Here is an 81439-nt window from a genome sequence, read left to right on the forward strand (position 1 = left end):
TAATAGATCACTTTACGACGTGCTACGTCCACGATGGGCTGAAAGGCCATGGTAAACGCGAACGGTACCGGTGTGTCGCAGCGGTTGCAGACGCCGTTTACCCTGGCGCAATGAGGTTGTGCTGTCATGTTCTTCCAAGCCCTGGAACGATCAAAATTATTAGGGTTATTTGCTGGCGGATTTGACGACCATCACCACCCCGGCGATGGCAATGAGCATGCCGATGATCCCCATCAGCGGCAGCCGCTCATCAAATAACCACCACGCCTGCAGCGCGGTCACGGGAGGCACCAGATAAAAGAGGCTTGCCACGCGGGAAGCCTCCCCCTTTTTTATCAAGGCCATCAATAACAGGATAGCGGCAATTGACAGAATCAGCACGAGCCAGCCCAGCGTCAGCAGGAAGGTCGTGCTCCACGCTACGGAGCGGGTCTCGAACAACAGCGCGCCCAAGCCCAGCAGGGTGCCTGCAGCCAGGTACTGAATCACTGCACCCGACAGCAGCGGCATGCTGGTGCAGTAGCGTTTCTGGTACAGCGTGCCCAGTGAAATACCCAGCAATGCGGCGAGTACACTGACCAGTGCCCCCATGCCAAAACCGCTGAACAGCGAACTGCCAAACTCCAGCTTGCTGCCCAGCACCAGGCAGATGCCTACCAGCCCCAGTGCCAGGCCCAGCCATTGTCGCGCGCCCAGGCGTTCGCCCAGCAGTGGGCCTGCACAGGCGGCGGTCAACAATGGCTGCAAGCCGACCAGCAAGGCCGCCAGACCCGCTGGCATTCCCAGGTAAATGCCATAGAATACGCCGCCAAGATAGGTGGCATGCACGAGCAGGCCCGATATCCCGATATGCATCCATAGCCTTGGTGAACTCGGCCATGGAATGCGCATCAGCAAGGTCAGCGGTACGAGCAGCAGCAGCGTCAACACGAAGCGGATAAACAAAAACGTGAAGGGTTCGGCGTAGGGCAGGCCAAACTTGGCACCAATGAACCCCGTGCTCCATAACAGCACGAAGAGCCCAGGCATGGCGGCCAGCGCGAGCGAATGGCCGTGCATGTTTTGCAAGGCCTTGAAATGGCTAGACATAAAGCTCCTATTGCCAGCGTGTTGTTTATCTGTTGTTGTTACGTTCTGTTCTTCTTGTAACGTGTTTTTACATAAAAGATTGAACCTGTGCCTGAACCACGCGTCACACTGTGCACATTCATAACGCGCCAATGAGGTTTCTTACCATGCAACGTATGACTGCTTTGTTCTCTGCTGCTCTCCTTGCCACTGGCCTGATGGCGGGCACTGCCCACGCCCAGCAAGCCCAGGACCCGGCACAAGATCCGATGGCGACCCAGCAGGCGCCTGCACAGGATTTTTCTGATCAGCAGCTACAGCAGTTCGCCGATGCTTCTCAAGAAATCGCCGTGATCTCTCAGGAGTACACACAGCGTCTGCAGGAAGCAGAAGACGAAGCTGCCCAACAGGAAGTTCGCGCTGAAGCCAATGACCGCATGATCGAAGTGGTCGAAGACAGCGGTCTGGACGTCGACACGTTCAATGCTATCGGTCAATCCATCCAGCAGGATCCGGAAATGATGCAGCGTGTACAGGAAATGGCTAGCCAGTCATAAGCCTGTTGCCACCGCCTCTGGCGGTGGTGAACCATCGAGACCTGCAGGATAGTGCCAGATTTTCCTTAACGTGCGAAGTACCTGCCTGTTCTGTGGTCCAAAAGCCCAGCGCCAACGCGCTGGGCTTTTTTTTTGCGTGGTTCACCCAGGCTGAAAGGTTGTCCTCTACCGACGCACACGCCACACTAAATGGCTGATCATTAACCCTTTGAGCCTCTGCAGGAGAGCGTATGGACGTGGAGCTTCTGGAAATCCGCCAGCACATGGGACAGTTCCCGCCATTCGATGGGCTGTCCGATGAGCTACTGGACGCCATTGCCGCCCGGGTGGAGGTGAGTTACTTCAAGACGGGTAGCGACATTCTCGAGCTGGATGCCACCCTCGATGAGCTGTGCTATATCCGCAGTGGGGCAGTAGAAGTGTATCGGCGGCAGGGCGAACTCTACAATCGCCTGGCAGAAGGAGACATCTTCGGTCATTTCAGCCTGCTGCGTAACCACAAGGTGCGCTTTCCTGCCAAGGCCATCGAAGATACGTTGATCTATTTCATACCCAACGACGTTTTCCAGCGGCTCTGTGAGGAAGACGATGAGTTTGCCGACTTCGTGGAGCTGGAGCGGCCTCGGTTGGAGACCGCTGCCGAGCAGCAGAAAAAGTCCAACGACATGATGGTCACGCGCATACGCAAGCTGGTGACACGTTATCCGGTGATGGTGGAGTCCACCACCAGCGTTCAGCAGGCGGCACAGCAGATCAGCGCTGCCCAGGCATCGGCCGTACTGGTGATCGATGAGGGGAGCAATCATCCTCGCTACAGCTTTCAGGACAGCGAAGGCAAGACCTGGCAGATGTGCGGCATTCTCACCGACAGCGATTTCCGCACGCGGGTAGTGGCCGAAGGGCTGGCGCCCTCCACGCCCGTGGGCGATGTGGTATCAGAGCGGCTAATTACCGTCCAGTCGGATGCCACGGTCTACGAGGCCATGCTGGTGATGCTGCGCAGTAACGTGCATCACTTGCCGGTGCTGTATCGCCAGCGCCCGGTAGGTGTGGTGCATCTTTCCGATATCATTCGCTACGAGACCCATAGCGGGCTTTATCTGGTCAGCAATATTTTCAACCAGTCCAGCGCCCAAGGGTTGGCCAAGCTGTTGCCCGATGTTCGCGCTGCCTTTGCACGGATGGTGCAGGAGGGGGCCAATTCACAGATGGTGGGCAGCGCGCTATCGACCATCGGGCGCAGTTTTACCCGCCGTTTGCTGGAGTTGGCCGAAGAGTCGCTGGGGCCACCCCCGGTGCCTTACTGCTTCATGGTCAATGGGTCCATGGCGCGTAACGAGCAGAGCATCGTGACGGACCAGGACAATGCGCTGATCTTGTCCGATGATTTCGACCCGGACGAGCACGACGCGTATTTCCAGGCGCTGGCAGCCTTTGTCAGCGATGGATTGGCCGCCTGTGGCTACACCTATTGCAAAGGCGATGTCATGGCCACCAACCGCCAGTGGCGCCAGCCGCTGAGCGTGTGGAAACGCTACTTCCAGGACTGGATGGCCAACCCAACTCCGGAGAGGTTGCTGCACAGCTCGATCTTTTTCGACCTGGACAGTATCTATGGCGAAGAACACTACGTGGAAGCGCTTCAGGACCTGATTGCCCAGACGGCACCCCAGTCGCCGCTGTTTCTGGCCGCCATGGCGCGTAATGCCTTGAACCGTACGCCCCCGCTGGGCTTTTTCCGCACGTTCGTGATGGAAAAGGATGGCAAGCACAACAACTCCATCAACCTCAAGCGGCGCGGTACGGCGCCCATGGTAGACCTGATTCGTGTGCATGCGCTGGCCTGTGGCTCCAAAGCGCAGAACTCCTTTCAGCGGCTGAACGACATCAGCCAGACCCAGCTGTTGGCCACCGGGGTCAGCGACAAGCTGAGCTATGCCCTGGAGTTCCTGTGTATGTCGCGTATTCGCCATCAGGTCATCGACCTGCAGGAAGAGCGCGAGCCGGATAACAACATCGAACCCGAAAACGTCGAAGACAGCGAGCGGCACACGCTCAAGGATGCGTTTCAGGTGTTGAGCCATGCGCAGAAATTCCTGAAATTCCGCTACCCGATTCCCACGCAACGGCAGGGGCGTTGATATGCACGGTATTCGCCCACGTCAGAAAGTGACCCAGGCCGACTGGGCTGGCTACATGGCTGCTCGCGCCCAGCGCGCTGATAATGAGGCGCTGCAGCGTTTCTTCAGCACGCCCTTGCCAGCCCCCGACACCCCTCTGGGCGAGGTGCCCATGGTGGCGCTGGACCTGGAAACCACCGGGCTGGACGAGCGTCGCCACGGTATCGTCAGCGTGGGGGCCGTGCCCTTTACGCTGGGGCGGATACCGCTTGCCCAGCGACGTTACTGGGTGGTGAAGCCTGCGCGGCCGCTGGACGAAGCCTCCATCGCCTACCACCATATCACCCACTCGGAGGTGGCTGACGCCCCTGATCTGGACGAGGTGCTGGATGAGCTGCTGGAGGTGCTGGCGGGCCGAGTGGTGGTGGTCCATTTTCGCAACATCGAGCGCCCTTTTCTGGATGCCGCCGTGAAGGAGCGGCGCGGCGAGGGCGTGCTGTTTCCCATGATCGACACGATGTCGCTGGAAGCCAGACTGCATCGGCAGACCCTGTGGGCGCGCTTTCGCCGCTGGCTGGGCAGGCCGCCGGTCTCGATTCGGCTCAATGCCAGCCGTGCACGCTATGGCTTGCCGCCCTACCAGGGGCACCACGCCCTGGTGGATGCGCTGGCCACCGCCGAGCTGCTGCAGGCGCAAATCGCCAACCGCTACTCACCGGATACGCCGCTCAAGGCGCTGTGGTGCTGACGGACTAGTGTGGGGGTAGTGGCAAACGCAAAACGGGCAGCCCATGGGCTGCCCGTTTTGCGTAAGGCCAGCAAGAAACGCTGGCCAAGGAGGGGTCAAACGGCTTTGGGTTCGCTCATCAGCCCTTTGATGATGGCGTAGCAGGCCACCAGCAGGATGATGGTGAACGGGAAGCCCGTCGATACGGCCATGGTTTGCAGGGCCGTCAGGCCGCCACCCAACAGCAGGGCGATGGCAATGGCACCTTCGATGATCGCCCAGAACACGCGCTGCGGCTTGGGAGCATCCACCTTGCCACCGGCCGTGATGGAGTCGATGACCAGCGAGCCCGAGTCAGACGAGGTCACGAAGAAGATGATGACCAGCAGAATCGCAATGAACGAGGTGATCTGCGACAGCGGCAACTGCTCCAGCATCACGAACAGCTGCAGGTCCACACCGGCGTCACGCACGGCTTCGATACCCTGGCTCACGTACTGGTCGATGGCAGTGCCACCGAACGTGGTCATCCACAGCACCGAGACGATCGAAGGCACCAGCAGCACCGAGATCAGGAATTCACGAACGGTACGGCCACGGGAAACCCGCGCGATGAACATGCCGACGTAGGGTGACCAGGAGATCCACCAGGCCCAGTAGAAGGCAGTCCAGCCCTGGCTGAAGTTGGCATCTTCACGGCCAAAGGGGTTGGAGAGGGCCGGTAGATGCACCACATAGTTGATCAGGTTTTCGAAAAAGCCCGTGGCAATCAGTAGGGTGGGGCCTACCGCAATGACGAAGAACAGCAGTGCCGCCGCCATGGCGATGTTGATTTTCGACAGCAGCTGTACGCCTTTGTCGACCCCGGCAACGATAGAGCCGATGGCAATGATGGTGATGCCGATGATCAACAGGATCATGGTGACATCGCTTTCCGGTGCGCCGAACAGGTAGCTCAAGCCAGCAGCGGCCTGGGTAGCCCCCAGTCCCAGCGAGGTCGCCAGACCGAACAGCGTGGCAAACACCGCCAGAATATCGATCAGGTGCCCTGGCCAGCCCCATACGCGCTCACCCAGCAGCGGGTAGAACACGGAGCGCATCGACAGCGGCAGACCCTTGTTGAAGGAGAACAGCGCCAGCGACAGCGCGACCACGGCGTAAATGGCCCACGGGTGCAGACCCCAGTGGAAAATGGTCGCGGCCATGCCCAGCGCAGCGGCAGCAGCCGTGTCACCTTCGGCCCCGGCCAGCGGTGCCCAGTCTCCGCCGTCCAGCGAGGTGCCAAAATGGGTCAGCGGCTCGTTGACGCCGAAGAACATCAGCCCGATGCCCATACCCGCCGCAAACAGCATGGAAAACCAGCCGGTGTAGGTGAAGTCAGGCTTGGCATCTGCCCCGCCGATACGAATCTTGCCGAGAGGGGATACGATCAGCCCCAGGCAAAGCAGCACGAAGATATTGGCGGCCAGGATGAAGAACCAGGCCAGGTTGCCGGTTAGAAAACCGAAAATAGAGTCGTAAAGCGGTGCGATGGTGTCCTGTAGCGCCAGCGTGAGGATCACGAACAGCAGTACCACCAGCGCCGAGATGGTAAATACCTTGCCGTGCAGGTCAAGGCTGAACCCCATGGTGCTGGTGGTAATGTTGTCCTGACCGATCACGTAGTCGGTATCGATCAGGTTGGCCGGGCCATCTGGGGCAGGAATGCCCTCCGAGACCGGCTCTTCAGGGGGACGTTTAGCGTCTGGGTTTTCCACAAAAGCCTCTCCATGTTGGACAAAAACTGCCGAAGGTGACGGGACGGACCCATGGCAGGCGAATGATGCAATTACTAGGGTAGCAAATGTTGATTAATGTTTATCAACGCAACCGCGACGTATCATGAGTGGAAAGCGTCAGTCGGGTAGCGAAAGCTTTTATAATGTGAAAGCGTGATTTTTTATTTTTTTGATTAAAAATTATTATACATGGTCTGTGCCGGTGTGTCACAACGCGACCGGTAGCTGAGCTGAAAAATGCCACATGTGTCATTTTGAACCTGCCAGATGCCAAGTCGACAGCAACAGTTGGTGTTCATTTTTTGTTTTTAAATTACTGTTTTTATTTTATTTTTATTTTTTATCGCGCTTTTGGCGTGCTGTGTGCAGTTTCTTGGTAAGACTCAGGTCAAGCAACATCTAATCAGTAGTGGAGGCAACTCTTATGGATAAGCAGATTCCCCAGACAACCAAGCGTCGTCCTCGTGTATTGGCGCTTTGCATGCTCGCCGCAGCGGTCAGCACGCTGGCATTGGCAGGCTGTGGAAATGGTGAAGATGAGATGCCCCCGGCGCAACAGCCTGAGACCATGGAGCAGGATGCGACCTCCGGCCAAGTGCCCGGTACTACCGAAGGCGACAGCATGATGGGTGAAGAACCCGCTGGCACCATGGCGGATGATCCCATGGCCGCCGATCCAGGCTTGGAAGATGATGCGGCAGCCACCCAAGAGCCTATGCCCGGTGAGGGCGCTGATATGACCGACCCGCAGGAAGAGCCCGGTTTCGGTGAAGGCACCGACCCAATGCCCGGCGCTAATGACGAAGTGCCTGCGGATGATGAAGACGACATGACCACGACTCAGTAAGGTTTACCGCTCCCTACGATGCCAGGTCGCCCAGCTGTCTGTTCCCTGCGGCTGCTCCACACGGCCTGTCATCCTTTCACCCCCGCGCCCGCGGGGGTTTTTTTGCATCCTGGTCAGTAGCCGCTAAAGTTAAACAGGCAGGCGTTAAACAAGCAGGTGTTTGGCCTGCCAAATGAATTCAACGATTTCGCTTTCAATAGGGGCGTTTTCAAAAAGAAATTTTCAAAAGGGAAGGAGCACGACATGAAGTCACCAAAGCACCAGCGTGTATATGCAATGTTGTTCAGTGCGCTCTTGATGACCGGTGTATTGGCGGGGTGTGGCGACAGCTCGCCGCCTAACGGAGAGCCCGAACCGGAAGAGCCAATGAGCACCGGCCCCATGGCCAATGATGGCACCACCCCTGAAGAGACTCCTGGGGAGGGCGTGGATAATTAGGTTCTACGAAGACTGGAGTGAATCAATTGGCCTCCCACAGGGTGATTCAGGCAAGGTGCTTGCTCAGGTTGTGGGAGGGAGCTTCAGCTCGCGATGATTCCAGCACCCAGCTTGATATGGGTGCCCGCTCAGACAGTCGCCCAATAAAATTGGCCTCCCACAGGTGGGCTGGGCCATGGCTTTCACATGGCTATCCACCATAAACAAGGTTCATCGCACTTTGCCGGGAATTGCTTCGCTTCAACGAAACCGCCCCCTGACATGGGGGCGGCTTCGTTATGGGTCACTCGTCGCTGTCTTCCAGGCGACGGTAGAGCGTTCGCCGCGCGATGCCCAGAACTTCCGCCGTGCGGCGCTTGTTGCCGCCAGTGGCTTCCAGCACCTTGCGGATGTAGCGTTTCTCCACCTCTTCCAGACTAGGCCAGCGGGCCGGCGCAGGGGCCGGTGCCGAGGTGCCGGGTAATACCTCACCGCTCAAGGTCGGCGTGGGGTCGGCGCTGTTTTGCTGATGGGCCTGGTCGCGTAGACGCTCGGGCAGGTCCTGGTGCTTCAACAGGCCCTCCTCACTCAAGGTGACTGCACGCATGATGGCGTTTTCCAGCTCGCGCACGTTGCCGGGGTAGGTGTAGTTGAGCAGGCTGTTGAGTGCTTCGGGCTCGATATGCTCCACCTGCTTGTGCTGAGACTCGGCGTGCTTGTCGATCAGCGCAAAGATCAGGTGTTCCACATCGGTGCCGCGCTCGCGCAGGGGGGGAATACGCAGCGAGAAGGTTTCCAGGCGATAAAACAAGTCGCTGCGGAAGTTCTCCTGCTCGATCTCCTTTTCCAGGTTGCGGTGGGTGGCCGCAATGATGCGCACGTCCACCGGTTCCTCGCGCTCCCCGCCCACCGGGCGAACGGTCTTCTCCTGCAGGGCCCGCAGCAGTTTGGCCTGCAGATTGATCGGCATTTCACCAATTTCATCCAGGAACAGGCTGCCCCCCTGGGCGCTCTGGAACAGGCCCTTGCGGGCTTCGTTGGCGCCGGTGAAGGCGCCTTTGACATGGCCGAAAAACTCGCTTTCCATCAGGTCGGCGGGAATGCTGGCGCAGTTGACGGGCACAAAAGGGGCGTCGTGGCGGCTGCTCTCCTGATGAATGGCCCGCGCCAACAGCTCCTTGCCGGTGCCGCTTTCACCCAGAATGAGAATGGGAGCGTCGCTTTTGGCCAGCCGCGAGGCATCGTGGAACAGCGACTGCATGGCCGGGCTTTTGCCCACGATGCCATGGAAGTGGCTCAGCTCGGTATCGTGGGACAGTGAGAGGCGCTGGCGCTCCAGCACGCGAAACACCGCTTCGCGAATTGCATCCAGATCCAGCGGCTTGGTCAGAAAATCGTCGGCCCCCAGCTTCAGGGCTTCCACGGCCTGGTCGATGGTGCCAAACGCGGTAATCACGATGATACCCAGCTCGCTGCCGCTTTGGCGAAGCTGCTGCAAGAGTTGAATGCCGGTCATGCCCGGCAGTCGTACATCGGTGATCATCATCGCCACCGGGGTATGGCTAAGTAGCGCAATGGCTTCTTCGGCGCTGGCAACGCCGACGGTTTCATAACCCGCGTCGTGAAGCTCCTCTTCCAATAACTCACGTATAGCGGCGTCATCTTCCACCACCAAAAGCGGTAACAGGTGTTCCTGATGGGTCACAAACGTTGTCCTCAAGCGGATGCGGTTTCACAAAGGGGCAGCGTGATCTCGAAGCCAGCACCGCCCAGGGTGCTGTCAAAAACGCCAATCGTCCCGCCGTGGTCGTTGATAATGCGGTGCACCATGGACAGCCCTAGGCCACTGCCTTGCCCCACCGGCTTGGTGGTGAAAAAGGGGTCGAATACCTGATGGTGATGGGAGGGCGGTATGCCTGGCCCGTTATCCTCTACCCATAGCGTCAGCTCTTCCTCATGGGCCTTCGCGCGGACACGAATATGGCTCACGTTGGGCGCTTGCGCTGCATTGCGAAACAGGTTGGTCAGCACCTGGATGATCTGCTGGCCATTGACCAGTAAATGGGGGGTCGGTGTCGGAAGATCAATATCCAGGCGAATATTTCTTGGCTCCAGCTCTTCCTCGACCAGCTCGCTGGCACTCAGGATAAGCTGGTCCAGCGCCTGATTTCCTTTCTCTACGTTATGTTGTCGGCCCAATTCCATCAATTGGCGCACGATTTCGACGATGCGTTCGACTTCGCCGCGTATTCTGCCCAGCCGGGCGCGCTCATCGTCGCCGATGGTGTCCCGGCGTGCCAGGCGCTGGGCCTGGCCGTTGATGACGGTGAGCGGGGCACCGATTTCATGGGCGACACCCGCTGCCAGTACGCCCAGCTCGGCCAGCTTCTTGGATTTGCGCAGGCGTTTTTCCAGCTCTATCTCGCGGCGCTGACGATCCTCGATATCGCGGTCTTTCTCGGCCATGGCGTCCAGCATGCCGTTCAGGCCTGAGGCCAGGCGACGGTATTCGGTAGGGCCATCCGCGGTGGCCCGTTGGCTGCGGTCGCCGTCCTCTACCAGCAGCATGACGTGCAGCAGCCGGTTCAGGGGGCGCTCGATGTAACGCCGGAAGCCCCACCAGATGCTGAACACGATGCCCGCCGCACCGATGACGAAGACCAGCACGGCCACGATGCTGATGAAGCCGGTATAGTTTTCGATGCCGGTATTCAGGCGGTTGACCTGCAACACGCCCTGCACGCTGCCATCCTGGGTACGCAGCGGGATCAGTGCCGAGTAGTAGGTCCAGCCCTCCTGCTGGCGATAGTTGCTGTAGAGGTCGTCCCGCTCGATCACCTGGCGGATCTCTTCAGGGGTGAACAGGTCCTTGCCGAGCCCCAGACCGTAGACCTCGCGCCCATGGGTGTCGAACACGTAGGCACCGTAGATACGGTGAAACGAAAAGGCCGACTGCAAAGCCTCTTCCAGCGGGGTAGCGCTATCGCGGGCCACGGCATAGCTCAGTGAGGTACCCAGCGCCCGGGTGATGATTTCCACCTCGGTTTGCAGCTTGGAGCGTACGTTATCCTCCAGCGACTTGATGGCCACCAGGCTGAATACCACCAGCACGATGAAAAGCGGCACAATCACCGTGAGAATGATCAAGTTACGTAAGCGCATCGTCTATCCGTGGTGGTCAGTGAGTAGAAGTATCAACGCGGGCTGGGGGTCAGCCGATAGAGGCTGCCCTGGGCACCGTCGGAGAGCAGGTAGATGGCATCGTCGGGCCCCTGGCGCACATCGCGAATGCGACCCACTTCGCCATCCAGAATCCGTTCTTGCTGGCGGACCTGGCCCTCTTCGAGGGGCAGCAGCCACAGCTGCTCGCTGGCCAGCCCGCCCGCCAGCAGGCTGCCCTGCCAAGGGCCAAAGGCATCGCTGGTGACTTCCGCCAGGCCCGAGGGGGCAAAACGCCCTTCGAACAGGTGTACCGGGTCTTCCATGCCTGGTTTGGACTCCACGCCAATCGGTTCATTGGTGGCGTAGTCATTGCCCAGACTCACCTCAGGCCAGCCATAGTTGTTGCCCGGCTGGAGCAGGTTCAGCTCGTCACCGGTCCGCGGCCCGTGCTCGGTGGCCCAGGCTTCACCGTTGCTGAGCACGGTCATGCCCTGAATGTTGCGGTTGCCTTGGGTATAGATTTCGTCCAGTGTCGCGTCGTCATCGACGAACGGGTTGTCCTCGGGGGCCGAGCCGGTGGCGGTCAGGCGCAGGGTGGTGCCTGCGTGGTCGTCGCTGGCCTGGGCGCGGGGCGGCTCATTGCCACGGTCGCCAATGCTCATCAGCAGCGTGCCATCCGGCAGCCAGGCGATCCGTGAACCGTAGTGCCTGCCGGGGGCGGAGGCGCGGTCCTGCTCGAATAGATGCTCCACCTCGCCCAGTGCGTCTTCCTGCCACTTCACTCGGGAAAGCGCGGCACGGCTCTGGCTGCCTTCCGGTTTGCTCCAGGTGAAATAGATCCAGTCATGTTCGCCGTCCCCAAACGCTGGGTGCAGCACCACATCCAGCAGGCCGCCTTGCCCATGGTGGTTCACCTCGGGCATGCCCTCCAGCACGCGTGACTCTCCGCTATTGGGGTCGACCAGGTTGAGCTGGCCGTTACGCTCGCTGACCAGGTAGCGCCCATCGGGCAGAAACGCCACCGCCCAGGGGTGTTCGAAACCGCTGGCTACCCTCTCGATGGATACCGGAAAGTGTTCGGTTTCAAGCCCTTGGTGCACGATTTCGGCCTGCGCGACGCTAGTCAACAGCAGCCCACTCGCGGCGATCGCGAGCCAGCCAGCAGGGCGTCCCTTGGCTGGCGTGGAGGCAGTAAGGGGGAAGACGTTCAACACAGCGGGCTGACGTTCGGACATGGTCGATTCTCCGGTCACGTTGGCTAGGTGGGTCGGTTCAGTCTAGCAGTGACTGCGACATGGGGGTGGGGTTCCCCATCCTACATCAGTAGTGCCAGCAGCAGCGGCAGGTAGATCAACGCCAGCAGCGTAGAGCAAAAGACCAGGCTGGCCACATAAGCGGGCTCGCGCTGGGCGCGTTGGGCAAACAGATAATTGAACACGGCCACCGGCATGCACATCTGTACCACGAGGATGCTTTGTGCCAAGGGCGGCAACCCCAGCCAAGCGGCGATGAACCAGGCCGTCACGGCGGCCAGCGGGATACGGATGAGGCTGAAACCCACGCCGGAGCGCAGGCTCTTGACCTGGATGCTGGCCAGTGAAACTCCCAGGGTAATCAGCATCAGCGGCACCGTGAAGCCCGACATCAGGTCGACGGTATTGGCCAGCCAGGGGGGCAGCGGCGTGTCGGTGAGCAGCAGTGCCATGGCGATGACGATGGCATACACGGTGGGCGTTTTGGCCAGCGTCTTGAGCGGATTGCCCTTGGCATCCAGTACTGCCCCCAGGGTGAACTGAAACAGCGAGACGGTCACCATGACCGTGATGCCGTAGGCAAACCCGGCGCTACCGAAGGCATACAGCACCACCGGCAGCCCCATGTTGCCCGTATTGGGGTACATCATGGGGGCGATGACCACCCGCCAGTGGTAGCCCAGCAGCCTGGCCACCAGAAAGCTGGCGGCCCCCATGGTCAGGATGACCAGCGCAGTGGCCAGCATGACATGGCCAAAGGTGCCTGCATCGATATTGGCCCCGGACAGCGATGCCAGTACCAGCGCCGGGGTGCCGATGTTGAAGACCAGACGCGTAATGAAATCGACGGGGTAGGGGTGCCCAAGGCGTACCCAGGCATAGCCAAGTCCAGCGCCTGCCAGTACAGGGGCCATGACAGCGAACAGTTCGGCGAGCATCAACGTTCCTTGACGGGGTTCAGCGCTCTATTGTCGGTAATAATGCACCCCTCAGGCAAGCAGGGTAGCGGAGTGTCAGGCATTGACCCGTGGGCGAGTGGTTTGCCACTCGGCAGGGACTTGTTCGCGCAGAAACTCCAGCAGGGCGTTGACTCGCCGGGAGTGCTGGCCGTAGGCGTATAGCATGGTGATGGGCAGGGCCGCAGGCTCCCAGCCCGGTAGGCAGCGCACCAGATCCCCCGGGTGATGCGTTTCGCGCCGTGCCACTACCCAGTGAGGCAGCAGGCCAATGCCCTGGCCATAAGCAATGGCATCGATGTGCAGTACCGTGAGATCGACGCGTAATCGCGAGCGGGGCGCATCGAACAGGTAGTCGGGATGCTCTGAATGATGCAGCAGCAGCCCGTTGGAAGCCGTATCCAGCAGGTCGATCCAAGCGTGCTTGCCAAGTTCGCTGGGGTGCTGTGGGCGGCCTGCCTGTTTCAGATAGCTTGGGTTGGCATACAGCCCCCGCGAAAGATACCCCAGCCGCTCCTGATTGAGCCCGCATTCGTGATTGGCTCCCAACCAGATATGCACGCTGTTGCTGTGCATCTTGCTGGGCGGCGTTTCGCGGGTGTGCAGGGTCAGCTCCACTTTGGGGTAACGCGTCAGAAAGGCATCCACGACCCCCGCCATCCAGCCTCGGGCCAGGGCGCCATGCACTTCCAGGGTGACCTTGCCGCTGATCTCTTCACGCAGCTCGGCCAGCGCCTCCTGGCTATGGGCTGCCATGGCCAGCAGCTCGTTGCAGTAGCTCTGGAACAGCAGCCCCGCTTCGGTCGGGATCAAGCGATTGGCCTGGCGCCGCAGCAGCGGCTGATTCAGGCGGGCTTCCAGTTGGCTGATGCGACGGCTCAGGGTGGACTTGGCCAGCCCCAGCTTCTGGGCGCTGCGGGTCAGGCTACCCGTCGACATCACATCGGCAAATGCGGCAAGTTCATCGAAATCGTACATGGCACGGCCACCGAGCTGAGTCATGGAGCGGATAGTGTGCCATTTATCTTGATGAATGAAAATAATTTATATTTGTGTTTGTATTTGGGGCCTGGAAAAGGTCTTCTCAGCTGCGGATAAAAAAAGCCCTGGCACCAGGCCAAGGCATCAAATCAGCATTGAAACAGTAAGGGTCGTAGGCGACCTACGATCAGAACTCGTAAGTAGCAGACAACCAGAAGCTGCGACCGTTCAGCGCAACACCGTCAGTGGAGCGGCCGGTTTGGGTGTAGCGGTAGGCCGCGTAGGTGTCACCGTTGTGCTCGAAGGTGTCGTAGGCGGTGAAGTCCTTGTCCAGCAGGTTCTGGACCGCGCCGGTCAGCCGCACGCTGTCGGAGAAGCGGTAGGTGCTGCGCAGGTTGAACAGCTCATACCCGTCCAGCTTGTTGCCCAGCTGCTGATACAGTGAGAGCGTTTCACCCGACGTGGGCAGGCCTGCCGAGAAGCGCTCGCGAGAAGAGTAGTACTCGCCTTCCAGCGTGGTGCTCCAGCGGTCGTTGACCTGCCAGGTGAGGTCGGCGGTCAGCTTGTGCTTCGGCGTGTTGGTCAGAATCATCCCTTCGTTGTCACCGGAGGTGATCTCGGAGTCGGTGAAGGTATAGCCGCCGCTGACACGCCAGTCCGGGGCGATCTGATAGTTGGCGCTCAGCTCGACGCCGCGGGTCTCGGCGCGGTCGATATTGGTCAACTGCCCGAAGCTCTCCTGCTGGGTAAAGTTGCCCACGCTCAAGCAGTTGGCCAGCCCTGCATAGGGCGTATTGCCATTGCTGTCGATGAACTGGCAGTTGGGAATATCGTCAGCATCGGCAATACGATCGCGGAACTGGGTGAAGAACAGCGTTGCCCCGGCAGAGAAACGCTCCTGATCGTCGTAGATGGCGCCAATTTCATAGTTGGTGCTTTTTTCCGGCTCCAGGTCCGGGGTGCCAATATTGACCGTTGCCCCCTGGCCGCCAAATCCGTTGATGCCATCATGCAGCTGGTTCAGCGTGGGCGTCTTGTAGCCTTGGCTGATACCACCTTTCAGCGTCCAGTGGGGCGTGGTGTTCCATACCAGGTAGCCGCGCGGGCTGAAGTGCCCGCCAAAGGCGTCGTGGTTTTCGTAGCGGCCACCCAGGGTCAGCGCCAGATCATCGCGCAGCAGCCACTCGTCTTCCACGAACGCGGCCCAGCTGTTCTGCTCGAAACGCTCGTTGCCTGCCGTACCGTCTTCCAGGCGGGCGTCGATGTACTGGCCGCCGACGGTCACCATGTGGTCACCCAGCGGGGCCACGAACTTGCTGTCGACCACGATATCGCGGTTTTCCAGCAGGCGGGGTTCGCCGCCTTGTGCCACGTAGCCGTAGTCGGGGGCATTGCCCGCTGGCAGGGTGCGGCCCAGGGTTTCGGTTTCGCTATGGCTGATGCTGCTTTCCCAGGTGCCCGCTTCGAAACGTCCGGTATGGCCAATGGCGACCTGATCGCGGTTGAAGCGCATTTCGTCTTCATAACCAAACACCCGCGCGGGGGTGTCCAGGTTGCCCAGGCGGCTGTCGCTGTTGTCGTAGGTCTGGCGGGAGCGCTCGGCATCCAGCCAGAATTCGTTCGTTTCATCCGGCGTGACGTTGATGCGCCCGCCGATGGAGTAAATGCGCGCTTCCGAGGGGCGCGGGTCGCGACCTGAGCTGTTCTCGATCATGCGCTCGGAGCTGTCGCGGTCAAACAGGCGGCCGCGCAGCTGCAGACCCACGGTGTCTTCCACCAAGGGGCCAGAGGCATAGAGGTTGATGGCGGAGCTGTTGCCCTCGTCGCGATTCTGTTGGAAGGCGTTTTCCACCGACACCGAGCCTGCCCAATCCTGGCCAACGCGGCGCGTGATGATGTTGATCACGCCACCCATGGCATCGGAGCCGTAAAGCGTGGACATCGGCCCACGAATTACCTCGATACGTTCGATGGCAGAAAGCGGGGGGATGAAGCTGGTGGCGGTCTCACCAAAACCGTTCGGGGTCACATCGCCAGAGGCGTTTTGGCGGCGGCCGTCGATGAGGATCAGGGTATAGCTGCTGGGCATGCCACGAATGGAAATGTTCAGCCCGCCGGTCTTGCCCGTGCCTGCGCGTACATCTACCCCCGGTACGTCAGCGATGGCTTCGGCAATGTTGGAAAACTGCTTCTGCTCCAGCTCTTCACGGGTGACCACGGAAATGCTGGCGGGCGCGTTATTGAGCGTTTGCTCGTAACCGGCCGCGGTCACGACCATGTTGTTGAGCTGGGCAGTTTCCTGAGCATTGACGGCGGTGGCGGTCATGCTGACAGCAATGGCGCTGGCCAGTGCAGAGCGTGTAAAGCGTGGCATGGTGATCCCCTGAGATGAAACTTATTTACTAATGAAACTGATTATCAAAAGAGGTTGTGATTCTAAGAAGAAAAGTTCCCATGTGCGAGTCTGTTTCATCGAACGGTGCGTTGCATGAACCGAAACGGTCTTGGTTCGCTTTCAAGCGTTGCAAGATATGCAACGACGCATTCGCGTAAATAAGGGTGCAAGTGCTGTTGAGAATCGTTACTATTTTTCCAACACTCAATCGGGAGAGGCTTTACATGGGCCGTACGTTGCAGCGTGGTGGGGTCGGGCGTAGTGGAATCGGGCCTAGTGGGATCGGGCGTGGTGTGATCGGGTTGGCGGGTAGAACAGTCGTGGCGCTGGTGGTCGGTAGCCTGATTGCCGGTGCTGCCCAGGCGCGCACCCTGGAGACCGCTTATGGCGAGGTCGAGGTCAACGACCACCCTGAGCGTGTGGTCACCCTTTACGAGGGGGCGCTGGATGCCTCGCTGGCCGCAGGCCTTCTGCCAGTGGGCGCCGTGACCACCCGGGGCGGTGACAACGTGGCAGAGTATGTGGAAGCCTACCTGGGCGAAGAGCGCCCGGCCATCGTCGGCGTCGTGCGCGAGATCAACATCGAAGCCGTGCTGGCGCAGCAGCCTGATCTGATTCTGGCGGCACCGCAGCTTCCCGAGGCCCAGTACCAGCTGCTGTCGCGTATTGCGCCTACCATCGTGCCTCACACCCAGCCGCTGGCGGCCGATAACTGGGAAGCCGAAGCCCGCCTGTATGGCCAGGCGCTCAACCGCGAAGCGCAGATCGACGAGGCCATTGCCGCCGTGGAGCAGCGCGCCGCAGAGCTGACCAGTGCCATTGCTGAAGCGGGAGTAGGCGGCACGGCCGTGCTGGCCCGTTGGATGCCCAGCGGCCCCATGGTGATGTCGAAGGACCTGATTGCCACGGGCCTGCTGGATAGCGTGGGCCTGGAGGTGCAGGACGCCGGGCTGATCAAGCCAGACAGCGCCCACAGCGACGTACTCAGCCTGGAAAACCTGTCTCAGGTAGACGGTGACTGGCTATTTCTGGCGACCCTCAACGCCGATGGCCAGGCCGCGCTGGATGCCGCCCGCCAGAGCCCGGCATTTACACGCTTGAACGTCGTCGAAAACGACCGGGTCGTGCCGGTCAACGGCCAGCTCTGGAGCAGCGCCAACGGCCCGCTGGCGGCCCAGGCCATCCTGGATGACATCGAGAACGCGTTGTTGCCGTGATGTTTGCTGCTTTTATAGGGAGCAGCGCCGCCCGGCGCTGCTCCGCAACGACCTGGATGCTGATACTGCTCACCGCCTTGCTGGCGGTGTGTGTCGTTAGCCTTGTGATTGGCGCGGGCCAGGTGGGCCCTGTGCGCGTATTGGGGTTGCTGCAAGGCGTGGACGACAGCGAAGCGCTGTTCGTGGTGCAGGAGCTGCGCGCCCCCCGCACCCTGATCGGCCTGACCGTGGGCGTAGCCCTGGGGGTCGCGGGCGCACTGCTGCAGGCCGTTTCGCGCAACCCGCTGGCCGAGCCGGGCCTGCTGGGGGTCAGCGCCGGGGCGGCATTCGCCGTGGCGTTGGCGCTGGTGCTGGGGGCCAGCGCCGCTACCCTGCGTATCTCCGTGGCCCAGCTGGGCGCACTGATCGGCTGCCTGTGCGTGCTCAGCGTGGCGCGCTTTCGCGGTGTCGGCAACGACCCGGTTCGGCTGGTGCTGGCCGGGGCGGCGTTTTCCGGGCTGCTGGGCTCGCTCAGTTCCCTGCTACTGCTCTACGATCAGCGCGCTGCCGATGAAATCCGCTTCTGGGTCGTGGGCAGCCTGGCGGGCCGCCGTTTGGAGGATTGGTGGGCGGTACTCCCCAGCCTGGCAGTGGCGGCGGCCACGGTCACGCTCATCGCCCGCCCCCTGGCGGCGCTGGCGCTGGGCGAGCGGGCCGCCAGCGGCCTGGGGCATCGCCCCGGTCTGATTCGCTGGCTGGCGATTGGCTGTGTGGCGCTGCTGGTGGGGGCGGCCACGGCCATTGCCGGGCCGATTGCCTTCGTCGGGCTGGTGGTGCCGTTCGTGGCCCGCGCCATTGCCGGGCCGGACATTCGCCGCACGCTCTGGTTCTGCCTGCCGATAGGCCCGTTGATCGTACTCACCGCCGATATCATCTCCCGGGTCATCGTGGCGCCTTCCGAACTGCCGCTGGGCGTGCTCACGGCGCTGTGTGGCGCACCGGTGCTGATTGCCGTGGTGCGCGCTCGCCGTTTACCCATGCTGTGACCCTCTATTCATGCTGTGCAAGCCCGCTGCTTGCCTGGACGCTGACGCTATGAAAATGACGGCAAAATCGACGTTGGGTGCAAGGCCGATGTGGCCTATGACGACCCCCGCCCCCTTGGCCACGCCCGCTGCTACCCCGGCGGGCTATTGGCGTTTGCAGAGCACGTCAGGGCGCTACCATGTGTTGCTGGAGAAGCGTGCCGTGGCGGTGAATGCGGGGTTGCTGCTGGCGCTGATGGCCGCCAGTCTACTTTATTTGAGCCTGGGCAACGTGGCGCTGGCTCCTCGTGCGGTGCTGGCGGCGCTGGCCGGGCAGGGGGAGATGATGGCCACCTTCATGATCCGCGAGCTGCGCCTGCCGCGCCTGCTGGCGGCGTGCTATACCGGGGCTGCCTTCGCCCTGGCCGGGGTGCTGATGCAGACCCTGGCCCGCAACCGGCTGGCCACCCCGGGCATCATCGGGATCGACAACGGCGCCACTGCCTTTGCCGTGGCCTCGGTGGTGGGGTTGGGGGTGGGCATCGCTCCGCCTGCCATGGCGCTGGCCGGGGCCACCACGGCGGCCGTGCTGACGTTCGGCCTGGCGGCGGGTAGCGGTACTCAGGGCTATCGGTTCATCGTGGCCGGCATTGGGGTAGGGGCCGTGTTTGGCGCCATTACTCAACTGCTGCTGGCGCGGGTCGCCATCGACACCGCCAACGCCGCTTACCCGTGGACGGTCGGCTCGCTCAATGCACGGCCCAGCGGCAGCGTTCAACTGCTGGGCGTGGGGCTGCTGCTGGGCCTGGTGGCGGCCATGGCGCTGGCCCGCTCCCTGACCGTGCTGCGCTTCAAGGACGCCACGGCCAGTGGCCTGGGGGTCAGCGTCACCGCCCGCCGCTTTCAGGTGCTGATGCTCTCGGTGGTGTTGACCGCCTTCGCCGTTGCCGTGGCGGGGCCGGTGGGCATGGTGGCGCTGATTGGGCCTGAAATTGCTCGCTCACTCTCCAGCGCTCGCCATGTGCCGATTCTGGCCGCCACCCTGGCCGGGGCGCTGGTGATGGTGCTGGCCGACCTGGCCGGGCGAACCCTGTTTGCGCCCATCGAGATTCCGGTGGGCATCGTCACGGCCGTGGTCGGTGGCCCCTGGTTATTATGGATTTTAATGCGCCCGCAGCGGAGTCGCCCATGAGCACTGCCCACGGTTTACCCACCCTGGCCACCGACGCGCTCAGCATGAGTTATGGCCAACGCCAGGTGATCAAGGAGCTGGGCGTCGAGCTGCCCAGCGGCAAGGTAACGGCCATCGTTGGCCCCAATGGCTGTGGTAAATCCACGCTGCTCTCGGGGCTTGCCCGGCTGCATAAACCCGACGGCGGCGCCGTACTGCTCGGTGGCCACGACATTCAGCGCCTGCCCACGCGCCAGCTCGCCACCCAACTGGCGCTGCTGCCCCAGGAAGCCGTGGCCCCCGAAGGGCTCACTGTCACCGAGCTGATTCGCTTTGGCCGCCAGCCCCACCAGGGGTGGCTACGCCAATGGTCGGCGGAAGACCAGCAGGTCGTGCAGCACGCGCTGACCGCCGCAGGCCTGGAAGCGCTGGCCGACCGGCCGCTGGAAGCCCTCTCGGGCGGGCAGCGCCAGCGCGCCTGGATTGCCATGACCATTGCCCAGCAAACGCCGCTGCTGCTGCTGGACGAGCCCACCTCTGCGTTAGACCTGGGCCACCAGATCGAAGTCTTCGAGCTGGTGCGCACGCTGGCCTGCCATGGCCGCACCGTGGTGATGGTGCTGCACGACCTGGCCAGCGCCTGCCGCTACGCCGACCACCTGATTGCCATGCGCGATGGCCAGATCGTCGCTCAAGGTGCGCCAGCCGATGTGGTGACGCCAGCCTTGGTGCGCGCGCTCTATCAGGTAGAATGCACGCTGTTGCTGGATCCGGATACCGGCAGCCCGCTGCTCGCCAACGTGCGCCGCGCCGAACGTTCTGAATGAGCGGAGCCCCGTGCAGGGGTTCCAGGCCAAAAAATACATGACAACACGCTAAAAGGAACCCTCGTGGCCGCTTCAACGCCCAGTTCATCCGCCAGTTCTGCCAACCAAAGTTTTCAGGCGTTGGTCAGGCTGCTGCGCTACGCCAAGGGGTATCGTCGGCGGATTACCGCTGCCACGATCTGCTCCATCATCAACAAGCTGTTCGATATTGCCCCGGAAATTCTCATCGGTGTCGCCATCGATGTGGTGGTCAACCAGGAGAACAGCTTCGTGGCCCGCCTGGGGTTCGAAACCCCGCACGAGCAGATCGCCATCCTCGCGGTGCTGACCTTCTTTATCTGGGCGGGGGAGTCGCTATTCGAGTACCTGTACCAGGTGCTGTGGCGCAACCTGGCCCAGCGGCTCCAGGCCGACCTGCGCCAGGATGCCTATGAACACGCCCAGCGGCTCGACATGGCGTTTTTTGAATCGAAGAGCTCAGGCCAACTGGTGGCCACCATGAACGATGACGTCAACCAGCTGGAGCGCTTTCTGGACGGCGGCGCCAACGCGCTGATTCAGGTGGGAGTGACCGTGGTGGCGGTGGGCGCCGTGTTCTTCGTGCTTTCCCCGCTGATTGCGCTGCTGGCCTTCACGCCTATCCCGCTGATCATCTGGGGAGCGTTCTTCTTCCAGCGCAAGGCGGGGCCGCTCTACAGCGATGTGCGTGAAAAAGTGGGCGACCTTTCCAGTCGGCTCTCCAACAACCTGAGCGGCATTGCCACCATCAAGAGCTTCACCAGTGAAGCCCGTGAGGCCGAACGCCTGCGCAGCGCCAGTGAAGCCTATGTAGATGCCAACCGTCAGGCGATCAGGGTCAGTTCGGCGTTTATTCCGGTCATCCGCATGGCCATTCTGGCGGGCTTTTTGGCCACCTTCACCGTGGGCGGCATGATGGCGCTCAACGGCACCCTCAACGTAGGCGCCTACGGCGTGCTGGTGTTCCTGACCCAGCGCCTGCTTTGGCCGCTGACCGGGCTGGCCCAGGTCATCGACCTGTTCGAACGCGCCATGGCCAGCACCAAGCGTATCCTGGACTTGCTGGAAGTCCCCATCACGGTGAAAGACGACAGCACCCAGGCCTTGGCCGCACCGGTAAAAGGCGAGGTACGTTTCGAAGCGGTGAGCTTCCAGTACGAAGCCAGCCAGGTAGGCGTGAACGGGGTAGACCTGCACGTTCCGGCGGGCACCACGCTGGCCCTGGTGGGGGCCACGGGGTCGGGTAAATCGACGTTGATCAAGCTGCTGCTGCGCTTCTACGACCCTGCCAGTGGCCGCGTGCTGGTCGATGGCCAGCCCATCACCGAGGTCAGCATGCATTCGCTGCGGCAGGCCATCGGCCTGGTCAGCCAGGACGTGTACCTGTTCGAGGGCAGTATTCGCGACAACATCGCCTACGGCATGCCCGATGCCGACGAAGCCGCCATCATCGAGGCCGCCAAAACCGCAGAAGCCTGGAGCTTTATCGAGACACTGCCCCAAGGGCTGGACACCCCGGTGGGGGAGCGGGGCGTACGCCTTTCCGGTGGCCAACGCCAGCGCCTTTCCCTGGCCCGGGCGCTGCTCAAGAACCCGCCTATTCTGGTGCTGGACGAAGCCACCAGCGCCGTGGACAACGAAACCGAAGCGGCGATCCAGCGCTCGCTGAAGCGCATTGCCCTCGGGCGTACGGTCATCATGATTGCCCACCGGCTTTCCACCATCGTGCATGCCGATGAAATCGTCGTGATCGAGAAGGGCCAGGTAGCGGAGCGCGGCAGCCATGCCAGCCTGCTACAGGCCGATGGCCACTACGCCGCCCAGTGGCGGGTACAAACCGGGGCCGCCCAGGCGGGCGATGTGGAAGTGCTGGGCCGCTAAGCCGTCACGTGCCACGTACGCAAGCGCCGCCCCATGGGCGGCGCTTGCGTTTAGCGGTTCACCAACAGCGCGTTCAGGGTCACCGGCACATGCTCATCGATCTGCTGATAGCCCAGCAGGGAAAGCACCGTGCGCAGCGTGCTGTTGGCCATCAGGGCATTGCCATCCAGCGCCATTGGTTCGGCATGGGTGACACGCACTTCGTTCAGCCCGACGCGGGTAAAGCGCAGCGGCACCGCTTCCTCCTGGGTCAGCCGGTCGGTTTGGACTCGAAAAGTCAGGGTTTCCACCAGCTCCTCGCCCATGTCCAGGCGGTCCAGGCGCTCGGGTGGCATCTGCGCCACCAGCGTCACCAGCGGCGTATTGGTCAGCAGGCCCACCCACGGCGGCAGGTCACCCAAACGTTGCAGCACGTCGGTCTGGCTCAGCCGGAGCGGCAGGCGCAGCGTGCCATCGGGGGAGATATCGCCCTGCAAATTGCTCACGTGATGATGATGAGTTTGCGGCGCGCTACCGTCCAACTGGGTAATGGACGCCCGCACCTGCGATTGGGCAGGGTCCAACTGCCAGTCGGCCTGAGCGGGCAGCGCTAGCAGCAGCGGAAAAAGAGCAATCAAGGCTTTCACAGCGTGTCTCCATAGAAGCAGTCATCAGCAGACCCCGGCCGCGCCGATTAGTGCCCGAAGGCCCGCGGGCAACCGCATCGCGTCCGGTATCGCAGCCTGCCCGAAAAAGTGCCGCCCCACCACAAGATAGCGCCCCAAGGGGTAGCCGTGCCCCCACACATTCGCTATGATATGCACGCTTTTCGGGCCTATAGCTCAGTTGGTTAGAGCAGGGGACTCATAATCCCTTGGTCGTAGGTTCAAGTCCTACTGGGCCCACCATTAAAATCAGTAACTTAGCAATTGTCTCTGGTGAGTCCCCTAGTCCAAGGGTACAGTTTCGGTACACTGCCGATCCTTCAGCCCCCTGGAGATTTTCGTGGCCACCATCGTCAAGACCCCCTCTGGTAGCTGGAAAGCCGTCATCCGCAAGACAGGCTGGCCAACTACTGCCAAGACTTTCCGCACGAAGCGCGATGCCCAGGACTGGGCACGCCGCACCGAAGACGAAATGGTGCGCGGTGTCTATATCCAGCGCAGCGCCTCGGAGCGCATGACGCTCGAGGCCGCCCTCAAGCGCTACCTGGCTGATGTCACCCCCACCAAGAAGCCCAGCACTCAGAAAAGTGAACGCCAGAAGGCCAACACGCTGGTCGAGCATCTTGGCAAATACTCCCTCGCAGCCCTCACGCCGGAGTTGATCGCCAACTACCGCGACACGCGGCTCAATACCCTGGGGCGACGGGGGCAGCCTATCAGCCCCAATACCGTGCGCCTGGAGCTGGCCCTGCTTGGCCATCTCTACACAGTGGCTATCCAGGAGTGGGGGCTGGGCCTGGCTTACAACCCGGTTCAAAATATCCGCAAGCCCAGCCCAGGAGAGGGGCGCAACCGTCGCCTAAGTGTCGACGAGGAAAAGCGCCTGTTCGCCGTGCTTCGACAGCGCAGCAACCCTATGCTGGCGTGGATCGCCAGAATCGCCCTGGAGACGGGCATGCGCTCGTCGGAGATCCTGACCCTCACTCGCTCCCAGGTCGACGTGAAACGCCGCGTGGTGCGCCTCACAGGCACCAAGAACAACGAAGCCCGCTTGGTACCGCTGACCCAAGCGGCTACCGAGGTGTTCAAGCAGGCGTTGAACAACCCGGTGCGGCCGCTCGACTGTGGCTTGGTGTTCTTCGGTGAGCCTGGCAGGGACGGCAAGCGCGGCCCCTATGCCTACACCAAGCTCTGGAACCAGGCGAAGAAGAAGGCAGGGCTCGATGACTTCCGCTTTCATGATCTGCGCCACGAGGCCGTCAGCCGGCTGGTGGAGGCGGGGCTGTCTGACCAAGAGGTCGCCGCGATCAGTGGCCACAAGTCAATGCAGATGCTGCGGCGATATACGCTTAAAGCTACTATAAGGTCAATAGAGTAAAGAATCCGTTGGGGAGGAGGCTGAGCGGGTTCCTAATAATGAAAACTAATCAAGGATTTGATAATGAAATATCCACTAACCCTGATAGCTGCTGCCATCGCTGCTGCTGTTACTGGCACAAGCTATGCGGCCCCGCTGCTTAGCGATCAGGCTCTGCTTGTTGATAGCCCGGAGCACATTAGCGCCAATGCCTGGGTAGAGATCTCTCAATCTGCTTTCGAAGGTAACGTTCGTGGTGTTCAGGAGTTACTGGGGGAAGAAGCGGAGCTCTGCGCCATCATGAAAGCGGATGCTTATGGCCATGGCATTGCTAACTTGATGCCTTCTGTCATTGCGTTAGGTATTCCCTGCATTGGTGTGGCGAGCAATGAGGAAGCTCGCGTGGTTAGGGCAAGCGGCTTCGAGGGACGATTAATGCGGGTACGCAATGCCACACCTGCAGAGATTCGTGGTGCATTTGATTACGAGATGGAAGAGCTATTCGGTGACATAACTGCTGCACGGCAGGCTTCAGAGGACGCGGCTGAAGCGGGTGTTACGCTGCGCTACCATTTAGGCCTAAATGCTGGGGGCATGGGGCGTAATGGCATGGCACTTGAGAGCGAATCAGGGCGCCAGGAAGCCTTAGAGCTTCAAGAGTTAGCGTCGTTGGAGCTGGTAGGCATCATGACCCACTTTGCCTTTGAAGAGGAGGAGTTTGTTCGCCAAGGGCTGGAGCTTTTCCATGAGCAGAGTGCTTGGCTAATCGAGGCCGCTAATCTGGATCGTGATGGATTAATTCTTCATGCGGCTAACTCGTTTGCCACCATGGAAGTGCCCGAGGCGCGGCTGGATATGGTAAGGCCGGGTGGCCTGTTGTACGGTGATTTGCCGCATTATGAGCAATTTAAGCCAGTGATGTCTTTCCGAACGCGTGTTGCATCGGTGAATGATTATGCTCAGGGCAGCGGCGTGGGGTATGACCATGTAAGGGTGTTAGAGCGTGATAGCCTGCTGGCCAATTTACCCGTTGGCTACTCTGATGGTTACCGGCGTGTGTTTACCGATGCTGCCTTTGTGCTGATTAACGGTGAGCGGGTGCCGGTATTAGGTAAAGTGTCAATGAACACGACCATGGTGGACGTTACCGATTTAGAAGGCGTGTCTCCTGGTGATGAGGTGGTGCTCTACGGACTTCAAGGTGAGGAGCGTATTACCATTGAAGAGCTTGAGGAGCTCAACGACGCACTATTAGCCGATCTTTATACGGTATGGGGGAACTCCAACCCCAAGGTATTACGCCCAAGCGATAGTGGGATGAATAGCGATAGCGAGTGATTTTGCTAACAAAGACTGTTGCCTATTAACCTCTGTATTGCGAACCCACTCCGCTCGAATGAGCGGGGTGGGTTCGTGGTGGGGAAAGACTTGGAGGAGATCTTCTGCTAATTTCTCCATACCTATTCACCGGCAGCCAGCGCAATGGCCAGCTGCCGGTCATCAAAGCCAAGCAGATCCTTTGCCACTTCCTGGAGTACCTTCAGTTCCTCCTTGTCGATGTTGGATCGCTCGTTCTTGCTGAAGCCTTAGAGGAAGAACCAGCGCCCTACCATTTTCGTAGCGACGATGTTTCTAACCCCACCACGCTTGCCCTGACCAGGCAGCGCGACTTGCTTCTTCACAACATCGCCACCCATATCCGCATTCACCACGAGCCTCTAGCTCATTTCGCCGACAGCAGCACATTCTACGTAGCTCTCCCGAGCATATCTCATCGCTGCGCCTTACTCCGAGCTTCGAAAAGAACATTGCTGACCGCGCCAGGGTAAGTACTGATGCCGTTCTCGCGCAAAAACTGCGCGCACTGTGCATAGGTGTACCCCTGTTCGCGGAGCTGTAGGAGCTGTGGGACGTAGGGCCTCAAACGTTCGTATAGGGTGGGGCCTTTCACTGGCGGCTTTACGCTCTGCATGAATTTTTCGACGCTCACACTGATGGCGTCGGGATCGCCATCCGTTGTCTCAAGACTAGCTTGGTAGGCGAACTGGTGACGACGTAGTGCATACGGCTGTGCTTCGAAGAGTGCGGCAACCTGGTGCGCCAAGTGGCGCACGGACGTGGCCATCGCATCGAGTGCCTCACTTTCCGGCGATTCCGCCCCTTGTGAGACTCGGATATTCGACATCACGTCGACCACCCCTTCGAGCAGCTCGCCTTGAACATCCGTGCCTACCCGTTCCAAGTCCGCGCAAACTCCGGCACAAACGTCGTCGATTAATGCGTAGCCTGTCGCTTGAGTATCGGCTAGGTTGCCGGACTGGCAGGCAGCCGGGAAGCCAAACATCTCATGCAGTGCATCGTGGTTCCCGTCAGCCGCCAGCATGTCGCGCCCGAAAACCTTACATGCTGCGATGAAGCGGCCAATCAATTGGCGCTGCAATGGGTTGAGCTCACCGCGAACTGAGTGCATGAGCGCCAAAGCGGAATCCAGCTCTTCGAAGATAGTGGCGCACATCGCCGTTGATACTTTGGTTGGGTGATCAACCGATGGAAGGAACTTGCTCGACACGTCTAGGCCTCCCACTGACATTCGAATCTCATCGGCTCGGCCGGCGTCTCGTCGCGGAGCTGGTCAAAATACTCCGCTTCAGCGTCGGTCAGCCCTCCCGCTTCGCGGGCAATTGACTGCAACAATGAACCAAGCTTGATGCGCTCGTCCGGCTGGACAATAGCATCGTCATGTATTCGCTCTTTCATTGCAGCGCCTCCCACGGATTGAGGATGGTTACTCCTGTAGGCTCGAAATCGGCCACATTGCGAGTGACTACCGTCATACCATGTACAAGGGCCGTTGCCGCGATGAGCGCGTCACGCTCGCCCCGCTTGTCGGGGACGTGCAGCCGGGCGCAGCGTTGTGCCACGGCTGTATCAACTGGCAATGTTCGCCCTGAGAACTCCGGCAGTACGTGTTGCTCTAGCCACGAGCGCAGCACGGCCCCTTGCGTGGCGTCCTTGCGCTCAATCGACAACACGCCCAGCTCCAGCTCCATGATGGTGATGGCGGACACAAAAAGCTCGGCGGCATCAACGCTTTCAGTCCATGCCGAAACGTTTGGATCAGCTTTGCCTGCTCGAACCTTTCGCAGTTCGGACACTACGTTGGTGTCGAGAACGAACATCATGATAAATCAGCCGGCTGGGTGCCGATGGTCACACGCGGCGGTTCAAACTCGATGTCCGCAACGTCTGGCATGCCCAGAGAGTCAGCAATGTTGCGACGTTGCCTTGTAAGCCGCTGGTATTCCTCAATGCTCAACAGCACATGAGCAGGCTTGCCGCGATCCGTGATGAATACGGGACCGCTCTTGGTTGCCTTCTTTGCGCGGGTAACGTCTTGGTTAAGCTCTCGACTGGATAGGGTCGTGATGGTCATAGCAACACCTCCTACATGAATCACCTGTGTAGGTATGTTACTACATCGATGGTAGACTGTCCATAAGCGGCTGGCAAGCTATCGTGAGAGGGACAACCGGACGGTACAGTAGGGGTACATTCATTAGATCTGTCCTATTTCTCCAAACTGCGCTAAACTACTGACGCACAAGTGCTTTGTGCTTGTTTGGATTACGTTCGCCTACGCTTGATTTTTCTAGGCATAGAGCTTTGGCGGCAAACTCATAATCCCTTGGTCGTAGGTTCAAGTCCTACTGGGCCCACCATTTCTAAAGGTTTTGCTTTTCCTCGATAGTGATTTATTGATTTCTGGCTCCTTTTGCCATGTTTTGGCTCCCTTCTATTTATATCTTCTCTCATTTTTATTACTGTCTAACGGAAATGAATATTTAGTGCGTTAGTGGGCGTGACGAATAGTCGCCGATGTCTCGAAATCGACCCATACGGTGAAGACAGTGGAAATGATCGACAACATCAACCGTCTCTTGGGCGACGACCTCAAAGCGACCGTCACCCCAGGTGCCAGGCTGAAGATCGCCGCCTCCTGCTTCTCCATCTATGCCTTCGAAGCGCTGAAAAAAGAGCTGACTGGGGTGGAGAGCCTGCAGTTCATCTTCACCGCCCCTACCTTCGTACCCAACGAAGTCACGGACCGCTTGAAAAAAGAGCGCCGGGAGTTCTTCATCCCGAAGTCCCAGCGCGAAAGTGGGCTATATGGCACCGAATTTGAGATTCAGCTTCGCAACAAGCTAACTCAGCGGGCGGTCGCACGCGAATGCGCGCAATGGATACGCCAAAAGGCCAGGTTCCGGTCTAACAAGACCAAGGCCCCCATGCAGCCCTTTGTGCATGTTGCCAACCGTGACCAGGCGACTGCCTATATGCCGGTCAACGGCTTCACTGCCGTCGACCTGGGTTACCAGCAAGGCAATGCGGTCTCGAACTTCGTCAATCGCATGGACGAGCCAGCCCATGCGCAGATGTACCTGCAACTGTTCGACCAGATCTGGAACGATCCTGAGAAGGTAGAGGACGTTACCGCTGCAATTTGCGACCACATCGAATCGGTCTACCAGGAGAACTCCCCCGAGCGCATCTACTTCATCATGCTCTACAACATCTTCCGGGACTTTTTGGAAGATGTTGACGAAGACGTGCTGCCGAATGACCTCACTGGCTATCGCGATACGCTGGTGTGGAACAAGCTGTTCAACTACCAGAAGGACGCCGCTACCGGAATCATCAACAAGCTGGAAACTTATAACGGCTGCATCCTGGCCGATAGCGTAGGCCTCGGCAAAACTTTCACTGCCCTGGCCGTGGTCAAGTATTACGAATTGCGCAACAAGTCAGTCCTGGTGCTCTGCCCGAAGAAGCTGGCGGACAATTGGCGCAACTACAATAGCAACCTGACCACCAATATTTTCGCCAAAGACCGCTTTAACTACGACGTGCTCTGCCACACGGATCTGTCCCGCACCTCGGGCGAGTCCTTTGGCATGCCCTTGAACCGGGTCAATTGGGGCAACTATGACCTGGTGGTAATCGACGAGTCCCACAACTTCCGCAACAACGATGCCTACAAGGACCGTGAAACCCGTTACCAGAAGCTGATGAACAAGGTTATCCGCGCCGGGGTGAAAACCAAGGTGCTGATGCTGTCTGCCACACCGGTCAATAACCGCTTTATCGATCTACGCAACCAGTTGGCCCTGGCGTATGAGGGTGAGTCTGATGCCCTGGGCAAGCATCTGAAAACCAACACCAGCGTAGAAGAGATTTTCCGCCGGGCACAGAAGGCCTTCAACGCCTGGTCGGACTTGCCCCCGGAACAGCGCACAGCGGCGTCCATCCTCAAAGCCCTGGACTTCGACTTCTTCGAGCTGCTGGACTCTGTCACCATTGCCCGCTCGCGTAAGCATATCCAGACCTTTTACGACACCACCGACATTGGTCACTTCCCCGAGCGCCGCAAGCCGCTGTCGTTCCATTGCCCGATTACTGAACGTCAGGATGTGGCCGACCTCAACGAGATATTCAGCCAGTTATCGGTGCTTAAGCTCTCGGTCTACGCCCCCATCAGTTACATCCTGCCCAGCCGGTTGCGCAAGTACGAAGAGCTGTACGATACCCAGGTAGAAGGTGGCAAAGGCAAGCTGCGCCAGGCCGACCGTGAGCGCAGCCTGCAGGCCCTGATGACCACCAACCTGCTCAAACGTCTGGAAAGCTCCGTGGCCGCTTTCCGCCTGACACTGGCGTCGCTCAGCGGCAACATTACTCGCACGCTGGAAGCAATCGACGCCTTCGAGTCGAGCGGGAACGCCGCTCAAGTGGGTGACTATCTGGACGATATCGACGCCTTTGACGGCGACGATGAGAGTTTCTCGGGTCTGGATGAATTTACCGTAGGCAAAAAAGTCCAGATCAGCCTGGCGGATATGGACCTGCCTTCCTGGCGTCACGACCTGGCAGCCGACCTGGCCTTGATCGACAACCTGTTGGAGTCCATGCGCCAGGTGGCTCCAGCGGATGACAGCAAGCTGCAACACCTGCTCAAACTGATCAACAACAAGATCGACCAGCCGCTGAACCCCGGCAACCGCAAGGTCCTTATCTTCACTGCTTTTGCCGATACGGCCAATTACTTGTATGACAACCTTGCCCCGATGGCATTGAAGCGTGGGTTGCATGTCGGCAAGGTGACTGGCTCTGATGCACCCAAGTCGACGCTGCGCAAAGGCTATGACTTTCAGAGTCTGCTGACCCTGTTCTCGCCCCGCTCCAAGGAAAAGGCGATAGCGTTACCGGATGAGCCCAGCGAGCTGGATATCCTGATTGGCACCGACTGTATCTCCGAGGGCCAGAACCTGCAGGACTGCGACTACCTGATCAACTACGACATTCACTGGAACCCCGTGCGCATCATCCAGCGTTTCGGACGTATCGACCGTATCGGATCGCCCAACCAGCAGATCCAGCTGGTCAACTACTGGCCGGACATCAGCCTGGATGAATACATCAACCTCAAGGAGCGGGTAGAAAACCGCATGGTAATCGCCGATGTCACTGCCACCGGTGATGACAACGTGCTCACCGCCAAGTCCAGTGACATTGCCTACCGCAAGGAGCAGCTCAAACGTCTGCAGGATGAAGTCATTGAGCTGGAAGACGTCAAGGCCGGCATCTCGATTACCGACCTGGGTCTGAACGACTTCCGTATGGACCTGCTGAACTATGTGAAAGCCAACGGCGAGCTGGATAACGTGCCCTTCGGCATGCACGCCATCGTTCCGGCGCAACCGGGCGTTGGCCTACTGCCTGGCGTTATTTTCGCCCTGAAAAACATCCACGACAGCGTCAACGTCAACCAGCAGAACCGTCTGCACCCCTATTACCTGGTGTATATCGGCACTGATGGTGAAGTCATTGCCGACCATACCGAGGTCAAGCGCTTGCTCGACCTGATCCGCAGTAGTTGCAAGGGCGAGGATGAACCCATCCGCGCCCTGTGCCAGCTGTTCAATGAGCGGACCCAGGACGGGCGCAATATGCAGCCCTACTCCGACCTGCTCAGCCAGGCCATTCGCAGCATGATTGAGGTGAAGGAAGAAAAGGACATCGACAGCCTGTTTGGCGGCGGCCGGACCACTGCACTGACCACCACGATACAGGGACTGGGTGATTTTGAGCTGATTGCGTTTTTGGTAATTATGAAGGATGAAGGATGAAGGATGAAGGAGAGGGCTGAAGGATGAGGGATGAAAAACCGGTGAGCGACTTGCGGGAGCGGACCAAGGCATTTGCGTTGCGGGTAGTGCGATTGTATGGAGCCTTGCCCAAGACAACTGAAGCGCAGGTGATGGGGAAGCAGGTGTTGCGTTCGGGTACGTCTGTCGGTGCACATTACCGAGAAGCCTGTCGTGCGCGCTCGGATGCCGAGTTTATCAGCAAGATAGAAGGCGGTTTGCAGGAACTCGAAGAAACCACCTATTGGCTGGAACTGCTGGTGGAAAGCAGTATCGTTTCCAAAGAGAGACTCAGCGATCTTATGGCCGAAGCCAACGAGCTCACGGCCATACTTGTCACCTGCGCCAAAAAAACCAAACAGCGGAGGACTGGATGACATCATCCTTCATCCCTCAGCCCTCAGCCTTATTATTCGCCTGGCCGAAACAGGCGGCCTTTGGCCGGGTGGTGCCCAAGAGCAAGATATACGAGCATGCTGCCGTCAGTGCCGCCCTCAAGGAACGCTTTGTCCTGCAGGTAGAGCAGATCAACTGGGCCTACAAACTGGCCCCGGAAACGGTCAATCTGCCAGCCACGCCTGCAGTGGCAGAAATCCAGGTGTTTCGCCTCAACCTCAAGGGGGCTAGTCTGGACCAGGACGTACTCAAGGCCATCGACCGTGCCATTCCATTTTCGCTGATCTTTGAGCTGGTACAGGGTGGACGTATAAAACTGGTTGCAGCTTATAAGCGACCCGCGCAGAACCCAAAAAGTGCCGCGGACAGTAGCCGCTGGGTCATGGGAAGCTACTTCGAAACGGACTGGCAGCCAGAGACCTCGCCACGCCAGCAGCTTCCGGTGGCACTGGATATGGCCGGGCTTTATGAGCAATTACTCAGCCCCCTGATTTTTGGGAAGGATGAAGGCGGAGGGCTGAGGGATGAAAAAACACCACACCTTAGCGATGTCACAGCAGCGCCCTATATGGTGGGCGCGCAAGGACTGCAAACCGGGCGGTTGACACTGGAACAGCGTATTGAGCTTGCCGAGGCCATCGCCAGCCAGCAGAAACAAGTCGAACGGATCAAAACGCGGCTGGGCCGCGAGAAACAATTCAACAAGCGCGTAGCCATCAATGCCGAGCTGCGCGATGCCAAACAGGAGCTGCAGCGGCTGATACAACAGCAGGCTGCCACACAGAGTCATTGAGAGAAAGATGATGGAAAAACTGAAAATGCACAGCCCGGATCTGAGTCAGGAGAATATCGCCAAGATCCGGGAGTTGTTCCCGGGCTGTGTGACCGAAGCTAGGGATGAGACGACGGGGAAAATACGCCTGGCGGTGGATTTCGATCAATTACGGCAGGAACTGAGTGACTCGATTGTCGAGGGACCACAGGAGCGGTATCGGTTGGATTGGCCAGGGAAGCGGGAGGCATTGGTTTCAGCCAATAAGCCTTGTTTGAAGACCCTGCGTCCTGTATGGGATGAGAGCATTGACTTTGATAACGCAGATAACCTACTGATTGAAGGCGATAACCTTGAAGCACTGAAGGCGCTCCAAGAGTCTTTCCTCGGCCAGGTAAAACTGATTTACATTGACCCACCCTATAATACCGGCAGAGATTTCATCTATGACGATGATTACTCAAAAACAACTGAAGAATACTTTGATGCTTCTGGGCAGCGGAGTTCAGAGGGCAGTCGCTTATTAGCTAATACAGAAGCGAATGGCCGCTTCCACTCAGACTGGCTTTCCATGCTTTACCCGAGGTTGCGACTGGCCAAAAACCTGTTGGCCGACGACGGTGTCGTTTTTATCTCAATTGATGATAATGAGGTCGATAACCTGCGCAAGCTGGGCAATGAAGTTTTTGGGGAATCAAATTTCGTTGCTACGATTATCTGGCAGAAAGTATATGCACCTAAAAATTCTGCCAAATGGTTTTCTGAGGACCATGACTTTATTCTGGTTTTTGCAAAGAATAAAGAGAACTGGACCCCCAATGCGCTTCCAAGAACTGAAGAAATGGAGGCCAGATATAAAAACCCTGACAATGATCCAAGGGGGCCTTGGAAAGCTGAGAACATGACTGCTCGTAACCCTTACGACGCTGGAATCTACCCCATTGTCTCGCCATCTGGTCGAAAAATAGACGGACCACCCACAGGAACATACTGGCGCATTAGCAAGGAAAAGTTTTCGGAGCTAGATGCTGATAACCGTATATGGTGGGGAAAGGAAGGCAACAACTCACCGGCGGTAAAAAAATTCCTATCAGAAGTTTCATCCGGCCGCACGCCTCAGACTCTATGGTTCTATGCAGATGTCGGCCACACTCAGGATGCCAAGAAAACCCTGCTCAAATATGTGCCTTTTGAAAATACTGAAAACGTACTCAATTCGGTTAAGCCTGTGGCGTTGCTGCAAAGAATCGTGCAGCTGGCAACCAAGCCTGATGAGCACGCAATAATCATGGATTTTTTCAGTGGCAGCGCCCCAACTGCACATGCAGTGCTTGAACAAAACCGTATTGATAGCGGAAACAGACGATTTATTAGCGTGCAGATAGCGGAGCCGCTGCGTACCCCTGAGCCTGGGATGAAAACCATCTTTGACATGGGTCGTGTGCGCTTAGTGAATGTAATTAGTGAACTACAAAAGGATGGAGGCAAATCCCCCGGATTTCGTGTTCTTCGGTTAGACACCTCAAATATGAAGGACATCTACTACCGCCCCGATCAACTGTCTCAAGGTGACCTGTTGGAAGCGGTGGACAACGTCAAACCGGACCGAACGCCGGAAGATCTGCTGTTCCAGGTGCTGGTGGACTGGGGTGTGGATCTGACGCTGCCGATTCGCCGCGAAACCCTGCAAGACAAAACCGTGTTCTTCGTCGATGACAACGCTCTGGTCGCCTGCTTCGATACTGGTATTACCGAAGAGCTGGTCAAGGAATTGGCCAAGCATGAACCTCTGCGCGTGGTGTTCCGCGACAATGGCTTTGTCTCTGATGCAGTAAAAATCAACGTCGAGCAGATCTTCCGCCAATTGTCGCCCAGCACTGAAGTGCGCTCCCTGTGACGGTAGTGATTGCTTAGCGATTGGTCCATTAGCAACTCACAGGGAAAACTTGTGAGTTGCTGCAATTGATGCCATGAGCTTGTTATAGAAGATCAGATGCTTTCTGCGCGACGGCGTGCAGAAAGCCTTGCAGAAAGAATGCAGAAAGAGAATGCCATGAAGCTGAAGTTTAAAACCCAGGCCTACCAGACCCACGCCGTGGAGTCCGTGGTCGACTGCTTTGCCGGTCAGCCCCTGCTCGACGGTTTGACCTACCGGATCGATCCGGGTCAGCGCGCGCAATCCAGCGCCTTTGACGAGGATGGCTTCAGGAATGCCGACATTGCCCTAAGCGAAGCACAGGTGTTGGAAAACATCCAGACGGTCCAACGACGCCAAAACCTGCCAGTTGCAACGTCGCTGACCGAGTTCACGACCTACGACAACAAGGGCAATCGGGTGCCCGTCAAGGCGGCTTATAAAAAGGACGCTCTGGCGGCTACGCGCATCCACCTCGACGTAGAGATGGAGACCGGCACCGGTAAGACCTACTGCTACATCAAGACGATCTTTGAGATGAACAAGCGCTATGGCTGGAGCAAGTTCATCATCATGGTGCCGTCCATTGCCATCCGCGAAGGGGTTTACAAATCCCTGCAGATCACGGCTGAGCACTTCACCGAGAGCTATGGCAAGAAGGCGCGATTCTTCATCTACAACTCCAAGCGACTGCATGAATTGGAAAGCTTCTCGTCGGATGCCGGTATCAATGTGATGGTGATGAACATCCAGGCGTTCAACGCCCGAGGCGCAGACAACCGGCGTATCTACGACGAGCTGGATGACTTTCAATCTCGCAAGCCCATCGATGTGATCGCCGCCAACCGCCCCATCCTGATTCTGGATGAACCGCAGAAGATGGAAGGCAAAGCCACCATGGAAGCTTTGCCCCAGTTCAAGCCGCTGATGATCCTGCGCTATTCGGCCACTCACAGGACCCAGCACAACCGTATTCACCGCCTGGATGCGCTGGATGCCTACAACCAGAAGCTGGTCAAGAAGATCGCCGTGCGTGGCATCCAGACGCGGGGGCTGGCTGGCACCAATGCTTATCTGTATCTGGAAGGCATCGATATATCCAGGCAGGCGCCAGTTGCCCGTATCGAGCTGGAGGTGAAACTCAAGTCCGGTGAGATCAAGCGTCAGCTACGCCGCTTGCAGTTTCGCAATGATCTGTTTGCCGAGTCCGGCGAGCTGGATCAATATCGTGACGGCTTCACCATCAGTCAGATCGACGCCACCACCGACACTGTGGAGTTCACCAATGGCCTGGTATTGAAGGCCGGTGAAGCCAGCGGCGATGTGTCCGAGCGAGATATCCGACGTATTCAGATTCGTGAAACCATCAAGGCCCATCTGGATCGGGAAAAACAGTTGTTTGCCCAGGGCATCAAGGTGCTGTCGCTGTTTTTTATCGACGAGGTAGCCAAGTACCGCGACTATGATAAGCCTGATGAGCGAGGCGAGTATGCACGAATTTTCGAAGAAGAATATGAGCAGCTGAAGGACGAATATCTGTCTGAGCTGGCAATCGATAATGAAGCCTACCGGCAGTACCTTGACGATATCAACCCAGCAGCCACACACAACGGTTATTTCTCCATCGATAAGAAGACCAATCGTCTGAAAGACCCTAAAGTTGGAGCGCGATCGGTTGATTCTGACGATGTGGATGCTTATGACCTGATTCTGAAGGACAAAGAGAGCCTTTTGGCGCTCCATACAGGAGCAGATGATGCAGAAACCAGAGCTAAACGAAAGGTCAGATTTATCTTCTCCCACTCGGCCCTGCGCGAGGGCTGGGACAATCCCAACGTCTTTGTCATGTGCATGCTCAAACACAGCGACAACGCCATCTCACGACGCCAGGAAGTCGGGCGCGGGTTACGCTTGGCGGTGGACCAGCACGGCGACCGTATGGATAACCCCGCCGTGGTTCACACCATTAACGTACTGACCGTGATTGCCAGTGAGAGCTACAAGGATTTTGTCGCCGGTTTACAGCAAGAGATCAGCGACACTCTGAGTGCACGGCCGCGCCAGGCAACCGAAACCTACTTCACCGGCAAGCAGCTGACCACCGAGCAAGGCCCGGTGGACGTGACCGCCGCCATGGCCAAGCAGATATACCGCTACCTGGTGAAAAATGACTACACCGATGAAACCGACCAAATAGCGCCAACTTACCACGAGGCAAAAGAGCAAGGCACTTTGGCTGATTTGCCGGATGAGCTGAAACCCTATGCCGATCAAGTATTTGAGCTGATCGATAGCGTATTCAGCGATGCCCAGCTGCCTAAAATCGAGGATGGCCGCAAGCCGAAAACCAACCCCCTAAACGCCAACTTCGACAAAAAGGAGTTCCAGGCGTTGTGGCAAAGGATCAATCGCAAAGCGGTGTACCGTGTCGACTTCGACTCGGATGAGCTGGTCCGCAAGTGCATCGCAGCCCTGGACAAGAACCTGCGTGTCACCCCGCTTCAATACACCGTGCAAAAGGGCATCCAGCATGATGGTCTGACAGATGAGCAACTGAAGCAGGGCGATGGCTTCAAGGTCGAGGAAACCGCGACGGAATACGGCGACTCAATCCACTCGCGGGTCCGCTATGACCTGCTCGGCAAGGTAGCCGAAAACGCCCAGCTGACCCGCCAGACAGCAGCCAGGATACTGCAAGGTATACAACCCGCTGTATTCCAGCAGTTCCGGCAAAACCCTGAACACTTCATCGCCGAGGCATCCCGGTTGATCACCGAACAGAAGGCCGCGATGGTCATCGAGCGTTTGGCCTACGATGAAGTGGACGAGCGTTACGATGTGGATATCTTCACCGCCAACCAAACCGGACAAGACTTCTCCCGGGCCACGCAAAAGCTCAAAAATCACGTCTACGACTACGCCATCACCGATTCTGAGATCGAACGGCGCTTCGTCGCAGAACTTGATACCAGCAGCGAGGTGGTGGTTTATGCCAAGCTGCCAAGGGGCTTCCTGATCCCAACGCCGGTGGGTGACTACAACCCGGACTGGGCCATCTCTTTCCGCGCCGGCAGTGTGAAGCACATCTACTTCGTTGCTGAAACCAAAGGCACTATGTCATCCATGAAGCTGCGCGAGATCGAGCAGAAGAAGATCGATTGCGCCCGCAAGTTCTTCGACGAGATCAGCCAGCAGGTGACCGAGGACAAGGTGAAATACGATGTGGTGACCGACTACGCCAAGTTGATGGACGTGGTCGGGCAAAAAGCACACGCGTAAGCTGCAGGAGGCTGGATATCAACTGTCAAGTAATACTTGACAGTTGATATCGACGATGGCGCCTGACCTCGCTGAAGAACGGCGAGCGCCCCAGGCAGTTGACCCTGGACATCGACGCCGACTCCTGACCGACACCGCGTCCCGATGACATCGGGCCTCAGCCAGGCATCCACGACGCCGATGGGAGTAATGCCCAGTGCGACGGCACTGTCGGTTGCGCCCTGGTAAAGCGTAACGATCTGTGGCTCGGGTGGTTTGGCAGAGACGGTAAGGGCGGTCAGGCAAGCCGTCAGCAGCAGCGACCACGCTGCACATAAACGGCGCCCGCCGCCCAGAGAGGAAAAGTTGGCCGTGACCATGCTTGCCCTGGAGTCCTGAAACGAGGCAAAACGCATTATCAAAGGAAGGCGAATCCTACTTCCACCATCCCAAACACCGCCACCCCCGCCGCCACTGGCCAGCCCAGGGAGCGCAGGCGCCGCCATACCAGCAGCGTAACGCTCAGGCCAATCGCGGTGGCCAACCAAGAAACAGGGCTGGGGTTGACGGGCACCAGCGAGACGCCCAACACGGCGGCAATCATCATGGGGCCCAGAATCACCAGCCATTGGGGCATGGCATTCATGCCCGCTGCGCTACCAAGACGGCGCTGCATCCATAAAAAGGGCACCACTCGCATCAGCAGCGTACCGAGTGCGCAGATAATGACGGCGATCCACATGGCGCTGCTCATGGGCGGCTCCTCCGTGGTTGGAACGTGACCGCATAAAAGCACAGCGCGCCGCAGGCGGCGGCCAGCGGAATTGCGACATTGCTCCACCCGGCCAAGTTCAAGGCCAGCGCAGTAAGGATGGTACACAGCATGGCGGCGGCCCAGCGCTTGTCGGTAAAGCGCGGTGCCACCATGGTAAGAAATAGGGCTGGAAGGGCGAAGGGCATGATCTCCCCCAGCAGCGGCCAGCGGGCGGTAACCGCCTCGCCGCCGGACGCGCCGACGATGGTACCGATGATCCACACCGACCACGCCAGCAGCGAGGCACCCACGAACCAACTGAACCGCTTGACTTCTGGTAGCTGGGGTAGCCGTGTGAGCGCCAAAGCAAAGACTTGGTCGGTCAGGCCGTGCATCAACCAAGGCCAGTGGCGGCTACGGGGTAGCAGCGCGGCCAAGTTGGGGCCGTACACCACGTGGCGCACGTTGATGAGTAGCGTCATGGCCACCACCAGCCAGAGCGGCGCACCTGCGGCAATCATGCCCACAAACAGAAACTGCGAGGCACCCGCATAAATCAGCGCTGAAATGGCGGCCGCTTCCCAGGTGGTGAAGCCGGCCTGCGTCGCGACCAAACCAAACGAGAGCGCGACCGGAATATAGCCGCCTAGTAGCGGAATGGCTTCACGCACACCCTGTAAGGCAGAGCGCAGTGATGAGTGTTGGGCGTTAACGGTGTGATCGGCTGGCTGGCTCATGAGCGGGTGCCCTCTAGCCCGTAGGTGATGGTGAGCAGCAGAGTGGCTTCTGCCGCCTGAGTGCGGTAAAGGTGTGGCTGATCGGCGGGGAAAGTGACGCTATCGCCGGGAGCGAGCGAGAGCGTTGTGCCTTCTGGTCCGGCTTCCAAATAGCCGCTGATCAGCGTCAGCCTCTCTTGGGTGCCCGGTGTGTGGGCCTCGGCGTGGCGCAGGGTGTGGGGCGCACAGCGCATCCAGTAGGCATCTACCTGTGGTGCGTCTTTACCTTGGTCGATCAACTGTACCTGCACGCCATCCTCGCCGAGCGGCACGCTAATCGGTGCAACTAGGGTGCCAAACGGAACGTTGAGTTGGACGGCCAGCCGCCAGATCGTGTCGAGCGTCGGGTTGCCATTGCCTTGCTCTAAGCGGCATAGGTTGGATTTCGCGATGCCCGCCGCGTTGGCAAGTTGCGAGAGCGATAAATCCTGCGCTTTACGAAGGGCTTGGAGGTGTTGGCCTAGCGTAACAAGAGAGTGCGCGTCCATGGACGTCCTTGCTGTTCCTTTTATAGAACGTTCTATATAAGGAACAGCGATCTGTCAATCGACGAGCCACAAAGGAGCGTTAATCAGGCTTACGCGCTCGACAGGCGGCGGCGGTAAACAGCACATCGGTGGAGGAGTTGAGCGCCGTTTCGGTAGAGTCTTGCACCACGCTAATCACAAAGCCAATGGCGACGGCCTGCATGGCGACTTCGGTAGGAATGCCGAACAGGCTTGCCGCCATGGGAATCAGCATCAACGATCCACCGGCCACGCCAGACACACCGCAGGCTGCCAGGGCCGACACCACACACAGCAGCAGGGCAGTGGGGAAGTCCACGGCAATACCCAGCGTATGGGTGATGGCCAGGGTAATGACGGTAATGGTGATGGCGGCGCCGCACATGTTGATGGTGGCGCCCAGCGGAATGGAGATGGAGTAGGTATCGGCATCCAGCTTGAGGCGGCGGCACAGTTCCAGGTTCACCGGGATATTGGCCGCCGAGCTGCGCGTAAAGAAGGCGGTGATGGCACTGCCGCGCAGGCAGGTGAACACCAGCGGGTAAGGATTCTGGCGAGTGACCAGATAGACCAGCAAGGGGTTGCTCACCAGGGCGACGAACAGCATGCAGCCCACGATGACCCCCAGCAATTGGGCATAGTTGAGCAGCGCTTGCATACCGGATTCAGCCAACGTACCCGCCACCAGGCCAAAAATGCCAATGGGGGCCAGACGAATCACCAGCGTCACGATGCGGGTAATGGCGTTGGAGAGGTCTTGCAGCGCCTGGCGCGTGGTATCGGCCGCCTGGCGCAGCGCCAGACCCAGCGCAATGGCCCAGGCCAGAATGGCGATGAAGTTGCCTTCCATCAGCGCGCTGACCGGGTTGGTAATCGCGTTCAGCAGCAAATCACGCAGTACGCTGAAAATGTCGCTGGGTGGGTTGCCGTCTACCTGGCCGGCATCCAGCGTCAGTTCGGTTGGTAGCAGGAAGCTGGCGGCCACTGCAATCAGCGCCGCGATCAGCGTGCCACACAGGTACAAAAGCAGCACCGGGCGAATATGCGTGGGCTGGCCCTGACGATGGGCCGAGATAGCCGCAGCGACCAGCACGAACACCAGAATGGGGGCGACGGCCTGCAGGGCGGCAATGAACAGTTGGCCCAGCAGGGCAATATCGCTGGCGACCGTAGGGGCGAGCAGCGCCAGCAGCACCCCCGCAATGATCCCCATCACGATCTGGGGTACGAGCCCCCATTGTAACAGTGGTCGGAAGAGGGCAGTGGCGGTAGCTATCATGACGCAACTCTCAGGTAGTGGGTGCAGTAGTCGGTGGAGCCGCGAGCTGGCAAGCCGCCAACCCGTGCCTGAAAGGGGCGGTATTCTATCAGCTACGAAGAGGCCGTGGGGGACCAGCAAAAAAGCGCCTAAGGCTATCTCGAAAATGGCGGGCCGGAGATATACTGCTATTAGGCTTTGCGCGAAAACTGCCTACGCTCGCCCATACGGCGTTAAAAATCGGCTCGTGCGCGAGTCCGATCAAAGTACTCATTTACACCTTGTAAACTCCGTCTTTTCGCCGATTTTTGCCTTGTCTGGCCATCGCTCGCCGACTTTTCGTACAAAGCCTAGCGTCTGGGCTCGGCGTCAGCAGGCCTGGTGCGCTACCGTGGTTTCCTCTAAAAAACACTAGGGATCTACCCATGCGTATCAAAGTGTGGCTCTGCTCTTTACTGCTGCTGTGTGGCTCGTCGTTCGTGATGGCAGGCGACTACTATGTGGATATCACCAATCGTACCGGATACACCATCTATTACATGTACGTGAGCCCGGCGTCGTCTTCCAGTTGGGAAGAGGACGTGCTTGGGAGCGATGTGCTGATGAATGGTGATACCCAGCGGGTGACGTTGACGGGCTATCGCAGCCCTTACTTCGATATTCGCCTGGTCGATGAGGATGACGATAGCTATACCTTCTGGAACATCGACGTTTCGCGCCAGGATATCGTGGTCACGTTGGAGCATCTGGACTAAAAAAAACGGCTTGCGCTCAGGGAGCGCAAGCCGAAGTAAGCCTTGTAGGAAACTGGGTAGTCAGTGCATCAAGCCACGGCGACAGAAACGGATGACGTCGCTTTCATCGCTTGATTAGCGGCACTGGAAGATTCAGCGTGCTGTGCGGCGCTCAAGGTCGCCATGTCGGCATAGGCCTTGCCGTCGCCTAATCTTAGCCAATGCTAATAATTACGACCAAAGTGTTTAGACTTTGGTTGTAATTGTCGTCAATTTACTGGACTAATGGCTTATGGCAGTGAATAAAGGGCACCTCAAAAAAGCCAGACGCGCTGGCACATTTGTCCTTGGGTTGGCCCGTACGGCGCCCATTCGTTCACCCTGACTGCGAGCGGTACTTCATAATGCGCAGAACTGCCACGATGACGCTCTGGGACTCCCTTTGGCATTCCCACGACCAAGCAAAAAACCTCCTCATGTGTGCGCTGCCCACTTCTGGCACGGGCAGCGCTGGGCGAGGTGGTTCCTCTGACGCACAGCCAGGCAATCAGCCTCCGCGTCCGCCTGCCTTCAACACGGCGCAAAAAATTGGCCTGGTACTCGGGCCAGCTCTCTTTGCCTTTGTTTTGCTGTTTTTCCATCCGGCCGACCTGAGCTTCGAAGGGCGCATGGTGCTGGCTACCACGCTGTGGGTTGCCGTCTGGTGGATCACCGAAGCGATTCCGATCCCGGTCACCTCGTTACTGCCCATCATCCTGCTGCCGATTACCGGCGCCCTGGATGGCAATACGGTGACGGCGGCCTACGGTAACCCGATCATCTTCCTGTTCCTTGGCGGCTTCATGATCGCTCTGGCCATGGAAAAATGGGATCTGCACAAGCGCATTGCGCTGTCGATCATTTCCATTTTAGGCACCAGCATCAATAGCATCGTCTTTGGCTTCATGGCGGCCACCGGCTTCTTGTCCATGTGGGTATCCAATACCGCAGCGGTCATGATGATGCTGCCGATTGGTACCGCCATTGTCTTCCAGGTAACGGAAGAGCTGAAAAAGAGCTCGGAAGACCACAGTGCCGAAATCGACAAGTTCAGCAAGTCGTTGATTTTTGGTGTGGGTTACGGTGGCACCATCGGCGGTCTGGGCACCTTGATCGGCACGCCGCCCAACATCATTCTGGCCGCTATCGTCAGCGAGCTGTTTGGCGTCGAAATTTCCTTTGCGGGCTGGCTGATGTTTGCCTTCCCCGTGGTGGTGATCCTGCTGTTCATCGGCTGGGTCATGCTGACGCGCTTCATCTATCCCATCAAGCTGGCCAAGCTGCCGGGTGGCCGTGCGCTGATTCGCAAGGAAAAAGAGGCGCTGGGCAAGATATCTTTCGAAGAGAAAGCCGTGCTGGGTGTTTTCCTGTTCGCGGCATTCTTCTGGATCACCCGCTCGTTCCTGTGGCAGGGGCAGATCATCAACATCCCTGGCATCAACGACACGATGATCGCGATTGCCGCGGCCATTGCGCTGTTCCTGATTCCTTCGCCCTCCAAAGGCGGCTGCCTGCTGGACTGGAGCGTGGCCAAAGACGTGCCTTGGGGCATTCTGCTGCTGTTCGGGGGCGGTTTGGCCATCGCGGCGGGCTTCGGCTCTTCGGGCCTGGCGTCCTGGATTGGCGGTCAGATGAGCGTTCTGGAAGGCGTCAATTTCATGCTGGTGATTCTGCTGGCCACGGGCATGGTGCTGTTCCTCACGGAAATCACCTCGAACACGGCCACGGCCACGATGATTCTGCCGGTACTCGCGTCGCTGGCGCTGGCGTTGAACATCCATCCCTTCGTGTTGATGGTGCCTGCGGCCATGGCGGCCAACTGTGCCTTCATGCTGCCGGTGGGCACGCCGCCCAACGCGATCATCTTTGCCACGGGCAAGATCACCATCATGGAGATGGTGCGCAACGGCTTCTGGCTGAACATCATTTCCATGTTCCTGATTGCCGCGGCGGTCTACTTCATGTTGCCAGTACTCTGGGGCGTGGATTTGACCACATACCCGGACGCGTTCCGCAACTAACCCAGTGTGTCGCCGCTGGCTCCTCTGGTGGGCCAGCAGGAAGCCACCAGGCTCCGGCCCCGCCCTCGTGCGGGGCTTTTTGTGCGTCGTTGGCCATCGGGTTGGTATGATGCGGTCATACTTTCTGGATCGAGCCTGTCATGCGACTACTTCATACCGCCGACTGGCATTTGGGTCGGCTGTTTCACAATCTCTCGCTGCTGGACGACCAGCGTCATGTCCTGCAACAGCTGCTGTCGATCATCGACCGTGAGCGCGTGGATGCGGTGCTGATTGCTGGTGATATCTACGACCGCTCGGTGCCCCCGGCAGCGGCGGTGACCCTGCTGGATGAGATACTGGCCGAGCTGTGCGAGAAACGTGGCCTGCCGGTCATCATGATCTCTGGCAACCACGATGGCGCCGCGCGGCTGGGGTTTGGAGCGCGTCATCTGCGCCAGGCCGGGTTACACATCCTCACCGATTTGGCCACCTGCGATCAGCCGGTGACGCTTGCCGTCGATGGCGTGATGGTGGATGTCTTCGGTATTCCCTACGCCGACCCGGAGTACGTGCGCAGCGAGTTTGGCGCCGACGTGCGCGATTTCGATGCCGCCCACCGCTACCTGCTGGAGCGTATTCACGCCCAGCGCCATCCCGCGCGCCCGGCGCTGCTCATGAGCCATTGCTTCGTGGAGGGCGGGGCGGCCAGCGAGTCCGAACGCCCGCTCACCCTGGGCGGTGCGGAAAGCGTTGCCTGGGAACCCATGCAGGGTTTCGATTACGTGGCGCTGGGGCACCTCCATGGCCCCCAGTACCGCGGGAGCGAGCACATCCGCTATAGCGGCTCGCTGCTCAAATACAGCTTCTCCGAGGCGACGCAGCGCAAGGGCGTCACCCTGGTGGAGATGGGCAGCGAAGGCCTGGTGAGCATCACCCAGCATCCGTTGACGCCCAGGCGCGACGTGCGCGTGCTGGAGGGAGAGTTGGCGCAGCTGCTGGCCATGGGGGGCGAAGACCCCCGTGCCGATGACTACCTGCTGGCGCGCCTCACCGACCGGCACGCCATTCTCGACCCCATGGGCAAGCTGCGGGCGGTGTATCCCAACGTCCTGCATCTGGAAAAGCCCGGCATGCTGGAAACGGCAGGTCGCCAGTCGCTGAGCCGTGAACGTCTCGCTTTCAGCGCGCTGGACATGTTCAGCGATTTCTTCACCCAGACCAGCGGCGAGCCCATGAATGACGAGCAGGCCCGCGCCATGGGCGAGCTGATCACCGCCCTTGACCGCGAGCAGGAGGGGCCAGCATGACGCCTTTGACACTGACCCTGCAGGCCTTTGGCCCGTTTGCACGGCGTGACACCATCGACTTCATCGCGCTGGGCAAAAGCCCTCTGTTCCTGATCAATGGCCCCACCGGTGCTGGCAAAAGCTCGATACTCGATGCCATCTGCTTCGCACTTTACGGCCAAACCACTGGCAATGAACGGGACGCTGGCCAGATGCGCTGCGACCAGGCTGCGCCAGATCTGCTCACCGAAGTCACCCTCACGTTTCGCCTGCGGGAAAGCACCTATCGGGTGCGCCGCGTGCCCCAACAGGAGCGCCCCAAAGCCAATGGCGAGGGTACCACCACCCAGGCTGCCGAAGCCCAGCTGTGGCGGCTGACCCCAGAAGGTCAGGAAGACGAATGCCTGGTGGCGCGCAAGGTCACCGATGCCAACGGCCAGCTGCAGCAGTTGCTGGGGCTGGATGCTCGGCAGTTCCGCCAGGTGATGGTGCTGCCCCAGGGCAAGTTCCGCGAGCTGTTGCTGGCAGGCTCCAAGGAACGCGAGGAGATTTTTGCCCAGCTGTTTCAGACCCAGATCTTCCAGCGCATCGAACAGCGCCTGGCGGACCAGGCCAAGCACATCGTGCGTGAGATGAACGACCATCGCCAGCGTGTACAAGGCATGCTGGCGGCCAGCGATGTCGAGAGCGAAGCCGCCCTGGAAGCTGCCCTCGCTGCGCTGGCCCCTGACCACCAGGCCGCCAGGCACGACCTGGCCCTGGCCGCCGAGCAGCGGGAGCAGGCCGTGGCGGCCGCCCAGTCGGCGGCAGCGCTGGCCCGCCAGTTCGCGCAGCACGCCGCGCTGGTCAATGCCAAAGCCGCGCTGCTGGTGCAGCAGCCGGCCGTGCAGCGTGCCCAGCAGCAGCTGCGGCAGCATGAGCAGACCCAGGCCCTGGCAACACCGTTTTATGCCCGGCAAAGCGCCCAGCAAAACGCCACGGCGGCCCAGCGCGAGTGGGCCGCCGCCGAACAGGCCATTGCCCCGTGCCAAGCGGCTCACCAGCAGGCTCAGGAAGTGCTCGAGGCGGCCAATGCCCAATATGAACAGCTACCCGCCCTGCAACGCCAGGCCTATGCGCTAGAGCAATCCCTCGATCAGTGTCAGGCATTGGCCACGCTGGAGAAGCAGCAGCAAGCGCTTGCCCAGCAAGTGGCCCGAGCGCGCGAAAATGCTCAGCAGAAGCAGCGTGCGGCCACCCAACAGGAGCAGCACGCCATCGAGCAGGAGATGCGCTGGCACCAGGGCCAGGCGGCTCTGCTCGCTGAGCAGCTGGAGGGTGGCCAGCCTTGTCCGGTGTGTGGCAGCCGTGAGCATCCCGCGCCTGCCTCGACGGCCCAGCTACTGGTCACGCAAGAGGAGGTGAAGCAGGCGCGCAGCGCCCATGAGCGCGCTCGACAGGCATGGGTGAGCGCGCAACAAGATGCCCAGCGCCTGGAGCAGCAGGCCGAGCACGTCGGTGAGCAGTGCCAGAAGCTGCGTGAACAGCTTGGCGATAGCGCATCGCTGGAGAGCGTGAATGCCTCGTTAGCGGCCGTGAAGCGTGAGATGGACACCTGCGAGCGGAGCTGGAAAGCCGCCCAGAGCCAGGCCCAGACCGCCCACACGGCGTTCACCCAGGCGCAAACCAGGCTCACTCAGGCAACCCAGCGCCAGGCCGAGGCGCAGCGGACGCTGGAAGCGGCCCAGGCCGAGTGGAAAACGGCCCTGCAGGGTAGCCCCTTTGAGGATGAGCAGGCATTTATTAATGCCCGTCTGGACACCACCGAGCAGCAGCGGCTGAGTGACGACGTGGCGCGCTTTCAACGGGAACTGGCCAGGCTGGAAGGGCAGCTCGAAGCCAGTGCGCCGCTGCTGGAAGGCAAGACACCGCCCGACGTTGCTGCCCTCGATGCCCAGGCTGACAACAGCAAGGCCTGGGAGGAGGCGTGCCGACAGCATTACCAGCGGCTGAGCGCACGGGTAGACCAGCTCACTGCCACCCGACAGCGATTGGCAGAGGCGCGCAATGTGGAGGCGGCCCTGGACGAGCAGTACAAACTGTGGGGTACGCTCAGCGAAGTGGCCAACGGGCGCACCGGGAATCGCATCAGCTTGCAGCGCTTCGTGCTGGGCGTGTTGTTGGATGATGTGCTGATTCAAGCCTCCGCGCGCCTAGTGCGCATGAGCCGCGGGCGCTATCAGTTGGTGCGCCGGGAAGACCCTTCCAAAGGCAATAAAGCCTCCGGCCTGGAACTGGACGTGGCCGATACCTATACCGGCAAGAATCGCCCGGTGGCGACGCTTTCCGGCGGCGAGTCGTTCATGGCTGCGCTGTCACTGGCGCTAGGGCTTTCCGATGTGGTGCAAGCCTATGCAGGCGGTATTCAGCTGGATACGCTATTCATAGATGAAGGCTTTGGCAGCCTCGACCAGGACGCGCTGGACCAGGCCATCGCCATGCTCAGCGAGCTGCAGATGAGCGGGCGCATGATCGGCATCATTTCGCATGTCAGCGAACTCAAGGAGCAGATGCCGATTCGTATCGACGTGCTGCCCAGCCGTCAGGGCAGCACGGTCGTGGTGAAGGGTGAAGGGTGACGAGCCCGGCGGTTCACGTTGCGTTCATGTTCGATGCTTTATAACCAGAACCGATCAATTCACGATGATGACCCGAAGGGGGAGCAAGGATGAATGCGAGCAAGATTCTCCAGCAGTTGATGAATCAGGCCAGTGGTGGCAAAGGCGGCCGTGGTGGCATGGACGTGCAGGGCATCATGGATGGGCTGTCGCGGCAGTTGGGCGGCAGTGGCAGCCAAGCGGCGCGCTCCGGCGGCAGCTCGGGCGGGTTCGACATGAAGAGCCTGCTGGGTGGCGGGGCCATGGGCATGCTGATTGGCTCCAAGCGAGGCCGAAGCATGGGTGGCAAAGCGCTGAAGTATGGGGCCATTGCCGGGGTTGGCGTGTTGGCCTGGAAAGCCTGGCAACGCTCCCAGGCCAACGGCGGTGCCACGGCGGCGTCGGCAGAAGGGGAGCGTGTCGAGGTACTCAGCGGTGAGTATCAGGAGCGCCGCAGCCTGGAGCTGTTGCAAGCCATGATCATGGCAGCCCGCGCCGATGGTCATATCGATGAACAGGAGCAGGCGCTGATCACTCAGCAGATCGATGCGCTGGGTGCCGACGAAGAGATGCACCGCTGGGTAGAGCAGCAACTGCGCGCCCCGCTGGACGCCAGGGCGCTGGCTCGTGAAGCAGACTCCCCCCAGGCCGCCCGTGAAATGTACCTGATCAGCGTGGCGGTGACCGACGACCAGAACCCCATGGAACGCGCCTGGCTGGACCAGTTGGCCAGTGCCCTGAACCTGTCGCCCGATATGGTGGCAGAGCTGGAGCATCAGGCCCAGCAGGCCAGCTGATGCTCGATATCGTTGGCACTGCCAACTTGTGGTTAGCCACCGGTTTTGGGCTGGGGCTGATGCCCGTGGCCCCAGGCACGTTTGGTTCCTTGCTTGGCCTGCCGTTGGCCTGGTGGCTGTCAGGTCGCTCGACCCGTCAGCAGGTGGTCATCATCACGCTGATGCTGTTGGCCGCCGTGCCGGTGTGCCACATGGCGTCCCTGCATTTTGATGGACAGGATCATGGCAGTATCGTCGCCGATGAATATGTGGCTTTCCCCTTGGCAGTGCTGGGGCTAAAAGCTGCCCGCCATCCGCTGGTGTTGGCCTTGGCGTTCGGCGTCTACCGCTTCTTTGATGGCCTGAAGCCACCGCCTATTCATCTGGCGGAACATGTTGCCGGGGGAGTGGGGATCGTGCTGGATGACGTGATTGCTGCGCTGGTAAGTTGGCTGGTGGTCGCGTTGCTGGTGACACTATGGCAGCGTCGGCAGCAAAAACTCGCCTGACGCCACTGTTAAAATGCGCCACTCATAAAGACGCCGCAGGTCGAGAAAACGACACTGCGGCGTTTTTATGGGTTAGCCCATCGTGAGCCGATGGGCTTGGTGATGTTAGCTTTGCACCACAATCACCGATTTAGCGTTGACGAACTCGTGCATGCCAAAGCCGCCGTGCTCACGACCGTAGCCTGAATCCTTCACGCCGCCAAACGGCATCTCGGGCGTGGCCACACCAAAGCCGTTGATGAACACCATGCCGGTATCGAAATACTTGCTGGCCAGCTCGGTGGCACGTTTCACGTCCTTGGAGATGATGCCGCCGCCCAGGCCGTAACGGCTGTCGTTGGCGATGCGCATGGCGTCGTCGTCATCCTTGGCGCGAATCAGTGCCGCCACCGGGCCAAACAGCTCGTCGTCGTAGGCGGGCTGACCGGGGGTGACGTCATCCAGCACCGTGACCGGGTAGAACGCGCCTTTGCCTTCCGGCTTTGCACCGCCGCAGAGGATTTTCGCGCCTTTACGCACGCTCTCTTCCACCTGTTTGTGAAGGCCGTCACGAAGATCGACACGGGCCATCGGGCCTAGGTCGCTATCTTCTTTGGTCGGGTCGCCCGCTTTTAAGTCCTTCATGCGTGCCACGTAGCGCTCCTTGAACGCTTCGTAGTTCTTTTCGGTGACCACAAAGCGTTTTGCCGCTACGCAGGTTTGGCCGCCGTTATACACGCGGCCAGTGACACAGGTATCCACCGCCACGTCCAGGTCGGCATCGTCCAGCACCAAGTAGGCATCGTTGGAGCCTAGCTCTAGTACGGTCTTTTTCAGGTGCTCGGCGGCCTTGGCGGCCACTTTGCGACCAGCGCCGTCGCTGCCGGTCAGGGTCACGCCTCGCACGGCCTTGTGGGCAATGACGTTGTCGGACACTTCATGGGAAATCACCAGCACCCGGAAGACGTTTTCCGGCAGGCCCGCCTCACGATAGATCTTTTCCAGCAGCAGGCCGCTACCGGTGACGTTTTCGGCGTGTTTCAGCAGCACGCCGTTGCCCGCCATGATGTTGGCGATGGAGTAGCGCACTACCTGGTAGGCAGGGAAGTTCCAGGGCTGAATGCCGTAGATCACGCCCATGGGCGAGTAGGTGACGAAACCGCGCTCGCCATTACCGGGCTGGCGCTCTTCATCGGCCAGCTTGGTGGGGCCGTGTTCGGCGGTGTAGTCACAAATGCCCACGCACAGATCCACTTCCTGACGGGCCTGCTCCGGCAGCTTGCCCATCTCTTTCACCATGAGCTGGGCCAGGTCTTCCCGATGCGCTTTCAGCGCCTGACCAATGGCCTTGATGACGCGAGCGCGTTCGTCCAGAGAGGTCAGCCGCCAATCGAGAAAGGCCTCATGACAGGCCTCGACGACCTGCTGAGCCTGCTGGTCATCCATCAGTGTGTAAGATTCGAGGATATCACCCGTGGTGGGATTGACGGTCTTGATCGTGTTGCTCATAAGATCTCCTATCTTTAGATCAACGGGACGTGAGGGGGAAGACCATACAGCGGCTAATCGTTCCTTTAGGCTTGGTACGAAAACTGCCTACGCTCGCCCATACGGCGTTAAAAATTGGCTCGTGCGCGAGTCCGATCAAAGTACTCATTTACACCCCGTAAACTCCGTCTTTTCACCAATTTTTGCCTTGTCTGGCCATCGCTCGACGATTTTTCGTACAAGCCTAGGCCGACTGGTCTATTCGCGCTGTTTTTCCACTCTACTAGAAAAATCCCCATTTGCCCAAATTTCGCGGTCTGTTCACCCGCCCACCCTCTGGCGCTTTTTATGGCGCCAGGGAAGGGCGGTGGGCCCACACGGTATCCAGGGTGTCCAGCGCTGCCTTGATGGTGGGCTCGATGGCGCGATCCTGTCGCCAGATCAGGCTCAAGGCGCAGGGCAGGCGAACGTGCTCGGCCACTGCCAGCCCGCTCTCCTGGCGCTCGGCCATGGCCAGCGCGTCGCGGGCCAGGCTCAGGCCGACCCCGGCGCGCACCAGGTCCAGCATGCAGGCTTCCTGGTCGACCTGTGCCACTCGGTGCGGCGTGGCGCCGCTGGCAGCCAGCGCACGCTGGAGCAGGCGCGAGTGGGCCGACACGCAGGGGGTGACGATCCAGGGGAGGCTGGCCAGCGCTTCCCAGCGGGTGTCGGCCAACTTGGCCTCCCAGCCCGGGGGTGCCACCACGTGGTAATGAAAGTGGGTCAGCTCACGCCAGGCCAAGGCGTCATGGGCCGGGCCTTCGCCGGGCGGTGCCAGAAAGAAGCCCACATCCAGCTCGCTGTGCACCACGTCTTCCAGCACGCTGCCGCTCATGCCGTGGTGCAGCTCCGTTTCCAGCTGGGGCGCTCGGGCCATCAGGCGGCTCAAAAAATCGCCCAGGCGGATGAATTCAGGGTCCACGATGGTGCCGATGCGCAGCTTGCCGCGCAGGGTGCTGTGCAGGGCACTGGCGCTTTGTTCGAATGCCAGCGCACTGGCCAGGGCGTTTTCGGCGGCGGGCAGCAGGGCATAGCCATCGGCAGTGAGGCGCAAGCCCTGAGGGCGGCGGGTGAACAGCGTCAGGCCAAGGTGTTGTTGAAGCTGCTTCAACTTTAGGCTGACGGCAGGCTGGGTGAGGTGCAGCTGTTCAGCGGCGCGAGACACGCTGCCGGTATGGGCAACGGCCACAAAGGCCCGTAGCGTGGCGTACTCCTGCATGGTCGATGACCTTCGTTGTCATGTTATTAGAAAAGCTTATATCCGGGTTAAAAATTACTCAATTGCTTGGCCTGTGGCGCCGGGTAGTCTAGGGCAGACTCTCCTCACCACTTAAACGATGTTTATAAAGGTAGCGACAATGACAACTCACGCCATTCACCACTTCATCAACGGCCAGCGCAGCGAAGGCACCTCTGGTACTTCCCAGGACGTTTTCAATCCGGCCACGGGTCAGGTCACCGGCCGCGTGGCACTGGCGTCGGCGGCGGATGTGGATACGGCCGTGCAGGCGGCCCAGGCGGCCTTCCCTGCCTGGGCCGACACGCCCCCCATTCGCCGCGCTCGGGTGATGTTCAAGTTTCTGGAGCTGCTCAATACACACAAGGATGCGTTGGCCGAAGCGATCACCAAAGAGCACGGCAAGGTGTTCACCGACGCCCAGGGGGAAGTGGCGCGTGGCATCGATATCGTCGAGTTTGCCTGTGGCATCCCTCAGCTGTTGAAGGGTGACTATACCGAGCAGGTGAGTACCGGCATCGACAACTGGACCGTGCGACAGCCGCTGGGCGTGGTGGCCGGGATCACCCCGTTCAACTTCCCGGCCATGGTGCCCATGTGGATGTTCCCCATCGCGATTGCCGCCGGGAATACGTTCATTCTCAAGCCCAGCCCGCTGGACCCCAGCGCTTCGCTGATGATTGCTGACCTGTTGCAGCAGGCGGGCCTGCCGGATGGCGTGTTCAACGTGGTGCAGGGCGACAAGGACTGCGTGGAAGCGCTGATCGATCATCCGGAGGTGAAGGCGCTGTCGTTCGTCGGTTCCACCCCCATTGCCAACCTGATTTACGAGCGTGGCGCGAAGCACGGCAAGCGCGTGCAGGCGCTGGGCGGCGCCAAGAACCACATGGTAGTGATGCCCGATGCCCACCTGGACAAGGCCGTCGATGCGCTGATCGGTGCCGCCTACGGCAGCGCCGGTGAGCGCTGTATGGCCATCAGCGTGGCCGTGCTGGTGGGCGACGTTGCCGATAAAGTCGTGCCGATGCTCACCGAGCGAGCCCAGGCGCTGAAGGTCAAGGATGGCATGCAGCTGGACGCCGAAATGGGTCCCATCGTGACCCGCCAGGCCCATCAGCGCATTACCGGTTACATCGAAAAGGGCGTGGCCGAGGGTGCACAGCTGATCGTCGATGGCCGTGAATTCGACGGCGCCAACGCGGGAGAAGGCTGCGCCGAGGGGTTCTGGATGGGTGGCACGCTGTTCGATCATGTGACCCCCGACATGACGATCTATAAAGAAGAGATCTTCGGCCCGGTGCTGGTGTGTGTGCGCGTGCCGGACGTGGCCACCGCCATTCAGCTGATCAACGACCATGAGTTTGGTAACGGCGTGAGCTGCTTCACCGAAAGCGGTAGCGTTGCCCGTGAGTTTGGCCGCCGTATCCAGGTGGGTATGGTCGGCATCAACGTGCCGATTCCCGTGCCCATGGCGTGGCACGGTTTCGGCGGCTGGAAGCGCTCGCTGTTTGGCGATACCCATGCCTATGGCGAAGAGGGCGTGCGCTTCTATACCAAGCAGAAGTCGATCATGCAGCGCTGGTCTGACTCCATCGACGCCGGTGCCGAATTCGTGATGCCCACGGCGAAGTAACGCCCGCTCTTCACCGGAGTCGCCCGCATGTCCAACAATACAACTACCCCCATGGCGGCTCATGCCGCCATGCAATGCTTTGACTATATCGTGGTAGGCGCAGGCACCGCAGGGTGCCTGATGGCCAACCGACTGAGCGCCGACCCGAACAATCGGGTGCTGCTGATCGAAGCCGGTGGCCGAGACAACTACCACTGGATTCATATACCCGTCGGGTACCTGTATTGCATCAACAACCCGCGCACCGACTGGCTGTTTCGCACGGAGCCCGACCAGGGGTTGAACGGTCGCTCGCTGATCTATCCGCGCGGCAAGACCCTGGGCGGCTGCTCCAGTATCAACGGCATGATCTACATGCGCGGCCAGGCGCGGGATTACGACCACTGGGCGGAAGTGACCGGCAGCGATGCCTGGCGCTGGGAGAACTGCCTGCCGGACTTTATCAAACACGAAAACCACTACCGATTGGATAAAGGCAGCGACGGTGATGACACTCACCGCGCGTTTCATGGCCACGGCGGCGAGTGGCGGGTGGAGAAGCAGCGCCTGAAGTGGCAGGTGCTGGATGACTTTGCCGAAGCTGCCGTTCAGGCCGGTATTCCTCGAACCGAGGACTTCAATCGAGGCAGTAACGAAGGCGTTGCCTATTTCGAAGTCAACCAGCGCGACGGCTGGCGCTGGAACACGGCCAAGGCGTTCTTGCGCACGGCCTTGAAGCGGGACAACCTGACGCTGTGGCACTCCACCCAGGTGAATCGGCTCTGCTTCGAGCGTGATCAGACCGTCCCGCGCTGCGAAGGAGTCGAAGTGGTGCGAGCAGGCAAGACTCTGCAGGTGCAGGCCAGCAAGGAAGTCGTGCTGTGTGCCGGCGCGATTGGCTCGCCCCACCTGCTGCAGTTATCGGGCATCGGTCCCGCCGAGCACCTTGCCGAGCATGACATCGAGGTCGTGCACGACCTGCCGGGGGTGGGCGAGAACCTGCAAGATCACCTCCAGATACGTTCGGTGTATCGTGTCAGCAATGCCAAAACGCTGAACGCCATGGCCAGCACGTTATGGGGCAAAGCCGGTATCGGATGGGAGTACCTCACGCGGCGCACGGGGCCCATGAGCATGGCGCCGTCGCAGTTGGGCGCGTTCACGCGTAGTTCCGACGACCAGCCGTATCCCAATATCCAGTACCACGTGCAGCCGTTGAGTCTCGAAGCCTTTGGGCAGCCTCTGCACCCGTACCCTGCGATCACCGCCAGCGTGTGCAACTTGAACCCTACCAGCCGAGGCACCGTGCGCCTGAAAAGCGCCGACCCGCGCCAGGCACCTGCAATCGCGCCGAACTACCTGAGCACGCCCGAGGACCGCAAGGTGGCCGCCGATTCGCTGCGAGTGACGCGACGCATCGCCGAGCAGCCCGCCTTTGCCAGATACGCCCCGGAAGAGATCAAGCCGGGCGTGGAGTACCAGACCGACGAGGAACTGGCCCGCTTGGCCGGGGATATTGGCACGACGATATTCCATCCGGTCGGCACCACGCGGATGGGAAAAGACGACGACCCCATGGCGGTGGTGGATGCGCAATTGCGGGTTCGCGGGGTGTCTGGACTGCGGGTGGCCGACGCGGGAGTGATGCCCACCATCACCAGTGGTAACACCAATTCGCCGACGCTGATGATCGCTGAAAAGGCCGCTGGATGGATTTTGGAAGAAAAGTCATTGCACTGACATTTTTTTCCATCATAGTGTTGACGTGCAGCGTCGTTAAGCGCATGCTGCATGCAGTTGGTTAGCAAGTCGAACGTAGTCAGCAGTATCGAAACGCTCTCGCGTTGAGTCTGGTGAAAGTTTCTTGTTCTACCCACTGCAACTCGGGTATTACCCGGCTCTTCATTAAGCTACATCGAGGATTTCGATCATGGCAACTGGTACCGTTAAGTGGTTTAACGACACTAAAGGCTTCGGCTTCATTTCTCCGGACGACAATGGCGACGACCTGTTCGCGCACTTCTCCGAAATTCAAGCTGACGGCTTCAAAACTCTGCAAGACGGCCAGAAGGTTTCCTTCGACGTCACCCAGGGTAAAAAAGGCCTTCAGGCTTCCAACATCAAAGTTCTGTAATCTGAACGAATGATGTTGTCAGGTGACTTACGGGTCAGCCTGTAAAAAAACCCCGCCTTCGTGCGGGGTTTTTTGTTTGTCACGATTTTCCCCTCACCCCTCACCCCTCATGGGTATATTCTATTTTGTTCTTACTGTGTTTCTAAAAATAACTTTTTAGAATATTGGGCAGGCGGCACAATATCCCCAGGTTCGTTTATCAAGGATATGGGTTTATGTCGCTGGATGCCTGGATTGCCGTTGGGGTGGTACTGACGATTTTCCCCCTCATGGCGCTGTCGCGCCTGGGCCCCGATATCATTCTAATGGGGGCCGTGGTGGTATTGCTGACCCTGGGGGTCATCGACCCGCAGCAGGCGCTGGGGGGTTTCTCCAACAGCGGCCTGTTCACCGTGGCGTTCATGTACGTGCTGGTGGCCAGCATCCGTGAAACCGGCGGTATCGATTTGATCATTCGCTATGTGCTGGGCCGTCCGGGCACCGAGCGGGGCGCCCTGACCCGGCTGCTGCTGCCGGTGGCAACGCTGAGCGGCTTTCTTAACAATACCCCGGTGGTGGCCACCTATATCCCTGCGGTGATGAGCTGGAGCCGCCGTTTGAAGCTGTCTCCCCAGCGGCTGCTGATGCCGCTGAGCTTTGCCTCCATCCTGGGCGGGACCATCACGCTGATCGGCACCAGCACCAATCTGGTGGTGCATGGGCTGCTGGTGGAGCGCTACCCGGAGCTGGCCATGGGACTGTTCGACCTGGCCTGGGTTGGCCTGCCGGTGGCTCTGGCCGGGCTTACCTACCTGATTGTGCTGGGTCCGCGCATCCTGCCTGCCCGTAAAGGCGTCGCCAATGCTTTTGCCAACCCGAGGGAATTTACCATCGAGATGGAGGTGGACCCCACCGGCGTGCTGGTGAACCGCACCGTGGAGGAGGCGGGGCTGCGCCACCTTCAGGAGCTGTTTCTGGTCGAGATCGAGCGTGACGGTAACGTGGTCAGCGTGGTGGGGCCGGGCGAGCAGCTCAAGGGCGGTGACCGGCTGGTGTTCGTGGGCACGTCGGCGGCGGCCGTGGAGCTGCAGCAGATCCGGGGTCTGATTCCCTCTCGGGATGGTGCCTCCAGCCTGGAGAAGGAGTTCAAGGAACGACGTTTGGTAGAAGCCGTGGTCTCCAGCCAGTGCCAGTTCATTGGCCAGCGCATTCGCGACGGCCGCTTTCGAACCCTGTACGGAGCGGCGGTGTTGGCGATTTGCCGCGGCGGCGAGCGGGTGACCGGCAACCTCGGGCAGGTACGCCTGCAGCCAGCGGACGTGCTGCTGCTCGAGGCTCGCCCGCCGTTCATCGAGCGCCATCGCCAGTCCAAGGATTTCCTGCTGATCAGTGAACTCAACGGGGCGGCCAGGCCGGTGCATGAAAAGGCGCCGCTGGCCTGGGCGATTCTGCTGGGGGCGGTGATGCTGGCGACCTTTGGCGTGCTCAGCATGCTCAATGCTGCCATGCTGGGTGCTGCCATGGTGCTGCTGACCGGTTGCTGCACGGTAGGCGCGGCCAAGCGGGGGCTGGATACTCAGGTCCTGCTGACCATTGCCGCCTCGTTCGGCGTGGGGGCGGCGCTGCAAACCTCTGGAGCAGCCGACGTGCTGGCGGGCGGTATTCTCTCGCTGGTGGCAGGCAACCCCTGGCTACTGCTGTTGGGCACCTACTGCGTGGTGGCGCTGCTCACCGAGATGGTGACCAATAACGCGGCGGCGGTGATCATCTTTCCGGTGGTAATGGCGGCGGCCGAAAGCCTGGGCGTCAATCCCATGCCCTACGTGGTGGCCGTCATGTTTGCTGCGTCGGCCAGCTTCCTGACCCCCATTGGCTACCAGACCAATCTGATGGTGCATGGCCCAGGGGGGTATCGGCTGGGGGACTTTCTGCGCGTAGGAGGTGGCTTGAACCTGCTGACCGGGGCCATTGCGGTGACGTTGATTCCGTGGGTGTGGCCGTTTTAAGTGGGGAAGGACTCGCCCAACGCGTCGCTTTACGCTAGGGTGGCGCTTTTGATAGCCACCAAGGAATGCGACATGACAGCTCCAGGCGAACTGATTATCGAGCCGCAACATGGTCAACCCGCCGATGCGTGCGTGTTCATCATTCATGGACTCGGTGCCGACGGGCACGATTTCGAGCCGCTGGTGCCTGCGCTGGCCTTGCCGGAAAGCTCCCATGTGCGCTTCATCATGCCCCATGCGCCGCGCCTGCCGGTGACCATCAATGGGGGCATGGTGATGCCCGCCTGGTACGACATTCTGGCCATGGACCTGGGGCGCCGGGTGGACGAAGTGCAGCTTAAAACCTCCGCTGAGCGTATTCAGGCGCTGATTCAGGAGCAGATCGATCAAGGCATCGATAGCCAGCGCATCATCGTGGCGGGGTTCTCTCAGGGCGGCGCCGTGGCTTATCAGGCAGCCCTCTCGTTTCCCCAGCCATTGGGCGGATTGCTGGCGATGTCGACCTACTTTGCCACCGCCGACAGCATTGAACTTGCCGAGGCCAACCGCCATATCCCCCTTGAGGTGCATCATGGTAACTTTGACCCTATCGTGCCTGAAACGCTTGGCCGCTCTGGCGCCGAGCGTCTCAAGGCGCTCGGTTACTCGGTGAACTATCGTCAATATCCCATGGCCCACGCGCTCTGCCCGCAGCAGGTCAACGATATTGGCAGGTGGTTGAGCGAACGGCTCGCATAGCACGGCCTCCTTTTCGCTGGCCAATGCACAGGATAGGCGGGGGCACTTCATGATGTCGGTGGATATATTGGAAGCTGGGCTGGCGCTTTGCCTGGTGGCAGTGGCGCTTGCCTGTCTGTTGGACCGCCACCTGCTGCGGACCTGTCGGCTGTTTTTGCTGTTTACGCTGCTGATGAGTCTGGCCTGGTGGCAGTGGCAGGCGCCCTGGCTGGGGCTGATGGAGCTGGTGCTGGGCGGCGCGCTCACCGGCGGCAGCTTCTTCTATGCCCTGAAGGCATTTCCCTCGGCTCACCCGGAGGCTGCCCACTACGACCGAGTGCAGCACGGGGCCGGGCATGTCATTAGCCGTGGGCTGCTGGCGCTGGCGTGGAGCGTGATGATCGGCGCCGCGCTGCGCTATCTCTTGCCCGACATGGCCTACTCGTTGAGCGAACACCCCTTGATGCTGGCGGCGGTGGTCATGGTCTCGGCGGCCATGGGGGCTTTTGCACTGCATCGACATTGGCTGCGTCGGCTGATGGCCTTCAACGTTCTGGGGTCGGGTGTGTTTCTGCTGTTGGCAGGCATGGCGGGCCCCTTGCCCAATGCCCAGGCGCTGATTGGCGTGGGCTTGCTGATTGCCTGGCTGGGCACCCTGCTGGGCGTGCTGTTGATACGACATCTGCTGCAGCTGGAAGGGGTGTCGGCGCTGGTCGATGAGCCGTCAGACTCCCAGGCAACCCGTGAGGCTTCACAATGAGCTGGCGTTTTGGCTTGTATGACAGCGCTCTGGACCCGTTGTGGTCAAGCCACTGGGCGCTGCTGGTCGTTCTGCTGCTACCTACCCTGATAGGCTTGCTGGGGGCCTGGTTGCGCCCCGCGCGCATGGTGCCCGTCCTGCTAGCCTGTACGCCGGTGCTGGTAGCAGGCCTGTGGATGGTCATGGATGCCCAGCAGGCGGGCGTGTTGCGCTGGCAGTGGCAGCTGGCAGGGGTGGATCTGGCGCTGCGCTTCAGTGGCGTGAGCGGTTTCATGCTGCTGATTACCCAGTGGGTCGCGTTGGCCGCCGCGCTGTATACCCCCGGGCACCTGGCGCTTTCCCGGCCTGGCCCTCAGGGGCGTTGGCTGTGGCCGCTCATGGGCGTTCTGGTGAGCGCGCTGTCGTTGATCTGGATGGCGGCCGATTTGCTGACGCTCTACGCCGCCTTGGAGCTAATGGGGCTGGCCGCCGTCGGCATGCTGCTGCTGTCGGGCAAGGGCAGTGCGCTCAAGGCCGGTATGCGCTACCTGCTGCTGGCCCTGGTGGGGTCGTTGGCGTTCCTGCTGGGCATTGCCCTGCTGCTGGGGTACTGGGGGGAACTGACGCTGATGGGCCTGGCCCAGGTGGTCGAGCCAGGCCCGGTGAGCTGGATTGCGGCGGCGCTGATAGGCGCGGGGTTGGCGCTGAAGGCGGCGCTGTTTCCGCTACATGGCTGGCTGACCCCGGTGCACGAAAACGCCTGGACGCCGGTGAGTGCACTGCACGCGGCGCTGGTCATCAAGGCCTCGCTGTTCATTCTGCTGATGGTGTGGAGCGTGCTGCTGCCCGATACCCGGTTGGCCCCGCAGCTGGTGGGCTGGCTGGGGATGGCGGCCATCGTGTGGGGCGGGCTGGTGGCATGGCGGGCAGCGTCGCTGAAAACCCTGATCGCCTCGTCCACGGTGGGCCAGCTGGGCTATTTGATGGTGGCATTTCCGCTACTGCTGGGGCCGCAAACCTCGCCACTGCCCCAGGCGCTGGCCTGGGAGGGGTTCTGGCTACAGCTGATGGGGCACTCGCTGGCCAAGGCGGCGATGTTCCTGGCGGCCGGCAATCTGCTGCTGGCCACCGGCAAGAGTGCTCTGCAAGCGCTGGCGGGCACCAGCCGCCGACTGCCGCTCTCGCTGCTGACGTTCGGCATCGCGTCCATCACGCTGATGGGCCTGCCACCCAGCAGCGGTTTCACGGCCAAGTGGCTGCTGCTGCAGGCCATGGTGCTCACTCAGCAGTGGCTTGCCGTTGCCGCCCTGTTGGTGGGCACCCTGCTGACCGCGGCCTATGTGTTCAGGGTCTTTCGCTACTCGTTCGATGAAACCGCACCGCGCCATGACTACCAGCCGTTGGCACCGGGCATGGATGCGGTGGCACTGGCGCTCGCCCTGGCCGCGCTGCTGCTGGGTCTGTTGGCCCACTTGCCGTTGGCCCTGCTACAAGGAGGTGGCGCATGAACGCAGCCTGGTTACCGCTGACCACACTGGCGACCTCTCTGCTGGCCGCCGTGGCCATTTTTGCGCTACCCGAAGAGGCGCGGCGCTGGCGTACCGGTATCAACCTGCTGGCGGCGGTCAGCAAGATCGTGCTGGTCGTGCTGATGGTCGGGCGCGTGGCGGAAGGCTACGAGGACACGTTCAGCTTCCAGATTGTCGAAGGCGTCGATTTCGTGCTGCGCGCCGATGCGCTGGGCGTGATGTTTGCCGGGCTCTCATCGCTGCTTTGGCTGTGCACCACGGTGTATGCCATTGGCTACCTGGAGCATGCGGCCAACCGCAAACGCTTCTTTGGCTTTTTCAGCCTCTGCGTGGCCAGCACGCTGGGCATTGCGCTCTCCGGTAACCTGTTTACCTTCCTGATCTTCTATGAACTGTTGACGCTGTCGACTTACCCGCTGGTAGTGCATTCGGGCACCGCCAAGGCGCTGGCGGCAGGGCGCGTGTATTTGCGTTACACCCTGACCGGCGGGGTCGTGCTGTTGTTGGGGGTCGTGCTGCTGTATAGCCTGACAGGCGACCACTCCTTTGCCTCCGAGCGGGGGCTGTCGCCTTACCTGACCGACCACCGTGGCCTACTGACGCTGATCTTCGCGCTGCTGGTCGGCGGCCTGGCGGTCAAGGCGGCCATGGTGCCGCTGCATGGCTGGCTGCCCAGAGCCATGGTGGCGCCTGCGCCGGTGAGCGCGCTGTTGCATGCCGTGGCGGTGGTCAAGGCGGGGGCCTTCGGCATTCTCCGCGTGATCTATGACCTCTACGGTATCGAGCTGAGCGTCGAACTGGGGGTGACCACGGCCTTGGCCATCGCGGCCTCCATCACCATCATCTACGGCTCGCTGAGGGCCATCGCCCAGCAGGAGCTCAAGCCACGACTGGCCTTCTCGACCATCAGTCAGGTGTCGTATGTGATTCTGGGGGTCAGCCTGTTTGGGCCTTTCGGCACTATCGGTGCGCTCGCCCATCTGCTCCACCAGGGGCTGATGAAGGTCACGCTGTTTTTCTGCGCGGGCAACTACGCCGAAGAGCTGGGCATTCACCGCATCGATGAGATGGACGGTGCTGGCAAGCGCATGCCGCTGACCAGTCTGGCCTTTACCGTGGGGGCACTGGGCATGATCGGGCTGCCGCCCATTGCGGGGTTCATCACCAAGTGGTACCTGGGCATTGGCGCCATTCAGGCCGAGATGTATTGGGTGGTGGCGGTACTGGTGACCAGCAGCACGCTGAACGCCATTTACTTCCTGCCGATCCTGCATCGACTCTGGTTCCGGCAAGGGCCCGGTCACGGGGTGGGTGCGTGGCCCAACGAGCAGCGTCTGGGGCGCCTGGAAACCCATGGCTGGCTGTTGTGGCCAGCCGTGTTTACCGCGCTGGCCAGCCTGGGGGCCGGGTTGCTGGCAGGCTTGCCGTTTAGCCCCCTGGACTGGGCAACGCGGGTGGCGGTAGGGGAGTATCTACCATGATGACGACACTGCTGCTGGTCGTGGCCTTGCTCTGGCCGCTGTGCGTGGCTGCCGGGGCGGTATGGCATGCCTACCGCACCCCGTCAGCGCAGCGGCGCTACTGTTCGTGGCTGTGGGTCAGCGCCGCCTGGCCTGCGTTACTGCTGGCTTATATGGGTGAAGGCCGTTGGGTGCTGGAAGCCTGGATGCTGGGGGGCTGGTGGGAGCTGAATGCGCTCAGCCGCCCCTGGCTGGCCTTCAGCGCGCTGCTATGGAGCCTGGCGGCGCTGCATGCCCGGGGCTACTTTGCCGCCGAAGAAGCCTTGGCCCGAGGGGGCGATGACGACGCCCAGCGGCGCTTGCAGCGGTTGACGCTGCTGTGGCCATTGGCCCTGCTAGGCAACGTCCTGCTGATCCTTTCCCAGGACATTGCCAGTTTTTACCTGGGCTTTGCGCTCATGACCTTTGCCGCTTACGCGCTGGTGGTGCATAGCGGCAGCGCCGAGGCGCGACTGGGGGCTCGGGCCTACCTGATCCTCGCCGTGCTGGGCGAAGGGCTGATTCTGGGGGGGCTGCTATGGGCGGCTGGCTCCATCGACACCTTGACCCTGGAGGGCGTTCGCGAGGCCATTGCTCGCTCGGAGCACGGCGCCTGGATGGCACTGCTGCTATGGCTGGGGTTTGGCGTCAAGGCCGGGGTGGTGGGGCTGCATGTGTGGCTACCGCTGGCCCACCCGGTTGCCCCTGCGCCTGCCAGCGCAGTGCTCAGTGGCGCCATGATCAAGGCCGGGCTACTGGGCTGGCTGAACGTGCTGCCCTTGGGCGAGTCGGGTCTGGCACCTGAACTGGTACTGCTGGGCCAGACCATGATGGCGCTGGGGCTGGCCGCCGCGTTCGGGGCTGCCCTGTATGGTGTGTGGCAGCGTCACCCCAAGGCCGTGCTGGCCTATTCGAGTATCAGCCAGATGGGTATGCTGACGGCGCTGGTAGGCACCGGGTTGACGGTGCCTCAGGCGTGGCTACTGCTGCTGCCCGGACTGGTGCTGTTTGCGGCCCATCATGCGCTGGCCAAAGGGGCGCTGTTCATGGGAACCAGCGTCAGCGAACACATGCCCCGCTGGCGTGTACCGCTGCTTTTTGCGCTGATGGCGCTGCCGGGCGTATCGCTGACAGGTGCCCTGGCAGCCGGGCTGGTCAGCAAGTGGGGGGTCAAGTCAGTGCTTTACGATGCCCAGTTGACCACGCTGGTGCTGTTGCTGACCTGGGCGGCCGTGGGCACCTCGCTGCTGGTGAGCGTTTGCCTGTGGCGGCAGTGGCAGCTGCGCAAGAGTGGTGGCAGCCACCCCATGCAGTGGGGCGCCTGGTTGGCTGCCGTGGTGGCCGCGCTGGCCACTCCACTGTGGCTGCCGCTGCACGGTACCGAGGTGCCGCCGTTGGCCGAGTGGGCTGGCATCGTCTGGCCTTTCCCGGTGGGTCTGTTGGCGTTGGTGGTGGCGCTCTCCCTGCGCCAGCGTGTGAGGGTTTCCCCGCCACCCGCGGGCGATCTATGGTGGCTATACGCGCTGCTGGCAGGGCATGCCCTTCAGGGCTGCCAGCGCTTCAGCGATGGCCTGGGGCGCGTCAAGGCCGCGTCGGTGGCTCGCAGTCTGGCTTTCGAGCGAACGGCCATGCAACTGCTCAGGCACAGCCTGCGTGCAGAGCCCTGGCTGCGCCAGCACGGCAGCGGGCTGATGATGGCCATGGCCGTGCTGCTGGCGCTACTGTTGATGTGGGAGGGACGGGCATGAGCAAGCCGCAGACGGGGTCGCAAGCGTACCAGGAAGACCGAGGGCGTCAGGCCGTGACGCCGGATGACATACCCCGGCTGGGCTGGCTGGATATCGGCTGGCGCGTGTTGAGGGCGGCCCGCCGAGACCGAGTGACCATGTACGCTGCCTGCGTGGCGTTCTACGCCCTGCTGGCGCTGTTCCCCACCATCGCCGCAGTGATTTCCATCTGGGGGCTGCTGTTCGACCCGGTAGAAGCAGGGCGGCAGCTCTATGAAATCAGCCGTTTCATGCCGCCCGATGCGGCCAACCTGATCGACCAGCAGGCCCAGGACGTGGTGGAAAGTGCCCAGCGTGGCAACGTCATGGCCGCCCTGGCTGGGCTGTTGGTAGCCATGTACATCGCTTCCAAAGGGGTGTCGGCGCTGGTGGTGGGGCTCAACGTGGTTTACGGCGAGCGTGAGAAGCGGCCCGCACTGTTGCGCCTGGTCGTGCTGGTGGCGCTGACGTTCGGGCTCATCGGCATGACGCTGGTGTCGCTTGGGTTCATTGCCGTGGTGCCCATGCTGGTGGAGTGGCTGATGGTGGAACCGCCCTTTGACAGGCTACTGCAGTGGCTGCGCTGGCCAGCGCTGCTGGTGCTGATGAGCCTGCTGATTGCGCTGCTGTATCGCTTTGCACCGTACCGTCGCGCGGCCAAGTGGCGCTGGCTGAGCTACGGCACGCTGCTGGCTACCGCTACGTGGCTGCTGGGATCTGGGGGGTTGTCGCTTTACGTGCGCTACTTCTCCACGTTCAGCGAGCTTTACGGTTCACTGGGCGCCGTAGTGGCGCTGATGCTGTGGTTCTGGATGTCGGCTTTCGTGGTGCTGCTGGGGGCCGAGATCAACTGCGAAATGGAGCGCCAGACCTACCAGGACACCACCACTGGCGAGCCGCGCCCGCTGGGTGAAAGAGACGCCTTTGCCGCGGATACGGTGGGCGTGAAGACCCCCTGGCAGGATCGCGACTCGCAGGATTGAGCAGCGGCGACCGCCCAGCCAGGCTGGGCGGTCGTGGGTTGGAGGGTGGGCGACGACGTCAGCGGCTGTTCAAAGCAGCTCTTCTGCTGCCAGTGCCAGCCGTGAACGCTCGACGCTTTTCAGCGTAATGTGGCCTGCATGGGGCCAATCCCGGAACCGCTCCACCACGGCGGCCATGCCGCAGGTATTGGCGGTCAGGTAGGGGGTGTCGATCTGTCCCACGTTGCCGAGGCAGACGATCTTGGTGTTACGCCCTGCTCGCGTCACCAGCGACTTGAGCTGCTTGGGCGTAAAGTTTTGCGCCTCGTCGATGATCAGAAACGTATCGTTGAGCGTGCGCCCGCGCATGAAACTGGGCGAGCGGATCAGCACTCGCGAGCCGATCAGCTGCCGCGTGGCACCGTTGTCCCAGCTCGACTCTCCCTCCTCGTTGCGCAACAGGTTATCCATATTGTCATGGAAGGCCCCCATCCACGGCGACATCTTTTCCTCTTCCGTGCCCGGCAGAAAGCCGATGTCTTCGCCCATGGGAATGGGGGCTCGAGTGAACACGATGCGCTCGAAGTGTTTGCTGTCCAGGGTCTGCTGAAACGCGGCGGCCAGGGTCATGAAGGTTTTACCGGTGCCCGCATTACCGGCAATGGTCACCAGGTCGATCTCGGGGTCCATGAGCAGGTTGAGGGTGAAGTTCTGGCGGCTGTCATGGGCGTGCACCCCCCAGACGCCCGCGTGGTGGCGGTAGTTGGTGAGCAGCTGCAAGCGGGCAGAGGAGGGCGATAGCTCCCGAACGATGGCTTCGAATTCCGCGCCGTTTTCGCTATCCGACACCAGCATGCCGACATGCCAGTCCCGGGGCATGGTGCCGCTGAGCTGGTAGAAAGTGTGGTGCGCGACGCGCTCGACATTGACCTCCACGTTGAGACTTTCCCAAAGCGAGGCACCGCCCAGGCCTGCGGCCTCGTACACCTTGGCCCCTTCGATCATGGCGTCGCTATCGGAGAAGGCGCGGTCGTTGAGGTAGTCCTCGACGGGCACTTTCAGCGCGGCAGCCTTGACGCGAAGATTGATGTCCTTGGTGATCAGAATCACCGAGGCATCCGGGCGCTCGTCACGCAGGCGGCAGGTCTCAGCCAGGATGCGGTTGTCGGGACTGTCATCCAGCGCGTCGAACGGCTTCAGGTCGTTGTAGCACAAAAAGTGCAGCCGACCGGACTCCCCGCTGATACGTGGAATGGGGATGCCTTTCTGGATTTCATCGAAGGTGACCTGATTGGTCAGGTCTGACAGGGTGCGGCTGATCTGGCGAGCGGTGCGGGCAATTTCACGGATGCCGTTCTTGTGCTTGTCCAGCTCTTCAAGCACGGTCATGGGGATGACCACATCGTGCTCATCGAAATGATAGAGCGCGGCGGGGTCGTGAATCAGGACGTTGGTATCCAGCACATACAGCCTGGTGGCTTTCTTATCGAGTCGTACCATCGCGGAAACTACTCCTTGGTTGACGGCAATACCGACACTGGCAGATGCTCTTTACGCTTGGATGACACTTACCTGTGCCGCTTCGCTAGCGTGTCCTGCTCCTCCTTGTTAAGTACTTGCTTATAGCGTGGAAGGCTTTGGCCATTTTCGCCACAGCGTTATTTCAACGCAGTCATTGATCCATATTGCGATGACGTTCGAGGCCTAGCGGGTCGCGCTCAGAAAACGCGTAACGCTGGTCAATAGCGCGGTGGCTACCACGCCAAGGCTTTCTCCCTCCACGTAGCGGTAGTAGTGGCTCTCCAGCGCCAGATCATGATTGAGCGCGCAGAGCTGACCGTTGGCCAATGCTTCTTTGACCAACGGGTAGGGCAAGAGTGCCCAGCCGGTGCCGTTGATCGCCGCATCACGGATTACCTCGAACATCGTCAGCCCCAGGTAGTTGGTCGAAAACAGCGCTTCGCTGACCAGCCTGTCGCCCTGGTCGAAGGTCAGGCACACCTGCGTGTACTGGGCCAGGTCATCTCGGGTGACGCTGGGCAGACGGCTGAGCGGGTGATCGGCAGCGGCCACCAGGCTCATGCTGACCGGTGCCAGATGATTGGCCTTCACCGTGGTGCCCTCGGCGGTATACAGGCCGAAAGCGATGTCCACGGTTTGGCGCACTACAAACTGCGGGTGCTCTTGCGGGGGCAGCAGGTACACCGAAATGGCGGTCAGCGGGTAGCGCTGCTTCAGTTCGTGCATGACCTGACGCCAGAAGGCTTCGGGCAGCGCATCGTCGCGGGCAATGCACAGCTGGCTCTCGACGCCTTGCAAATGCTGCTGGCAATGCTTCTTGATCCGGCTGGCACTGGTCAGCAGGCGGTAGCAGTCCGGCAGCACGCTTTCGCCCACCGCCGTGAGCTGCAGGCTGTTGCCCGAGCGTTCGAACAGCGCCACCCCCAGGCTATCTTCCAGGGCGTTCACGGCCGCACTGAGCGTGCTGCGTTTCATGCCGGTATGCCGAGCCGCCGCCGCAAAGGAGCCGTGTTCGGTCACTTCGATAAACGCTTCCACCTGTTCTGCGCGCATGATGTTGCCTTCCTGGGTGCCAATAATATTGGCGCTGAGCGATTGGTTTAACGTAGCAGGTCTCCCTATGATACCCCGCGCTATACCTACTTTTCATGGAGCAATTCGCGTGACCCCCTTCATCGCAGAGCGCCGTGCGCTCAGATTTTCCGCTATTTCTGCCAGTCTGTTCGCGTTTACCGGCCTTGCGCTCGGTCTGGCCAGTGGCTCGATCACGATACTCTTCGACAGCGGCTATTCGCTATTAAGTTTAGTGCTGGCCTCGCTGTCGCTGTTTGCCCTTCAGCAGGCGCGCAAGCCCGCTGATGATCACTACCCCTTTGGGCGGCTGACGGTAGAGCCGTTGGCAGTGCTGCTCAAAGGCGTGGTGATTGCCCTGGTCTGTCTGTTTTCGCTGGTCTCGGCGCTGTGGAGCCTGGCTCAGGGAGGTCGCCTGGTGACCCTGGACCTGGCTCTGATCTTTGGGGTGGTCAACGTCACGGGGTGTCTGGTGACGTGGTGGTGGCTGGCGCGTCATGCGCGGGTTGCCCAGTCTTCGCTATTGAATGCCGAGCTTCGTCAGTGGCAGATGGATACCTGGCTGAGTGCCGCCGTGATGCTGGGGTTCGCGCTGACCTGGGGGCTGACGTTGACGCCCTGGGCGCATCTGGCACGGTTCGCCGACCCGGTCATGGTGCTGATTATCGCGGGCTATTTCCTGCCCATGCCGATTCGCATGGTCAAGGATGCCTTGCGTGAGCTGATGTTCGGTGAGCCCGTGGGCAGCGTGCGTCAGGAAGTGATTCAGGAAGTGGCGGATTTCGATATTGCCGACGACGATGTGCGCCTGGCCCAGGTGGGCAGTTTCCTGATGGTGGATATCCAACTGGACAAGCAGCAGATCGATGACGCCGAAGAGATCGTGGAAAGCGTCGAACAGCACTGCAAGCAGCGTAATTTGCGCCCGGTCATGAGCATTACACTGGTGACCTGAGCCCGCATCAAAAAAGATTGACGGTGGCGCTGGGCGAGTGGTATCTAGCGCTACCGACAACTGGTGTCGGTTTATCACTGCTTGTGAGGGTTGTAAAAACATGCCATTGCGCCGCTGTTTGCCCGTACTGCTGGCTACCGTCCTGGTGGCTGGCTGTGCCAGTAATACCGTTGCCCCCCGTTACACCACGGATAACCCGGACGTCATGCGTATCGGTGGCGAGCGCCCCGCCAGCGCTGACCCGCGCACGGAAGATGCCGGCTCCTACTGCCTGGAAACCACCGAGCGCTGGAACGAGCACGGCCGCACGCCGGATGGCCAGACGCTATGGGCCAAGGATACCCTGCGTCGCGTGGTGCCTTGCCCCTGAGCGAAGGCACCTAAAGCCTCGCGCCAGCCTGCGTGCTGGCGCGGTACTCACGCTTCGCGTTTTTGTGGTTTCCCCTTGCGTGGCGTGCCTGCCTGTCGGTTGACTGCCAAAGCGTTGGCACGCTATTAAGTTTGGCAGTAGACGATGAGATGTCCACCGCTTCAACTCACGAGACCTCCATGACCCCGGCCATCAATAGTGCACGGCAAGCAGGCATTGCCTTTCAGGTACACGACTATCCACATGATGCAGCGGCCACGTCCTATGGTCTGGAAGCCGCCGAAAAGCTGGGTGTTTCACCGGCACAAGTGTTCAAGACGCTGGTGGTCAGCCTGGATGGCAAGCAGCTGGCCGTGGGGATCGTACCGGTCGATTGCCAGCTGGGGCTGAAGCAGATTGCCAAGGCCGCAGGGGCCAAGAAGGCGGCGATGGCAGCGCCGGAAGCAGTGGAGCGCAGCACCGGTTACGTGCTGGGCGGCGTCAGCCCGCTGGGCCAGAAAAAGCGTTTACCCACCTTCATCGATGCCTCTGCAAAGGCGTGGCCCACGCTGTATGTCAGTGCCGGGCGCCGCGGGCTGGAGATCGAGCTCTCCCCCGATGACCTGGCGGCCTTGAGCCAAGGGCAATTCGCGGCGCTCTCCGCCTAGGCTTTGTACGAAAACTGCCTACGCTCGCCCATACGGCGTTAAAAATCGGCTCGTGCGCGAGTCCGATCAAAGTACTCATTTACACCTTGTAAACTCCGTCTTTTCGCCGATTTTTGCCTTGTCTGGCCATCGCTCGCCGACTTTTCGTACAAAGCCTGACGCCATGCCAAGGGTGGCCCGCTCCCAGTCAGGCAGGGCAGGGCGCTTTCTGGTATGGTGCTTCACATTATCGAATCGCTAGGCCTTATGCCCCTTCAGGAATTTCTTGTGTCAGATACCTCTTTTGCATCTCTTGCGCTGTCGCCTGCGCTGCTTGCTACGCTGGACTCCCTTGGCTATCACCAGATGACGCCGGTTCAGGCGCAGAGCCTGCCGCCCATGCTGGCGGGCCGCGACGTGATGGCCCAGGCCAAGACCGGCTCGGGTAAGACCGCCGCGTTTGGCCTGGCGCTGCTCTCTCAGCTCCGGGTGGAAGCGTTCAGCGTGCAAGGGCTGGTGCTGTGCCCGACCCGGGAGCTGGCAGACCAGGTAGCCGAAGAGCTGCGCCGTCTGGCGCGCGGCATGGCCAACGTGAAAGTGCTGACGCTGTGTGGCGGCGCCGCCTTTGGCCCGCAACTGGCCTCCCTGGAGCACGGTGCGCATATCGTGGTGGGCACGCCGGGGCGCATTGACGAGCACTTGCGCAGAGGCTCGCTGACGCTGGGGTCACTGACCACCCTGGTGCTGGACGAAGCCGACCGCATGCTCGATATGGGCTTTCAAGCCACCATCGACGACATCATTGCCGACACGCCTGCCGACCGCCAGACGCTGCTGTTCAGCGCCACCTTCCCGGACGAGCAGTCGACCGAAGGCCTGGCCATCATGACACGGGGTGTCATGCGCGACCCGGTCAGCGTCAAGGTGGAAGAGACCCACGATGCCACCACCATCGAGCAGCACTTCTACGCCGTGGCCAACGACGACGCACGCTTTGCGGCGCTGAAACAGCTGCTGCTGGCCACCCGTCCCACCACCAGCGTGGTGTTCTGCAACACCAAGCGCGAAACCCAGGCGGTGGCCGACAGCCTGGTCGATGCGGGTTTCAGTGCGGTGGCCCTGCACGGCGACCTGGAGCAGAAGGATCGTGATCGACTGCTGGTGCTGTTCGCCAACCAGAGTGCGTCGATTCTGGTTGCCACGGACGTGGCCGCCCGTGGGCTGGACATCGCCCAGCTGGATGCCGTCTTCAATTACCAGATCGCCCGCGAGCTGGAGGTTCATGTTCACCGGGTCGGGCGCACCGGGCGTGCCGGTGCCAGCGGTATCGCCTGCACGCTGGTGACCCCGCAGGAGCAGTATCGCCTCGAACGCCTTGCGGAGCTGCTGGGCGAGCCGCTGACCCCCGAGCCGCTGCCCAAGGCGTCCGACAGCACTCCGTTCGAGCCACCCATGGCCACGCTACAGCTGGCAGGTGGCAAGAAAGACAAACTGCGCCCCGGCGACATTCTGGGCGCCTTGACCAGTGAAGGCGGCCTGCGCGGTGATCAGGTGGGCAAGATCAAGGTACTGGCCCGCAGCGCTTACGTGGCGGTGGAGCGCGGTGCCGTTCAACGCGCCCAGGCCAAGCTGGAGCGGGATAAACTCAAGGGGCGTGCTTTCCGAGTGCGCCGCATTCGTCACTAACAGGATCAGCGCAGCAAGCCATGAAAACACCCAAACGATTACAGCCCCTGGTCGAAGATGGCCTGATCGATGAGGTGCTGATGCAGTTGATGAGCGGCAAGGAAGCGCAGGTGTACGTCGTACGCTGTGGTGACGAGACGCGCTGCGCCAAGGTCTTCAAGGAGGCCAAGCAGCGCAGCTTCAAGCAGGCGGTGCAGTATCAGGAAGGGCGCAAGGAGCGCAACAGCCGCCGCGCTCGGGCCATGGCCAAGAAGACCCGCTACGGCCAGAAAGAGCAGGAGCAGGCGTGGCTCACCGCCGAGGTGGACGCGCTGTATCGGCTGGCCGCTGCCGACGTGCGCGTTCCCAAGCCCTATGGCTTCGTGGATGGCGTGCTGCTGATGGAGATGATCAGCGATGCGGCAGGCGACGTGGCCCCGCGCCTTGACGATGTCACCCTGACCCACGAGCAGGCGCTGCGCTATCACGCCAAAGTGATCCAGGACGTGGTGCGTATGCTGTGTGCCGGTCTCATCCATGGCGATTTATCCGAGTTCAACGTGCTGGTGGATGCCGACGGCCCGGTCATCATCGACCTGCCCCAGGCGGTGGATGCCGCAGGTAACAACAGCGCCGCCGCCATGCTCGAGCGCGACGTCAACAACATGCGCGCCTATTTTGGCCGCTTTGCCCCGGAGCTGCTGGACACCCACTACGGCAAGGAGATGTGGGCGCTCTATGAGTCCGGCGAGCTGCACCCCGAAAGCCAGCTGACCGGCCACTTCGAGTTCGACAGCCACATTGCCAACGTGGCAGAGCTGATGGAAGTCATCGACGACGCCAAGGAAGAGGAGGCCGAACGCCTGGCGCGCCTGCGCGGCGATGACGACGAAGACTAGCCGCCGATATCGTGTACACTAGGCTGTCCATTAGCAGGGTAATGATATGCCACCATGCCGATAGGCTCGTCGGCCGAAAACGCGTGGTCGGGTAGGCAATTGCTCAGGAGGAGGGGCGCGTGAAGGGAAGTCGTTTCAGTGCAGCAAGTGCCAGAGCGCTGGCCGTGTCGCTGGGTGTCGGCGCCCTGGGCGGCCTGCTGTTTCAACTGCTGAACCTTCCCCTGGCCTGGATGCTGGGCCCGCTGGTGGCCAATCTGCTGGCCTCCGCCAAGGGCGCCAGCGTCGCAGTGCCCGAGCCGCTGCGCAACGTGTTCCTGGCCGTCATGGGGCTGGTGCTGGGCAGCCAGGTAACGCCGGAGCTGGCACATCGTGTGCTGGACTGGCCGCTGTCGGCGGCGCTGCTGCTGCTCGGGGTGGCCGCCTCCACCGCGGTGGCCTCGGCCTGGTACCGGCGCTGCGGGTTCGACCCGGTGAGCGCCTGGTTTGGCGCCGCCCCCGGCGCGATGACGGCGATGATCCTGCTGGGCGAAAAGTGTGGTGGTGACCCTCAGCGCATCGCCGTCGCCCAGTCGCTGCGCATTATTCTGGTCATTCTCTTCCTGCCACCGCTGTTCTGGGCCTTTGAAGGGGGCGAAGGCTCGTTGGGGCCAGCCGCTTCGTCGCTGGAACACGGCTGGATGCTGCTGACCATTCCCCTGCTGATACCGCTGGGCCGCTGGTTGCGCATCCCCAGCTCGGCGCTGCTGACTCCCTTGCTCATGGCCGCCCTGCTGTCGGGGCTGGACATGGCCAGCCTGGCGCTGCCCCAGTGGGGTATGAACCTGATGCTGTGGGTGCTGGGCAGTGCCATTGGCTCGCGTTTCCAGGGCATGACCCGCAGGTTGTTGGGCCGCTACCTGTGGCAATCGGGCGTGGCGACCCTGCTGGCCCTGATGGCCCTGGCGGTATTCGCCGAACTCATTCATCGTACCGTGGGGGTGGGCCGAGATGTGGCGCTGCTGGCGCTGGCCCCTGGCGGCATCGGTGAAATGGCGATTCTGGCTGTTGCCCTGGATATCGACCCGGTCTTCGTGGCATTTCATCACCTGCTGCGCATGATTACCCTGATGGTGTTCGCGCCGTTCTGGGCGCGCTGGCTGCTGAGCCGCCGCCGAGCGCACTGACAGACGCCATTCGGCTCTCTTCAAAGGCTCCTTCGTCAAGGACTTCCCATGTTGTCACGCCTGCTGTTGCCGCTGTTCCAGTTTTTTGAACGCCGTGTAAACCCCTACCCGGAAGGTGAGGTGTCGACGCCTCCCCAAGGGCTGCTGCCGTTTATCTGGCACTTTTCGCGGCCAGTCTGGCCCTGGCTGCTGCTGATGTCGCTGATGACTGCCGTGGTGTCCGCCGCCGAGGTGATGTTCTTCAGCTACATGGGCGAGCTGGTGGATTGGCTGGGCCGGGTCGAGCGGGCCGACTTCTGGGCGCAGCACGGGCTGTGGCTGGCGGGCGTCGGCTTGGCGGTGGTGGTCGGGCTGCCCCTGCTGGTACTGGGCCAGTCGCTGATTACCCACCAGAGTATTTTTGGCAACTACCCGATGATTGGCCGCTGGCTCTCGCATCGCCATATGCTGAGCCAGAGCCTGGCGTTCTATCAGGACGAGTTTGCTGGGCGCGTGTCGCAGAAAGTGATGCAAACGGCGCTGGCCGTGCGGGAGACTGTCACCAAGGTCATGGACCTGATGGTCTACGCCATCGTCTACTTTACCGGCGCGGCGATTCTGCTGGGGCGGGCCGACCCCTGGTTGCTGCTGCCGCTGGGTGTCTGGCTGGTGGGCTATCTGGGCATCATGCGCTACTTCGTGCCCCGGCTGCGGGACGTTTCCATGGCCCAGGCGGATGCCCGTGCGCAGATGACCGGCCGGGTCGTCGATAGTTATAGCAACATTCAGACCATCAAGCTGTTTGCCGACACCCAGCGCGAAGAGCGCTACGCCAAGGATGCCATGGAAGGCTTCATGATCACCGTACACCGTCAGATGCGGCTGGTCACGGTGATGAGTGTCTGCCTGACGCTGCTCAATACGCTGCTGCTGGTCGGCACTGCCGGCATGGCCATTGCGGCCTGGTTCCTGGAGGCGATCTCGCTGGGGGTATTGGCCATTGCCATTGCGCTGGTGATGCGTATCCGCTTCATGTCGGACTGGATTCTCTGGGAGGTCGCCGGGCTGTTCGAGAATATCGGCACGGTGCAGGATGGCATGAACACCATCGCCCAGCAGCCGACGGTCAAGGATGCTCCCGATGCCAAGGCGCTGAGCGTGCCCAAAGGCGAAATCGTCTTCGATGCCCTGCGCTTTCAGTATGCCCAGGCCAAGGGGCAGAGCCGACACGTGTTCGACGGGCTGAGCCTGACCATTCGGCCCGGCGAGAAGATCGGCCTGATTGGCCGCTCCGGGGCGGGTAAGTCGACCCTGGCGAACCTGCTGCTGCGTTTTTACGACTTGCAGGGAGGGCGCATTCTGATCGACGGCCAGAACATTGCGGAGGTCACCCAAACGTCGCTGCGCCACCAGATCGGCATGGTCACCCAGGACACGTCGCTGCTGCACCGCTCGCTGCGCGACAACATTCGCTACGGCAGCCCCCAGGCCAGCGACGACGATGTGTGGCAGGCGGTGTGCCGCGCCCATGCCGATACGTTCGTTCATGATCTGGTCGACCCACAGGGGCGCCGGGGCCTGGATGCCCATGTGGGCGAGCGGGGCGTCAAGCTCTCCGGGGGCCAGCGTCAGCGCATCGCCATTGCTCGAGTACTGCTCAAGAATGCGCCTATTCTGGTGCTGGACGAAGCCACCTCGGCGCTGGACTCCGAAGTGGAGGCCGCCATTCAGGAGCAGCTGGATGCCCTGATGGAAGGCAAGACCGTCATCGCCATTGCCCATCGGCTTTCGACCATTGCCATGCTGGATCGCTTGATCGTGGTGGATGAAGGCCGCTTGGTAGAAAGCGGCACCCATCAGGAACTGCTGGCTCGCAACGGTATTTACGCCGGCCTGTGGCAGCGCCAGTCGGGCGGTTTTTTGGGCAATGACCTTGATTCTGAACAGGCGACCCCCATGTAGCCGTAGAGAGTCAATACTAGACCGGTCGCCTATTTCTGGCGCACACAAAGGAGACAGTGATGCAAGCCATACAGCTACGCGCCCCCGGTGGGCTGGACCACCTCGATGTCGTCGACCTCGCTGCGCCCGGCGAGCCCGGTCCCGGCGAGATCAAGGTGCGCCTGCACGCCAGCTCGCTGAACTTTCATGACTATGCCGTGGTGGCGGGAATGATCCCTGCCGCTGATGGCCGTATCCCCATGTCGGATGGGGCCGGGGTCGTGGAGGCTGTGGGCGAGGGAGTAGAGGAGTTTGCCGTCGGTGATGCAGTGGTCTCGACGTTTTTCCCCGATTGGCTGGAAGGGCCCGCTCGGGTAGGCGATTTTGCCACCACGCCCGGTGACGGCGTCGATGGCTATGCCCGTGAGCAGGTGGTGCGCCCGGCCAACTGGTTCACTCACCAGCCGAAGGGTTACAGCCATGCCGAGTCCGCCACGCTGACCACGGCGGGGTTGACCGCCTGGCGTTCACTGGTGGTAGACGGCGGGCTGAAAGCAGGCGATAGCGTGCTGGTGCTGGGCACCGGTGGCGTCTCCATCTTTGCTCTGCAGTTTGCCAAGCTGATGGGTGCCCGGGTCATCGCCACCTCGTCGTCCGATGCCAAGCTGGAGCGCCTGCGTGAACTGGGCGCCGAGCACACCATCAACTACCGTGACACGCCGGAGTGGGGCAAGCGCGTGCTGGAGTTGACCCACGGTGAAGGGGTCGATCATGTGGTGGAAGTCGGTGGGCCGGGCACCTTGCCGCAATCCATCGACGCCGTGAAAATCGGTGGGCACATTTCGCTGATCGGCGTGCTGACCGGCCGTGAAGGCGAGGTGCCCACGGCAAAGCTGATGGCCAAGCAGGCACGTTTGCAGGGGCTGATCGTGGGCAGCCGCCGCCATCAGATGGAGATGATCAAGGCGATCGAGACAGCCAATCTGAGGCCGGTGATCGACCGGGAGTTTGCGCTGGCCGATATCGCGGATGCGTTTCGTCATCAGGAGTCTGGCAAGCACTTCGGTAAAATCTGCCTCAGCTATTGATCGGGTGACCGCTTGATCGAAGGCAAAGTGATCGAACCCGAGCAGATCAAGCCCGTGTCAGATAGCGACAAGCACAACGCCCGCCACTATGGCGGGCGTTGGTGGCGGGCGTTGTGTTTCATACCAGCGAAAAGGGAATGACGCTGAACGGGCTCGCTACGCTTTGCAGCTGAATACCACGCCCTTGACCTCGAGCTCCCAGATATCATCGTAGGGCACGGTGACACCATCTATATCCCCGGGGTCACCGGTGCTGTTCTTGATGAAGGTCTCCGGGATCACTTTGACCCCCGTCATACCCACGTGCTGTATGCGCGCGCTGAACCGATTACCGTCTTGTTCGATCAGCACCCGCTCCCCAGCAATGCACTTCGCAAGCTTCTCGTGTAGCTCTTCCCTGGTGACGTCAACCACGCTCATCGTTGCCTCCTGCGCATCGCTCATCAATGTATTGGCCTTATCCTAACGACTTTATTCTAGACGATAAGTTCGGCTATCTGCGTGGTCGTACGTGGGGCATGCTAATCTTGATCTACTTTACCGGCGCGAGGCGCGATATGGATCAAGGCCCGACGAATGCAGCGCCAGCTCCGTGACGTTCGACAAGCCCATCATCGTCGTGGCCGAGGAGAAACCCTGGGGAACGCACTATCGCATTCGTGCTTATCCCGTCGAGGGACGTGGGCGGCTGGAATTGCGACCATAACCCGGCCAGCCGAGATGCGCTGGTGGTACTCGATGCGCCCCAGCAGGTTGCCTGGCCGCCAGCGGAGATGCCGACGGCCGAAGGGTGGATTTTCGTTCCTGGTGATGCGCTGAAGGGCTAGCCGCTCAGGTGTTCTCTTCCGGCAGTTCGGCGCTGTGGAAGACGTTCTGCACGTCGTCCAGCTCGTTGAGCATGTTCAGCAGCTTTTCGAACATGGCGACGTCGTCACCTTCCACCGGCGTGGTGTTCTGCGGCAGGAACTGGATTTCATCCACTTCGAAGTCGATCTCGCCAAAGGCGTCCAGCAGTGCCTGCTTGGCCTTGGCGTAATCGGTGTTCGGAGCAAATACCGTGATGCGACCGTCTTCCTGCTCGATGTCGGTGACGTCCACGTCGGCTTCCATCAACGCTTCCAGCACGGCTTCTTCATCGCCACCGCTAAACGAGAAGATGGCGCAGTGATCGAACATGTGGCTCACACTGCCCGGCGTGCCGATCTTGCTCTTGGTCTTGGTAAAGCAGCCGCGCACATCGCCAAAGGTGCGGTTGGGGTTGTCGGTGAGGCAGTCGACGATGACCATGGCGTTGCCGGGGCCGAAGCCCTCGTAACGAGCGGACGAGAAGTCCTCGCCTCCGGCACCGCTGGCCTTGTCGAGGGCCTTGTCGATGACGTGGGACGGCACCTGGTCTTTCTTGGCACGCTCCATCAGGCCGCGTAGCGCCAGGTTGCCATTGGGGTCGGTGCCCCCTGCCTTGGCGCAGACGTAGATTTCACGCCCGTACTTGCTGTACACCTTGGTTTTCGCAGCGGCCGTCTTGGCCATGGATTCCTTACGGTTCTGAAACGCCCTACCCATATTGAAGTCCTTTATTAACCATGAACTGCCTGCACGGCAGGCGTCATTGATCGGCGTTGCCGAACGTTCTGAAAAAGGAAAATTTTACCCAACAGCGTACCATGCTAACAGCGTTATTTAAGGCCGTATTCAAGGCCGGGGGAGGATTCCACGATGCGCGGCCTAGGCAGCCACCCGCCTGCGCTTGAGCTGGCGTATACTGGTGCGCTGATCAACCGCTGGACTCATGGAGAAACGCATGCCGCTGACGCTCTGGTTATCGCTGGCCGCCATCTGTGCCATGGGGGCCATGTCCCCGGGGCCAAGCCTCGCGCTGGTACTGCGCCACACCCTGGGGGGCGGGCGGCTGCCCGGCGTGACCGCGGCGGTGTTCCATGCTTTGGGCGTGGGTTTTTATGCCCTGTTGACCGTGCTGGGGCTGGGCGCGCTGGTGGTACGCCATCCCGAGGTCTTTCAGCTGATCACCTGGGGTGGGGCCGCCTACCTGGCGTGGCTGGGGATCAAGGCCTTGCGGGCCGGGCGCGCCAGCTCGCTGGCGGCCAATGCGGTGGTCACCACGCCAGGCCAGGCGGCCCGAGAAGCGGTGCTGGTGGCTCTGGGCAATCCCAAGCTGATCATCTTTTTCGTGGCCCTGCTCAGTCAGTTCGTGACGCCGGACATGAGCCCGTTGGCCAAGGGCATCATCGTGGCCACGGCGATGGTCATCGATGGCGGCTGGTACGTGCTGGTGGCCGTGGGGCTGTCGCACTCGCGAGTGCTGCCTTGGCTGCAGCGTCACGCCCACTGGGTCAACCGTGTTACCGGTGTGCTGCTGATCGCGCTGGCACTGAGGGTCGTGGCGGGGCCACTGCTATAAGCAGCCATGGTGGAAAATTCGCGCAGGCGTGAGCCGCCGGGCTGGTGCTGGCAGGCCGCCTCGTGGCAAGGTGGCGTCAGACGATAGCAAGAGGGTGTATGATGAGCATTTACGAACAGGATTGCTACACCCATCAGGGCCAGCCCTTCAATCTGCGTGCGCTGCGCGGCCAGGTGCTGTTGGTGGTCAACGTCGCCAGCCAGTGTGGCTTTACGCCCCAGCTCAAGGAGCTGGAAAGCCTGTACCAACGCTACCGTGACCGTGGCTTTACTGTGCTGGGCTTTCCCTGCAACCAGTTTGGGCGGCAGTCGCCCGAAAGCGCCGAAGCATTCTGCACCTTCGGGGAGCAGCAGTTCGGGGTCAGCTTTCCGCTCATGGAGAAGGTGAACGTCAACGGAGGCAACGCGCATCCGCTCTTTACGTTGCTCAAGCAGGGAGCGCCAGGCGTGCTGGGCACGCGGGCCATCAAGTGGAACTTCACCAAATTTCTGGTTGCCAGAGACGGGCAAGTGCTGGCGCGTTTTGGCCCACGAGACCATGGCCCACGCCTGCGCCTGGCCGTGGAGGCGGCGCTGGACAAGGTGTGAAGGGGTTAGAGCTCGCCCCGGCTGACCATCAGCCGCTGCATCAGGTCGTTCCAGCGGTGGCGTACCATCATGGTGGTCAGGCTCGAAAACAGCGCCCAGGTTTTGCGCCGCCAGCCTTTCAGGCGCAGATTGTGATTGACCAGCTGCTTCATCAGCTTGTAGTCATCGAACTTGCGCCACTCGCTGGCCACCGACAGCTGATGGCGTGACATCACCGGGGCCAGCTCGATACGGAACACCCACTCGAGCTCCTTGAGCGATAGCCCGTGCTGTTCGATGACCTCGATCATGCGGGCGTAGTCGCGTTCGGTGGGTTCGCGGTCCAGCCAAAGCGGGGCGAGCGCCAACCAAAGGTCGCCGCGTTCATCGACTAGCTGCTGTGCATTCATCACGGTTCTCATCGGCAAGGAGTGGGCAGGGCGTTATCCTGCCGTGAATCCCCCATAACCTCAAGAGCGGACAGGGCGCGCCTGGCCCGCTAGAATAGCGCCTACTGGCAAGTGAGCACGAGGGTGCTCCGATGATACTCATCCGATGAAGGGGTCCAATGTGATCATTAAACCGAAAGTTCGGGGCTTTATCTGCACCACTACTCATCCTAAAGGCTGCGAACAGAACGTTCTCGAACAGATCGAAGCGACCCGCGCCCGTGGTTTGGACAAGCACCAGGGCCCGAAGAAAGTGCTGGTGATCGGGGCTTCCAGCGGCTACGGCCTGGCGGCGCGTATCACGGCGGCCTTCGGCTACGGTGCCGACACCCTGGGCGTGTTCTTCGAAAAGCCCGGCAGCGAGAAGAAGCCCGGCACGGCGGGCTGGTACAACAGCGCGGCCTTCGACAAGTTTGCCAAGCAGGAAGGGCTGTACAGCAAGTCCATCAATGGTGATGCGTTCTCCCATGAAGCTCGCGAGAAGGCCATCGAGCTGATCAAGCAGGACATGGGCGAGATCGACCTGGTGGTTTACTCGCTGGCCTCGCCGGTGCGCAAGATGCCCGATACCGGCGAGCTCAAGCGCTCCAGCCTGAAGCCCATCGGTGAAACCTACCGCGCCACGGCCATCGATACCAACAAGGACGTGATCATCGAAGCCGAGGTGGAGCCGGCGACGCAGCAAGAGATCGACGACACCATCACCGTGATGGGCGGCGAAGACTGGGAGCTGTGGATGAGCGCTCTGGCAGATGCAGGCGTGCTGGCCAAGGGTGCCCGCAGCGTGGCGTTCAGCTATATCGGCACCGAAATCACCTGGCCGATCTACTGGCACGGTGCTCTGGGGAAAGCCAAGGAAGACCTGGACCGCGCAGCGGCGGCCATCGATGCCAAGCTGCAAGAGAGCGGCGGCGGTGCTAACGTGGCGGTGCTGAAATCCGTCGTTACCCAGGCCAGCGCGGCGATTCCGGTGATGCCGCTGTACATCGCCATGGTGTACCGCATCATGAAAGAGCAGGGCCTGCACGAAGGCACCATCGACCAGTTGAACCGTCTGTTTGGCGAGCGCCTCTACTCAGGCCAGCCCGGTGAGATGGCCACCGACGAGCAGGGCCGTCTGCGTCTGGACGACTGGGAGCTGCGTGACGACGTTCAAAAAGCCTGTCAGGACCTGTGGCCAAACGTCACCACCGAGAACCTGTTCGACATTACCGACTATGCTGGTTACAAGCATGAGTTCCTGAAGCTGTTTGGCTTCGAACGTGACGATGTGGACTACGATGCCGATGTGAACCCCGATGTGGCGTTCGATGTCGTAACCTTGTAACGCTTGGGGCGACGGAGTGAGCGCCGCGCTGTTTCATCTAACCGGTCAGGAAGAGGTGGCGTATGGATACCAGAGAGAGCAAGACCCCGGAAGAAGAGAAAGAGCACGTACTGAACCAGCGGTTGCCCGAAGATTTCGACAAGGCGGCGCCCCATAAACAGCCGGAAGCCAAAAAGCCCCCCAGCGGCATGCACAAGCTGCTGCCCGTGGTGATCATTGGCCTGGGCCTGGTGGTGGCGGCCTTCGTGATCTTTGGCATGGGCAACAGCGGCGGTTGACGCAGCACCTTCGTTTGCCGGGCCAGTGGCCCGGCAATTTGCATTTATCGAACATCGCGAAAAACCTCGTACTTCTAGTGCGAGGATGGATAGCGAGGGGCGCGAGAGCGCCCCTAGTCCGGCCTCGATTGTTGCTCAATATACTGCTTGACCATGCTCAGAGGGGCGCCTCCGACACTTCCCGCAAAGTAGCTTGGACTCCACAGCGAGTTCTTCCGGTAGGCGGGCTGCACCAGTTC

The 81439-nt window shown here is 60.7% G+C and carries 72 protein-coding genes, 1 tRNA gene and 3 pseudogenes (1 of these 76 running past the window's edge); 48 read left to right on the plus strand and 28 right to left on the minus strand.

The features are described 5' to 3' along the window. Together CWI66_RS04680 and CWI66_RS04685 are read right to left on the minus strand one after the other, a co-directional pair. On the minus strand, positions 1-128 hold the start of the coding sequence (locus tag CWI66_RS04680; RefSeq protein WP_446718679.1) for an EAL domain-containing protein. It extends 640 nt beyond the left edge of the window; the window shows 128 of its 768 coding nt (coding positions 1-128); the start codon lies at positions 126-128; the stop codon falls past the left edge of the window. Positions 129-165: 37 nt separating this feature from the next. Further along, a complete protein-coding gene (locus CWI66_RS04685) occupies positions 166-1089 on the minus strand; it encodes a DMT family transporter (RefSeq protein WP_100731051.1) in 924 nt (307 codons plus the stop codon). 146 nt (positions 1090-1235) lie between these two features. Between CWI66_RS04685 and CWI66_RS04690 the strand changes: the two genes are divergently transcribed. The 3 genes from CWI66_RS04690 to CWI66_RS04700 all read left to right on the plus strand — a co-directional run bounded on the left by CWI66_RS04690 (position 1236) and on the right by CWI66_RS04700 (position 4493). After that, the gene (locus CWI66_RS04690; protein ID WP_039175645.1) at positions 1236-1625 is read left to right on the plus strand and encodes a DUF4168 domain-containing protein; all 390 of its coding nucleotides are present in this window, start codon (positions 1236-1238) and stop codon (positions 1623-1625) included. Between the two features lie 230 nt (positions 1626-1855). Next, entirely contained in the window at positions 1856-3766 is a 1911-nt protein-coding gene (locus CWI66_RS04695; RefSeq protein WP_039175649.1) for a DUF294 nucleotidyltransferase-like domain-containing protein, read from the plus strand. A 1-nt stretch (position 3767) separates the two neighbouring features. Then, positions 3768-4493 (plus strand): 3'-5' exonuclease, encoded by a 726-nt coding sequence (locus CWI66_RS04700; protein ID WP_100731052.1) that lies wholly within the window; start codon positions 3768-3770, stop codon positions 4491-4493. 95 nt (positions 4494-4588) lie between these two features. On the opposite strand, the gene CWI66_RS04705 is transcribed toward CWI66_RS04700, so the two are convergent. Then, entirely contained in the window at positions 4589-6229 is a 1641-nt protein-coding gene (locus CWI66_RS04705) for a BCCT family transporter (RefSeq protein WP_016916333.1), read from the minus strand. Between the two features lie 445 nt (positions 6230-6674). Between CWI66_RS04705 and CWI66_RS04710 the strand changes: the two genes are divergently transcribed. Together CWI66_RS04710 and CWI66_RS04715 are read left to right on the plus strand one after the other, a co-directional pair. Next, positions 6675-7097 (plus strand): hypothetical protein, encoded by a 423-nt coding sequence (locus tag CWI66_RS04710; protein WP_100731053.1) that lies wholly within the window; start codon positions 6675-6677, stop codon positions 7095-7097. A 243-nt stretch (positions 7098-7340) separates the two neighbouring features. Continuing rightward, positions 7341-7535, plus strand: a complete 195-nt coding sequence (locus CWI66_RS04715) for a hypothetical protein (protein WP_081136101.1) — start codon at positions 7341-7343, stop codon at positions 7533-7535. Positions 7536-7818: 283 nt separating this feature from the next. On the opposite strand, the gene CWI66_RS04720 is transcribed toward CWI66_RS04715, so the two are convergent. From CWI66_RS04720 to CWI66_RS04745, 6 genes are all read right to left on the minus strand, one after another. Then, positions 7819-9219 (minus strand): sigma-54-dependent transcriptional regulator, encoded by a 1401-nt coding sequence (locus tag CWI66_RS04720; protein ID WP_100731054.1) that lies wholly within the window; start codon positions 9217-9219, stop codon positions 7819-7821. A gap of 11 nt (positions 9220-9230) precedes the next feature. Then, positions 9231-10676 carry a sensor histidine kinase gene (locus CWI66_RS04725; RefSeq protein ID WP_100731055.1) on the minus strand — a complete coding sequence of 482 codons (1446 nt, stop codon included), beginning with the start codon at positions 10674-10676 and terminating at the stop codon, positions 9231-9233. Positions 10677-10708: 32 nt separating this feature from the next. Beyond that, complete coding sequence (locus CWI66_RS04730; RefSeq protein ID WP_081192424.1) at positions 10709-11911, minus strand: PQQ-dependent sugar dehydrogenase; 1203 nt, start codon at positions 11909-11911, stop codon at positions 10709-10711. A gap of 80 nt (positions 11912-11991) precedes the next feature. Next, complete coding sequence (locus tag CWI66_RS04735) at positions 11992-12867, minus strand: AEC family transporter (protein WP_100731056.1); 876 nt, start codon at positions 12865-12867, stop codon at positions 11992-11994. A 75-nt stretch (positions 12868-12942) separates the two neighbouring features. Next, positions 12943-13863: a LysR family transcriptional regulator gene (locus tag CWI66_RS04740; RefSeq protein WP_100731087.1), complete on the minus strand. Its 921-nt coding sequence runs from the start codon at positions 13861-13863 to the stop codon at positions 12943-12945. A 190-nt stretch (positions 13864-14053) separates the two neighbouring features. After that, entirely contained in the window at positions 14054-16240 is a 2187-nt protein-coding gene (locus tag CWI66_RS04745) for a TonB-dependent receptor domain-containing protein (RefSeq protein ID WP_100731057.1), read from the minus strand. A gap of 245 nt (positions 16241-16485) precedes the next feature. Between CWI66_RS04745 and CWI66_RS04750 the strand changes: the two genes are divergently transcribed. The 5 genes from CWI66_RS04750 (at position 16486) to CWI66_RS04770 (ending at position 22379) form a co-directional block, all read left to right on the plus strand. Continuing rightward, entirely contained in the window at positions 16486-17478 is a 993-nt protein-coding gene (locus CWI66_RS04750; protein ID WP_081192418.1) for an ABC transporter substrate-binding protein, read from the plus strand. 56 nt (positions 17479-17534) lie between these two features. Continuing rightward, a complete protein-coding gene (locus tag CWI66_RS04755; protein ID WP_100731058.1) occupies positions 17535-18503 on the plus strand; it encodes a FecCD family ABC transporter permease in 969 nt (322 codons plus the stop codon). 88 nt (positions 18504-18591) lie between these two features. Continuing rightward, positions 18592-19674 carry a FecCD family ABC transporter permease gene (locus CWI66_RS04760; protein ID WP_100731059.1) on the plus strand — a complete coding sequence of 361 codons (1083 nt, stop codon included), beginning with the start codon at positions 18592-18594 and terminating at the stop codon, positions 19672-19674. Then, on the plus strand, positions 19671-20480 hold the full coding sequence (locus CWI66_RS04765; RefSeq protein ID WP_100731060.1) for an ABC transporter ATP-binding protein: 810 nt from the start codon (positions 19671-19673) through the stop codon (positions 20478-20480). Before CWI66_RS04760 ends, CWI66_RS04765 begins: the two co-directional genes overlap by 4 nt. Positions 20481-20543: 63 nt before the next feature. Then, positions 20544-22379 carry an ABC transporter ATP-binding protein gene (locus tag CWI66_RS04770; RefSeq protein WP_100731061.1) on the plus strand — a complete coding sequence of 612 codons (1836 nt, stop codon included), beginning with the start codon at positions 20544-20546 and terminating at the stop codon, positions 22377-22379. A gap of 50 nt (positions 22380-22429) precedes the next feature. Here the strand turns inward: CWI66_RS04770 and CWI66_RS04775 are convergent, their stop codons facing one another. Beyond that, positions 22430-23005 (minus strand): hypothetical protein, encoded by a 576-nt coding sequence (locus CWI66_RS04775; RefSeq protein ID WP_100731062.1) that lies wholly within the window; start codon positions 23003-23005, stop codon positions 22430-22432. A 184-nt stretch (positions 23006-23189) separates the two neighbouring features. Here CWI66_RS04775 and CWI66_RS04780 point away from each other — a divergent pair. The 3 genes from CWI66_RS04780 to alr all read left to right on the plus strand — a co-directional run bounded on the left by CWI66_RS04780 (position 23190) and on the right by alr (position 25718). Continuing rightward, positions 23190-23266: transfer RNA gene (locus CWI66_RS04780), tRNA-Ile, on the plus strand. Between the two features lie 97 nt (positions 23267-23363). After that, positions 23364-24401, plus strand: a complete 1038-nt coding sequence (locus CWI66_RS04785; RefSeq protein ID WP_100731063.1) for a tyrosine-type recombinase/integrase — start codon at positions 23364-23366, stop codon at positions 24399-24401. Positions 24402-24464: 63 nt separating this feature from the next. Next, positions 24465-25718, plus strand: a complete 1254-nt coding sequence (gene alr / locus CWI66_RS04790; RefSeq protein ID WP_081136085.1) for an alanine racemase — start codon at positions 24465-24467, stop codon at positions 25716-25718. Between the two features lie 122 nt (positions 25719-25840). On the opposite strand, the pseudogene CWI66_RS18650 reads toward alr, so the two are convergent. The 5 genes and pseudogenes from CWI66_RS18650 to CWI66_RS04815 all read right to left on the minus strand — a co-directional run bounded on the left by CWI66_RS18650 (position 25841) and on the right by CWI66_RS04815 (position 27813). Further along, a pseudogene (locus CWI66_RS18650) lies at positions 25841-26077 on the minus strand (type II toxin-antitoxin system RelE/ParE family toxin). 74 nt (positions 26078-26151) lie between these two features. Continuing rightward, positions 26152-26949 (minus strand): hypothetical protein, encoded by a 798-nt coding sequence (locus CWI66_RS04800; protein ID WP_139788419.1) that lies wholly within the window; start codon positions 26947-26949, stop codon positions 26152-26154. Positions 26950-26951: 2 nt separating this feature from the next. Continuing rightward, a complete protein-coding gene (locus tag CWI66_RS04805) occupies positions 26952-27137 on the minus strand; it encodes a hypothetical protein (RefSeq protein ID WP_081136082.1) in 186 nt (61 codons plus the stop codon). Continuing rightward, a complete protein-coding gene (locus CWI66_RS04810; protein WP_170919432.1) occupies positions 27134-27562 on the minus strand; it encodes a type II toxin-antitoxin system VapC family toxin in 429 nt (142 codons plus the stop codon). The genes CWI66_RS04805 and CWI66_RS04810 overlap by 4 nt, the downstream gene beginning before the upstream one ends. Next, positions 27559-27813 carry a type II toxin-antitoxin system Phd/YefM family antitoxin gene (locus tag CWI66_RS04815; RefSeq protein WP_081136080.1) on the minus strand — a complete coding sequence of 85 codons (255 nt, stop codon included), beginning with the start codon at positions 27811-27813 and terminating at the stop codon, positions 27559-27561. Before CWI66_RS04815 ends, CWI66_RS04810 begins: the two co-directional genes overlap by 4 nt. Positions 27814-28294: 481 nt before the next feature. On the opposite strand from CWI66_RS04815, the gene CWI66_RS04825 reads away from it, so the two are divergent. The 5 genes from CWI66_RS04825 to CWI66_RS04845 all read left to right on the plus strand — a co-directional run bounded on the left by CWI66_RS04825 (position 28295) and on the right by CWI66_RS04845 (position 37941). After that, positions 28295-31561: a helicase-related protein gene (locus CWI66_RS04825; protein WP_198517447.1), complete on the plus strand. Its 3267-nt coding sequence runs from the start codon at positions 28295-28297 to the stop codon at positions 31559-31561. Between the two features lie 23 nt (positions 31562-31584). Then, entirely contained in the window at positions 31585-31956 is a 372-nt protein-coding gene (locus tag CWI66_RS04830; protein WP_081136077.1) for a four helix bundle protein, read from the plus strand. Further along, positions 31953-32768 carry a DUF4391 domain-containing protein gene (locus tag CWI66_RS04835; RefSeq protein WP_100731065.1) on the plus strand — a complete coding sequence of 272 codons (816 nt, stop codon included), beginning with the start codon at positions 31953-31955 and terminating at the stop codon, positions 32766-32768. Before CWI66_RS04830 ends, CWI66_RS04835 begins: the two co-directional genes overlap by 4 nt. A gap of 7 nt (positions 32769-32775) precedes the next feature. Next, positions 32776-34644, plus strand: a complete 1869-nt coding sequence (locus CWI66_RS04840; protein ID WP_232710751.1) for a site-specific DNA-methyltransferase — start codon at positions 32776-32778, stop codon at positions 34642-34644. A 156-nt stretch (positions 34645-34800) separates the two neighbouring features. Continuing rightward, entirely contained in the window at positions 34801-37941 is a 3141-nt protein-coding gene (locus CWI66_RS04845) for a type III restriction-modification system endonuclease (protein ID WP_100731066.1), read from the plus strand. Between the two features lie 158 nt (positions 37942-38099). Here CWI66_RS04845 and CWI66_RS18300 read toward each other — a convergent pair. The 5 genes and pseudogenes from CWI66_RS18300 to sstT all read right to left on the minus strand — a co-directional run. Further along, positions 38100-38300, minus strand: a pseudogene (locus CWI66_RS18300) (iron-siderophore ABC transporter substrate-binding protein); the annotation flags it as partial. Positions 38301-38338: 38 nt separating this feature from the next. Then, complete coding sequence (locus tag CWI66_RS04855) at positions 38339-38674, minus strand: AzlD domain-containing protein (RefSeq protein ID WP_100731067.1); 336 nt, start codon at positions 38672-38674, stop codon at positions 38339-38341. Then, positions 38671-39411: an AzlC family ABC transporter permease gene (locus CWI66_RS04860; RefSeq protein ID WP_100731068.1), complete on the minus strand. Its 741-nt coding sequence runs from the start codon at positions 39409-39411 to the stop codon at positions 38671-38673. Before CWI66_RS04860 ends, CWI66_RS04855 begins: the two co-directional genes overlap by 4 nt. Further along, positions 39408-39938, minus strand: a complete 531-nt coding sequence (locus CWI66_RS04865) for a helix-turn-helix domain-containing protein (protein ID WP_100731069.1) — start codon at positions 39936-39938, stop codon at positions 39408-39410. The genes CWI66_RS04860 and CWI66_RS04865 overlap by 4 nt, the downstream gene beginning before the upstream one ends. 79 nt (positions 39939-40017) lie before the next feature. Next, the gene (gene sstT, locus CWI66_RS04870) at positions 40018-41235 is read right to left on the minus strand and encodes a serine/threonine transporter SstT (RefSeq protein ID WP_100731070.1); all 1218 of its coding nucleotides are present in this window, start codon (positions 41233-41235) and stop codon (positions 40018-40020) included. A gap of 404 nt (positions 41236-41639) precedes the next feature. On the opposite strand from sstT, the gene CWI66_RS04875 reads away from it, so the two are divergent. The 6 genes from CWI66_RS04875 (at position 41640) to CWI66_RS04900 (ending at position 49197) form a co-directional block, all read left to right on the plus strand. Further along, positions 41640-41969, plus strand: a complete 330-nt coding sequence (locus CWI66_RS04875; protein ID WP_016916368.1) for a hypothetical protein — start codon at positions 41640-41642, stop codon at positions 41967-41969. Positions 41970-42424: 455 nt separating this feature from the next. Further along, complete coding sequence (locus CWI66_RS04880; RefSeq protein WP_227407703.1) at positions 42425-44008, plus strand: SLC13 family permease; 1584 nt, start codon at positions 42425-42427, stop codon at positions 44006-44008. A 140-nt stretch (positions 44009-44148) separates the two neighbouring features. Further along, positions 44149-45297 carry an exonuclease SbcCD subunit D gene (locus CWI66_RS04885; protein WP_100731071.1) on the plus strand — a complete coding sequence of 383 codons (1149 nt, stop codon included), beginning with the start codon at positions 44149-44151 and terminating at the stop codon, positions 45295-45297. Continuing rightward, on the plus strand, positions 45294-47894 hold the full coding sequence (locus CWI66_RS04890; RefSeq protein ID WP_100731072.1) for an AAA family ATPase: 2601 nt from the start codon (positions 45294-45296) through the stop codon (positions 47892-47894). The genes CWI66_RS04885 and CWI66_RS04890 overlap by 4 nt, the downstream gene beginning before the upstream one ends. 89 nt (positions 47895-47983) lie before the next feature. Continuing rightward, entirely contained in the window at positions 47984-48709 is a 726-nt protein-coding gene (locus CWI66_RS04895; RefSeq protein WP_081192392.1) for a tellurite resistance TerB family protein, read from the plus strand. 8 nt (positions 48710-48717) lie between these two features. Beyond that, entirely contained in the window at positions 48718-49197 is a 480-nt protein-coding gene (locus tag CWI66_RS04900) for a phosphatidylglycerophosphatase A family protein (protein WP_446718680.1), read from the plus strand. A gap of 105 nt (positions 49198-49302) precedes the next feature. Here the strand turns inward: CWI66_RS04900 and CWI66_RS04905 are convergent, their stop codons facing one another. Continuing rightward, complete coding sequence (locus CWI66_RS04905; protein ID WP_100731074.1) at positions 49303-50685, minus strand: NAD-dependent succinate-semialdehyde dehydrogenase; 1383 nt, start codon at positions 50683-50685, stop codon at positions 49303-49305. Positions 50686-51010: 325 nt separating this feature from the next. After that, positions 51011-51922, minus strand: coding sequence for a LysR family transcriptional regulator (locus CWI66_RS04910; protein WP_100731075.1), 912 nt, complete (start codon positions 51920-51922; stop codon positions 51011-51013). A 139-nt stretch (positions 51923-52061) separates the two neighbouring features. Between CWI66_RS04910 and CWI66_RS04915 the strand changes: the two genes are divergently transcribed. The 10 genes from CWI66_RS04915 (at position 52062) to CWI66_RS04960 (ending at position 64904) form a co-directional block, all read left to right on the plus strand. Next, entirely contained in the window at positions 52062-53573 is a 1512-nt protein-coding gene (locus CWI66_RS04915; protein WP_100731076.1) for a CoA-acylating methylmalonate-semialdehyde dehydrogenase, read from the plus strand. A 51-nt stretch (positions 53574-53624) separates the two neighbouring features. After that, positions 53625-55292, plus strand: coding sequence for a GMC family oxidoreductase (locus CWI66_RS04920; RefSeq protein ID WP_100731089.1), 1668 nt, complete (start codon positions 53625-53627; stop codon positions 55290-55292). A 190-nt stretch (positions 55293-55482) separates the two neighbouring features. After that, entirely contained in the window at positions 55483-55686 is a 204-nt protein-coding gene (locus tag CWI66_RS04925; protein WP_009101184.1) for a cold-shock protein, read from the plus strand. Between the two features lie 215 nt (positions 55687-55901). Then, positions 55902-57671, plus strand: coding sequence for an SLC13 family permease (locus tag CWI66_RS04930; RefSeq protein ID WP_100731077.1), 1770 nt, complete (start codon positions 55902-55904; stop codon positions 57669-57671). A gap of 72 nt (positions 57672-57743) precedes the next feature. Further along, positions 57744-58409 carry an alpha/beta hydrolase gene (locus tag CWI66_RS04935; RefSeq protein WP_100731078.1) on the plus strand — a complete coding sequence of 222 codons (666 nt, stop codon included), beginning with the start codon at positions 57744-57746 and terminating at the stop codon, positions 58407-58409. Between the two features lie 49 nt (positions 58410-58458). Further along, positions 58459-59148, plus strand: coding sequence for a hypothetical protein (locus CWI66_RS04940; protein WP_016916383.1), 690 nt, complete (start codon positions 58459-58461; stop codon positions 59146-59148). After that, a complete protein-coding gene (locus tag CWI66_RS04945; protein WP_100731079.1) occupies positions 59145-60635 on the plus strand; it encodes a complex I subunit 5 family protein in 1491 nt (496 codons plus the stop codon). Before CWI66_RS04940 ends, CWI66_RS04945 begins: the two co-directional genes overlap by 4 nt. Then, positions 60632-62137, plus strand: a complete 1506-nt coding sequence (locus CWI66_RS04950; protein WP_016916385.1) for a complex I subunit 5 family protein — start codon at positions 60632-60634, stop codon at positions 62135-62137. Before CWI66_RS04945 ends, CWI66_RS04950 begins: the two co-directional genes overlap by 4 nt. After that, positions 62134-63903: a proton-conducting transporter transmembrane domain-containing protein gene (locus tag CWI66_RS04955; protein WP_100731080.1), complete on the plus strand. Its 1770-nt coding sequence runs from the start codon at positions 62134-62136 to the stop codon at positions 63901-63903. Before CWI66_RS04950 ends, CWI66_RS04955 begins: the two co-directional genes overlap by 4 nt. Further along, positions 63900-64904 carry a YihY/virulence factor BrkB family protein gene (locus CWI66_RS04960; protein ID WP_100731081.1) on the plus strand — a complete coding sequence of 335 codons (1005 nt, stop codon included), beginning with the start codon at positions 63900-63902 and terminating at the stop codon, positions 64902-64904. Before CWI66_RS04955 ends, CWI66_RS04960 begins: the two co-directional genes overlap by 4 nt. A 69-nt stretch (positions 64905-64973) precedes the next feature. Here CWI66_RS04960 and CWI66_RS04965 read toward each other — a convergent pair whose 3' ends face one another. Together CWI66_RS04965 and CWI66_RS04970 are read right to left on the minus strand one after the other, a co-directional pair. Next, positions 64974-66383, minus strand: a complete 1410-nt coding sequence (locus CWI66_RS04965; RefSeq protein WP_100731082.1) for a PhoH family protein — start codon at positions 66381-66383, stop codon at positions 64974-64976. 204 nt (positions 66384-66587) lie between these two features. Next, positions 66588-67457, minus strand: coding sequence for a LysR family transcriptional regulator (locus CWI66_RS04970; RefSeq protein ID WP_016916389.1), 870 nt, complete (start codon positions 67455-67457; stop codon positions 66588-66590). Positions 67458-67566: 109 nt separating this feature from the next. Here CWI66_RS04970 and CWI66_RS04975 point away from each other — a divergent pair, with 109 nt between their 5' ends. The 8 genes from CWI66_RS04975 to CWI66_RS05010 all read left to right on the plus strand — a co-directional run bounded on the left by CWI66_RS04975 (position 67567) and on the right by CWI66_RS05010 (position 76161). Beyond that, positions 67567-68430 carry a cation diffusion facilitator family transporter gene (locus tag CWI66_RS04975; RefSeq protein ID WP_016916390.1) on the plus strand — a complete coding sequence of 288 codons (864 nt, stop codon included), beginning with the start codon at positions 67567-67569 and terminating at the stop codon, positions 68428-68430. Between the two features lie 100 nt (positions 68431-68530). Beyond that, the gene (locus tag CWI66_RS04980) at positions 68531-68800 is read left to right on the plus strand and encodes a hypothetical protein (RefSeq protein WP_016916391.1); all 270 of its coding nucleotides are present in this window, start codon (positions 68531-68533) and stop codon (positions 68798-68800) included. Between the two features lie 179 nt (positions 68801-68979). Then, the gene (gene ybaK / locus CWI66_RS04985; RefSeq protein ID WP_081139034.1) at positions 68980-69447 is read left to right on the plus strand and encodes a Cys-tRNA(Pro) deacylase; all 468 of its coding nucleotides are present in this window, start codon (positions 68980-68982) and stop codon (positions 69445-69447) included. Between the two features lie 267 nt (positions 69448-69714). After that, a complete protein-coding gene (dbpA, locus tag CWI66_RS04990) occupies positions 69715-71112 on the plus strand; it encodes an ATP-dependent RNA helicase DbpA (RefSeq protein ID WP_039176079.1) in 1398 nt (465 codons plus the stop codon). Positions 71113-71132: 20 nt separating this feature from the next. Beyond that, the gene (locus tag CWI66_RS04995) at positions 71133-71990 is read left to right on the plus strand and encodes a PA4780 family RIO1-like protein kinase (protein WP_100731083.1); all 858 of its coding nucleotides are present in this window, start codon (positions 71133-71135) and stop codon (positions 71988-71990) included. A 119-nt stretch (positions 71991-72109) separates the two neighbouring features. Next, positions 72110-73153: an AbrB family transcriptional regulator gene (locus CWI66_RS05000; RefSeq protein WP_081192376.1), complete on the plus strand. Its 1044-nt coding sequence runs from the start codon at positions 72110-72112 to the stop codon at positions 73151-73153. Between the two features lie 48 nt (positions 73154-73201). Then, positions 73202-75094, plus strand: a complete 1893-nt coding sequence (locus tag CWI66_RS05005; RefSeq protein WP_100731084.1) for an ABC transporter ATP-binding protein — start codon at positions 73202-73204, stop codon at positions 75092-75094. Between the two features lie 59 nt (positions 75095-75153). After that, on the plus strand, positions 75154-76161 hold the full coding sequence (locus CWI66_RS05010; protein WP_100731085.1) for a zinc-dependent alcohol dehydrogenase family protein: 1008 nt from the start codon (positions 75154-75156) through the stop codon (positions 76159-76161). Positions 76162-76317: 156 nt separating this feature from the next. On the opposite strand, the gene CWI66_RS05015 is transcribed toward CWI66_RS05010, so the two are convergent. Then, positions 76318-76581, minus strand: coding sequence for a hypothetical protein (locus CWI66_RS05015; RefSeq protein WP_016916399.1), 264 nt, complete (start codon positions 76579-76581; stop codon positions 76318-76320). A gap of 175 nt (positions 76582-76756) precedes the next feature. Here CWI66_RS05015 and CWI66_RS18655 point away from each other — a divergent pair. After that, a pseudogene (locus CWI66_RS18655) lies at positions 76757-76843 on the plus strand (mechanosensitive ion channel family protein); the annotation flags it as partial. Further along, positions 76842-76988 (plus strand): hypothetical protein, encoded by a 147-nt coding sequence (locus tag CWI66_RS18190; RefSeq protein WP_198517450.1) that lies wholly within the window; start codon positions 76842-76844, stop codon positions 76986-76988. The pseudogene CWI66_RS18655 and the gene CWI66_RS18190, both read left to right, overlap by 2 nt. A gap of 4 nt (positions 76989-76992) precedes the next feature. Here CWI66_RS18190 and CWI66_RS05025 read toward each other — a convergent pair whose 3' ends face one another. After that, entirely contained in the window at positions 76993-77724 is a 732-nt protein-coding gene (locus CWI66_RS05025; RefSeq protein ID WP_100731086.1) for a YebC/PmpR family DNA-binding transcriptional regulator, read from the minus strand. Positions 77725-77962: 238 nt separating this feature from the next. Between CWI66_RS05025 and CWI66_RS05030 the strand changes: the two genes are divergently transcribed. Beyond that, positions 77963-78580 (plus strand): LysE family translocator, encoded by a 618-nt coding sequence (locus tag CWI66_RS05030; protein ID WP_016916404.1) that lies wholly within the window; start codon positions 77963-77965, stop codon positions 78578-78580. Between the two features lie 101 nt (positions 78581-78681). After that, positions 78682-79167, plus strand: a complete 486-nt coding sequence (locus tag CWI66_RS05035) for a glutathione peroxidase (RefSeq protein WP_100731091.1) — start codon at positions 78682-78684, stop codon at positions 79165-79167. A 5-nt stretch (positions 79168-79172) separates the two neighbouring features. Here CWI66_RS05035 and CWI66_RS05040 read toward each other — a convergent pair whose 3' ends face one another. After that, positions 79173-79556, minus strand: coding sequence for a DUF7079 family protein (locus CWI66_RS05040; protein WP_016916406.1), 384 nt, complete (start codon positions 79554-79556; stop codon positions 79173-79175). A gap of 160 nt (positions 79557-79716) precedes the next feature. Here CWI66_RS05040 and fabV point away from each other — a divergent pair, with 160 nt between their 5' ends. Next, positions 79717-80922, plus strand: a complete 1206-nt coding sequence (fabV, locus tag CWI66_RS05045) for an enoyl-ACP reductase FabV (protein WP_026002006.1) — start codon at positions 79717-79719, stop codon at positions 80920-80922. Between the two features lie 62 nt (positions 80923-80984). Beyond that, positions 80985-81200, plus strand: coding sequence for a hypothetical protein (locus CWI66_RS05050; protein ID WP_039175752.1), 216 nt, complete (start codon positions 80985-80987; stop codon positions 81198-81200). Between the two features lie 113 nt (positions 81201-81313). Here CWI66_RS05050 and CWI66_RS05055 read toward each other — a convergent pair. After that, positions 81314-81439: transposase (locus CWI66_RS05055; RefSeq protein ID WP_198517439.1), on the minus strand; the 126-nt coding region annotated here is incomplete at its 5' end.

The sequence above is a fragment of the Halomonas sp. 141 genome (genome assembly GCF_002810305.1).
GTDB classification, from domain to species: domain Bacteria; phylum Pseudomonadota; class Gammaproteobacteria; order Pseudomonadales; family Halomonadaceae; genus Vreelandella; species Vreelandella stevensii.

Bases quoted from the DNA above. Each gene is read 5' to 3' on its own strand.
- CWI66_RS04685 (WP_100731051.1), bottom strand. From the start codon at position 1,089: ATGTCTAGCCATTTCAAGGCCTTGCAAAACATGCACGGCCATTCGCTC.
- CWI66_RS04690 (WP_039175645.1), top strand. From the start codon at position 1,236: ATGCAACGTATGACTGCTTTGTTCTCTGCTGCTCTCCTTGCCACTGGC.
- CWI66_RS04695 (WP_039175649.1), top strand. From the start codon at position 1,856: ATGGACGTGGAGCTTCTGGAAATCCGCCAGCACATGGGACAGTTCCCG.
- CWI66_RS04700 (WP_100731052.1), top strand. From the start codon at position 3,768: ATGCACGGTATTCGCCCACGTCAGAAAGTGACCCAGGCCGACTGGGCT.
- CWI66_RS04710 (WP_100731053.1), top strand. From the start codon at position 6,675: ATGGATAAGCAGATTCCCCAGACAACCAAGCGTCGTCCTCGTGTATTG.
- CWI66_RS04715 (WP_081136101.1), top strand. From the start codon at position 7,341: ATGAAGTCACCAAAGCACCAGCGTGTATATGCAATGTTGTTCAGTGCG.
- CWI66_RS04725 (WP_100731055.1), bottom strand. From the start codon at position 10,676: ATGCGCTTACGTAACTTGATCATTCTCACGGTGATTGTGCCGCTTTTC.
- CWI66_RS04730 (WP_081192424.1), bottom strand. From the start codon at position 11,911: ATGTCCGAACGTCAGCCCGCTGTGTTGAACGTCTTCCCCCTTACTGCC.
- CWI66_RS04735 (WP_100731056.1), bottom strand. From the start codon at position 12,867: ATGCTCGCCGAACTGTTCGCTGTCATGGCCCCTGTACTGGCAGGCGCT.
- CWI66_RS04740 (WP_100731087.1), bottom strand. From the start codon at position 13,863: ATGTACGATTTCGATGAACTTGCCGCATTTGCCGATGTGATGTCGACG.
- CWI66_RS04745 (WP_100731057.1), bottom strand. From the start codon at position 16,240: ATGCCACGCTTTACACGCTCTGCACTGGCCAGCGCCATTGCTGTCAGC.
- CWI66_RS04750 (WP_081192418.1), top strand. From the start codon at position 16,486: ATGGGCCGTACGTTGCAGCGTGGTGGGGTCGGGCGTAGTGGAATCGGG.
- CWI66_RS04755 (WP_100731058.1), top strand. From the start codon at position 17,535: ATGCTGATACTGCTCACCGCCTTGCTGGCGGTGTGTGTCGTTAGCCTT.
- CWI66_RS04760 (WP_100731059.1), top strand. From the start codon at position 18,592: ATGTGGCCTATGACGACCCCCGCCCCCTTGGCCACGCCCGCTGCTACC.
- CWI66_RS04765 (WP_100731060.1), top strand. From the start codon at position 19,671: ATGAGCACTGCCCACGGTTTACCCACCCTGGCCACCGACGCGCTCAGC.
- alr (WP_081136085.1), top strand. From the start codon at position 24,465: ATGAAATATCCACTAACCCTGATAGCTGCTGCCATCGCTGCTGCTGTT.
- CWI66_RS04805 (WP_081136082.1), bottom strand. From the start codon at position 27,137: ATGAAAGAGCGAATACATGACGATGCTATTGTCCAGCCGGACGAGCGC.
- CWI66_RS04810 (WP_170919432.1), bottom strand. From the start codon at position 27,562: ATGATGTTCGTTCTCGACACCAACGTAGTGTCCGAACTGCGAAAGGTT.
- CWI66_RS04815 (WP_081136080.1), bottom strand. From the start codon at position 27,813: ATGACCATCACGACCCTATCCAGTCGAGAGCTTAACCAAGACGTTACC.
- CWI66_RS04825 (WP_198517447.1), top strand. From the start codon at position 28,295: ATGATCGACAACATCAACCGTCTCTTGGGCGACGACCTCAAAGCGACC.
- CWI66_RS04830 (WP_081136077.1), top strand. From the start codon at position 31,585: ATGAGGGATGAAAAACCGGTGAGCGACTTGCGGGAGCGGACCAAGGCA.
- CWI66_RS04835 (WP_100731065.1), top strand. From the start codon at position 31,953: ATGACATCATCCTTCATCCCTCAGCCCTCAGCCTTATTATTCGCCTGG.
- CWI66_RS04840 (WP_232710751.1), top strand. From the start codon at position 32,776: ATGATGGAAAAACTGAAAATGCACAGCCCGGATCTGAGTCAGGAGAAT.
- CWI66_RS04845 (WP_100731066.1), top strand. From the start codon at position 34,801: ATGAAGCTGAAGTTTAAAACCCAGGCCTACCAGACCCACGCCGTGGAG.
- CWI66_RS04855 (WP_100731067.1), bottom strand. From the start codon at position 38,674: ATGAGCAGCGCCATGTGGATCGCCGTCATTATCTGCGCACTCGGTACG.
- CWI66_RS04860 (WP_100731068.1), bottom strand. From the start codon at position 39,411: ATGAGCCAGCCAGCCGATCACACCGTTAACGCCCAACACTCATCACTG.
- CWI66_RS04865 (WP_100731069.1), bottom strand. From the start codon at position 39,938: ATGGACGCGCACTCTCTTGTTACGCTAGGCCAACACCTCCAAGCCCTT.
- sstT (WP_100731070.1), bottom strand. From the start codon at position 41,235: ATGATAGCTACCGCCACTGCCCTCTTCCGACCACTGTTACAATGGGGG.
- CWI66_RS04875 (WP_016916368.1), top strand. From the start codon at position 41,640: ATGCGTATCAAAGTGTGGCTCTGCTCTTTACTGCTGCTGTGTGGCTCG.
- CWI66_RS04880 (WP_227407703.1), top strand. From the start codon at position 42,425: ATGTGTGCGCTGCCCACTTCTGGCACGGGCAGCGCTGGGCGAGGTGGT.
- CWI66_RS04885 (WP_100731071.1), top strand. From the start codon at position 44,149: ATGCGACTACTTCATACCGCCGACTGGCATTTGGGTCGGCTGTTTCAC.
- CWI66_RS04890 (WP_100731072.1), top strand. From the start codon at position 45,294: ATGACGCCTTTGACACTGACCCTGCAGGCCTTTGGCCCGTTTGCACGG.
- CWI66_RS04895 (WP_081192392.1), top strand. From the start codon at position 47,984: ATGAATGCGAGCAAGATTCTCCAGCAGTTGATGAATCAGGCCAGTGGT.
- CWI66_RS04905 (WP_100731074.1), bottom strand. From the start codon at position 50,685: ATGAGCAACACGATCAAGACCGTCAATCCCACCACGGGTGATATCCTC.
- CWI66_RS04910 (WP_100731075.1), bottom strand. From the start codon at position 51,922: ATGCAGGAGTACGCCACGCTACGGGCCTTTGTGGCCGTTGCCCATACC.
- CWI66_RS04915 (WP_100731076.1), top strand. From the start codon at position 52,062: ATGACAACTCACGCCATTCACCACTTCATCAACGGCCAGCGCAGCGAA.
- CWI66_RS04920 (WP_100731089.1), top strand. From the start codon at position 53,625: ATGGCGGCTCATGCCGCCATGCAATGCTTTGACTATATCGTGGTAGGC.
- CWI66_RS04925 (WP_009101184.1), top strand. From the start codon at position 55,483: ATGGCAACTGGTACCGTTAAGTGGTTTAACGACACTAAAGGCTTCGGC.
- CWI66_RS04930 (WP_100731077.1), top strand. From the start codon at position 55,902: ATGTCGCTGGATGCCTGGATTGCCGTTGGGGTGGTACTGACGATTTTC.
- CWI66_RS04935 (WP_100731078.1), top strand. From the start codon at position 57,744: ATGACAGCTCCAGGCGAACTGATTATCGAGCCGCAACATGGTCAACCC.
- CWI66_RS04940 (WP_016916383.1), top strand. From the start codon at position 58,459: ATGATGTCGGTGGATATATTGGAAGCTGGGCTGGCGCTTTGCCTGGTG.
- CWI66_RS04945 (WP_100731079.1), top strand. From the start codon at position 59,145: ATGAGCTGGCGTTTTGGCTTGTATGACAGCGCTCTGGACCCGTTGTGG.
- CWI66_RS04950 (WP_016916385.1), top strand. From the start codon at position 60,632: ATGAACGCAGCCTGGTTACCGCTGACCACACTGGCGACCTCTCTGCTG.
- CWI66_RS04955 (WP_100731080.1), top strand. From the start codon at position 62,134: ATGATGACGACACTGCTGCTGGTCGTGGCCTTGCTCTGGCCGCTGTGC.
- CWI66_RS04960 (WP_100731081.1), top strand. From the start codon at position 63,900: ATGAGCAAGCCGCAGACGGGGTCGCAAGCGTACCAGGAAGACCGAGGG.
- CWI66_RS04965 (WP_100731082.1), bottom strand. From the start codon at position 66,383: ATGGTACGACTCGATAAGAAAGCCACCAGGCTGTATGTGCTGGATACC.
- CWI66_RS04970 (WP_016916389.1), bottom strand. From the start codon at position 67,457: ATGCGCGCAGAACAGGTGGAAGCGTTTATCGAAGTGACCGAACACGGC.
- CWI66_RS04980 (WP_016916391.1), top strand. From the start codon at position 68,531: ATGCCATTGCGCCGCTGTTTGCCCGTACTGCTGGCTACCGTCCTGGTG.
- ybaK (WP_081139034.1), top strand. From the start codon at position 68,980: ATGACCCCGGCCATCAATAGTGCACGGCAAGCAGGCATTGCCTTTCAG.
- CWI66_RS04995 (WP_100731083.1), top strand. From the start codon at position 71,133: ATGAAAACACCCAAACGATTACAGCCCCTGGTCGAAGATGGCCTGATC.
- CWI66_RS05005 (WP_100731084.1), top strand. From the start codon at position 73,202: ATGTTGTCACGCCTGCTGTTGCCGCTGTTCCAGTTTTTTGAACGCCGT.
- CWI66_RS05010 (WP_100731085.1), top strand. From the start codon at position 75,154: ATGCAAGCCATACAGCTACGCGCCCCCGGTGGGCTGGACCACCTCGAT.
- CWI66_RS05015 (WP_016916399.1), bottom strand. From the start codon at position 76,581: ATGAGCGTGGTTGACGTCACCAGGGAAGAGCTACACGAGAAGCTTGCG.
- CWI66_RS05025 (WP_100731086.1), bottom strand. From the start codon at position 77,724: ATGGGTAGGGCGTTTCAGAACCGTAAGGAATCCATGGCCAAGACGGCC.
- CWI66_RS05030 (WP_016916404.1), top strand. From the start codon at position 77,963: ATGCCGCTGACGCTCTGGTTATCGCTGGCCGCCATCTGTGCCATGGGG.
- CWI66_RS05035 (WP_100731091.1), top strand. From the start codon at position 78,682: ATGAGCATTTACGAACAGGATTGCTACACCCATCAGGGCCAGCCCTTC.
- CWI66_RS05040 (WP_016916406.1), bottom strand. From the start codon at position 79,556: ATGAATGCACAGCAGCTAGTCGATGAACGCGGCGACCTTTGGTTGGCG.
- CWI66_RS05050 (WP_039175752.1), top strand. From the start codon at position 80,985: ATGGATACCAGAGAGAGCAAGACCCCGGAAGAAGAGAAAGAGCACGTA.